We start from the raw sequence: 115,343 nt of genomic DNA, 5'->3' as shown, positions 1-115,343 counted from the left end.
CTTGGATCATTACAGCGATCTTTTAGTGATGCGATTTCAAAAATTCTTGTTGCCGGCTTGCTTTTTGATTCGGCAACCGCAAACTCTATTGCTTCAAGTTTAATTTTAGACGATATCTTTAAAAGAGGTCCTTTATCAACCGCTTTAACAGAAAAGCTCTTTGAAGGGGGCTTTGCAAGGGATGAGCTAAGCGCTAAAATTGCAGCTGAGACAATTATTAATTTAGCCCTGCGTATTCCTGATTCGCTTTCTTCAGATACAGCCCTTAGAAAAGCAATCATAACTGCTGCTGCTTTAACGTTAGATGTGGATATGGCAACCGCAAGGGATGTGGCTGCAAATATTACGCTAAACTCTCTTTTCCAAAAAGAAACTCTAAAAGAGCAGTTGACAGAAGCTTTCCTTAAAAATGGAGTCGGGGATGCTAATTTTGTAAAACTTTTAGCAAGCCTTGCCCTGGATACTATTTTTAATAATTCATCTTCTCCGGAGGATGGATTTAAATTAGCCTTGCAAAGCTACTTATTTGCAAACGGGTTGCCTCTTGCAGCAAGCCTTGGAATTGCAAATGATCTATCCCTAGAGCAATTTATCACCGTTGCGATCATACAAAATGAGCTAAAAACCGCTCTTTTAAATAGCGGGAAGTATTCCGAGACAGAAGCAGACCAGCTAGTTAAACAAGTGATTTTTTTATTGCTATCTAATCCTCAAGCTTACCAAGGGGAAGCTTCTTTTAAAGAAATATTAAGCGATATTCTCTTTGCAAAGCTCGGATTGGATGAAAGTACAGCAAAAGAAATTGCGTTCTCTCTAGTTCTTGATAATTTAGTTAACAGGGATGACATCCGAACCAATTTAAAAGCGACGCTCATTGCAAATGGATTAGATCCAAAAGAAGCTGATTTGATCTCTATTAAACTATCTGAAACCTTTTTTCCTCTAGGAAATCCTGGAATTGAAGGAACAGCTTCTGAAAATGTCGTACAGCTTCTTGCTTTAGCACAAAGCTTAGGTGGAACTGAAATCACTAATTATATTTTAGCGAGTTTATTAAGCGGCAAATTAATCGAAGACCCGGATCTTAGAAATCAAGCGGCTAAACAAATAGCCCTTTCTGTTTTAACCAACCCCTTAAGTTTTGAAAGCGATCAATCTTTTAGGGAGGTATTCAGGGATGCGATTTTATCCAATATAGGATCTTTGGATGTCGATGGCGCAGAGAAAATAGCTTATGGCTTGCAAATTAGCGATGCCATCCGTTTAGAAGTTTTAAAACAAGCAATTTTATATGCGGGGGCGTAAATTGATGGCAACTCCGACAAAAAAAGGCAAAGCTGATTTTAACGAAATGACAAAAGAAGATTTTGCAAGGCAAACCGCTTTCGAAGTTTTTCAAGACTCGGAAGCTTTTATTTCAAAAGAAGCATTTAAAAAAGCGCTTGCGAAAGCTTTTCAAAATAATAAAAACATGTCCAAAGAAGCGGCGGAGTCTCTTGCGCAAAAAGTGGAAGTTGGGCTTGCCATGGGAAAAGCGCAAGACCCTCTAAAATCAGAAATCCAAAATGAGGTTATGAATTTATCCACATTAAGAGAGAGGTTAACAGAATCTGCAATAACATCTTTTGCATTGATTTTCGGATCAGAGAAAGGAAAAGCCAAGGCTGAAGAATTTGTCTCGCTTTTGATCGGGACGGAAGAAGATGAAAAGAATTTTGGAAAAGAAAAGCCAAAAGCCCTTCTTTTCCAGATGGCAGAGCAAATTCAATCCCTTTTGCAGATAAAAAAAGACACTTCAATTGGAGAAATTGAAGAGCTTATGAAGGAAACTTTAATACAGTCCCTTGCAGAACAAGCAAGGCCTGATTTAGATGCTTTTGTTTTAAATGAAGCACTTTTAGCCAATGGAAACAAGCTCTTAAGCACCGTGCATGATGCCTTGATATCCAATATTGGCGGAAGCGAAGAAGGCTTGAATATACCGATTCAAATATAGGAGTGCTTCACAGGATAACAAAAAGGAGTTTGGCATAAAAGAATGGGCGATAAGGACAATTACCTTGATTTTTGGCTTGAAGGCCATTTTTTTCCTCGCTCGGCTAAAAAAACGGATGGCCCGGATTTAAAAAAAGAGAAAGTTCCCTTAACTAATAAAATCAGTTCATCCGATAGTCTAGAGATCGATTCGAGAGAGGAAGAACTAAAACGCATTAAGGAAGCCGAGTTAAAAAAATGGACTTTTTTAAAAGAAGCGGCTGAAGAAAAGACGATTACAGAAGAGGCTTTTTTAGATAACTTATCTAAAACAAGGCCCGCTGTTAATCCTAACTATCAGTCCCTCTTAAAGGAAATCCCTGCCAAAATTTCATTCTTAAATATCTTTTTCCAAAAAGTCAGAAAGGAAGCTAAAGGATATCTGCAACTGATAGAGAGCTTTAATAGGGAATTAAAGAAACTTGCTCCTTCTATAAAAGCTTATAATAAAGATATCGCTCTTTATAATATGAGGCCTGAATCTGAAGAAAGGATGCGTCTTAAGCTTATAAATGCTTTTGATGCTAAAGATCGAATTCCAAGCCCTCAATTAAAAAAAATAATCGAAGAATACAATCTTTTTGCCGTTAAAAGAAACGCTCTAATCGATCAGATTAACGATTCCATTTCCTATTTTAATAGAACAGTTAAAGAACTAAACGAAGAATTAAAAGATCTAAACCGCTTCAGAGAGGAATTAAGGCTCGGAGCAAATCCTAATTTTCAATCCCTCCCATTGGTTCAAAAAATGAAGATTGTTGAAAATGAGGAACTTTCCCCTGCTCATTATTTAAATCGTGAAGAAATTCCTACTCTAGAGAGCCTTGCAGTTCATGAAAATCCATTAGACACATTTTTTACCTCTCCCTATTTTTTATCCAAGCTATCGATTATAACGTTAAGTTCATCCCTTGAAAATTTAAATGTTTTAAGAGATTCCTTTTCCTTTGCTTTGGGAGAGCCTCCCAATGAATCGTCTCTTATGGCTCTTAACCATTTGGCATTATCCAATTATGTTAATATCTACGTCAACCAAAGCGTCCCTTTGCTAAATACTCTCGAGAACTTCTTAAAAGAAGAGAAAAATCTCGACAAAGAAACCATTGCTTTAAAATTTAAGTTATTTGCTCTCTCTTTACTTTTTTATGCCGGTTTGCTTGGGGCGCCCCATGCTTTAAGTTTCTTAAATCCTGTAAACGAGATAAAGGAGGGTCAGAATAATGCCATCTATTTAGCGTCAGCTACATCTTTTGCGTCCATGATTCTTGAAATAATTAAAGCGCCTTATCTAAGTGAAGAAATTAGAGAGGTTTTTAATGAATTTTTTGTAACTTATAGCGAGCAGGAAAAGGAAAAATTCTTTAAGAAGATAAAACAAGTGTTAGTAAGTTCCCTTTCAATTTCAGCTTTTATGGCAGTCTCCTATGCTTTAAAATCCAAAGGGTTTACGAAACAGATAAGCTCGCTTCTTACAGGAGAGAATAAGCCTCTTTCTAAAGAATCCCCTTACGATTTGATGGATTTACTAGAAGAAACAGCCATTAAACTTGAAATAAAAAATCTTTTATCTGAAGAGTTAATAACCCTAGGTCTTGAAGAAGATAGAGCTATAAACCTTGCAGATAAGCTGATTGATCTCTCCCTTTCGCTTGGCCCTTATAATTCTTTAGTCGAGTATACAAGATCTCTTTCAAGCCACTTGCAGCTTGAAGGGCTGCCTAAGCTGCATGCTTTAAAAATCGCTTTTAATATATCTTCGTTCATCCAAAGAAAAAACCCTTTTGTACCCCTTGTAAGGGAAGATGAGGACCTTTCCTTTTACTGGCCGCTCATTGAGTCAAAGGGGTTTTCTTATTTAATTGACGAGGAGGCTCTTTCTTACTTCACGGAAGAAGAGGTGAAAGAGCTAGAAAAACCCCTAGAAGCCATTTTCAAGGAATTCAACTTTAAAAAACGAGTGCTGTTAAGCACCTTAAAAGACAGGCTTTTTCAAGAACTGCTAAAACTTAAGACAAGCGATGAAGCCTTTCGATTAGCAAACTCCTATATAGCTTATTTTAAAAACGGGAAGCTTAATGACTTTGCAAAGGAAGCTGTAGATTCCGAATACAAGCTTTTCTTAAGCAATATTGAAAGCGGTTTGCAAGAGAGAAATGTGTCTCAAGCAGACCTTTCAAAATGGATGTTGCTCATTCAAGAGATACTTTATTCCTATCCCTCAATTTCTCAAGAAGAAGGGGCCGGAAACCGGATTCTTAAAGCTATCGATAAAGGAATCGCTTATAAAAAACATGGGTTGGATATAAATATAGAAAATATTTTAGAGATCACATCGCAGGCGATGCGATCTCTTGCCGAAGCCATCAAAACACTTTTAAAAGGGGATATTAGTCCAATATCTTTTACAGAAGCATTAAAATTAGGCTTAAAAACGACCTTAAGGGATAAACTTCTCATCATAAACGATAAGGCGGATAAAATTGCGGGTTTTGCTTCTCTTACCTTGGCTGCAAGCCAAGCCCCCTTAAAAAAAATAATTTTTGATTTAATCGGAACTGAAGAGGACGGCTTAAGCGAAAAGGCCTCGAGCATTGCAATGAGTTTGCCAGCTTCTTTTGAAAGCCCTCTAAATTTTAAATATGCTTTGTTTGAAGCTCTTCTGCATCTTGGAATGAATCGAGCCGAGGCTCAAAAAAAAGTAGGAGAGCTGGATCTTGCAAAATTATGGGGTGATGAAGGGGGAAAAACTAATTTTAAAACGATTTTTAAAGCTGTCGGCTTTGCTAAAGAAGCGGAAAAGTATTCAGACAGCATGAAAGCCTCTCTTATTTACGACAATGAGACCTCTTTAGAAGAAATTTCGGCCTCTAACTTAACAATCCTTTTAATGAATCCGAGCGCTTTAAATTATTTCGATATCGAAAATTTAGTAGAAGGAATGGATCCTTCTCATCTTCTTCAAATAGATGAGATGAAAAAGGTTTTAATTCAAGGGCTGCAAGATCAAGCGGACGAAAAAGTAGCTGACCTAGTCTTTCTGCACCTAAAAGAAGAGCCTTTTGTTTTTTTAAGCGAGGCTTTACTTAAAGAGGCTATTGAAAAGATTTTAGTCCTCTACGGGGGGTTAAAATTTGAAAGGGCAAAAGAAGTTTCCTTCCTTGGAACACCTCAAATAATTTGGGATAAGAGATTCTTAAAAAATCAAATTGAAAAAGAACTTTTGGAGCAAGGCTTTTCTAAGGAGGAGGCCTTTAAGGTGAGCATGCAAATCATGATTAACCTTTTTATCCAGCAAATTCCGCTTTATGAATCTTATGAAGATTCAAAGTTTATATTTGACGCTAAGGAGCAATTTAATTTGCAAGAAAGCGCTTTAAAGAAAGCCTTAAACTTTTTAATGCAGAAAAAGGGGATAAGCAAAGCTTATTCTGAAAGCCTATCTTGGAAGGTAGCTCATGAAACGCTTCTCTCAGCTCAAAAAATGGATTCAGAGGCAAGTTTTAGAAATATCTTAAAAGAAGCTTTTTTTACTGTGTTAAAAGGTGAGGCATCCAAGATAAAAAAAGAGCCGGCTTTGACAAACGATAGAGTCTTATCCCTTGTCAATAATCTCTTGGTGACACCAAATATTCGACTTGAGGTTCTTAAAGAATCGCTTTTAAAAATATTGATCGAATGCGGATTCGATAGTCAAAAAGCTCCTTACGCTGCAATAGACCTTGCTGCTTCTCTTTCGAGATCAACTTTTATTTTCGAATCTGAAAGCGTCTTTAAGAAAGCTGTTTTAGACACCATAAACGCTTGGAGCTTAATTAATTACGATCTTGCAAAAAATGAAATTGAAAACACTTCCTTTGGATTTGCAAGAGCATTTTCTGATTTCAACGTGCTTTCTAAAGAAGGCCAAGCGTCAACTGTTCAAGGGATTGCAAATGAGCTTTATTCTTTAGCCCAAGAACAGTATGAAAAGATTGTAGATAAAGAAAAGGCGGAAAAGTCCGCCTCTAAACTGATTTTAATATTGTTTGGCATCGACACTAAGAACCAAGGCAAAAAACTTCCAAACCAAGATTCGTTGCTTCAGGAAATTATCAACGGCTATGAAGAATTCATTCCGGAAGATGCCAATAATGCAAGCCTTGAAATGCAAAAAAGGGCTTTTGCAAAAGACTTAAAAGGATTTATTCATCCGACGATGGAATCCCTAATTGTCTTAAATCGATTATTTGAGCCGACAAACTCGCTTGTGTACACTCTTAAGAATTCCTCGAGAGGAAAACAAACGCTTGAAGGCAAGTGGTCGGGTGGAGTAAGTGTTTAATATTAATAATTAATAATAAAAAAGGGTGAAATATATGTCTGGACCATCATCTGGCGTTGGCAACACCCAGTATTACTACTTTGAGGAACCTCCGACAAGCGGGCCTCTTTCCGATCAGTTTCAGCCGGGAGGGGCGTTTTACCCCTTGCCCTCCTTCCCATTGTTAGTAATCAGCCAAACCCTTGATCCGAGCGATGTTTCAAGCGGATTTCCAAGTATTGCCTCTTATGCAAGAGCTATCAATGAATCCATAGATCTTTTACGAAATCAGCTTTATAGCTCTGAGTCTAAAGAAAGCGAGGCAAGTAAAAAGTTTTATCAAATGCTCGTACAACGAGCAAGCGACCTTAGAGCCTTGTCAGCCCAAGTTTATAATGCTGTTCGAGTTCAAGAGGCTGTTATGAAGAAACGGGGCTTGGAAACAACTGAAATCAACCTCGAAATTACTCAGTACAATTCGACAGTAGATGGCGGTCTTCCGCCTACTGAGAATAGCGCTATTGCAGCTTTAAACCAAGCAATTGCTGATTATTATGATCCATTAAGCCTAAATTATTTAAACGATGCAGTTTTAGCTCAAGCTTATGCCGATTATACAGCTTTTGCAGCATCTCAAAACGTAAACATTGATGCTATTAACGCAGCTATCACAGCTTATAATGCGCAAATAGCTGCCAATAACGCAAATATTGATATCGTTAACCAAACAAGAGCGCAATTTGGGTTTCCGCCCTTTGAAAAACAAGACCCGCTGCCTTTAAGGGATTATATGCCTGGCTTGCCTCCTTTTCCACCGGCTCAAGGGACGGCTATCCCTTTAAGAGCCCCGATTGCATTAGCTCCTGTCTTGAATAACCCCCCTCCTGATGATAAAGCTTACTTTGATGCTTTTGTGGCGACTTATCAAAATGGGATGATCTTTCTTCAAAACTTCTCTGATAAACTGAAAAATGCCGACTTGGACAAAGAGTTTTTTAAAGCCACCAATAGGGGGAAAGCCATTTTAGCAAGGCTTGGAGGAGACCCTGCAGTCCCCGGAGAATCGCAAACCCCAAGCGAAGCGCCAAGCGTCGGCTATGCGGCAACAGCCCTTGGGCTTTTTAAAACATTGGATTTGATTCTTTCCCAAGCTTTATGGGATTCTGCGATGAAAGGGCTTCAAATTCCTCTTTCATCAAGAACTTTTGATAGCTTAAGAGCGGATTCGTTAGTCCTAGCCCAATCGGCTTCTTTAAATTCAGCCGGACCAACAGTTGCCTTTTTAGCAGGTTCTTTACCCTCCCTTTCACTTCTGCCTTATATTGGAATCGATGAAGCTGCTGTAAATGTAGTCTTTTCACTATCTTTTGCGAATGAAATACGCAATCTAATCAATGGTGAAATTCTTCATGAAACGGTCTTGCAATCGTTAAAAGCAGACCCGGCCCTTGGAAATCTATCCCAAGATAAGATTTCTAATCTTGCAGGCTCATTTGCCGCAGGAATTGGGGTAAGTTTAGGTTTAGTCTCTCTTCTGCAGTTAAATGTAGCTCTTGGAACACCCGGGCTTGCAGCCCAGCTTTTAAGTTTGCTTCCAGGGGTTCAAGCTCTTGGAAGTAATGTTTTATCCCCACCGACTTTTACAGAGCTTGTCGGAAATGGATTTACAAGTTCCTTAGCCACCGGACTGCTTGTTGGAGCTGGCCTTGACAGGTCAACTGCCGGCGAAACGATAAGGTCTGCTCTTGCAAATGCAGGAGAAGGCCCGAATGGCTTTTTAACCGCATTAACTAAAGCTCTTGAAGAAGCCGGGTTTGATACCACCGCGGCAAGAGATTTAGCTTTCCAAACAACTCTTGAAGTGCTTGGACTTTTAGATCAGCAAAACGTAAGCCAAGATCAGCTATCGCAATCTTTACTTCAAAATGCCATCTCTCAAGACGACATTAAAAAAGCTCTTTTAGATCAAGTGGCGAATCCGGATGACATTGCAAGCGATGTCGCAAAAGAATTGGAAGCTAAAAGACAGCTTGAAAATTCAATTTTAAAAGAAAGCATTGAAAATGATTTCAGATATCAAGAAGACATCAACCGCTCTCAAATTAAAAGCAATATAATCGCCGATAATATTGTTAAAGATCAGATTGTTAGAGAGGCTGTCACAAATGATATTAAGAGACGCGATATTACTCTAAGAGATATAAGAACTGCCATCATTCGATCTCTTGTCAATAGAGGCTACGACATAGGAGATGCTGCCGCTGCAGCTTTTGGAGCCATTAACTCTTTAAGCCAAGAAGCTACAAATGTTGCGCTTCTAAATCAAAATACCCTGATTTCTTCTCTTGAAGGCAATCTTTTAAAAAGAGGGATTCACGAAGCTGAAATAAACCTTTTCGTCGACGCGCTTCGGGAAGCCATTAAACAAGAAGTCGGAGGGGTTGGAACAGTTCTTGGCTTAAGAGCCTTAATCCGGGACAAGCTGATCGGAAGCTTTAATTTGGATAGGGGGCTAGCCGGAAGAATGGCAGCAGGTGTCGATCTCGGCATTGGAGGCGGCTCTATTGGACTTTTCAATGTAGGCGGACCTTATCTTGATCAAGCCTCGGTTGGAGAAGCTTTAAGACAGCATATCACAGGCCTTGTCAGTAACTCGCTTGGCGGAGATAGGGCTAACGTTTTAGCTAGCCGAGTCAATGCTGAAATTATCTCCGATCGGGATTCTCTACTGAACTCTATTCAAAGAAACCTTGAAGTGCTGCATACTAACCTTGATAATGCGAAGGAGATATTAAGCGGAACTGTCAGAAGCGGTGTTATGACCACAAAAGAACTTTCTGCTTTTGTAGACTTGATGCGAGACCCGGGAAATACTCTTATCTATTCCGTTTGGACAGGACTCATGTATAGCCATGATCAACCGGGCAGCAAGAAGAGCATCGACATTCAAGGTTAATCTTGATTTCTTGATTGCCCGGCTTAAGTTTTTAAGCCGGGCATCCCTTATCACTCAACTTTCATGGCTTCTATAAGATCATGAAAAAATTGAGGAGACCAAATATCTAAACGCTCAGGGTCTGCTATAAAAGGGCGCATATCTGCTTTAGCGCTATTCCAGTCAATCTCATCTATCTTTTGTTTTAATAGAGAAAGAACCTTTTCTTTTGTAAGGCGATCGTCTAACGATAGCACCTCTGTTTGCTTCATCCGGCTTTCCAAATATCTAAGTCCAAGGGGGACTTGATTGCTGATGTACCAAATCAAGTCATACCAATCCCGACCTTTAACCCTTCCTTTCCAGGCTCGATAAAGAATGGCGTGCATCTTACCCGCAAATAAATCCATTTTATTTAAAGTAAGTACATAGAAAGATACAGGGGAGAGGACGATGCGGTTTTCGATGCGAAAGTCAAGGGGCGGATCGGTATCGACTTCCAGTTTAATTTGTATCTTCTCATTATGGTTAATCGATTTTGTTTTCTTTTCTTCGTTGATGGATAAGTAGTACTCAATGGTATTCATTTTCATAAACGCTGAAACAACGCAAGTGTCTATATTTTTTGTTTTGACATTGACATCCATCTGATAGCCAAAACCGGCTAGTTCTTTCCGCATCCCTTCAAGATAAATACTAAAGTCAAAATTCGGATCGGGTTTAAGTAATGTAAAATCTAAATCTTCACTAAACCGATCAAGGCCATACAAAATCCTTAAAGCCGTTCCTCCATAAAAAGCGGCTTTTTCAAAAAAGCCATGTCTTTGAAGACCAAGAAGAGCCGTTTGCTGCAATATTTCGCGGATTTTGGTCTGTTCACTGATTTTAATGGCTTGATAAGGCTTAAGTAATTGTTTCATAAGTACCCTAATATGTGAATTAACTCTTTGACAGATTGGGATCGGTATTTCTCGGCTATGTCAGAGAGATGCTGTTTATTTAGTTTTTTTAGCTCGTCGGGGTCTATTCTTCTGCCTTCGACTAAATCGGTAAGTAGATCTTTTCCCGATAATTTCTTTCCTTTTAAGTTTACAAGATCCGCAAGCGCCTTTTCCGGCGTGGCAATCAAAAAATTTCCGGCTGCGTTTTCTTTTTGATCAATTCCAATAGCGTACCTATTATGACTTAAATAAATGTAATCAAAGGTGCCAATAGGGGTATTGTAGCTCTTGGATTTTGTTGCGGATACTGAAGTAACAACATAAACTCCTTCAGGAATTATTCCATAGTAAGAAAGCGCCCACTCAAAACTAATATAAGAAGGCCCATAAAGAAGATTGGCAATTTGCTCATAAGGGACGAAAGCATTTTCAATTTTTTCAGCGATAATATAAAAACCATTTTTAAGCCTTATAAGTTTTCCGCTTTTGACTAAACGAAAAATATAATCTCTTGGATTTGTATAGTCTTTAAGAAGCGGCATAAGGTTTTGAGCCGAGATATAAGCGGTTTCAAAGGATTGAAGCGGGTAAGTCATATTTTTTCCTTTTGAGGGCCTTTATATAAATTTACCAAAAACTCCAATTAATTTGGATATTTTGTTAAAATAATCTAAAATTATTTCTAAAAAATCCAAAAATATTGGAGTTTCTGGCTGATTTATGAGCGTAATTACTCAAGTTTTAATAGGAATCATTGGGGTTCTTCACCTTTACATTATGGGTCTCGAAATGTTCCTCTGGAAAACCGCATATGGGCGAAAAACCTTTAAAATGAGTGAGGAAAAAGCAGCCATCACAGCTGTTTTAGCGAAAAATCAAGGTCTATATAACGGTTTTTTAGCTTTTGGCCTTTTAGGGAGTTTATTTTTAGAAGACCCGACGTCTAAGCGGCAAGTGCAAATTTTTCTTTTAGGGTGTGTAAGTATCGCCGGAATTTATGGCTCAATCACAACCAAAGAAAAATCCATTCTTTTAATTCAAGGGCTCCCGGCTTTAATCGCCCTGTTTTTAAGACAGCTAAACATCTAAATTTGACAAGAATAAGAGATAAACTTAAAGTATTGCCTTAATTTTATAAGGTTTAATGTTTTATGCAAGTTCAAGCCCCTCTTTCAAACCTACAAGCTCCTGTCGATAATTCTTCTTTACCAAAGGGAGCTGCTTCCTTTCCAAATACTCCTCCCGCAAGAGTTAATAAATTGGCTTTAGCTATTTTTGTAGTCTTAAGCACAGCTCTTTTAGCAGCCGGAGTTTATTTATCCCTACAAGCTTTAATAATTATAGGCTCATTTTCAAGCGCAATTTCTGCCGCAGCCTTAGTTTTTAATTTCTCTTTGTCTTCCTCTTCCCAGACTCCAAAAAATGTGAATAAAGCAGAAGAGTTCTTAGACCAGATTAATAGTAATACCACCGGGGCTCAATCCTCTATTAAAAGTATTTCTTTTTGGAATGGTTTAAGTAAGGACGAAGATAAAAAAGCTGTCATCAGAGCATGGCTTGGCCAAGGGAAATCGCTGGAAGAAATCCCTTTTGAGAAATTAAACCCCTCGATTCTTGTTTTAGCTTATGAAGTTATTAAAGAAAGCCCGGATCTTGGAGATTTGAAAGCTTTTTGCCAACGGTATCGATGCCTAGAGCTGATTGAAAAAATGACCTTGCAGGAGCTTTATGTTCAGGAAGGGTTAAACGTTAAAGCGCTTTTTGCAAAGGACCAGGACACCAAACTTGATTGGGAGCGATGGCAAGAATTTAAGGATTTCCATGCTAAATTCATACTTTGCATCTTACTGGATTCAAAAAATTTTGCTGACGAAAGCAAGAGAGAATCCGTTAATCATTTTGTCTCGAACTTATTTAAAAAAATAGGCCACATCAATTTGATAGAGGACAAGGAAATTAGTTTGTTCAATCTCTTGTATATAACCAAGTTTGATTTTGCTGAATTTGTAAAGCAGACAAATAACCGTTCTTTAGCCTTGAAATATGGAGCTTATTATTTAAGAATGAACTCTCAAAGAGGTCAGTAGTTTCTAATCTAAAGACTAAAGTTTAACAAGAATGAAAATAAGCATAAAATATTTCCTTAATCTAATAAGGTTTAATGTTTTATGTAAGTTTCATCCCTCTCTAAAGAAGGTCTTGTAGATGGCTCTTCCTAAGAAGAAAGCCAATCTAATTAGACTTTTGTATGCGGCAGCGTTCAAATAGGCTAAAGAAGACTGTCGGAATCAAAAGGACGAAGGGAAACAAACGTACAATGAATTTCTAAAAGAAAGTGCAAGGGCAAATTCATAAAATAAGCTTTCTTTGACAAGATAGAGAGTGTATTTTTAAACTTTATCATAATTTGATAAGGTTTAATCAATGCAACTCTCTTCTCCTTCCTTTCCTAGCCATCTCGCTGTAGCTAATTCTATTTTACCTAAAGAGTCGCAAGGCCTACAAGCACCCGCTTTGTCTAAAGTGTATCAGCTTGCGATAGCTATCTTTTTTGGCATAAATTTAATAACGTTTGTTTCCGGAATTTGTTTCTCGGTGCAAGTTTTAGTTATGGCAAGCTCTTTTTCGATAGGAGCTTCTATTACCGCTTTTATATTTCACAATTTAACCTCGCAAAATTCAAATGAATTTAAGCGAGTGCAAGAAGTCCTTTATCTGATTAAAAACGATTTGCCAAAGGCTGAGAAGCTAATTACAAGCGTTGATTTTTGGAAAAGTTTAACTCAAGAAGAGAATAAAAAAACTTTATTAAAAGCTTGGATAAAACAAGAACAATTGATTGATCTCATCCCATTCAAAAAATTAGACCCATCGCTACTTATTTTAGCCTATGAGGCAATTAAAGAAGACCCGGGTTCTATCGATTCATTAGAAGAGTTTTGCCAAAGATACCGCTGTAAAGAGCTGATTGAAAAAATGACTTTGCAGGAGCTTTATAAACAAGAAGGGCATCGCCTCAAGGTTCTTTTTGCTAAAGAAAAGCTTAACCCGGAAGATTCGAAGAAAACAAAAAAATTTCAGTTCGGCTGGCGAGAATGGCGGGAATATAAGCCTTATCATGCCAAATTTATTCTATCCATCCTAATGGACCTTCACGAATACCCCAAGGCTGAAAAAAAGAGATCTGTGAATTATTTTGTTTCCCACTTATTTGAAAAAATCGAAGAAGTTTTTTTTGAAGAGAGTGAGACCTCACTATTTCATCTTTTGTCTCAAGCAAACTTTGATTTTTTAGCTTTTTTTACTCAAACACCAAACGAGAGTTTGCAAGCCAAATACCTCAAATTTAAAGAAAAATTAACCTCCTAAGGACTTCTAAAAATGGAGTTTCATATCAAGTAGTAAGGATTTTCTTGTTTTTAATTTGTAGCATGAGCTACAAGTTTTGTAGCATAAGCTACAAACGGTGAAACCATGATCACAAACTTTATCGATACTATTCATTCTGAAACAAAAGCCCGTTACTTTCCCTCTCGGTTTTGCCTTTCTATGGCAGCTTTAGGGAAAGAACGACCCTTATTTTCTTTAGCCATGGCCATCGCTTCCTTTTTTGGAACGGTTTATGCAGGGGGTGTAGCCGTTTTTTGCGGAGAAGGGGTGATTCGATCTTTTAAAGAAATAGCTGAGGATGAAACACCGGTGGTTCGTTTGCGTCCTTTTGGAGATATTGGAGGATGGAGCGCATTAAACTTACTTTCCTTAATGGCTCTTGATCAATTCTTCAAACAGTTAATGCATGAAGGGGAGTACTTAAGAATAGAGGCTCTTTCAAGAAAATGGATTAAAGAAAATGAGGAAAAAATCAGGAACAATCCAAAATTTATCGAGAAACTTTATTTAGCCATCCATGATTATTTAAAAAAGTATAGCGGCATTTGTCTCTTTTCAAAAAGCTTAGCGTCTCGCCGTTTGGTCGTTCTTAACTTAACAAAGGAGATGAAAGCTAAAAAGAAGGGTGGTCTTTATTTCGATAGAAAACTTGAAGAAGTATTTATAAGAATAAAAAAAAGAGAAGAGAGAGAAACCAGTGTAAAAAGATATTTTTCACGTTTCTATCAAGGTGAAAAAGCTCTTTATCAATCAGGCGGCGGATGGAGAGTGGCTACGTCCTTAGTTATTGGCGTTGCTGTCCCTATTTTTTTATTAATATCGGCACTTTGCTCCTATGTTGGGGAAATTGGCCTTGGCACCGAGCTTTTCTATCATAGAGAATCTCTAACGGATGTCGGCCATTTTGGGGAGTGGCCTTTTAACGCTCTTGAACTTATTGCTTTCGCCATTCTACTAAATCTTTGGTCCATTATTTATGAAGCGGATTTTGCCAATCTAAGAAGCAATTATGAAGACGAAACAAAAAACATCAAAATTACCGATAAAAATGTAAAAAAACATCTTGAAATAATGTGGGAAGAGGAATCGTCCAACAATAAATGTTATTTCACCAAATTTAGAAGAGATTGTAACATTAAAGTGATCAAGACTGAAAAAAAAGATAAATTTTATGAAGAAGAAGTATGATCGGGCGGAACCCTTTATTGCTACAAGAGCCCATCACGATTTTGAGATAGCTGAGGACTATGTGGAAATTATTTCAGATTTACTCGCTGTTAACGATAAGGCAAGAGTTTGCGATATTGCCTCGCAAATGGGTGTCTCTCACGTCACTGTTATAAGAACCCTTAAAAGACTTGAGAAAAAAGGTCTTTTGAATTCTGAAGAGAGTAGTAGCATCACACTCACAAAAGAAGGAGAAGCTTTAGCATCTTCCATAAGAAAGAGACACCTTTTTCTTTTTAAATATTTAACGACTTTAGGCGTGCCTGAAGAAATCGCAAGAATAGATGTGGAGGGAATGGAACATCATGTCAGCGAAACCACGCAAAAAGTTTTACAAGCCCATTTAGAAAAATATTTAGAAAAATCTTAAGGCTCTATTCCGATGGCATTAAGCCATTCTTTTGTTGGTAAGACAAGCTTCCGCTCTTTCAAATTAAAAAGCCCGATAGTAAAGCTTGCAATGCAGCATTCTTCTTTTCCTCGAATCATTTTTTGCTCAAGTTTACCAATTTTTTTATCATAAGATAGGGTAGTCGTCTGAATGATAATTTCCTCTCTTAATCTGAGTTCTTTTAGATAGCGAATGGAAATCTCTAAAATAATAGGTCCGAGCCCGGTTTTTTTAATTTCATTAAACCCATAACCATTTCGATTGATAAAGTCCCATCTCGCTTCCTCAAAAAGAGTTAAATAGGTGGCATTATTCACATGGCCGTAAAGGTCGAGATAGGTTTCCTTAATGAGGATGGGATAATTGTAAATTTTATTTTTCATATTATAAAATAACTTTATAGTTTTTTTGATATTTTAAAAAATATTTGAGATTGACATTTTGTATCTAGTTAAGAAACAATATTCATCCTAAAACTAAACTTAGGTGAATAATGAAACATATTAATACATTACTTGCGACTGTCCTTTTTTGTGCAACCAATTTTGCTGCTGCTAATGAATATGAAATGAATGAATGTTTTCAAGAAGAGTGTTGCCCTTTTGAAGAAATTCCGGCTTTTACTCCCTCCACTCCTTTCCAACTCTCTTTATTTACTCCTGTCCAAACTTCTCCAAAGGAATTTACTGTTGAAGGGTTGCGATTCAATTTAATTTACGGACAAAATAGAGGCGTAACCGGCCTTGATCTTGGTTTAGTAAACGTCACCTATGGCGATGTAAAAGGCTATGAAGGCGGCCTTGTGAACTACGTGACCGGTGATTTTTCAGGCGTTCAAATGGGTGTTTTCAATGTAGTTAGAGGTGATTTTAAAGGTTTTCAAAGATCGCTTGTCAACCGTGTTGCGGGTAATTTTGTCGGGATTCAAGACGGTTTTATTAATGTGACGGATCAAGCTTTTTGCGGTTTTGGAGCGGGGGCATTTAATTATGCCGGAGCAATGACCGGGGTTCAACTTGGCTTAATAAATGTTTCCCATGATGTCACAGGCTTGCAATTCGGACTTGTGAACTACACCGATTCTTTAAAGGGTGTGCAAATTGGATTGCTCAATATTCAAACCAACCGTCAAATTGTTAAAGCCCTTCCCATCCTTAATTTCAGCTTCTAATTTTTCTAGAGAACTTAACTTGAATCACGTTAAGTTCTCTTTCTTCAATTTCCTTATCATTGTAGTAAATAAATTTTTAATTTGTTAAATCTTTTCCAAAATAGTCCCAAATGAAAGGCTGTTATGCGAATCCCTCTATTATTTTTTTGTGCGAGTCTTGTTTCTTGCGGAATCGTTAAGGAAATGCGGAGTACAACAGAGGCTATTAAAAGCAATAGAGCAGCCATTTTGGAAAACACGGAGTCCATCTATATTAACCAAGATGCGGTGAATTCAAGCGCCATGGCAATTGAAAACAACCGAAATGTGGTCGAAGAAAGCTCACAAGCTATCCTTGAGAACTATCATATCCTTCTTCATTCAAACCAAGGGATTATTAAAAATACAGAGCTTCTTAATAATACTTCTGAATCTTTGCAGATGAATAAAAGACTTGTTGAGGAAAGTAATCAAGCCATTCATGCCAATAATCAAAGTCTTTTTAATGCAAATGAAGCGATTATCGAAAATACAGAACTTATTCATGCGACATCCCGGGCTTTAAAGGAAAATAAGGTGTTGGTTGAAGAGAGCAATAAAGCGATTGAAGCTAATATAAAATTGATTCAGGGACTAACCGGAACCGTTTCCGATTTTGGTAAAGATTCACCCAACCCTTTTTCTGCGATTATATTTATAGCTTCAGGAATCATCGGATTTTTACTTTTTTCTTTATTGATTATCATCTTGCTTCTTTGGAATATTAGTCGAAGAATTAGAAGTATAAGAAACTAATCCAAAATTAGATTTTTCTAATTTCTTAAAAACCTCAAATTGTAGGGAAAGATGGCCCATTTTGATTTCAAAGAGATCTTTGATGAGGATTATCTTTATTTTTATGAGCCTTTATTAACTGAAGAGAGGTTGCAAAGAGAAATTCAATTTTTAGCTCAAAAAACGAACTTAAATGAACCTAAGCAAATATTGGATTTAGCTTGCGGCCATGGCAGGCATGCTAATCGTTTAAGCCAAATGGGACATAGGGTTACCGGAATCGATAGCTCGACTGTCTTCTTAAATTTAGCAAAAAAGAGGGCTCTAGAGCTTAAAGATCAAATTACAAAAGTCTCAAATTATTGCGTTCGTTTTTATAATCCTTCAGAAGTTAGGGATTTGCTAGAAAAAGCCGGATTTAAAGAAATTTTCTTTTATGATGATTTTAACGATCAGCGGTTGACCCCTCAATCGAGGCGTATGGTAGCTATTGCAACCAAATAAACGTTTTATGAGTGTTGAAGAAGCGTCAAATAATAGGATTTCAAATCAAGAAGATGTCCCTTATGAAAACAAGGACATAGTATCGTTGCTTCCTTTTGAAATTGCACTTCATCTTTTCATAATGATGGATGTAAAATCAATAATTACCGGCTCTTTAGTTTCAAAAACCTGGAGGGATATAACACAGGATGCAATGATTTGGAGAATCAAATGTAAAAATGAATTTCCAAGGGCATTTGAGATTGTCAGACGAGATCATTTATTTTCAAAAGAGATCCATTTAAATTTTTACGCTCTATTATCTTTAAAACATGAACCTGTCATTCAAACGCTTCCCTTTATTTTTAAGAATAAATACCCCGTATCTATTAGTGAAGAAGGCAAGGTTCTTGGGGTGGCTCAGTTTCCAATCGATTTTCAAGACAGAGTTCTCTATGAAAGCGTAAAAGAGCTTGCAAACCCTAATTTTTTTAAATTAGAGGAACCTACGAATATCATTTTTTCTGTCAATGACCCCCCTTTTTTTTGCTACAACCCAACCGATATAGAAAGCCTGATTTATCATAAAAATTTTATTATAGCTTCGACGCACTCTTCAATTCATATTTTTGATAAGGAGACATTTGCGTTTTATACGAAAATAAATGATTTTGGAACTAGAGTGACCTGCTTGGCATCCTCTGAGAAGTACCTTATTGCCGGGAATGATTCTGGAAAAATTTTTTTTATCGATACCGATTTAAAAAAGGTGATAAAAAAGCAACAGGCCTCAAGAGTGTCTATTACGCATGTATTTGCCTACGGAAATAAAGTAATTACCTATGATTTTAATCGAGTGATAAAAGTCTGGGATCCTAAATCTTTTAACCTTCTTGAAACAGCTGACTGTTGTTTCAAAGAAAAAGGTCCGCTTCGCTATCCTGAGCTTTTATCAATTTCTGATAAAAAGCTCTTTTCAAGCTCAATTATAAGCTCTTATAGAAAACCTGACGCGATTAACTTTAGTTATAAATCCCTTATTTTAATTAGATCCCTAGAAAGTAAAAAAATTTTGAAAGAATTCAAAATTTTAGGTTTTATTACTTGTTATGAATTTATTAATAATAATTTAGTTTTTTTTATGGTAAAGCAGGCAAATTACTATGATTCCTGGGAAAATGTAGGGGGTAAACTCATTATCTTTGATTTAAAAAATGAAAAAATAGCTTTTAAAATTTCCTTAAAAAACACATTGATTGCCTTAAAAAAAGTAGGGTCGCAGTTAATTGGTCTGACAAATAGTTTGAGTTACACATGGGATTTATAAAAAACTGATACTTTCAATGGAAAAAGTTGATTCGATAAGCCTTCTGCAAAGAGAAAATAACGACCAGAATTTAAGTGAAGACTTTATCTCAGCCATTCCCCTTGAACTGCAGCTCCAAATTTTTCTTAAGCTAAGCCTTAAAGATTTATTAAGTACCGGTTTAGTTTCTCATTCGTGGAAAGTTTTAAGCTCGGGCAGTCTTCTTTGGAGGATTCTTAGTCAAAAAGAATTTCCGCTAACTCTATCCAAAAGCGTTGGATATGAACCTTCGAAGAAAAAATTTTTTTGCTTAAATCCAAAAAAAGCTCTTTCGTGCCCACCGGAAAAGACAGAACTTCCGTTTGTTTTTAAAATGCAAAGAAAGGGACCTTTTGTCACCCCTCTTGGGAAAATATTAGGGGTCGTAAGGGTTGGGCAAGATCGACAGGATCAATTCGTCTATGGAGATGAATTTGATTTGGAAAAACCCTTTTATAAAATTCCTAAAGTTTCAACGCTAATTTTTCTAAAAGACAACATTCAAAATTATGACCCGACCGATATTGAATCTTTGAATGTCTATAAAGATATGATCATGGTGGGCGCTTACTCTAAAATCTATCTTTATCTAAAGAATAACCTCTACTTTGTTAAAGAGATAGAAGGCTTGAAAGATAAGATAATTTGTTTGGACTGTGCAAAAGAAAAAATCTATGCAGGCACAAGTAGAGGGTCTGTCTTTATTATTGATTATAAAGAATTAAAAATAGAAAGAGAGTGTCTTGTAACGGAAGAAAAAGTCAAACTTACGCACCTATTTCTCTATGAGGATAAAATTATTACCGTAGATTCTGAGCAGTGGATTAAAGTTTGGGATGTTAACCTCACTCTTTTAAGAACCATAAAAGGCAATCCCTCTTGCTACAAACATTTTTCATCTATTTGTAAAATTGTCGGGAATGTGATCATAACAGCTGTTATTTCAAAAGCTTTTGTCTTGTCATCTGAAGAGGAGAGGCATAAGTTTAAGTATGAATCCAGGGTGGTTATATATTCTCTGGAAAATTTTTCCATAAAAAAAGAATTTTCTTTTTCGGGTTTTGTCACCTGTTTGGAGTTAATTAATAATTTTTTGGTAGTGAGCATTCTTAAAAAGCAAAATTATCACTCGCTTTGGGACGACAAAGGCTGTTTAATCTCAATTGTTAATCTTAGAAATAAAAAGTTTATTTATAAAAAAAAATTAGACCGATGTTTGATTGCCCTGAACAGAATGGGAAGTCGATTGGTTGGTTTTTCAAGAAATGTTAAATTTGTATGGCATCTTTAGTAAAGCAAAAGGAATTCTCATCTGCAAATACCTTGGTGGTTTCCCAAACTTGCGATCCTTTAATGGCCCTTCCAATTGAATTGCTTCTCCAAATTTTTTATAGGTTAGGGTCCCTGGAGCTTCTTGCCGCAAGCTCCGTTTCAAGATCCTGGTCATGGTTAAGTTCCGCTCTTTGGCAGGAAAGATCCAAAAGAGATTTTCCCTCCCTAAAACTCTCTAAAAACCATCAATTTTCTAAAGAGAATTATTTTTTGCGGTTAAGAATTAGAGCAGCTTTTACTATTGATCCTATAAAAAAAGAGTTACCATTCAAGTTTATAGAACCAAGTCGTATTTCAATCACAAATAAGAAAAAACTTATTGGTGTGGTAGTTTTAAAAGATAGCCCTCAACAAAGAATCTTTCTTCAAAATAAAAATAATGTAAAGTTCGCGGCTCCTTCTACAAAAATATCTCAAGAAAGCGCTTCTGAAGATGCTACAAATATTCAGACGGTTGTTAAATGCGGAAAATTTATAGCAGCTTCCGAGTCTTATGGACGAGTTTATCTTTTTAGCTCGAAACGATTAAAACCGATTGATAGAATTAAAGATCTAAAGGGTATATGCAGTCTTGCCTATAATCAAAAGTACTTGATTGCCGGGACCAATAATGGACTGATTTATAGTGTCGATTTAAAATTAAATAAGGTGATTGCTAGCGTCGCAACTAAGCGAATAGCCCCTATATGGCAACTGTTTTCATATCGTACGAAAATCGTTTCCTTTGATGAGGAATTTTTAAGTTTATGGGATTTAAAAAAATCTTCAAAAGTAATTCATGAGATTAAGTTAGATTTGAACTATTTCTCTAAACATTTTCCTGTGTCTGCCGAAATTTTTGGCAGCGTTCTTATTATCTCCCATGTAGTTAATAAGGAAATTTTTTTTCCGGATAAAAATACAATAGCCCCTTTCTTTAACTCAGAAATCAAAATCTTTAAAATAAAGAATTATTTAAAAAATATGGGAATAATTCAAATTCCCGGTTTTGTTAGTTGCTTAACTAAGGTTCGTCAATACGTGCTTGTCAGTTTAGTTCAAAAAGAGAACTTTCATAAAGGGGAGATTAAAAGCTGCAACCTCACCGTTTATAATTTGTTAACCCGAAAAAGAGTTTCCAAGAAGACTGTTTTTAATGACTGTATCTTATCTTTAAAAAAATTGAATTCCCAAATCATCGGCTTTTCCAAGCATTCCGAATATGTTTGGGATTTAAACACTCTCGTCAAATTGTGAGGGCATAATTCTATTGTGAAAGAAGCTCGTCGATGTGTCTTTGTTGAAACTTGATGGAAGTTTCCATAAGCTCTCGAAAAGTAGGCAAGCTTATCTCTAAGGGCAGCTCAAGCTCCAAAGATAAATCGATAATCTTCCTTTCCTGATCTTTGACTCTTCCACGATCATCTGCAATTTTTGTTGTTTGAGACTTTAAATCGCCGGCTCTTTTTACATAAGCCGTTCTTTCTGTCATAAGTTTTAGAATCTCACGGTTAACGCGATCCATTTCCCTTCGGATATCACCTATGTCAAAGCAAGTTTGTTCTGCAATTTCATAATAGCGGCTTAAATTGTCTTCGGCTGAAAAAACGGCTTGTGCAGAAAATGAGATGGCTAGAAATAAAACTAGCCATGGGGGTATTGACATAAGTTAACCTCACTCAAGCTGAGAGGAAAGAGTGATTTCAGCTTTGAAAAGTTTGGATACAGGGCATCCTTCCTTTGCCGCTTTTACAGCTGAATCAAATTTTGCCTTATCTACTCCGGGTATTGTTGCAACAAGGTCTAGATGACTTTTTGAGATCGAGAAGCCATCTTTACCACTTTCAAGAGAAATACCGCAACTTACCTGAAGTTTTTTTGGTGTGATGCCAACTTTTGAGAGTTCATTAGAGAGCGCCATAGCAAAACAGCCAGCGTGCGCGGCCGCTAAAAGCTCTTCCGGATTTGTACCATTACCGCTTTCAAATCTTGTTTTAAAGGAATAGGGAGTATGACTTAAAACTCCGCTTTCAGTAGACAGGTTTCCTTGTCCTTCTTTTAAATTACCTTCCCAGATGGCTATGGCTTTTCTTAGCATAGTGAGTCCTTTATTTTTGTATAAAAGGTTGCCATAAGGCTATATGGGCCCCGGTTGGATCCACAATAATGGCAAATCTTCCCATATCTCCGACAGTTGTTGGAGGCTTCATGGTAGTGGCTCCATTAGTTTCAGCTTTGCTTAGAGCCTCTTCTAAATTTTCTACTAATATATAAGCCATCCAGTGAGGAGGAATTTGGTTTTCCATGTTTTTAGGAATGCTCCAAATCCCGCCGAATTCTTTTCCATTGGATTTGATCATGCTATAGGTAGTGTCGCCTGAATCGTGATCTTCGAATTTCCAGCCAAATACTTTTCCATAAAAGTCTTTTGCAGCTTTTGCATTTGGGGTGCAGAGTTCATTCCAACAAATATCACCGGTTTTCGGTCTATCCATAAACATCCTCTCGTTCTTAGAAAAATCTCAAAAGGAATACCCGATTTTCGCTTTCTTAAGCAAATAAAAACTATTAAGAATTTTTTAAAGCAGTTTTAATGTTTGATTCAGAGAAAGCCCAAAATTTTGCTGAAATTCCATAATGATTGCCTTAAGGAAGAGTAATTTTCTTGGACATTACGCTAAAGACAAATTTATTAGGTTTAGAGCGTTCTAAAAGGTTCCAACCTTGTTTTGAATACCAAGCTTCTTGATCGGGGGTAAAGAGATAAAGTTCTTTATAGCCCATGTTTCTTGCTAAACGTTCTGCTTCTGAAACAATAAAGCGCCCGACTCCTTGACGCCTATGTTTGATTGAAACCACGACGCTGCCAAGCCAGGGAGTGAGATCAAGCCGATGCTTAAAATCTTTTTTCTTTAAAGCAAAGGTGCCGATTAGCTCCTGACTATCATTAAGAACTATATAAGCCCTTGGCAAAAGGTTGTCCGTAACGTAATCTTTTTGACGATTACGATAATCTTCAATCGTTTCTTCTCCTGTTAAATAGGAAAAGGCTTGAAACTTCATATCTACAACTTCGTTAAAGAAGTGCATATGATCTGATAGGGGCGAGATTCTCATAATTAAAACAATAGATTTACAGAAAATAAAAGTTCTTGAGCCCGAACCTTTATTTTACGCTTTAAAAATAAAGTAGTGGGACCAGGTTCATCGGCGCCATTTAAAATAGCGGCATTTACAGTATTGTTAAAGCGATTTCTACCGGTTTCTGAGTAGCCATAACCCAAATTTACAAAAAAATTGGGGTTAAAACAGAGTTGATAACCTAATCGAAGAGCGCCGCCCCAAATGGTTTTATTGCTTGTAGCTGAAGTAGATATAAGATGATCGCCCACTCCATTTGGAATATGAACCGAAGAAACATAGATGCGATTGGTTGCGTTATATAAAACGGGACCTATGCCAATATAGGCGTATCCTTTTATCAACTGCTTCCCTAAGTAGCCAAGAAACTTAAATTCATTTATGAGTGATGTTTTGGAGGTGAAATCACGAAGTACGTTATCTCCAAATATGTTAATGCTGGAAAATGTAGCATTGGGCAGAATTTGTCCGCGGCTGCTATTGACATTTAGGGTTTCATAATTAAGGTACTTCCAATCTGCCAAAACCCCAAAAAGCCAGTCTTTACAAACAGGCATTTGATAGCTTATCTCAAGAAAGGGAGCGAGTCGATTTCTGCTAGCCTCATATTTATCTTGCCCGCTTCTATCTGCATCAGTGATGAGGGTGGAATCATAGATCTCATCAATCGTATTCCAACTGAATCCTGCCCCAAAGTGAAAGTAACCTGAAAGATGATGCGTCAAAAGAATCGCAAATAGACAAATAGTTCTTTTCATTAGAGCCTCTAACTTTAGTAAAACGTATTTGATAGAGGATAAATAAGTTATTTTCAAGAAAAGACCGGATCAAAGGCCTTTTTAGAATAAAGTTGAAGTAAATTAGTACGTATACGTATAATTTAGTGAAAATATTCCACCTGGAGACTTTTATGTTTAACCCAAGTTTAGGATTTATCCTTCTTTTTGTTGAAAATCCTCTTAAAAGCAGTGCCTTTTATCAAAACCTTTTCAATTTATCACCGATTGAAGAGTCACCCACCTTCTCTCTTTTTGCTTTGCAAAATGGAGTCATGCTAGGTTTATGGTCTAAATTTACAGCAGAGCCTAAAGTCGAGGCTTGTGCCGGAGCGCAAGAAATAGGTTTTCCTGCTATAGAAGTTGATGCCCTTTATGAAGAATGGGGTAAAAAAGAGGTCACGGTCCTTCAAAAACCATGTGATATGGATTTTGGACGCACTTTTGTTATTCAAGACCCTGATGGTCATCGAATCCGTGTCTATAAACTCCGAGAAGAAATATAATGCTTTTACGATATTTTGGGCTTGTCTTCGAAGAGTTATGAAAATGACTTAGGCGGGTTTGTGATTAAGAAGCCAAAGACTTCCTATAAAAACGCTATTCGGTCATTTCATTTTCATAAAAGATAAAAATAAATGGAGCTTTTCCTTTAGAATAGACCTGCTTTGAAATCAATCAACTGGATTTTAAAGTTATTATTCGGGAGATGGAAAAGCCATGAAAAAAAGTTTAAATTTTAAAGAAATTAGTGTTCATGACACCCCTGGGAGAAGTCTTGGGTTTCTTTTGTGGCATGTAAGCACTGCCTGGAGAGGGTCAATAGAAGCTAAACTAAAATCCTTGGATTTGACCCACCCTCAATTTGTCATTTTAGCAACCCTTGGATGGCTTACAAGAAAAGGCGAGCTTGTGACGCAAGCCCTTGTTGGCAAAATGGCAGGTCTAGACCCAAATACCGTTTCCCAAATTATAAAAGGGCTTGAGAAAAAAGGGCTTATCAAGAGGCAAAAATCATCCGATGCGAGAGTCAAAAACCCTTTATTAACTTTAAAAGGCCAAGAAAAAATAAGAGAAGCCTTGCCGATCGTTGAAGAAAAAGACGCTCAATTTTTTCATTCCCTAACATCAAATGAAATCGAATCTCTGATTCGAATCTTTAATAAATTGATCAAAAATTAAATTAACATAATAAAGGGATGGAATAGATTGGTTTGCTTAGCAGCCCTATGTCAACACTTTTTGAAGCAATAGGGGAGCTTTTCTTTAATCGTCTTCTTCTTGCCTAAGTGATTCCATAAATTTCTCCACAATAATACTTAAGTTTAGCTCAAATTAAAAAGGATGGAATAATGTCTAGATTATTGTTTGGATTGTTTATTGCTTTATGGGTTCCATCTTTTTTACAGGGCGGCGTAGGTATCGAACTTGCGGAGGACTATCTTAAAAACTCAGCTCTTCAGTGGGAATGGGCTTTGGATAGTTTAAACCGGTTTGATTTTGATGAGGAAGATCAGGTTTTAGATGTCGGATGCGGAGATGGAAAAATCACAGCGCTAATCTCTAGCAAGGTCCCAAGGGGATTGGTGGTAGGATTAGATATTTCTAAACAAATGATAGAGAAAGCCTCTTCTCAATTTAAAGAGGCCAATCTAGCCTTTACCCAAGGCGATGCTATCGATATTCCCTTTAAAAACCAATTTGATAAGTTAGTCTCGTTTTTAGCTCTTCATTGGGTTTTAGATCAAAATCAAGCTTTGCTTTCCATGAAAGAAGCCTTAAAAGAAAATGGGAAGATGTTGCTTGTTATTCCGGGAAAAGCGGAGAACAATTTAGCAAGCCTTTCAGAAAAATTAGCGCAGTCAGAGAAATGGGCCAAGTTTTTTCCGTTTTTTAATAAACAAAGAGTCTATTTTACAGTTGCAGAGTATAAAGAACTGCTTTCTTTGGCAGGGCTTCAAATCCAATCCATCCAAGAGAGTGAAAGCTGGACAGTTTTTAAAGATAAAGATGAGCTTATTGCTTGGATTAAGCCACTTGTTAATTTTATTGATCACTTAGAGACAGAAAATCAAGAGCAATTTATTGACGATATCGCAAGCGAAATGCTTTTAAATAACCCGCCCAAAAACGGGGTGATTTCCATAAAACATCGTAAGATAGAAGTCATCGCTCTAAAGTAAAGTAAATATTTTAAAGTGATCGATTTATGACGAAGTCGGCTCCGAAACTTTCAAAAAGAGACCTTTTTTCGAAAAGAGAAGATAATTGGTTCTTTTCTTAAGGCCTTAAAATCTGTTATTATTTTGGTTTTAAGTTCTTTGAAACCTTTCTATCTAAGCGATTTAATAATAAGTTTTGAGGCTCCTATGCATAAAGTCATCATTATTGGCGGCGGCCCTGTCGGTTTATCTCTTGCCCTTTGCTTGGCAAACCAAGGGATTAAATCCCTCTTAATTGAAAAACATAAGACGACGACCAATCACCCGAAAGCTCGTGGTGTGAATGGCAGATCCATGGAATTATTCCGCTCTATGGGGTTAGAAGAGCAGTTAAAACAATATCAAATGCCAAGAGAAGCCTATCGCTTTACTTGGATAGAAGATTTCCAAGGAAAGGAAATTACTCGCGTTCCAATGACTTTGGACTATAGTCAATATAGTCCCACACAAAACGCTATTATCTCCCAAGACCACTTGGAGCAAGAATTATTTAACAAAGCAAAGAATCAACCTTTGATTGATTTGCGATTTAATACAGAAATGATCCATGCGTTGCAAGACAGCGATAAAGTCACTATAGAAATTCTTGATCGAGAAACTCAAAAGAAAGAGATATTAACAGCTGATTATTTAATTGCTGCCGATGGCGCGAATAGTCCTTTAAGAAAAATATTCAATGTCGAAATGGAAGGGGAGGAGGATCTAGGTTCATTTTGTAATATCTACTGCGAAATGAATTTAGATGAGTACGTAAAGAATCGCAAAAGCGCAAGTTTTATGTTTACAAGGCCAGACCTTCGAGGGACTTTCATTTTATCTAAAGACTGTCAAAAAAAATGGCTTGTGGGAATAAGGTTAGACCCCAATCGAAATCTAACTAAAGAAGCTTTTACAGATGACTTTTGTCTAGAGTTTGTTAAAAAGCTGATTAATGACCCTAAAGTTGAGGTCCGTTTTATTAATAAGGCTTTTTGGACCATGGCGGCTTTGATTGCAAAACAATACCGAGTGGGACGAGTATTTTTTGCAGGGGATTCAGCTCACCGTCTTCCGCCAACCGGTGGCTTTGGCATGAATACAGGTATCCAGGATGCTCATAACCTTGCTTGGAAGCTGGCTATGGTTATTAAAGGGCGAGCAGAAGATTCACTTTTAGAGTCCTATTTTGTGGAACGTCATCAAATTGCCAAGACAAATACTTTTTGGAGTCGAAATAACGCTAAAAGATTTGAAAGAATTTTTGCCGCTTTAGCTCAAGGGGATCTTGGCTCTTTTGAAGAAGCTTTAAAAGATCAAGCGAACCATATTAATAATATTCTTTTAGATTTAGGATTTGTGTATGGCCATGACTATCAAAACACGCAAGGGGCCTTTAAACCAACAACTAAAATAGGGGCTCGGGCTCCTCATTGCTGGATTTCTCTTGAAAATAGACAAAAATCCATCCTGGATTTATACCTTAATGAATTTGTATTAGTATGCCATCCTGAAGCTGTTTTTTGGCAAAAAGAGTATCAATCTTTCCCTTGTAAAGTGATTACAATTGGCGAGAATGGAAACTATGTCGATATCCATCGAGATTTCCTTGAAAAATATCAAATCTCTAAAAAAGGCGCTGTGCTCGTAAGACCTGACGGTCATATTGCTTGGCGATCAGAAGACGATAAAGGCGAAAGAGCAAGCTTTTCCTGGCTGAAGTGATTGAGGATCACGTGAATATGATAATCGAGGTTGCTTTATGAATTTGAAACTATTTTCTTTTTTGGGAGTGCTTATGTCGTTGTTTAACCGGAATTTTGCAGATCATGTGAAGATTGTCACAATAGATAGTCCTTTACAGCATATCTTAAAAGAAAAAACAGAGGAATTACAAGTCGATCAATTGCCTTTGGCTAGAGAAATTGTAGAGCAGTTATTTTTGGCTCTAAAGCCTTATTTGCCGGCTGCCGGCTTGGCGGCTCCTCAGATTGGCCTTAGTAAATCTATATTTATATTTAGTTTTGATCGTGATCCAAGCAACCTTGAAGGAGTGATCAATCCCTCCTATACTCCCTTGGGAGATGCTAAAATTGAAGGATGGGAGGGTTGTTTTTCAGTCATGTTGAGTAATAATTGTTGGAAGCTTGCAAAAATTCCTCGCTATGAAACAATTAAAGTTCAGTATTTGAATGTGGAGGGGGAAAGAGTAGAGAAAACTCTAGAAGGCTTTGCCGCTAAGGTTTTTCAGCACGAATATGACCACTTGCAAGGTATTGAAAACATCGATAGAGAAGATGCTGTTGTCATGGATTTCACAAGCAGGGAAGAGATGTTGGATTTTATGCAACAGGTTAAAAAAGATGACTCGATCAGCTATAAAAGGCCAAATTAAGAATCACTGCATTTTCCCGACTTCTAGAATAGGCGACTTCGATATCAATTGTGATTTCCTTGAAAAATATAAAGTTTCTAAAAAGGGAGGCTCTCTTGGCAAGACCTGCGGTCATATCGCTTCGCGATAGGAAGACAATAGAGGCGAGAGAGGAGGCTCTCTTGGATGAAGTGAGTGAATTTGAAAATACATGTAAAAGGTTTGGTTTGAAAAGTTGTAGCTTTTTCTATAAGATCGCGTGAATAAATTTCATAGGTTTACTTAATGAGAGTTCTTTTTCTGACTTTTGCCATAGTTTTAGGCCTACCGATAACCATGCGCTTAGGGGCAAATGAAACAACCTGTAAACAAATCTTCCTTACTTTAGAAGATTGTCTATTTGTTAAGTACCCCGTCCCGGAAAAAGGAATCGTTTGTTCAAATTATGAACGAGCTTTTAGACTTTCCGAAAATCTAGACGATTCTGAGATCCACAAATGTTCTTGGGGATCGTTTGTTGTTATCGGCAATTACAAAGATGAGAAGATTTTTATAGCATGTGCTCCTGTCGGTAGCGGCTCAGGCCTTCTTTTTACAGAACTTTTTGTAGCAGGAGCTAAGTACATTATTCGCTATGGTTCAGATGATGTTAAATTACCTCCAGAATCAGATGCCTACCTTGTGAAAATTGTAGATGAAGCGGATAATCTATATGGATTTAATCTGCAAAGTGGAGTGCCGACGGAAGAGTGGGGGCAATCCATCAACGCATCCACTGAAATTGTTAGCTCCCTAATTTCAACTGCTGTATCAAAAAAGATTAATTACGAGATGAGGATTTGTCATCATCTTGAGAACTATCACGGCCTTCGTTCTCCTGATAAATTTTCAAGTGAGAGGGCTGAACGTTTACAAGCTATCTTGCAAGAACTTAAAAGGCATCCAAAAACTGCCAGTTTTGATATGGAGACTGCGGTTTTGTTCCGTGTGGCCAAGGATTTCGGACTACATGCAGCTACTATTTTGCAAACGGTGAAAAAAGAAAGTCCAAAACTAAGTTCGTATGAAGGTGAAAATTATCAAGAAGCAAGAAAAGTGGAAGAAGAAATATTCTTCAATTACGTGTTGGATGCGCTTCTCAATATATAGAGAGAAATAATAGCGGCTCTTTTTTTATAGTGGCGAGATCATTCAGAATTTTTGACTCCAAAAAAAATTTCTTTTTAAGCCTTCGCAAGATTACTATTGTCCTATGCGATATAAAAACACGGAGTTCAAAATGCATGTCCTGATACATTTGATTTTTTTTACGATAACCGTTTGTCATTGTGCGGCAGAAGAATGGTCTGAATTTTCAGCAGTTTTAAAGCCATCACCTATTCATGGCATTGGAGTTTTTGCAACTCATGATATTCCAAAAGGCACAAGGGTTTTTTCCGATCTCAACTATAGATGGTATGAATTAAATAGCCTTCCAGTTGAATTAAGAAAATACTGTCAATTTTTTTCAGAAGATCGAGTCAGAGGACCTGAGAGATTCGATAGAATGGAAGTGGATTGGTTCTTAAATCATTCGAATGATCCTAATATAGTAGAAATCAAAGAAGAACTTTGGATTGCAGTGAAAGACATCAAAGCTGGTGAAGAGCTGCTGATAGATTATGCTCAACTTAATGAACCGGAACACTTAAAAGAATCGTTCTATAAAAATTCTGATAGCAACCCAAGAGAAAAAAGTAAGAATTAAAATTCGAAAACTCCCTTGGGTTCTAATTATAGACAAGCTAGGAAAAGCGCACCTAAGGGCAACACGGATAAGCAGATCAAGTCGATTTCATTAGGATGGCTCAACATTCTCTTATTCAGAAATTTAAGTGCATCAACATATATAAAATTTCTCGACTTTAGAAGATATTTCAAGAAACAGGATCTGAAATTGTGGAATTTTAGGGATGAGAGAAGACCTCGCCGACTATTTTTATAAAGAAATCGTTGGTACATTCCTAAACCTATTCAAAAGTCCTTTGCATGTAGAATTTGAGAAATCCTACCACTTTAAAACCTGTTGGCTAATTGCAAATTCTGGATACTCCTTTGCGAATTGAACCCTGAATTTGATATTGTCGAAGAGAAGCCCTTCTATTTGGAAAAGAAGACTTGAGTCCTTTACTAGATTTTCAATCGTTTCAGCTTCCCCTCCTTCACCTTTATGCTTGAGATGGATTTTGGAGCTTATTTTCATTAAAATTGACGAGTTCATGATTTACCGATAAAGCCACTTTTACCTGGAAGTTACGATTTTTTTCTTTAATCTCCTTTAAATAGCTCAGTGCGTTCTTTTAGGAAGGTAGCTTGAATTTTTTCGATTGTATTAGGTGACATTTTGCTCCATTTACGTAAAGAGAAGTTTCGAGTTACAGGCAAGAAAAAGCCGGATCATCTTCACGAGATCGCTTTTGGTAAACGGATAGGTTTACCAACAAAGTGAATCGGGAAAGCTTATAAAGATTATCATTGTACAAAGGAAAAAATTGGAGGTTTCCACCCCCAAATCCCTCTTTTATAGACAAAAAACTTTAGCGAAACTCTTATCTTTACGAGATCGCTTTTTGGTAAACCAGACAGGTTTACCTGCAAAACGAACTCGGAAATCTGAAGAGCTCATCTAAAGTTTTTGTTGTATAAAAGAAGTGATTTGGAGGTGGAGAGACTCACTCAGAACTTTTGATTTGAGCAGAATCAAGATCCCAAGTGTATTGACTGCCTCTCAGAAAGTTAATAGGACTCCCAGGTGATGGAACGAGCACCTTAGAAAAACAGAGAGGGGTTTGCTCCTTAAATAGAAGCGGTACTTATTCATATTTAGGGAAATCGTCCTAAACAGAGAGACCTCTATTATTTATCGAAAGAATCAAACAAGAAATTGAAAAGATCCAGGCGGGGCTTGTAACAGCCGTTCAATTAATATCGGAAAAGCTTGCATGCGTCGTTTCAAATCTTGTTCTGTCCAAGGATAAATTCCCATATCTGTAAGAAATTGAATTGCTGAAAGGATAAACTCTGCGCATTCGAGAGGAACTTCTGTTTTGAAAATTCCCTCAGCGCAACCTTGTTGGATTATTTCTGCATATAGAGGAGCCTGTTTCATCAAAGTAGCTGCAAGGAGTCGGCTATGCAAAGCGTCGTTAGCAGGTTTGTGAAGCTGCTCTAGTATCTTTTCGTTCTCTTGGGAAATATTTCCCGCATTCACCAGAAGTTGGATTTTTTCTAAGGCATTCTTTGGGGTATTCTTTACCAAAGTCCTCATGTGCTTAATATTTTCTTCAACTATATCTTCGATGACTGCCTCAAACAGGGCTTCCTTAGACCTAAAATAATGATATATAGTGCCTTTGGCAATTTCTAAGGCATCCATGATGTCTCCCATGGTTGCTTTATCATAATCCTTGGTTAAGAATAGGTTTCGAGCCACTTTAAGAATCTCGTTCTTTCGATTTATAGGCTTTGTCATGGGTTCATCCTTTTGTAGTGTATCATAACACTTGACCGACGGTCGGTCAAGTGTTATGATACTGACGATTAATTGATTATTTTCATGGGAAAGGCAAGTATGCTCATAAAGAAATTTTTCGCATTTGTTTTGGCTGCATTTCCAATTATGAACTTAGCCTCTTTAGAGGCACAAACAGAAATATACGGTAAGGCAGTAATGATGAAGATAAAAAAATTCTTATATCGGGTGCTGGAATTGCGGGTTTTACACTGGCCTACTGGTTAAAACAGCGAGGTTTTTCTCCAACTATTATCGAAAAATATCCTTATGTGAGAGGGGGTGGTTACAAAGTTGACGTGCGTGGCACAGCTCTTGAGGTGGCAAAAAGAATGGGGATTTATGAAGATCTCTTAGAAGCTAACGTGAATCTCGTGTGCTCTAAATTTGTGTCTTCTGGTCAGAAGGTCTTTGATTTTGATGGAGATATTTTAGGGCACTCTTCAGAAGGAGAAATAGAAATTAATCGATGGGATCTTGCTCAAATCTTGTCTAAAAAAGTGGGTGAGATTGAAATCATTTACGGTGATTCCATCACAAATATAGATGGAAAGATGGTTCATTTTGAACAGATGGAACCGAGAGAGTTTGATATTGTGGTGGGGGCAGATGGACAATACTCGAATGTGAGACGATTGGCTTTTGGAGAAGATGCAACATTTCTAAAGAGATATGGTATTCAATTTTGCGTCTTCCCCATCCCAAATATTTTTGAACTCGAGCGTTGCGAAATTGTTTATTTTGATAGTGGAAAACTAGCTACAGCTTATGCAGTAGGAAATCATTCTTATGCATGTCTTGTGTTTAAATCTGAGGACGTGGCGCTTTCTGTTGATAATTTAAAAGCGATATTTGAAAACGAGTTTCAAGGTTTAGGTTGGGAAGTTCCTCTCCTTGTTTCTCTAATGAAAGAGAGTAACGATTGCTATTTCAATTCCATCGCCCAGGTCAGAATGCCCTGTTGGTCTAAAGGACGGGTCGCGCTTATTGGAGATGCCGCTCATTCGGTTCAAGCAATGGGAACAAGCCTTGCTATGATTGGAGCTTATGTTTTAGCAAGAGAAATTGACGAGTCGAATGGAGATTATGCCCTTGCTTTTGAAAGTTATGAAAAAGCCATGAGAAATCTCGTTGAAGCTTCGCAAGATCTTGCCGAAAATAATCAACAAGCTTTCACACAGTCTTCAATACGTATGAAGATTCAACTCTATTTAATGAGAATTTTGCCAAAAAGAATTATCCAATACTTCAATGAAATGGGAAAAAAGCAAATGAAGGATGTTGCTAATAGGTTGACCTTGGAACCAACAATCCCAGCCGCAGAAGTAAGATAATCGTAAAGACAAATATGCATGCCTTCCTATTTGTGACGATAAACCCCGAATGTGACGCCTCTCCTCAATGAGTCAGAGGTGTCACAAAAGTCACATAAGAGAAAAAGAAAGGTTAGACTGTTCGTTCCATTTTGAAATTTGTTAGCTCAACGTCCTTTCTAACGATCGTTTGTTGAGTTACGATTCTGAATCCCCATTTTTCAAAAAATGGCTTTGCGTTGATGCTAACTTCAGCAAAAATGAGGTGGATATGACTGTTTTTCGCTCTTTGAAGGATTTCTTTCATAAGAGCTGATCCAACGCCTTTCCCAATCCACTCGTGATGACAATAAAAGCAATCGATATGGCCGTTTGGCTCGAATTCAGCAAATCCAACGATCTCGTCTCTGAAAGTGGCGACAATGGGCTTAGTCCTAGGGAATTTTTTTGCCCATCCTTCCGTTTCTAAACTTGAGGTAGGCGCCCAAACATCTACTTGCTCTTCTGTGTAGTGTTGAATGTTAATCTTGTGGATTGTATTGAAAAAGATGTTTGCCAAAGCCTGAACATCCTCTGGACGATAATCTCTTACAGCAATTTCTTTTTTCATAATTTTGTTTCTTTCCGCCCTTGTTTCAAGATGGACCTTTTATAGAAAAGCCAATTATCTTTGAGCCTTCTTTCCAATAGTAGCCGAGATTTGGAAAACGCCAACCGACGTCTATCGAGTATTTTCCATCTTGATTTTTCTTTTTTCCCGAAGTGAGGGAAAATTCATCTTCGTAATCCTGAGCTAACTCATCGAAAATATGAGAATTTGATTCATTAATTAGCTCTAACGTATGCTCTCGTTCTATAAAATTAGTGCTCTGCTTTAAGAAAAGATCTGCATCTTTTTGATTTCTGAAAATAAGAAAATCAGTCTGAGGATATTTTTCTCTGAGCTCTTCAATTCGGTCTCTTTTTTTTTATCAAAGTTCCAGGTGTACTTCAAGAGTTCCCAGTTGATGGCCCGTAAGCCTCCAAAATTCTTTTATAGTTAAACAACCTTTTGAAAAACCTCCAGAAACAGACAAATTGGGAAAAGTGGAAATATATTAGAACGTCAGCTTTAGCAAATCTCATTTCAATAGTCGAAAATGAACATCCCTCTACGATCCAGGCTTTTTCTCCAGCATAGCCTTTTGAGTTTCTATGAATTCTTACTCCTTTTCTTCCCCCCAGGCTCGAACATATGTCGGTCCAGGTGATGAACTGGGATATCTAAGATTTTGCCAAGCTTGGAGGCAAATGTAGACTTTCAACTTCCTGGAAGGCCAATCAGTGCAAACTTTTTTGGGTAAGTATTTTTCATAGATAGGTTGGGCTTAATTTCTTTTTCTTTTCACGACAGTATAGCATAAAAATCCCAAAAACCAAGAGAGTTTTACTGTACTTTCATGCAGTCTAGTGCGTAAAATTTGCGTAAGTGAGCTTTACGCAGCTAGATTTTTCGACTTGAATTTCGTGCTATATGTCACTAAAAACAAAAGGCTTCAGTCATAAAACTGAAGCCCCTTGTTTTAATGGAGGTGGAGAGAATCGAACTCTCGTCCTAAGCAAACTACATATTAACCACTACATGCTTAGCATCTTTTAATAGAACCCTTTCCCTATGAAGATGCGGCAAAAAGAAAGAGCCAGCTTTCATTAGATCTCGACTCCAAGACGGCTGAAAGCTTTAAGCCTCCTAAAGTCATACCAAGTAAAATAACGGCGCAGCCTAAAACCCTTGGTGAATTTTAAGCGTCCGGAGCAGATGAAGCTAATTAAAGCTTATGCTGCTACTGCCTCAGCAAAATTAACTGAGAGTACTTTGTCTTCTTTAGCATTTATTGCTTTGCCGGTTTTTTAAAGAGGCCAACCGACTCCCTCTGCATGCAATCAATACTTGATTTCCTAGTCGAAACCAGTACACCCCCAAAAACGGGACTTTTTGATACCTTAATTATACAGAGAGACAAAATTATTACTCAATAGGGATCTTATAGGGGGATAAGATCTAAGCCGGTGAATAATTTGAAGTATTTGCATGAAATGATGACATTTACAGCATTTTAGTAAAACGCTGCACTCTGTATAACCTACGAGTTAAACGTAACGTATACATTGTGTGTATCTGCACCATTTAGTATACTTTATGCAAAAGAATTAAATTATTAAAAAATAAACTTGCCTTAGAGCAAGAGCCGCTTCTAGAAAAGGGAATTTCCATGTTTGAGGAATTAAAAAACGAATCTTTTTCCGACCGAGAACTCGCTGTTTTGAAATTTTGGGAAGAAAATCAAATTTTTGAGCGCTCAATTGAGAGCAGGCGCGACAGCCCTCCCTTTAGTTTTTATGACGGGCCGCCTTTTGCAACAGGTCTTCCTCACTATGGCCACCTACTTGCCGGGACGATTAAAGATGTCATCCCAAGATACAAAACCATGAAAGGTTTTTGCGTTGAAAGACGCTTTGGCTGGGACTGCCACGGCCTCCCCATCGAAAATGAGATCGAGAAAAGCTTTAATCTCTCGGGCGCCCGGGCAATTGATGACTTCGGGATCGCTAAATTCAACGAAGAGTGCCGCAAAATTGTTCTTCGCTACACCGCCGAATGGAAATCCGTAGTGACAAGGATGGGCAGATGGGTTGATTTTAATCAAACCTACCGCACCATGGACCTTTCTTTTATGGAAACTGTCTTTTGGGTCTTTAAAAGACTTTATGAATTAGGTCTTGTCTACGAAGGCTATAAAGTCATGCCTTTTTCAGCAAAACTCGGCACCCCTCTTTCTAATTTTGAAGCCGGAGAAAACTATAAAGATGTGGATGACCCCTCATTAACCGTCGCCATGCCCTTAAAAGAAGATCCTGAAACCGCATTTCTAATATGGACCACAACGCCCTGGACGCTCATTTCCAACCTGGCTATATTAGCCGGGCCTGAGATTGATTACGTTAAAGTGAGAGAAAAGAAGAGCGGCAAGTTTTTTATACTAGGGGAGTCTCGTCTTTCTTTCTGTTTTAAGGACCCCGAAGAATATGAAATCCTGGAGCGGTTTAAAGGAAAAGCCTTAGAGGGAAAGAAATATATCCCTCCCTTTAACTATTTTTATAAGGATCACGAGAAAGAATCCTTTAAAGTAATCATGGAGCCTCAAGTTACCCTAGATGATGGTACAGGGCTAGTTCATGCAGCTCCAGCTTTTGGCGAACTTGACTTTTATGCCTGCGAAAAAGCTGGGATCGGCCTTGTCTGCCCCGTGGACAATAATGGGCAATTTTTAAAAGAAGTGCCCGAATACGAGGGACTTTTTGTCAAAGACGCCGATAAAGACATTGCCAAAAGAATAAAAGCTGATGGAAGGCTTTTTCATCAAGCCACCATCCATCACAGATACCCCTTTTGCTGGCGCTCAGACACGCCTCTTATCTATAAAGTCGTCACAACCTGGTTTGTAGCCGTTGAAAAAATAAAAGATAAGCTTCTCAAAGCAAATGACCAAATCCACTGGACCCCCGCCCACATCAAGCATGGCCGTTTTGGAAAATGGCTTGAAGGGGCAAGAGACTGGTCAATAAGCCGAAATAGATATTGGGGAACCCCTATACCTATCTGGAGAGCCGAGGACGGATCTATTGAAGTGGTCGGAAGCATCAAAGAATTAGAAGAGCTGACCGGTGAAAAAATTAACGATCTCCATCGTCATTTTATAGACGGCCTTACATTTAAGAAAAATGGAAAGATTTTTAAACGCATCCCCGAAGTTTTCGATTGCTGGTTTGAATCCGGGTCTATGCCGTATGCTCAAATTCACTATCCTTTTGAGAATAAAGATAAGTTTGAAGGGCAATTTCCAGCCGATTTCATCGCTGAAGGCTTGGATCAAACAAGAGGCTGGTTTTACACCCTCACAATATTGGCAGCAGCCCTTTTTGATAAGCCTGCTTTTAAAAATGTGGTCGTCAACGGCATTATTTTAGCAGAAGATGGCGCGAAGATGAGCAAGCGTCTTAGAAATTACCCTGACCCCATGGAAGTGGTGCGTAAATATGGTGCTGACGCAGTTCGTCTTTATATGATGCATAGCCAAGCTGTGAAAGGGGATGATCTTTGCTTTAAAGAAAGCGGCGTTGAGCTTGTTTTAAGACAGATTCTTATCCCTTTTTGGAATGCTTACAGCTTCTTTGTCACTTACGCGAAGATTTATAACTGGAAGCCCTCAAAAGATGCCTTAAGCAAAAAACCTGACTCTTCGTTAGATCGTTGGATAGTATCACGTCTTAATAAACTCATCCATGAAGTTGAGCTTGGCATGAACGACTACGATTTAAGTAGAGCCGTTGAGCCCTTTGTCGGATTTGTTGAAGATTTAACGAATTGGTATATCAGACGGTCTAGAAGAAGATTCTGGGAAGAGGAAGATACTGAAGATAGAAGATCTGCTTTCTCAACGCTCTATCAAGTTCTTTTAGAACTCTCTAAGCTATCGGCGCCTTTTATTCCTTTTCTTTCAGAGTCAATTTATAGAAACCTGAAGACCCAGGATATGCCGGATTCTGTTCATTTATGCAAGTTTCCTGGCTATCATGAGGAGTCAAGAGATATAGAGTTAGAGGAGGCCATGGCAGCTATCCAAAAAGCGGTAAGTTTAGGACATGCCTTAAGAAAAGAGGTTAAATTAAAAGTGAGACAGCCCCTTTTAAAGGCCACTCTAATCTCCAAAGATCAAAAGACATTAAAGCGGCTCGAAAAAAATAAGCACCTTATTGAGGAAGAGCTCAACGTTAAAAAAGTAGAATTTGCAAAAGATGAATCTGCTTTTGTGAAGCTTTTTGCAAAACCTAATTTTCCCCGCCTTGGAAAAAGGCTTGGAAACAAAATGAACAAAGTAAAAGCTGCCATGGAAGCTTTTAGTTCAAAAGAATTAGAGGATATTCTTTCCCAAGATAAGCTCTTTGTCTTAAACATCGATGGAGAAGAAATTGAGTTTTCAAAAGAAGATATCGAAGTCAGAAGAGAGGTCAAAGAGGGTCTTGTAGCTACAACTGAAAGCGATATGACTTTAGCCCTTGATACCGAGCTGACAGAAGAGCTCATAATGGAAGCTTTAGCTCGTGAAATTGTGAATAAAGTCAATACCATGAGACGCGATCTGAATTTTAACGTCACAGATCGCATTCATCTTTCAATGAAAGCAAGCGATAGGGTTAAACAAAGTTTCGGGCTCCATAAGGACTATATCAAAGGGGAAGTCCTCGCAAGAGATGTGACTTTTGATCAGGATCTAAAGGGGATAACCTGGGATCTTAATGGAGAGTCTGTGGACATGGTGATCTCGAAAGTAAATTAACTAAAAAAAACAATTAGAGGTGCAACCCGCACCTCTAATTGTTTTATTCTTTTGGAGAATAGCCAACGACTAATCTAATCGTTTAGAAGCTTAACTACTTTCTTTTGCAGATAACTCTGCGTGAATTTCTGCAAAGACTTCAGAAATTTCAGTAAGAGAGGGCCTTAAATCCGGATCAGGATCCACAGACGCTCTAAGGACACTAATTATTCTCTCTGCAAGCTCTTCATCGCCTTTGCATTCTTTCACAAGTTTTCTCTTAAGAGTTTTCCAAATACCCCACCCATCGGGGTTATTTTTCCAGTTGCCAAGGACTCTATGATAATCGATAGGGTCGGTTCGGTTATAATCTCCCATTTCTTTTTTCTGAGTCCATATAAACTCTTCCATGCTTTGACCGGAAAAGGTATTTAAAAGAGTTAATCCGAGCATATAGTTATCCATTTCAAGAGGCATATTGTCAGCTCTAAGGCCCATGGTACCTTCAATGGTATGAGTTCTTGGGTCCATATACCCGGCTTTAAAAAGCGTTATATTTGCACCGTCTTGAGTATCTCTTAGGTAGCAGGTTCCGAAATCCACAATCACAAATTTGAAAAAGCCATTTTCATCGAGCTGAGGGCTTCCATCTTTATTAACTAAAAGTAAGATATTATCCGGCTTAATATCTCTATGGGTCACGTTTGCGGAATGAAAAATTTCAAGTGTTTTTGGAAAACGGGCCGCAAATCCAAGCTTCTCTTTAAGAGTCAGGGTATTTATAAGTTTATTTAAACTTTTTCCAACAAGCTTGCTTGCATTAGCGCCACGCTCACCCTCAATCATCGTTGCCTCAGGAACTAGAACATTATTTTTTAAAACCGAAGGGTCTATTGCTTTTCTTAAGTGATCGCATACAAGTTTTTCATGTTCAAACTCTTCTTTACTCTGAGCTTCTTTTCCGGTGACAGGCTTTCCAATTACGTAGCCGCTTCTCACAGTTTCTTTTTCCATATTTACTTTTTTAGCTTTAGTGACCTCTTTATAGGTTCCTTTGCCTACCTCTTCTTTAATTTCGACATAATATTTATTTTCCTTGCCCGGAACCCGTATGACAATTCTTTGGCCGCTCATGCTCAAATCGCCGAGTTTGCCTTTAGCTAATTTCTTTCGTACATAAGCAATAGGGGTTAAGTTTAGACTGTCAGCTTTGGAGAGCTCCGCGCTTCCCATTTTTGGCAAACTTTTGCGTAGACTTTCTTTTTCCCTTTTATCAGTTATTTCCATAAAATTTCTTGGAACTTCAGAAGCAGACGAAAGGTCAACCAAAGTAACTTCTCCTCCCTCTCTCATTATACTTGCAAGGGATGTATAATTTTCCTCTGTTCCACCGGTTGCCATAAATTCAGCAAGTGTGTTCGAGTAGCCCTCTCCTTCTTCTTTTTCATCTTCTTTACCTTGCTTAATAAATTCGGCAAAAGATTGGTAGGAAACCTTGCTTTCTTCAGCGGCAAACGGAAAAAACTCATAATTTTTCTCCGGCTCTTTTTCTGCCTCCTCAGAGTACATAGCGTATTTATCGGCATAAACATCTTTCGATTCTCTCAATTTGGAGAACCTTGTTTCTCTAGGCTCTTCTTTTTCAAATTTAGAAGATTGTTTTAATTTTTTAGATTTTTTAACTGATTTGGGTTTGCTCTCTTCTAAGGTTTTTTTAGATTTAGATTTTTTAGCTTTAGCAAGACCTTCTTCTTTTTCTGCACCCTTAGGTTTTTTGGAATGGATTTTTGAGTGCACTTCTTCTTTCTTCTTAGCGGGTTTTTTTAATAAGGGAAGCCTATCGGCTTCATTATGGGCTTCATGAAGTCCCTTTAGTCGGATAATTTGGGATTTTTGAAGATCTTCTTTCGACTCTTTTTTTGTCAAAGAACGCTCTGCAACTGTGCGGGTAGAGGCATGTTTTTCTTTGGAGTGTTGTTTTTTATGGACCAACTGTTTTTTTTCTTTAACAGAGTGTCCGGCTGTCTCATCGGGTTTTAAAACGTCTTCTGCCACACCCTTAGCTTTTGAATGATCTCCATGCGTCTTAGAGGATTTTCCTTTTTTACCTTTTTCAGGTTGTTTGGTTTCCTCAGTTGAGGAATGACGAGGGGGATAGCCTTTAAAAGGATCAGAGCCAGAACCATCAATCATAAAAACTCCTTTAGAGAGATTATGGAATTCGATAAATTAATTATATAACTTGCTAAATTTCTTTTGTTGTTATTAATAAAATTTACAAAAAATTAATTATTTTATATGTGAAAACTCAGTTTGTTATCTATTATAATGATGAAAAGTAAGTAGGAGGCCTGGTATGAATGTAACAGAGTCATCATCATCAAGTTACTCAGGACCAGTAACTTATAAAGAGCCTGCAGATAAAGAACTTAAAAGTCTTTTAAAGTTTTATCGAAAAGCTTTAAGCCAGGAAGAAAGACAAGAGCTTCCCGATATACGGAGCTTATCAACTTTTTTAAAAGCAAGTCCTGAAAAAAAGAGCGCTGCCTATAAGATGGCGCTAGAGATAAAGGCTTGCGACTGCTTACTTCATCAGAACCCTAAATCAGCAGCTAAACTTGCCCAAAAGCTGTTTAAACTTGAAAAGAATGAAAAAACACACCGGCTTCTAGCAAGTATTTATGCTGAGATGGCTTCCCAATATAGAGCGGAAGCTCGGTCGACAAGTCATACTAAGACCAATAAAGAAGAAGAAGCCCATCAATTTTTTAAAAGGGAAGTAAAACAGTATCGAAAGGAACGTTCTGTTTCCGGAAAGCCTTTTCAAACCGTTGAAATTTTCTTAACCAAATTCCCGAGAAAACAAATAAGTGATGAGGTTTATGCAGAAGCGCTTGTCGCAAGATCAGAAATGTTTTTAACGATGAAATCGGCAAAAGATGCCATAAAAGATTTAAAAGAAGCAGAAAAATTAAACCCTAATTCTAAAACTGTCCTCAAACAGTTAGCCAAAGTCTACGATAGAGTCGCTCAAGCGCATGAGACGGCTGCGACAGGCGTTGAAGATATCCCTGACTGGGCTCTTGATTTTTAAAAATAATCATGTCTATTAGATCTTCCCAAATTCCTATTTTATAATAATAGGGTCTTCGCTATCCTTTTTGGCAATTTATTAAATCAAATTAAAAAAATAATAAAAGTAATAATAAAGGAAAAATTATGCAAGCAGCTTATGAACGCCAAATGGCAGCAAGAAATAAAGCTTATAATCAATCGATCGCTCCAATGAATAAAATCGCTCAACAGCAAATAAACTTTACCAATCAGCGGTATTATCGAGCCCACCCTGAACAGAGACCAAAGCCAAAACCAGTCCCATCACCTGCCGATCAACCTGTCACACAGAAACAGCTAGAAGCTAAAGTGAACCCTCTCCAAGTAACGACAGCTTCCCTAAAGAAACAAACTGGTGAGCAGAAAGTGATAGGAGAGGTTCAAGCGGAAAGAATTGAAACGCAGGAAAAAGTGATTGAAAAGCAAGCTAAGGAGATAGAGGAGCTAAGAAGAAAAGCTCTTTTGCAAAAGCAAACGGCAGAAAGACAAGAGGAAAGCCTTAGGCTTGCTGAGCGAAATACGGCTCAATCTATTGGATTACAGGCAGATCTTCTTAGAAGACTTGCGATTGAAGAACAAAAAAATAGAGAATCTGCCGAGGCCTTAGCCCTTTTAAGGGAGCAAATGAGCTTGCTAGATGAGAGTCAGGCTCAAACAAGTCATGCCATTCGGGGACTTGAGCATGCGACAACGACTACGACATGCACGCTTTCAAGAGTGCAAGGAGAACAAGAACATCTTTCTTATGAAGTTGAGGAAACCATAAGAGGCCAGGGGTTTTTAAAAGAATCAGTGGCTACTATCTCTATAAAACAAAAAGAATTGGAAATGGCCGTAGAACAGCAAAAAGCTGCCACCGTGTCTCAGCAGGCGGGCGCTCCAAAGCTCCATAAGCCCCGTGGGTTTATGTCAAATTAGTATTGAATGGGTTGAAATGTTAGAACACCTGGGAACAGGTGTTTTTTTTTATTTGATGGTGGTGGATTAGTGATTAAAAGTACGGAACGAGCGGACGTTTCAAGAAAGGATTTTTATCTAGAAGAGAGTTCAAGGGGTTTGCCTTGGAAACCCTTAGAGCTTCATTATACTTTTCTTGAAAAAGTGCATCTTAAGCTGAGCGAATGGTCTATTACCCAAGACATCACCTTTCAAGGAAAAGTTATCTTAGAAATCGAAGAAACCTTTTTAAACCCGGCCTCCGTTCATCTAGTGGGGCTCAAAGGTCTTAAAATAAAGAGCAACGCGATAGTAAATGAAGGCTTTTTAGAAACTGCAAGAGGAAGTTTAAAGCTCAAGTCCTCTTCTTTACGAAATACCGGAGAAATAGCCAGTTCTAAAAAACTAGTTATTCAAAAACCAAGTCCTGAAGAAATCCTTGCCTATGGCGAAAATTTAGGAAAGCTTTTTGGAAAAGAGGGTGTTTTCATTGAATTACCCGCTTTTAAAAATGAGAAAGAGATAAGATCGTCTTTAGGTCCCGTTGAAATCATCACTCAAGAAGACTTATCCCTTAGCGGTCTTGTTATTGCCGAAGAAGAAATTAAATTACTTTCAAAAAATGGCTTCATTTCAACAGAAAAAGCCCTTTTAATTACTCCTAAGAAAATTGTTCTTTCATCTCTTAAAGAAGGGGATAGGGATGTATGGGCCATTAAAGATGCCAATTCAATTTGGCATGCGAGTAAAGTTAAAATTAAAGCCAAAACCCCCGGCATTCATTTGTCAGGGACTCATGTGTCCTCAGGTTTAAAGATCGTTTCTTTAGGGATGATCAAAATTAATGACCTTATGTTAGAAGCTTTTAAAAATAGCTTAAACATTGATTCAAAAGGCAAAATCGAGATCATTGATTCAAAGATCCTCTCCGGCGCTACTCTAAAGACAGAAGACGACATTAGAGTTGAAAATTCCAAATTTTTAGGAAAATCTGATTTATTAAGTTTCGAAAGCTCTTCCACAGTAGGTTTAAAAGCCTCGCAGTTTAAAAATTTCGATGCGTTAAGAATAAAAAGCCAAACAACCCATATCTGGCAATGCTTTTTTTCTGTTGAGTCTTTGTCTGAAACATCGGTGAAAGAGCATATTTGGCAAAAGGTTCGTGTTTTTATTCAGGAAAACGACTTTTACTTAAAAGGCGGCCTGGCTGAGTTTACAGAGGTTAAAATCTATTCTAAAGGCTCGCAAAGGATGCGTTTAGAAGAAGCTGATTTCTTTCAAGTCGAGCAAAAATCCTTATCGGGATCCATTGCAACTGAAGTGTCAAAAGATAGCGCCTATATCCAAAGTAAAGCGGAAGCGAAAAAGGGAAATCTACTTCAAAAAGCTCTTAATCTAAAAATAAAAAAGACAAATTTTGTTGCCGGAAAAGAGTTTAAGCTAAAGGCTAAACATGAGCTAAGAGTCAAAAAAAGTGATCTTGAAGGATGGGAGAGTCTTTATCTTAAAAGTTTTATTCAACGCCTTTATGAAGTCGATTTAAAAAGCTATGGACTTTCTCGAATAAAAGCGCAAAAACTGTATAGCTTGCACCTTTTAGTTTTTTCTAAAAGTGAACTTGAGGTGGGTGTTTTAGAGGAAGCAAGTCTTGTAAAAGGAAATTTTAAAGCAGACAAAAAAATCTCTTTAGTCAGTCAAACTTCCTACCTAGATGTCAGTCAATCCGAATTTGTTACTTCCGCAGTTTCGCTTGAAGCTGAAGCTCAAATAGATCTTCCTGATACTAAATGGACGCTTAGCGGGAAAGCGCATCTTTTAAGTAAAAGCGGGCCGATAAATGCAAAGCAATCTCGATGGTCTGGCGTTGGGGAGGGGGAGGTTTATTTACAAGCTCTAAACGGAAGTCTAAATCTTGACTTTGCGACCATGGATTTAGCTCAAAAAATTTATGTTTTAGCCCTATTCATACATACGGAGGGAAGTCTTTTTAAAAATAAGAGGACTATTGATTTTGATGCCCGTCATTTGGCACTTAAAGATTCTAAATTTGAAAGCCTTTATGAAAATATTTTGCTCCAAGGCAAACAGTTCTTATTACTGGAAAATGTGGAAAGTAAAGCAATTCATGGAAAGATAAATCACCTTTCAGAAGGCTATTTCGATGAAAAAGAAGGGAATCTTGAAGCCGATCGCGTTAATAGAGCCGGAAAAAAGCTTTATCTTGAAAAAGTGACTGAATCGGCCAAATCTTTAGAAGTTTCAGCAGCCTCAGCCTCATTTAAAGAGTATTCTACTCGAACAGAGACGATGCAAATCGTTTCAGAAGAGAAATTACAAAGCAGAGACAGCCATTACGCTTCTTCTGAAATGGTTTTTAAAGCAAGCTCGCTTAGCCAAGAAAATGATGATTTACAGTTTTCGACTCTAAGCCTAGAAGCCGGAAGGGATTTAACTCAAAAAAACAGCTCTTTTGAGGGGACAAAAAGCCATGCAGAAGTGCTTCAAGGAGATGCAAGAATTGATAATTGCGATCTAAAACTTGAAAGAAGCGAGGTGACCTCAGATTCTCTTTCTTTTACTCAAAATAAAGCTGCAGGTTTCCATCTTTTTCAAACTAAAGAGAGTCAAACCCTAACAGGAAATACGTTTAGGGATTCCGATCTTTCTTTAGATAGCTTAGGAACCCTATCAATGGAGGGAAACAAGATTGAAGGGGAGGGCCTGGAAGCCTCTTCTAGGGCAGTAAGGTTAACTAATAATCAAATTGAATTGACCTCAAAATTGACTCTTAATGCTAATGCGGTCGATGTTGAAAAGACAGAGGCTAGAACTGAAAAAGGCATTTCAGTGACGTCTGTTGAAAAGTTGAGCATTGATCGCTCCACACTCACATCATCAGAAGCGGTTTCTTTAAAAGGCGAGAACACAAAAATTTCAAAAACAAACCTCGAATCTGAAGACTTGACAGAGATCCTTGGAACAAATGCGGAGCTCAAAGAAGTTCACATCTTGGATAAAGTCACCAAAATCGACTTTGAAAAGGCCTCTCTTGATGAAATTACCGTAAGAGGAGAACGTTTTGATATTAAAGCTCAAGATCTAGGAATAAAAGATTCGGAATTTACAGTCGATGTGATTTCAGAAAACGCTTTTCATTTGAATTCTTTAAGGACTCAAACCAACGCGAAACACCTTTCAAGAGAGGCTGAAAAGATGACCTTAACAAGAGGTCATGATACAGCAGAGGTTATCATTGAAAAAGCTAAAGAAGCTCATAAAGATTTTCACACCACAAGAGCTTATACCCTCGATGAAACAATAGACTCTTTAACTCTTTACCAAAGTAAAGTTTGTGTAGAAGAAGGAAAGATCGAAACCAAAGATTTTACGATGGCAGAGAGCCTTCTGCAATCTCATGACCTTAAGGTTTTGGGGGGCCACTTAGAAGCGGCAGAGAGTAAAATCGAAGGCAAAGTGTCTTTTGAGGAAGCTAAAGCCGAATTTTTGTCTTGCGAGTTAAGAGGGGAGACTCAAGTTAAAGGAGAAGAGGAAGTTAAGCTTCTCAACACCAAAGTAGAAGGTTCATTTGGGTTAGAAGGGGGTGAACTTATCGCCCCGGAATTAGAAGTGAAAGAAGGCCCTTTTAGCGCTAAAGGAAAACATCTTTGGATGCCGGGCCTTGAAGCTGATTTGGAAGAAAGTTTACATATCGAAACAGAGAAGAACGCCTCTCTTTCTTATTCAAACGTGGCTTCCAAAGATTTTTCAATAAAAGCGGACACCCTTCAAGCGAAAGAAATAGAAGCAAACGTAAAAGGCGAGCATCAGTTTATCACAAAAGGGACTCAGGATTTATATCGAGCCAAAATGAACTCTGAAAATCATTTAAGCTATCAAACCGAAGGGGTTCTCTATCATAAAGAAGCTGAAAGCAAAGCTAAAGCCACCACGGTTATTGCCCCCTTTCTTGATAATACTATGGGGGGGTTTGAAGGAGATTTAGAAGTTATAGTTCCTGACATTGAAAATAAAGGAGGAACCTTTGACATTTGCTCCAATAGCTCTTATATCGAAACGGATAAGCTTACTCACTCTAAAGATAGCAAAATAAAGGGTCCAGGCAGCCTTCAAATTGTAAGTAAAGAGCCTCATGTTGAGGAAAGCGAAGTTAAGATAGGAGGCAGCTATCAACTTCAAGCCCCAAAAATAAACATCGACACGGATTTAGAAGCCAACAAACTGCACCTACTTGCAACCCAAGACACTATTACCATAGAAGAGGGTCGGAAAGTTGATATTGAAGATGAAGCTATTTTAGAGGGCTTAAGCGTAAAGGTTTTAGGTACGCTTGAAACACCGGGAAGTCTATCCATTCATCAAAAAATCTTTTTAGCTTTAAAAAATGTCAGGGGGGATAAGTGTCTTGCTTTTTCCTCGGACTCTTCGATCACTTTGTTAGAGCCTGTAGTTACAAAAGGAACCTTTAAACTTATAAGCCTAGGAAACATAGCGACTTATGCTCCCATAACCGCCGGCGATCAATTTATCGTCAGTGGTCAAATAATGAATTTTTATAAGAAAATTGATGCCTCAGGAAGAGCTATCTTGCAAGGTAAAGAAGCCCATTTTAGAAGGATGGAGGCGTTTTTCCGTAAGGGCATAAACGCAGAAGTTGAAGATTTTATTTCTCATACAAGCGACCTCCATATTATTGGAGACCCGGATGAAGAATCCGTAATTAACACTCATCGCTTTATTTTGGAGAGCACAACTATCCCATGGGGAAGGGGCTATACAGCGTTTAGATACCCGCATACACCCTCGACCTTTACCCATGAAAATTCCAACCTTATTGTCAATGCTACAGAAATTGCCAGAAATTTAGGTTCTCACATTTTAGTAAGAGGCGGAGACTTGACTCTTACCGGAAAGGATATAGATTGTTTAAATTCCATGCACGTCCACTCCTGGTATGAGGAAGCCGGAACCTATCATACAAGAAGGTGCATGGGCTTTGGAAAAAAGAAAAAGCATACTTTATGGGTTCGAAGACACGTGTGGGTAGTCGACGGGCCCTCTCTTTTTGAAGTAGAGCATGTGTATTACATTAATTTAATCGGAAACCTCCGTAACAATGGCTCCATGATTGCAAGAAAGATCGTTCTAACAAAAGTAAAGGATCTTTTTGTCGGATTTTTTAATAGAACCGTTGAATCCCCAACAAGCTTACCCCCTAATCTGCCGCATATAGAAGGCTTGCCTGCACTTATTCCCGGAGGTCAATTTCAAGCAAGCGAAGAGATAGAGGGACGAGTAGAGGGCTTATTTCATCTGACCGGGGTTGCAGGCGCAAGAAAAGTCAAGCTGCATATCAAAAAGTTATTGCTAGAAGCGCTTGTGGTTCAAAGGCTAACTCAAGTGCCTCACTATAGGCGGTATGGACGAGTAAAGGTAAGCTCCGAAATCACGGAATGCGCGCAACCGGGGGGCCAGCTAAAGGGAGAAAAAATCAAGCTTACCCTTGATGAACCGAGCTTTAATAGAGGGGGGCAGATTGAAGCGAATAAATACCGTGTCAGAGGAAGTGATTTTACTCAAGAAGCTTTAGAGTTAAAGACTATCCATTACTTAGATCCAGGCAGAGTCTCGCCTTTTAGAAAGCTGGACGGGTTTTCGAGAAAAACGGTTTATCATAAAGCCACAACCAATGTCTACGATGCCAAAATGCATTGGGGTGGAACTTTTAAAAATATCGCTTCGGAAGTTGTAACCCATACGCTTTTTCTTGAGGCTATTGGAGATATCATTCAGGAAAACCGAGCAGCTGCCTTTACTCATACCCGCAAAAAAGGCTGGACTAAAAGTAAGGAGCTGCAAACCATAACCTTTGCTATCGCCTGCATTGTAGGAAGCGGCAGACAGCATTTAAAATCGCATAAAAATATATCGATTGAAGGGGAGCTTGGCAGTTACTTAGACAAGTTAAAGGTGGAGGCAAAAGGTCCTATCGAACTGCTTTCAAAATCTTATAAAGTAAGAAATAAGTATAAGGGGATTAGAGTAGGCATTGGCCAATTTCAAGCGCCTGTTGACACAATCGATGGGGAAGTGACTCTTAGACCTCATGTCTTTGGCGGAACAAAGGCTAGTTTTAAATCAGAAACTGCCTTTTTAGGGTTAGCCCCTTTCTTAGCGGTAGCCCATGGCAATCTAAAAATTAAAGCCCCAAAAACTACGATCAAAGTCCATAAGGAACATCACTCCCACCATACTAAAACCTTTAAAATTGGACTAAATGCCTTTGGACTTAATTTTTTAAGAGCGCTAGCTGAAGGAAATAAAGGAAGAAAACTTACTGAAAGCGCCCTTTCAGAAGTTCCTGCCCTTCATAGCCTCTATAAACTTGCTTCTTCCAAGTATGGGTTTGAAAGAGCCGCCAATCTTGTCCGTTCCATTATCCACGTTTGGAATTTTGCAAAAGATTTTATTAATGGCGCCTCTATTGGCCAATTGCTTGGGCTTGAGAATGAGAAAGGAGAATTTTGCCCAAGAGTTTATGTTGAAGCCGGAGTTTCAACTGTAAATAGAACTTGGACCGTTAGCCATCTCCCGGAAATTTTACTTCCTGAAGGCGGGTTAGATATTCTTTCCGACGATCAATATTTGGAAGGGATTCAGGGAAAAATCAAGCGCGGAAAATTAAAAGGTCGAAACATCCATTTAGAAGGCACTTCGGATACTTATCGAGAAAGAGGGAAGAGCGGAAGCTTAAGTGTCGGCTTCGGAGGATCCACAGGAATAGAATTTGGATTTGACATTGGAGACAGCCGAGCTAAAAAAGTCGTTCATATGCCTTTACATCTTGATGTAGAAGAGGAATTTGAAATCATAGCCAGCCGCGAACTCAAAGCTAATGGCTCTCAAGTAGAAGCCGGGCATTTAATCATAGATACCCCGAATTTATCAGGAAGATCCACCCAAGATACTTTTACAGAAAGCCATTTTAATTTTGGCCTCTCAACAGGCGGACGTATAGCGATAGGCGGGGGTCGAACTAATGATAAGGTGACTAATCACATCTCTTATTTTAGATCGAGAAATTTAGGTGAAATAAGGGGAGTTTCAAGCCTTTCTTTATTAGGTTTTTCTATCGAAAATATGAGTTTAAGCGAGGGCGCCCACCTCTCACATCAACCTCTTTATGATAGCAGCCGAAGTTATGGTGCGGGCGTTAACTTATCTTTAAACAGTTTTATATCTTCAAGTCAGAATCAGCGTCAAGGGCTTACCCATGTAGGAGATCTTTGGGTTCATGATCGGCGCCAAAAGGGCGTGACGCAAAGCACCTTTACAGAAGCGAATGGCAGATTTGATATTAATACAAACCCTAGCTTAACCCAAAATAGGGGTCCCATTAGAGAGCGTCATTATGAAGCCGCTTTAGTCAGTTTTGATTTAGAACGTTTAAGAAAAGAAGTTGAGAGCGTGAGGACCTATTTTCAAACTCCGCCTAATCGAATTCCGGAAAAAGAAGAAGCGTTGCCTCTTGAAACAATAGCGGACACGACCCCAAATGAAGAAATTCCAGAATTTATCCCAAGACCTCAAAAAAAGCCGGCAATAAAAAAGAAAGGCAGTGAAAGAAGCTTAAGCCAAGAGGAAAAAGAAGCGTTTGTCCAAGCTTTATTTCAACAAATGCTGCAAGAGGCAGGGGCTTTTAATGAAAAAGAAGAATCCCTTGTTGAAAAAGACATTCGAAAGTTAAAGGAGTTAAAAGAGCAAAACCCTTTCTGGATCATGAGCAATGAACAGATTCATGAAAGAATGGCTTTAGGAAAGATGTTAGGAGCTCCTTTACATGTGGTGGATGCTGTTCTTAATGCAAGCTTAAAAAGAATCGCTGAAAACGGGAAAAGAAGACATGATAGAAGAATAAGAGGTTTACGCAACCTTTTTAAAGCCTTTGGTTGGGTGGATAATAAGCCTCTTATGGAGAAAACAAATTCTTTAGCACAGCCAAATATTGGGCAAAAAACAAATAGGCTAGGGGAGCTTGCAAAGGCATTAACTAGCTATTGCCTTCAAAAAATGGGAAAGGAAGAATTTGCCCATCGGTTACTTAATAGCCCCTCTCATCAAGCGGAAAGAATGGAGCGAGAATTTTTAATCCCTCGAGAGGAGACCGAGCAATACCTTGAGCATGCTTTTTCAATAGGTTTAGTTGCCATCCCAATACCTGGAGGTGCAGCCTTATTAAGATTTGCGAAAGCACCGATCAATTCTTTTAAAAAAATTGCCGCTTCTCCTTTAGTTAAAAACCCGGTTAAAACAATCTCATCTGTTTCAAAGACGGTTATCAACCGTGCTTCTTTGGCAAATCAAAAAATAACAGGGTCTCTTCTCCCCTTTTTAAGAGAAGAGTTTGGCGGGGTCGAGATAGGCGCGTCTCTTAGAAAGCCGATAGCAAGAGCCTTGACACCAAGGGATGTGGGATTAGAAAAAGTCTTAACCAACCCCTATGTTCAACATCGTGCCAGCATCACTGTCACTGAAAATAGAGCAAAAGTAAAAATTGATTGGCTTGATGCTCCAAGGAAAGCCTTTTCCTTTAATTCATATAATGAGCATCTCTTTCAACTAGCTCACAAACATAAGGGAGTTAAAACCTTAGAAATTGAAATTCTATTTAGCAATAGGAATTTTTGTAAAAAGTGGCGAGAGCGCTATAAAAGGGAACTTCGAGAATATAGAGTCGTTGGGCCCAAAGAATTTTGCCGCTTTGAAATCCCTTTAATTAAGTCCCCTAAAAGAACGAAACAGGCTCTTAAATCAAAGGAAGAGTGGAAAGAAATTTTTAGGGGAAAGAGTTATGCCATTGTGGATGGGGGAAAAGGAAGCCATCTAAAGATGAAAAGAGCGAACTCTCCCATGGTGATTATCCCGGCCAATATGAATATCAATATTGAAAAAAGCTTAGGGAAAACTTTAAAGCAAGTTGAAGCCCTGGATGCAAAAAAAGCCTCAATAGAAAAAAGCCGTTTAAAAAAATTTATTGCGGATGAATCGGGGGCTGTTCCTATCAGAAGATTTAGGAAGCTGTTGCCTGGTGATGCAGGCCTTGATGCGGCCCTATTTAAAAAAGAGCCCTTCAAGCCGCAAGAGAAGATTTATGGAAGGATTTTACCGACTAGAAATAGCACCATGGTCGTGAAAATCTATCGATTTAAACTCCAAAAAGGAAAAGTTGATTGGATCCAAGCCAAAAGACACCTTCAAGAGATGGCCTGGGTGAATAAGGCAACTCATGTTCAGATAGAGTTTTGCCCTTTAACTTATTACCGTGCTGAAAAAACTTATCGACTCAAAGCAAGAGCCCCCTTAAATGAAAAAGCGGAAACTTTAAGCTTAGTAAAAAAATACCGCGATTTAAAGCTTAAAGATTTTGGGCTGCTTGAGGAGAACTTTAAAGAAGTAGTGTCAAATCACTATATCATGAACGGCACTATCGGGATGGAAAAAAGAAATTTAAAAATCTATCTCACAAACATTAAGGTTCCGGAAGAAGAAAAGTTAAACCTTTTTCAAATCTTTCAAAGTTTCAAACTGATTGCAAGAGAAAATGGCGCTAAAAAAATTATCATTATTTTTGATCGCGAAAGAAGGTTGACCGCGGAGGAAAAATTTGTAGGCTTTCAGTTAGCCTTTCCAAGAAATTGGAATAAAGCTCGAGTGACGTGGGAAATTCCGCTGGAAGAGGGCTCTTTAAGAAAGGTCACTAAAGTAAACTGCCGGGACCTAAGCTCTTCTGCTATCTATCCAAAGATTGACCCTCAAGAATTATTAGAAACCGGGAAACCTTTTTTGGAGAGGGCACGCAAGGTCGGAGACTCTTTGAAACATTTCTTTTTAGATGAAGGAGGAGCCATTGCTCTTCCCTTTAGAAGAGGTCAAGAATTTACACTGGTACAAGAAGAAATAAAGACTTTAAAAAATGTCTCAAAGACTGAAATTAAACCCTCTCCTGAAAATTACAGGGTGATAGCTAAAACGAACACCCTTGAATTTCAAGAGCTTCACCATCATGTGAAGGGCGCTGAAATTTCCTATGTAACGGGGGTTAGAAGCGATGGGGCGTTTATTGTGTTTGTTGAAAAACTCTCCAATAAAAATGAAATTAGGCTCACCCGTTACTATAAAAATGGTTTAGAGGAAGAGGCCGGCAGTCGGACACTTGAACTCCTAGTCGACCCAACACTAATTAAACGACTATTAACTCGTATAAAAAAAGAAGCGGTTGTACAGGGATGCAATAGAATTCTTTTGGAATTCCCTGCAAAATCGTTAAATAAAAAGCCCGTCAAAATAGGCTTTAATCACTTTGAGTACTTGGGACGAAAAAGTGAAAATTCTTTTGGCCTTTCGAGACCTAAGTCTGAAGGCGTTCACTCTTTTGAAATAGCTCTAAAAGAAAACAGCAGTCATGAGAGTCCATCTTTCTTTAAGAAGATAGTGGATAACTTAATGGCGGTTACACAATATAATAGGCTGGAACCTAATAGTCTATATACATCGCTTATAAAATCTAAAACAATCTTATTGAGACATATTACAGATATTTCACATTTTGGAAAGGAAGACATTAGCGTTTGGAAAGGTCTTATTAGTCAAAATGGTTTTATAGGCTTCACTTTTATAAAACAATATGAAAAGGGTGTGGTTGCCGAGTTACATTATAAAAATTTTATTGCCATAGTAAAACAAAAGATCTTTGAAGATTTTATTTCAGAAACAGTAGCTCTCGAGATATTGCATTCTTTAAAACTTAAACATATGCTCCTTCCGGAGCCTTTAGGGGTGGGCCAGTTTAAGGGAAAATATGTTCTCGCTAAAACTAAGCTAGAGGGAGATACTTTAAGAAACCATTTTAATCATCTAGCGTCACCTCTTTTAAGTTTTAGTGAACAGGAAGAACTCTATCTTGATCTTAAGAAAATGGCTCTGCAGGCCGGTAAAGCAATGGGGGAGCTTCGTCAAAAGAGCTTAAAAATGGAGGCTTCTTCCCATAGGGAATCTTTCCAACAATTTGCAAACCATATGCATCGAGAATTTATTACCTCTCAAGCAATCTTAAAAGGCTTAGGGGTTCATGTAGAAGAAGACGCTCTAATCTTTCTTGAAAGGCTAGCTAAAAAAGCAGACGAGAATCCACGCATGGTAAGTCTTGTCCTGTCGGATATTCATGGAGAGCAGTTTGTCTGGTGCAAGGAAAAATCTGCCTTTGGTTATATCGACTGTGAAACTTTGGTGAATCTTCTCGATATTGAAAAAAGACCTTTCTTTTATGCAGAAAAAGATTTTTATGATTTTCATGCCCTTTTTATAAAAAATGGAATGGATCACGGAATAAGTAGAGAAAGAATTGATGGGTTTATCGAATCTTTTAACCTAGGGTACTTTTCAGAATGTCCCCTGAAATTAAATAAAGAATACTCAGCTTTTTTTGAGATTGTAAAAGAGATTAAAGTTCTCAAACATATCGCTTACTTGCTCGGAGAAATAAAAAATATTTCTTATGCAAGGAACTTTATTTTGGAATTTAACGCTAAATACAAATTGCCGAAAGAGGAGAGCCGCTCAGAGTTGATTAATATCTACAAGAGGCTAGTGGATGAAGCGAAGCAACAAAAAGGAAAGAGTTCTGCTTTGATTCCACTTCTTGGCTTGGAGCGAGGAGATCAGGGGTGGAAAAGCGATGATGAGGTTTTTTATAGGGAAGCGTTGCTTAAGCGAATGAATGGGGGCGAGGAGTAACCCCTCGCCATCCGCAAGGTTTAGAGAATTTCAGCGGCTTTGGCCGCAAGCTCTGAGCGCTCAGTTTTAGTTAAAAATATTTGCCCATAGATTGGCTCATCGGCAAATTTTCCGACGACATAAGTTAGGCCATTGGAGTCTTTGTCAAGGTAGGGGTTATCAATCTGGGTCGGGTCTCCGGTTAAGATAACCTTTGTCTCTTCACCGGCTCTTGAGATAATCGTTTTCACTTCATGGGGCGTTAGGTTTTGCGCTTCATCGACAATAATGTACATTTTTGGAAGAGATCGGCCTCTAATATAGGTCACAGCCTCCAATTCAATTTTTTTACTGTCTAAAACCCATTGCAAGGTCTCTGAAGACTCATTGCCGGAAGATGAGCATAAAAATTCAAGGTTATCATAAATCGGCTGCATCCAGTGAAAGAGCTTTTCTTCCTTAGTTCCCGGAAGATAACCGATATCTCTCCCTAAGGGAACTACAGGGCGGCTGATAAGAATTTTAGTGTAGACGCCCTCATCGAACACTTTCCTAAGACCGCAGGCAAGCGCAAGAAGCGTTTTACCTGTCCCGGCAGTTCCAATCATGGTGACAAGCTTAATGTCGTCTCTTAAAAGAAGATCAACCGCACATTTCTGCTCAACATTTTTAGGATGGATCCCCCAAATGTTCGGAACTTTTAATAAAGGCTTTAATTTCCCATCCTTTTTGTCAAATTTAGCGACGGCAGAAGAATGTTCAGGAGAGGTCAGGACATAGTATTCATTAGGTTTAGAAACGAGATTTTCAAGCTTTAGGCTGCCGTCTTTAAAAAAGGTATCAATATTTATTTTTTCCGTTTCTATATGCTCAATCCCTTTATAGAGAACGGTATAAGCAAACTTCAAATTCTCATAATCTTCAGCTTCTATGCCAAGCGCTTCGGCTTTTATTCTTGCCGCAAAGTCTTTAGAGACGAAAACCACTTTTTGCCCTTCCGACTTTAAATGGTAGGCGCAAGCAATGATGCGGTTATCGCTTTTGGCAAGAGGCAAATGGCCGGGAAGCAGGGAATCATTTAGATGGATCGAAATAACAGCTTCATTCTCAAGTTCGATTCCCTGATGGAAATCTCCTTTTTTCTTTAGGCTCAAGTCCACAAGAAGGCGGAAGATGGCCCTTGAATTCTTCCCCAACTCATTGGGGAGCCTTTTCATCGTATCGAGCTCTTCAATCACAGTTATCGGGAGTATGATTTTAGACTTAGGAAATTTTAAGATAGATTCGGGGTCGTGGAGGAGGACGTTGGTATCTAGGACAAAGGTCTTATGGCTCAAATTAGGGCTCCTTAAACAAAGGTGTTCAGGTCATATGATAGTCAAATTCATTCTTATATCTTTTGGAAAAATTCCAAAAAAGTAAATTCAATAAAAGGAATATCACTAAAAAATAGCACTCTTCATTTTTGAGTGCTAAATAAATTGACACTCTTAGTCTTGCCTGTTATAATAAAATAAAAAATCTGGTAAATTAGGGATAGAAGAGATTTTATCCAAAAACTTTACAATAGGCTATTATTCTTCCTTTGTCAGAACGCCTATTTGGAGGGAAAATCATGAAAATTAATGAAAAAGTCTTAAGCATACCTCCTTACATTTCCACAAGTTGGAAGGAAGTCCGCTCCCTTAAAGTAGAACAATCCGAACTTTTAGTGATTCTCTTAGACCAAAGCGTTGTAAGAATCCCAAATCTTAGCGAAGAAACGCTTCTTTCGATCTTTGAAGCACATCAAAAATACCTGGAATTGCAAGTGCCTTCCAAGCTGGAACGAAAAGCTCCTTCTTCTTCACCTCTTGCCTTTTCAATGCTTGACCCAAGTCTGCAACTCTCTCAATCGAGCATGGAAACGCTTGGCACGGCCCTTCAACATAATCCCGAACTTGCCGATGCCCCCGATTTGCCCCAGGAAATTTTAAATAAAATCCAAATGGTGGTTAAAGTTTTGGCGCCAGAAGCGCAACTTGCAGAGCTTCATCAAGCGGAACCGCACTGTAATTGTCCCCATTGCCAGATAGCCAAAGCGATTCAAAAGGGTTTAACCCTCGAAGGTGAAATTAAAAATGAATCCGAGATCCATGATGAGGAAGTAGTCCCGGATGAGGAGCTTGTATTCGAACAGTGGGAAATACGCCAGACAGGCGAAAAGCTCTATGTGGTGATAAATAAACTTGATACTGATGAGCGCTACAGTGTTTACCTTGGGCACCCTGTAGGATGTACGTGTGGAAAAGAAGGGTGTGAGCATATCCTTGCTGTTCTTAGAAGTTAAGCAAAAGTTTAAATTATTGACTATGAAATATTTGTAAATTATTTTTTCATTTTTATTAATTTTTTTTCTTTGGTTTGCTTCCTTTACACCAAAAAGTTATAATAGTGTTAATAAGATAACACTTAATACAAAAAACCGGGTTTATTAATTAATTGCCCGTCCGTTAGTTATTGATTAACTCAATTTGAAGTTGCTTAAAGCTATCTTCGTGTTGAAAAATGTTTGCTTGACGAAAGGCTTTTCGCTTGCTTCATTTTTTAGGTTTTTCAGAAACGGACGGCAATTTTTATAAAACGATAGCAAGTTAAAAGCAGATAGTGCATTTTAATAAGCCTTCGGTACATAATAAATCTAAAGAAAAAAACAAAGTTAGCTCGCTTCTAATATTAAGGGCGGGCTTAGAACTGTAGGTTAGGAGGCAACTAATATGTCTTTTGAAAACGCCAAAGACAACTTGAAAGAGTTCGGCAAAGAGCTGGGCCTTGAAGGTTTGGAGTTTGATGAAAACAACACCTGTATTCTTGGAATTGACGATGAGTTTTCGCTACATATAACTTATGAGCCAAATTCTAAGAGACTTTATCTTTACTCACCACTCTTAGATGGTCTTCCAAGAGATGATAAGACAAGGCTTAAGCTTTATGAAAAACTCCTCGAAGGTTCCATGCTTGGCGGCCAAATGGCCGGCGGCGGTTGCGGTGTTGCTGTTAAAGAAGAGTTAATTCTTCTTCACTGCACAATTGACATGGAGCAAGCAGTTTCTGCAGCTCTTCGTGCGTTTGCTCCTTTATTTGTTGAAACTGTTGAAAAATGGCGTAAAATTTGCCGCGACATTTCAGAAGGAAGAGAGCCATCGGATACTCGGGGCAGCGGTCAGCCAAGTACTGGAACCGGTGTTGGAACTCCAAGACCCGGAATGTCCGGTAAACCTGGCGAAGGTTATATCAAAATCTAAGAAAAACTAAGCCTCCTAGAAATTAAAAAGGCTGCTACTAATTTAGTTTGTTGCAGCCTTTATTTTTTTCTCCTTTCTTTATCTCATATTTTCATGCTATGCTAATCCTTCCCTTAGCCTTAAAACTCAAGGTTTAAAAGCTCGGGATATTTTTTTTTAATCAGATTTAAGTTTTTTAGGCTTAAGGAGTCTTATATGATTATTCTGCATATTATGGGCCATCTTGGAGCAGACCCTGAGATGCGTTACACAACCAAAGGACAAAAAGTATGGACCTTGCGTGTGGCTTCAAAATCTCGTAAAGGCGGCCAAGAAGAAACCATTTGGTGGAGAATTACCATTTGGGGAGATGCTTATGATAAAATGCTCGCGCACTTTAAAAAGGGAAGCGGTATTTACATAATTGCTGAAATGAGCAAGCTTGAGATGTATACCGATAAGAACGGGGAAAAACAAGTTTCTTATGAAGCTACAGCTAAAAGCATCCATTTCCCGCCCTTTAGCGATAGAAATAATGAAGAAGGCGGAGAAGAGAGAAGAAGCGCTGCAGCTCAAGTGCCGGCTGCCGGTAAGTACTCCTCCTCTTCAGAGAACCCTTATACCCATCAAATTGCAAGCGGCAGCCGCGCAGAAAGTTTTGATGACGATGAACCGATGCCCTTTTAATTAATTTTTTATAGGTAGCAAAGATGAATTTTCTTAGAAGAGAACCTCACATCGCTCTTTCGGATTTTGTAAAAAATAAATCCTATAAAGGGGTTCTCATTCTCCCTTTTGCTATCGTTCAGAAAAAAGCGGTTCCCTTATTTTCAGATTTTTCGTTTAAGGAGATAGACCACCTTGCAAGCTTAGGGGATTTTCAAGCAAAAGAAAGCGAGATTTCTTTCTTTTACCCGATGAAGGGGCCTTTTGAGAGAGTTCTTCTTTTAGGCTTAGGTGAGATTGAAAAGGTCTCTCTTGAGACGATTCGTCGAGTTTTCGGAAGTTTGGAAAGATTCTTAGCTTCAAAAAAGTGGTTTCAGGTTCTTGTTCCCAATTTCCATTTGAAGGAAATTAGAAGAGAAAAGCTTCTAGAAGCTTTTTTAGAAGGTTTTTTGCTTTCCTCTTACCAATTTTCTTTGAAAAAGGAAGAGACTGCAAAGGAATACCGTTTGACTCTTCTAGATTTTGGCGTTTCTAAAAAATCGGTAGAAGAAATCATAGTCGTGATTAAATCGGTCTTTTTAGCAAGAGATCTTGCTAATGGAAATGCGGATTTAGTCACGCCCTCTTACCTTGCCAAAACAGCTAAATCTTTTTCAAAAGGGAATTTACGGGTTTCAGTTCTTGACAAAAAAGAGCTTGAGAAAGAAAAAATGGGGCTTTTACTTGCTGTTGGAAGAGGCGCTAAGGAAGAGCCAAAGCTTATCTTAGGGGAATATATCGGGGATCCTAAATCCAAGGATTTGATAGCTCTTGTTGGCAAAGGAGTCACCTTTGATACAGGCGGGCTTAATTTAAAGCCTTCAGGATCGATAGAAACCCAAAAAGCGGATATGTCCGGCGCCGCGGCAGTTTTAGGCGCATTAATTGCGGCTAAGGATTTAAAATTAAAAGTAAATTTAATTGCGGCCATACCAACCGCTGAAAATGCTATTGATTCCTTAAGCTATAAGCCGGGCGATGTTTATAAAAGTTTTTCAGAGAAAACGGTAGAAATAACCAATACGGATGCGGAAGGCCGCCTTATCCTTGCAGATGCTATCTCTTATGTGAAAAAGAAATACCCGATTACCCGTCTTATTGACCTTGCCACATTAACAGGGGCTATCCTCGTTACTTTTGGACATGAAGTTTCAGGGATGATGTCTAATGATGAGACCCTTTCAAAAGCTCTTATAAAAGCCGGAGAAAATACCTTTGAGCGTGTTTGGCCCCTTCCCATTTATCCGGAATGGCGGGAACTTTTAAAATCGGACATCGCCGATATAAGCAATTCCGGAGGCAGGCTCGGAAGCTCTATTACAGCGGCTTTATTTTTGAAAGAGTTTGTTCAAGATACTCCTTGGGCGCATCTTGATATAGCAGGAACCGCTTTTCTGCCGAAACCGGGGAAATATTGCACAAAAGGCGCTACAGGGGTAGGGGTCAGGCTTCTTATTGAATACCTTAAGCTTTTGCAAGCGAAACCTAAAGATCGTCCCAAAAAGTAGGCTGCCAATAACCGTCGCTTAAGTTTTCAAGGCTTACTCCTAAAAGACGAAGCGGGGGGGAGCCGGAATAAAACGACTCAAAAAGAGAAAATACAGCTTTTCTTAACTCATGATAGTTCTGAGTGAAATTTTTAAACGTATATGACTTTGTAAATGTTTTAAAATCAGGGTGTCTGATTTTTATAGAAAACCCTTTAAAACGTAATTTCCTTTCTTTTGCTTTTTCAAAAATAGCTTTAAGCTGATTCTCAAGGACCTCTTGGAGAAGCAAAATATCGGCGATGTCTTTATCGAAAGTCTCTTCTTTGCCAATAGATTTAGGAGACCTTTTTTCCCCTTCAACGACCCTTGGATCGCGTCCCAAGCAAGCCTTATGAAGGTAGTAACCTCTCGAAACTCCCATTAAATCGATCAACTTTTCAAGAGAAGCTTCCTGCAAATCTGAAATTTTAAAAAAACCTTTCTTCCTAAGATGCTCTTCTGTTTTTGTACCAACGCCCGGAAGCTTCCCGATATCAAGGGGTTTTAGAAACTCCACTTCCAGGCCTGATTTAATTTGTAAAAGGCCATTTGGCTTTTGGAAAGAAGAAGCCATTTTTGAAATCAGTTTGCAAGAGCCAATCCCGATAGAGGAAGTGAGCCCCGTTTTGTAAAAAATCTGATTCTTTATCTCTTGGCCTATTTCCAGGATATGCTCCTCATCCACAAAATTTGTAAAATCAAGATAAGCTTCATCAATGCTAACTATTTCAACGATAGGGCATACTTTTGTTAAGATTTTCATAATTTTTTCGGAGTAATTCTTATAAAGGGAATAATTTCCGGTGATAAAAATGGCCTTGGGACATAATTTTTTTGCCTCATGAAGAGGCATCGCCGAGTGCACTCCGTAAACTCTCGCTTCATACGAACAGGTAGAAACCACCCCCCTCCTATCGGGGTTTCCTCCGACGATTATCGGAAGTCCTTTTAAGTGAGGATTTTCCGCAATTTCGATGCTAGCAAAAAAGGCATCCATGTCGATATGGAGTATAATTCTCTTCATAAAAAATTATTTATATAAAGCAAACAAACTAAGTTATTTAAAAAAAATAGATGAATACTTATTATTGGCACATTCTTTGCTTAAAGAAAAGTAAAAGGTGAAGTTTCTTCTTAGGAAGCTTCTAAAAACTCAAGGAGGAGAGGAAGAATGGCTGTAAAAAAGCAAATGAGCAAATCTTCCGGTTTATCCGATTCAAAAGAATCTAAAAAACCGTCAGCTGCCCAAAAAGTCATTAAGAAAAGTGCTGCTTCAAAAACGATAACGAAGTCAGAAAAGCCTAAATCTAAAGATGAAGCTAAAAAGGGACGCTTGTTAACTGCCGAAGGGTGGAAGCGTAAAACAATGGCTGAGCTTGGAAAACCAAGACCTAAAAAGACAATGGTTATCCCCTCTTAAACACTTGCCTTGCAGCAGTTTTTATTGCTTTATGCAAACGGAAAACATCGTTTGATTAAAGCGATTTGGTAAAAGCCCCCCTGGCTAGTGCCTTTGCTGCAAGGCATTTTTTTCAAAAAATTTTTTTCTTGATTTTGCTCTCATTCCTGTGTTTTTCTAAAAGTTTTGGAAAGCTTGCCTTCCCGTGTTACACTCACTTGGATTAAAAATGGAAAAACAAAAAGTCGCAGCTATTGTTCAAGCGCGTATGGGTTCGACAAGACTTCCTCAAAAAGTAATGCTTCCTATTTTGGATAACCCTCTTCTTTTCTATGTTGTTTCAAGATTAAAGGAAGCTAAAACTTTATCCCAAATCATTATAGCAACCACTGAAAATCCAAAGGATAGGGCGATTGTCGACTTTTGTAAAGCCGAGAAAATTCCCTATTTTATCGGAAGCGAGGAAAATGTTTTGGATCGCTATTTAAAAGCGGCTAGAGCCTTTGGTGTAGATGTTATTGTGAGAATCACATCCGACTGTCCCTTAATTGATCCTGAGATTGTCGATAAAATTGTCTCTCTTTTTTTAAATGTCAATCCTCCCTTTGATTTTATCTCAAATACTTTGACGAGGTCTTTTCCAAGGGGGCTTGATGTTGAGGTTTTTTCTTTTGAAGCTCTTGAAAAGTCAAGCCTTGGCGCATCTATTGAAGAGAAAGAGCATGTTACTCTTGGCATGCTTAGACACCCAAGCGAATTTACGATTAAAAATGTTATTAACCCCGTTGACTATTCTTATCTTCGTTTAACAGTAGATACTAAAGAAGACCTTCGTCTTGTCACGAAAATTATTGAAGCGCTTTATCCGGTGAAGCCTCATTTTCGACTGGAAGATATCATTTATTTGCTCGCCGCAAATCCTGATTGGCTGCTTATCAATCAACACATCCGGCAAAAGGAAATCGGTTAATGGATAAAAAGGTTCATTTTGAAATTGTAAGACCGATTGAGGAGCATCGGGATGCCGTTTTTCTCTTAAGAAATGATGATGAAGCTCTCAGAATGTCTTTTCATCAGGAAAAGAAAGAAAAATCCGATTTTAAAAATGAATTTAAAGAGTACTTTACCCTCCCTGAATTGCCTCCTCTTTTCATTTCTATCGACGGTGAATATGCAGGTTTTATCTCTTTTAAAAGATGCGAGGGGCTATTAGCCAAGAATTCAAAAGCGATTGAAATTTCCATTGTAATCGCCCCTAAATTTAGAGGGTATGGCATTGGGACAAGAGCTTTGGTTGAGATTATCCCTTGGATACAAAATACAGGCTTTAATGAGATTGTAGCTGAGGTTAAAAAAGAAAATTTAAGGTCCGCAAAAGCCTTTTTAAAAGCAGGCTATGAAGAATTAGAAGAAAAAAATAAATTTATTGAAGATACAAGTGAAATTGTTCCGGTGCGACAATTTGTTTTTCGCTTATCTAAAATTCACGGAGACCCTGTCTTTATTATAGCAGAAGCTGGTTCTAACTGGAAGGTCGGCTCTTCAAAAGAGAATCTTGAAACCGCTAAAAAAATGATTGAAACCGCAAGAGAGTCTGGTGCCAATGCTGTTAAATTTCAAACGTTTAGATCAAAAACAACTTATGTCGAAAATGCCGGAAAAAGTAAATACCTATCAAAGTCGGGGGTCGTTGCCGATATTCAAGACCTATTTGATGAACTTTCAATGCCTTATGAAATGATAGAGACGCTTTCCGGTTATGCAAAAAGCATGAACATAGAATGGATGTCGACCCCTTTTTCTATTGAAGATTTTAAAGCCATAGACCCTTTTGTCAAACGGCATAAAATAGCTTCCTATGAGATAGGCCATCCCCATTTGATTCAATTAGCTGCAGAATCGCATAAACCGCTTATTCTATCAACCGGTGCTGCAACAGAAGAAGAAATCGCCTGGGCGGTTCGCTTATTTTTCTCTTATAAAGGAAGCCATCTGACGCTTTTGCAATGCACAGCTTCCTACCCGGCTCCAAGCGACAGCATGAATTTATCTGCGATTACATGGTTGAAAAAACGTTTTAAAGTGGATGCAGGGCTTTCTGATCATAGCTTACACCCGATTCTAGCGCCCGTCATGGCCGTTTCTCTTGGCGGAAAAGTGATTGAGAAGCATTTTACTTTGGATAAAACCCTTAAAGGTCCGGACCATGCCTTTTCTTTAAATCCAATCGAATTGAAGTCGATGGTCCAAGCCATAAGGGAAGCTGAAAAAATGAAGGGGAGCGGCTATAAAAGCATTCATCCTTCTGAAGAAGAGCTAAGACGTTTTGCAAAAAGAGGCATTCAAGCGATTCAAAATATCGCTCAGGGAAGCCTTTTTAAAGAAGGGGAAAATATTGCTATTCTTAGACCCGGAAATAAGCCTCAAGGGATCCACCCTCGTTTCCTTGAAAAACTAGAGGGGAAAAAAGCTAAAAGAGAGATCCGGATAGGAGACGGCATACGGCATGGGGACTTCTAACCTTAAAGCATTTCTCTTAGATTTTGACGGGACGGTTGCGAACAGTCTGCCCCTTCTTTATGACGCCTATGATTCCTTTTTAAAAAAAAGAAAACTCAGACCAAGCCTTGATGAGTTTAATGAGCTAAAGGGGCCTTCTTTAAAGGAGATTTTGCTAATCCTTAAAAATAAATATTCTATGGAAGAAACCCTTGAAAATTTATACCTTGAGTATGAAACGGATCTCATTGAAAGATATAAGGAATTAAAGCCTCATGAGGGAGCTTTGGAGTTCCTGCAGGCTTTAAAAAAAAAGGGTTTAAAATTAGCTCTTGTAAGCTCAGCTCCAAATAAAATTTTAGACAGCTTTCTATCCTCCCATCCTGATTTTGCCCTTTTCGACTTGGTTGTTAGCGGGGAGAGTGTTAAAAAAAGTAAGCCTAACCCGGATATTTATATTAATACGTTAAGGCTAATGAATTTAAATCCAAGCGAAACCATTGCTATCGAGGATTCTTTGCTTGGAGCTCTTTCTGCTGATAAAGCCGACATTCAGGTCTGGTTGATTTTTCTTGAAAAAGCTAGTATTAGTTTAAGCCGCCCGCCCCTTTTTTTTAATCGGTGGAAAGAGGCTTTACTTTTTTTTCAGGAAAATTATGGCTGAATTTGAAATTTATGTTCTTCCTGGTCCTTTTGAGGCAATTGTTGAAAATGAAGAGCTTAGCTTTCCAGAGTCAGCTCTTCTAAGGGTGGAAGCGATTTGGCAGGAAGAATTCCAAAAAAGGGAAGGTCATTTATTTAACGGCAAGATTTTGCAGTTTATCTCTGCCAATCTATCTCAAATTACCCTTGCTACAACTGAGTATAAGTTTCTTTTAGCTCAAAACCATGATGAGAAGCTAAGACACTTGCTTCATATTAGACCGGTTAGTGTAAGCGGACTTACTGTTTCGAATAAAAAAGTTCTCATAGGTAAAAGAGCGACCCACCTTTCAACCTATCCGTCCTACTACGAATTTGCCCCTTCCGGCACTGTCGATTTTAGCGCCATAAAAGAAAACGGAAGGATTGATTTTGAGAAAGCTCTTCTAAAAGAGCTTGTGGAAGAGACTGAAATTTCAAAAGATCATGTAAAGTATATTGATAGGTGGATTTTGGTTCATGACACCAAAAGAGACATTTTTGAATTTTGCGGACTCATTTTTTTAAAACCTGAACTATCCAACGTAGAAAAGTGGGAACCTGATAAAGAATATGAAAAGCTGCTTTGGCTTAGCAAGGAAGAGGTTTTTGAGCATATTCTACAGCATAAGGAAAATTATGTTCCTTTATCGCTTTTTCTTTGGAAAAGATGGCAAGAAAATCTATAGAAGGTTTTAAAAAAACCTTCTATAGAAAAGAAGATTTAGACTTTCAGAAATAGCGTTGGGTGCATATTAAATAGCTTTTCTGGGGCCGAATAAAGAGTGGTATAAATCTCCTGCTGCATCTTTGCAATAAGCTGCATAAGCGCTTGAAAAGCCACCCTTTGGCTTTGATTTGGAGATTTAGCTTTTACAACTTGCTTAGCTTTAACAGCAGCTTTTGGCAGGTCTTGATCGATAAGCGATGAAAGAGCTTCTTTCCAAGGCATGGCCTTAAAAGAGATTCCTTTCTCTTTTTTTTCAATCAAGCCATTTAATTGCTCAACATAACTGTCTTCACTTCTGAGAGCTTCAGCTAAACCATGTCGTTCAAGGTATTTTAAGTTCGGCACTTCCCATGGATGCGGGTCAACAGCAAGCATTGGAAGACCCATTTCCGCGCATTCAGCGGAAGCTGCTCCCCCAGGTTTTGAGTTGATCACAGAAGCTATTTTGTAATAATCGGCCATGTCTTTTTCATCCACAAACCCTTCTACTTTTATGTGCAAACGGTCTTTTAATTCGGAGTCATGGCTTTTGATAAACTCATCGAGTTCTTTTTTAAGCTCTTCGTTTTTCCCTGCAATAACAACAAGTTCAAGAGGCGATGTCAATTTGTCTTTTTCCTTTAATAGCAAGTTAAGGTACTTAAGAATGTGTTCTTTAATCCCTTGTCGTCCCATGGAAAGGAGCGCGACTTTTCTATTTGGATCGATTCCTTTTTTGCCTTTAATTTCAGCAATCTTTCCCGGGTCCTCTTCCCTTACGAAACTTGGCCTTACCGGATAGCCGCAAACTTTGATGATGTTTCTTTCCTTCAAAGGCTTTAAAGGTACCTCGTAGCTGCCGAGTTTTTTTCCTTCCAGTATCTGGTCATCATTGCTATTGACCCAAAAGTTAATCCTCTGCGCATCCACTTTGTCAACAATTGGCAATAGGGCATTATTAAAATCAAAGTCCGTGTGGACGTAATTGAGTTTGATACCTGTCATATTAGCTAAAGAGGCGTGCTCTTGGTGGTGGGTCGCTACAGATAAAATCATAGCGGGGTTAATCGCTCTGATCCTTTTAGCCACATTTTCCATCTGACGGCTCGGAACGAAAGCTGCAATTTCATTGCCAAGGCCCCATAGTTTATTGGCTTCTTCTAGATTATTGTCCTGCTGGAATACGCGGTTATAAACTTCTGCCATAGTGATCGGCTCGCCCTTATAGGTTACGCCGGCTTTTAATAAAGGGTCATTTTCTTTATCTAATTCATCCTGGTTTAAAATAACGGCTTTAAAGCCCTTTTTTTCGACCATTTCTTTAACGGCATTAGCGGTTGTAATATGTCCGCCGCCTGAAGATGAAGTGAGAATAACCACTTCCTTGGATTTATTGCCCATGGAAGCATTAAGCGCAATTTCACGCTCAGCTATCGCGTCAAAAAAGGCTTTTGCAACTTCAGGGGAATTTTGTATGAAGGTCTGAACAAGCGGGTGCGATTTTTCTTTAAACGTTTTTTCCATGTAATCGGAATCATTGCCAAGAAGAGAAGCATAGTATTTTAAAGCTTCTTTCCATTCATGGAGTGTGTCAGCATTATAAGAAAGGAGAGCCTTCGAAAGGATAATCTCTTCAAATTTTTGCGCAATAAAAGCTCCGCGCTCGGGGTCCATTAGCTTGTCTGAGAGTTCTTTTGCGAAAGCGGATTTGAACCCATGCAATTGAAGGACACCGTTTTGAGGTGTAATGAGATAATGATCGCGGCCTAAAGTGGCTAAACGGTGATTACTTTGAATAGATGACATTTCGACCTCCGTGTCGATAATAAATAAAAATCTAAATAATGATTAATTTATTGATTCTATTTCTTTTAAATTAATTAAAGTTAAATTAAATGTTCGTTTTTTATAAATGTCTTCAAAAAATCTTATTAAATAAATAAAATAATTTAAATTAATAAGATGCTTATTAGTTGCACAAAGGAAGCATTTTACGCTCGGCATCAATCACCCAGCCGCCACCAAGGGCTTTATAGAGATTGATGAGGGATAGGAATTGATTGCTTTCAGCAGAGACGTATTCCAGTTCTGCAGAAAAAAGTTGACGCTCGGCATCTAAGACGTTGAGGTAATCAGTCTGGCCTTCTTCATAGCGAAGCCTTGCAAGAGCTAGATATTCGCCTAAAACTTTGACTCTTTGTTTTTGCACATTCGTCAGCTCAATAAATTTTCGATGGCTGACAAGCGCATCTTCCACTTCTTTTAATCCAATTAATATTGTTTGATAGTAGTGAAAGCAGGTTTCAAGAAATATCGACCTGGCTTCATAAAGTTTTCCGCTCAGCTCCTTCCCTGAAAAAACAGGTTGTATCAGAGCTATCCCATACTCCCAAAACCTGGCAGGCGCTGTGATTAGATCTTTAAGTTGAGAGCTTTCAAAGCCAAATAACCCGGTTAGTGCAAAACCCGGCATAAAAGCAAGTCTTGCTACATCAACTTCCAAATTAGCCACGCGAAGGGCATTTTCAGCAGCTCTTATGTCCGGTCTTGATCTGATAAGCTCGCAAGGCAAACCGACAGGGATATCGAAGGGTTTGGATAGTTCAGATAGCCTAAAACCTCTTTGCAGATGATCCGGCGGTCTTCCAATTAATATGCTTAATAGATTCTCTTCTCTTGCTTGATCAATTTGAAGGGCAATTAAGCTTGCTTCTGCCGATTCAACTTCAGATTCCGATTGCTTGACTTCAAGCTCCGAGGTAAGACCGCCTTCAAAGCGAAGGGTGGCAAGGCGGAAGGATTCTTTTCTAGATTCGAAGGTTTTCATAGCTATGGCTACTTGTTCATCTAGCTGTCTTAGGTGAATGTAGGATGATGCAACAGAGGTCACAACCGTGATCAATACAGTCCTTTTCACTTCATTTTCCCGTAAAAGATCATAAAAAGATGCTTTGGCATGACTCTCAAGCTTTCCCCAGATATCAAGTTGATAGGAGGCGGATAAGTAAATTTGGAAGGTGTCAAAGATTCTTTCAAAAGAAGCGACAGGCGTAACATCAGGGTTGATGTCCTGGGATAAAAATTCAGAAGCGATTGAAATTTCTTGTTTGGTCGCCGAGCCGTTAAAGGAAACCTGAGGATAGAGAGGGGCTCTAGCAACAATCATTTTACCGAAAAATTCTTTTACACGGGCCACAGCTTCTTTTAAATCTTGATTATAAGCTAAAGCTTCATTGATATAGCCGCTTAAAACGGGGTCTTCAAAAAGATCCCACCAGGTTAAATTAATCGCTTCATCATTATCGACCTCCTCTTCCTTCCAATTTTCAGGCATTTCAAAGCACTTTGGAGGACAATACGATCTTGGGAAACAAGACGTTAAAAAAAAAGCCAGGAATAACAAATAAAATAAGGAGCTTATATTAATTCTCATTATCTTTTTCCGTCATTTGCGCAATTAGCTTATAAAAGAGGGGAGTAAACAAAACTCCAAAAAAAGTGGCGACAATCATTCCCCCCATAACACCTGTCCCAACAGAATGGCGGCTCATGGCGCCGGCGCCTTGACTGACAACAAGAGGCCAAACCCCTAAAATAAACGTTAGAGAGGTCATTAAAATGGCTCTAAAACGCATTCCGGCGGCATCGATTGTCGAATCAAATATTTTCTTTCCTTCTTTTCGTCTCATTAGGGCAAATTCAACAATGAGGATCGCGTTTTTAGCTACAAGGGCGATGAGGGTGACAAGTCCCACCTGAAAATAAACGTCATTAGAAATCCCGCGAAGCCAAATAGCTAAAATTGCCCCTAAAATTCCAAAGGGAACGCCAATTATAATAACGAGCGGGTAAGACCATCGTTCATAAAGTGCTGACAAAATTAGATAGACAACGAGAAGGCCTCCAAGCATAGTCTGGTAAGTTGTTCCGCCGGTTGTCTTTTCCTGATAGGATTCGCCGCCCCAAGAAAAAGTAAACCCTTGAGGCAAAACCTCCCTTGCAACTTCTTCCATAGCGGTCATGGCTTGGCCTGAGCTATACCCTTGAGAGGCGCTTCCATTGATCCTTGTCGCAAAAAAACCGTTGAAGCGGCTTACAATATTGCTTCCTTTGACAAAATTGATACGGATTAAAGATTTCAAAGGGACCATATTCCCGTCTTTCGCCCTGACATACATTTCGCCAAAATCTGAAAGGGTCGATCGAAAACTTGGGTCTGCTTGTGCGGTCACTTTAAAGACGCGGCCATATTTATAGAAATCATTGATATAATAAGAGCCAAGCAGTACTTGAAGGGTTTGATAAACATCCCCGATATCAACCGCTAATGTTTTAGCTTTACTTCGGTCCAAATCGACAAAAAATTGCAAGTTGTCCGTTTTAAAAGTGGTTGTGAGCCCTGAAAGCTCCGGTCTTTCACTTGCTTTTGCTATAAAATCGGCCGTATAATTTTCTAATTCGTCAAGACTGAAATTCCCTCTATTTTCAAGCCAAAATTCAAAACCGCCGACAACGCCAATTCCTTGAATGGCAGGAGGGTTAAAGACGGCCACACGCCCTTCCGGAAAATCGGAAAATTGATGATTTAACCTTTGCTGAATGGCAGAGGCCTGAAGCTCTTTTGTTTTTCTTTTATCCCAATCCTCAAGAGTAAAAAAATCGGTGCTAAGGTAAGTCATGTTAAGTCCATCTAAAAGACTATAGCCTATAAGTGACACCACATTTTTGACGCCCTCATCTTTTAGGGCTGTTTGAGCAACTTTTGAATCGAAATCCGTAGTTCTGCTTAAACTTGAGGCATCCGGCATAGTGATCATATTGATAAGATACCCTTGGTCTTCTTGAGGGACAAAGCTTGAGGGAACAATAGTCCATAGATAGACAAGAAGGGCAATGCAGCCCAAAAAGAAAAGAAGGGCAGATTTGGCGTGATCTAAAATAAAACGAGCGGCTTTCAAATACGAGTTCCTAAAAGCATCGAATCCTCTATTGAAATAAACGGCAAATTTGGAAGGGTTTTCATTTTTTTTAAGTAATAGGGCCGCAAGAGCCGGACTTAATGTCAAAGCCACAATGGTTGAAATAATAACTGAAACTGCAATAGTTACGGCAAATTGCTGATAGAGCTGTCCCGCTATCCCTCCAATAAACGCCACCGGTACAAAAACCGCGCAAAGGACAATGCTTGTCGCAATGATCGGCCCTGTGACTTCATCCATGGCAATTTTTGCAGCCTCTAAAGGGGGGATGCCATGCTCTCTTATATTTCTCTCCACGTTTTCTATCACGACGATCGCATCATCCACCACAATACCGACGGCTAAAATAAGTCCGAAAAGAGTGAGGGTATTAATTGAAAATCCAAGGACATACATGCCGGTAAACGTGCCTACAATAGAAACGATCATGGCAACAATCGGAATGAGTGTGGCTCTCGGGTTTTGTAAAAATATGAAGACGACAAGAGCGACAAGAACCGCCGCTTCCAAAAGCGTAATAAAGACTTCATTAATGGATCGATAGACAAAAAGAGTCGTGTCATAGGGAATGCTATACACAATCCCGGCCGGAAAATTCAGCTCAAGCTCCTTCATACGGGCTTTCACTTTTTCAGCGACACTTAAAGCATTAGAGCCATATTGCAAATAAACTGCGATTAGAGAGGCTTCCTTATCATTTAAGCGTCCGCCGACATCGTAGTTTTGAGCGCCAAGCTCAACCGAGCCGATATCTTTAACATAGACGATGGCGCCGTCAGGTTCCGCTCTAATAATAATATTTTCAAAATCTTCAACGGTTACAAGTTTTCCCGTAGCCCGAACAGGGATAGTTAAAGGGATTTTTCCAGACATAGGGGGCTGACCGATCACCCCAACCCCAAACTCTGAGTTTTGCTCTCGAATAGCCGTTAAGATATCCGTCGTCGTAAATCCAAGCTGCGCCATTTTATCCGGGCGAAGCCAGATTCTCATGGAATAATCCCTTGCATTCACAACGTTTGCATTGCTAACGCCCGGAATTCTTAATATTTCATCAACCACGTTTATTGTGGCATAGTTGCTTACATAAATATCATCATACCTTGGATCTTCAGATTGCATGGCTACAACAAGAAGAATGTTCGTAGATTGCTTTTGAACATTCACTCCAAGCCTTTGCACTTCAACCGGGATTTGCGGCATGGCCAAATCAACTCTATTTTGCACATTGACTTGAGCCATGTCGGCATTAGCCCCGATATCAAAAAAAACGCTTAAAGACATATTCCCTTGCGATGAGCTTTGGGAATACATGTAGATCATATTTTCGACCCCATTGATCTGCTCTTCCAAAGGCGCTGCAATGCTTTGCGCGACAGTTGCAGCATCAGCTCCCGGATAAGTGGCTGTTACCTGAATCTGCGGAGGGGTGATATTCGGATACTGTTCGATCGGAAGACGTAAAAGAGAGACGATTCCTAAAATCACTATCAGGATTGAAATGACGGTTGCAAAGATAGGATGCTCAATAAAAAAACGTGAAATCATTTATCCGTTTTTTCCTTAGAATCGTTTTTTGAATCATTGGAGTTTTTATCAGGAATAACGGTAACCGGGGTTCCTTTTCGTATTTTATTGATGCCATCCACTACAATAACATCCCCCTTTTGAAGTCCTGCATTAATAATCCAGTCCTCTTTATACCAAGACCCTAATTCGACATAACGAATATCCGCTTTTTGCTCATCATTTATGATAAAAACAAAAGCGCCTTGCTGGCTCTGCGTAACAGCTCTTTGAGGAACGGTTATGGCATTAGGTCTAAGAGCGCCCGAAACATTGGCGCGAACAAATTGCCCGGGACGAAGAATTAAAGAGGGGTTCGCGATAGTGGCCCTTAAAAGAAGAGTGCCTGTTTTCATATCGTAAATAGGGGAAGTAAAATAAAATTCACCTTTTTCCGGATAAATGGAACCATCGGCAAGCGTCACTTCCACTTTATAATCTTCACTATCGGGGAGAATAAGTCTTTTTTGAGCGACATCCTCATTGATTCGAAGCACATCCCCTTCTGAAATTGTAAATTGAATCCAAGCCGGGTCTACAACTGAAACCGTCGTCAAAGGTTGTGTGCTTTGAACATGTATGAGAGCACCTTCTCGATAATTGGATTGTGTCGTTAAGCCATCTACGGGAGATCTAATAACGGTATAGCCTAAATTAACGACCGCTTCATCCAATTTGGCTTTTGCGGCTAAGACAGCAGCTTCCGATTCAAGCTGCCTTGCATAAGCATTTTCATAATCTCTTCTTGATGCGGCTTTTTGTTCAAAAAGGGGAGCGATTCTTTCATAAGTTTTTTGAGCATCCCAAAGAATGGCCTCTTGTCTTGCGACTTCCGCTTTTGCGTTTTCAACCGCTGCAATAAACGGGCGTTGATCGATAATAAAAAGGAGGGTTCCTCTTTTGACATAATCGCCTTCTTTATAGGCAATTTTTTCTAACTGGCCTTCGACCTGGGATCGGATATCGACAAGGTGGGAACTTAAGACAACCCCCATGCTCCTATATTCAGCAGGGATGGTTTTAGTTTCTATTTTCAGGGCTGTGACGGCAACAGGTTTTGGTTGAACTTTCACTTCTTCTTTTTTACAAGAAGTCAGCAAGATAATAAGAGTAAAAAGCGTAAGGCTTTGTTTTGATGCAAACATAATTAGTTTTGAGCCATTTAATTAATAGACTTCTTTTGAACCCAATCAATAGTTAAAATAGCTGAAATTGGCATCTTTTTTCCTAAATTATTCAAGCATAGGCTCTCCCATGCTTTCAAAATTCATCAAAAAAATTGCATAAAACCAGCCCATTTTTTAATCAAAGCCGGACGTAAAAGAAGTCTAGTTGTTTTTTTTAAGACACGCTTAAATATCGGTATGTAGCATCTTTTAAATATTTTAGAAAGAGTAAATGAATTTTTTTAAAAATAGAATGCGGTGAGAGAATTTTAGAGTTTCTCTTTCCCCTTTGAGTTCGAGAAAAGTTTTTTTAATGTTCCTGTTCAAGTTTGATTCCAATGAAAGTTGGGGGAATTTTTTCTCTTCAAAGAAATGGCTTAAATACCATCTGGCAAGAATTTCTGTTCTCAATAACTTTATAAGATTATTAATTTTTTCATATGAGAGTAATCAAGCTTTATTTAAAAACGTTTTATTCATTGACCTAGCTAAACATTAACTTTTTCCTCTGATCTGATTTCATGGAATAGTCGTTTGAGACCGCTTTGCATATAAGCTTCTTGTCTTGTAGCATTGCCTTCAAGAGAAAAAGTCAGAAAGAATTTTTCCATACGTTCAACGCCAGATTCAATGAGCCATTCCTTTAGAATTTTTCGCTCTTCAGGCGTATAAGAAGATATTCCTGCAAGAAATTTAGTTTTTACAACTTTAATCAAAGCTTCTTTTGAAATTTTTTTGGCGGGATCAAGGTACCCAAGACCGAGATTATAGATAAAATCCGGATTTTCTTTAATTAGGGCATCCGCATGTTTATTGCTTATAAGGATAAATTTGCCTTCCTTCTCATCCAGATAGATGTAGTGAATTTGTGTTCTATAAGGTCCGAAAAACTGAAATTCCTCCCTTTCAAGTTTTTTCTCTTTCTCAGGGTAGCTCAGCATATTAATGCTAATGGAGATGTCTTTAAAATCTTTAGCGTAAGGTTTTAATTCTTCGAAATGTTCAAAGTAATTAGAGAGCGGGAAAACAGGAGTGTCATGCGAAGCATCCCGTCTTCTTACAAAAGTGATTCCAACGCTATCGGGGTCAAAAGCAGTCTCTTTAAACTCATTATTAAATTGGACTTCGGCGAACTCAATTTCTGATTTACCTTCGAAAAACTCCACTTGCTTATCCGATTCTAGCTCGGATATTTTTTGCTGTTCCTGCTCCATGGTCGAGGATTCGACGCTTCCATGCGTTAAAATCTTTTTGAGAAGCTTGTCAATATAATGTTCTTTGACTTTTGAGACTTCCTTAATGGCATTTTCGCTGCCTGGAATAGATTTAAGCACTAAAATTAGTTTTTCAGCTTCTTCTTCAATCAATTGGTTAGAGTCGATTTCACTGGGTAATTTACCATATTGATCATCGGCATCTGCTGAATCTTCTTTGATCCAGGAAGAGCAAAGGGCATCGACTGCTAATCTCTTATCAGTTTCTGCAATCTTAGGATCCAAAAGAATGTCCAAAAGAAGCTTTTGCTTGATTTCATTAAGCTCCAAATAGAACCCTTTTTCGTTATCCTTTCCCTGTCTTTTTGCTTGGTTGAGGATGCAAAAGGCTAGAATATGAGAAAAGTTAAGTTCGGTCTTTTTTGGGAGGCTTAACGTTTCATAGATAATTTGAGAGGTTCTGCCATCCACATAAAAGCGTATTTTTTGGCCTTTATCAAGCCCTCTTAATCTCCAGGCCGATTGCAAAAGGTCCCTAAGCATCATTTCGCTGCCAACTGTGAGAACCCCTATCGCATCTTCGTGTTGCAAGACATTACTGCCTGTTGTATAGACTTGGTCAAGGAAAGTGACACGGTCTTGTTTTTTTAATTCAGCTTCATCAAATGGTAAAATGCCTTTATCCGTATAAACGACAAGAGAGCCTTCTTTATCGAAATAGGCAACAGGCTTTTGGTACTTAAAAAAGAGCTTTTGAGCATTCGCTTCATTGTCAAGGTCTTTGAAATATCCCCCGGCATCTATGACCATGTCTGTTTCGATGGGAAGCTCATTTCGAAGTTCTTCCGCTGATTTACCGTCAGGTTGAATTACGGCATTAAAACTATTTTGCCAAAGAAGTGAAATGGTGGAGGAGTCAGTGCCAAGAGTTGCTTCTGGTTTGATCTTTCTATGCATACTGGCGGCGTTATAGAGCGTTCCTGTGAAACCTGATATTCGATTTAAAAAGGAGGCTAGGGTCATAGCGTTTGAATTTAATTTTTTCAGATAAACTTCTTGTTCCGGAAGTATTAACTCTTTTGCGACTCTCAACCTTATTTCAGGATCCTTATTAACCTGCTGAACGATTTTATCGATTTGATAAGAGTTGAGGTTAAATAAAGAGAGATTGAGATCGCCTTTAAGAGTATTAAATTTTTTCCAGGCATCGACTTCCTGTAGTTTTTTACTTGTTTCTTCCATTTCTTTTCGTGCCGCAACTTGCAAGCGCTTGATTTCATTTTCTATGATATAAGAGGGTATTTCCTCTTTAGCATAAATTTGAAAAGTGTAGTTAACCATAATAGAGGTGCTGGCAAACTGGGAACCAACGTTTGGCGTTTGCGAGCCCTTAAAAGGTATAGCGATTGTGCCGCCGCCTTCCTTGTTAAGGCCATAGTTTTCATTTAATCCACGGGTTAAAGTGTGCGGTAAAAGAGAAGAGATTTCAAGACCCGCTGTGGCCAAAATATTTCGTATGGCTTTGTCTTCTTTTAGGTAAGCTTCTTCAGCTTCTTTAATTTTAAGCTTATCTCTTACAAGATATGCCGCCATTAATTTTTTATCTTCTTCGCTCAAATTAATAAAACGGCTTCGTACTTTATCTTGAAGACTTAAGTCAGGTGATGAAAAGCTTTTAAGAGCTTCTAGAAAAGCACCTGCCAATTTTTCTTTTATTTCGGAATGATAAATTTCTTCTGTTAAAGCAGGAGCGCCTTCCGTTGTCGTAATACCCGTTTCAATATTCGCCAATTTAGTGATATCGGGGTTAAAATAAAGTTCTTTAAAAATCATACCCAAAACTTCTATTTGAGTCCGATCCAGCATAGTTTTTTCGCCGAGGCTAAAGGAAACTTCATGAAGGATGCTAAGGAGCGTATCCGCTTCATCAAGCAAGGGGACGCCTTCATTTGATAAAAGGGTCAAAATTTCACCCATAAGCAAAAGTTCTTTTGAAGGCATCGTTTGAGGAGGATGGGCAGTATAATGCTCACTCGCTTTTTCTATATATTTTAGGAGAAGGCAATGAAAGCTTTTGCTTGTCATAATCAAGCAGTCACGGTTTTTCTGAATTGTTTTTAACTCGCTCAAAATATTTTTTAAGGTAAGTTTATCAAATTTGGTGTCCCTATCAAACTGGAAAGTCCGTAATCCCATAGAATAAGCATGATATAAAGCGGGGTCGATCTCTTCGCTCAACCTCGGAAAAAGGGAAGGAGAAGCAATTAAAATGGATATATTTTTTCCATCGGCCCGCATAAATCCTAAAATCGGCATGCATACGGCTGATTTTCCGGAGTTCATAATGAGCTCCGCTATTTGATTTGCGCTTTCAAGATCCCCTTTAATGAATTTTTCTATAATCCGGACTTGATTTTCTCTTAAAGAAATATCTGCAAAGTATTCAAAAGCTAGGAATGCGGGACGCTCTATGCTATTGAAATGAGGTTTTTGAGTTAATTCCTGATATAAATTTTGAAGGAGAAAACTCGGGGATTTTCCCTTAGAAACACTCTCTTCTATTGTCTCAATTAAGCTCTGTACACGGTTCATTTTATTTAAAGCGACTCCTTGCTCAAGGTATTTATGAGCGAGGACGTAAAGATCTTTAATATCTTCTTTTGTAAGAGCCGGATTTAAGGCCATTAAATCTTCAGGAGACCCCTTAGCAAAATTTGTCAGGATATCTTGCAAAGTGAGGGGTCTTAGAAGACCTCCTGTCCTCATTAGACGATGAAGAAGATCTTTATCTTGGGTTTCAGGGACTCTATTCGCCCTATCTACAAGATCTTTTTCAAGCCACATCTGATCTAGACTTGCGTTTTCTTTTTTATTTGCTATTTCCTTTTTAAGATCCGGCACACTCTCTATAAGAATTTCTTTTTGAATTTCTTGAGAGTTCCTTGCAAATTCACTTAAATCCTTTTTAAGTCTTACAACCTCAGATTGTATTAAGGGCGATTCCAGCCTTTTTTCTGTCCCCTTGCTAAAAATATCGTAAAATTCAAAGAGTGTGTCCAAAAGTGATTTTTTATCTTTCCCTTTATCAGGAACAGGTATTGAATGATCTTCGGGATCAAAATCAATAGAAAATTCTTTTGAAGGGGGTGAGAGCTCTTTTTTCCAGGAAGATAGAATAGTGCGCCTATCTTGAGCGCTTAGAGGCGGTAATTCTACTTCTCTATCGGGAATAGATTTTCTCTTTTCGTAAACTTCAGATTTAACTTCACCTTTCACTACGTCTTCAAGAACCGGCTCCAAAGAGGATCCTTTTTCTTTTAGAAGATGGTTTGTAATCTCAACGATTTTATCACCCTCTTCGTAAACAAACTTTTCTTCAGAGAAATCAGGATAGAGCTCAGGGGCTAATAAAACTTGTTCTAATATTAAAACCTTATCGGGCTGATTTGATGGATCTGCAAACTCGGGCATAGCTTTAGCATAAGTAATTGCAGCTCTTAACCGCTCTCTTCCGGCAATACCTTCGGGTGTTATGTCTTTAGCAATTCTATAGGCTTCAAAAAAGTTTAATTTTTGCCTGTGCATAAAGGCTCTTGTAATTGGGAAGTCAGCATCAGGAGGTCTTTGCTTCATTTGACGAAATTGCATCCATTCTCCCATAAAATTAATGCTATCTGTAATTTTGTTGATCTTTTCCGAAGCTTGAATAGCATCAGTGGATGCCCCTCTTGGGTCTCTATATTGAAGAATCCGCCTTATTTCCTTTTCTTCTTCTTTTTTTAATTGTACAAACGTAGAATTTTTTCTAGATTTCAAATAATTTCTATAATTCTCGGAAAGAAGTGAAACTGCATTCGGACCCTTATGTTTTTTTGGAAAAGCAAGGTTATTTTTAACTAATAAATGAGCTGCCAAAAGTTGGATGCCGATGGCGTCTCCTTCTTTGTTGCCGGTAACAGTATCCATTAAAGCTATCTTCTCTAAGATGGTCCTTTCTTTTTTTGTGAAAGCACTTAATTTCCTTCCATAGCGATTTAAAAGGGCATGTGCTTCGTTATATTTTTGATTTAAAAGATAGACCTCAGCTAAATAAAGAAGAGCCGTTCTTGATTTAGCTTGAGGAGTTCCATTAACTAAATCGTACACATAACAAGTTTGTTTTTTTGGGTTTTCAAGATCGCTATTTAAATTGAGGGAATATCTAATTTCAAAGACATCTTTTGCCTCTTCAGGGGTCGTAAATGCATGATGGAAAGGCATAATTAATTTAATTTCGCCACGGTCATTTCTTAAAGCCAAATAATGTTCATAAGGTGCGATTGAATCGAGACCGAAACCTTCATAGATGTAAAAACCTTCGAACTGATCCGAGTACAGCTTATCGCCTGGCTCTCTTGTTTTAAAAGTTAGCCCATACCTCGGAAATTCAATCTCATATTTATTATCCTTTGTATAAATTTCATGGGTGTATAAAGGGTCTTCAAAGTTTGCGTAATAGCCTCTAGCTTTAAAAAGATGAGCCCCATCTTTGATGCGAACAAGAGGTATTCTCATATCTATCTCGAAATTTTTCGGATCGCTTCTGCTTCTAAAAATTTCTGTGTAGTAAATTGGCTCTTTTGTTTTTTTATCCGTTAGAATTAAAGCTGAGACGCCCGCAACTGACTCATTAATCCACATATCGAAATCTTCAATAAGGCTTAAGCTATGAAGATTAGGAAGGATTTTTCCATTAGAAACAGTTAGGAAAGTATCTTTCGGGACTAAAACATAAGGAACTCTTCCAAAAAATTGTTTTTCAACAATCAAACGGTCATCTTTAATTGAAACCGCAACCTTATTTCCTTCGCTATCCCTGAAGTGAAAAGACCCGTCTTCCAAAAATTTTCCTTCTTTGACATTTGGGAAAAGCGCCTTAAATTCCTCTCTAGCCAGGATGGTTTCAGGGATGTTTTGCAACAAAAGGGTTTGTTTTACTCTCAACTGTTTTTTGAAAACATCAATGCTTTCGCCGGATGATGAAGAAAATAGGGGTCTTTCATCTATTGGATCTAAAATCATTTTCCATTCACTGCCTTCAAAGCCAGGGTCTAAGATATTTGCAAGACGATTGCAAAAAAGATTAAGTTTTTCTCTCGGCAGTTTCGTTAAATACTCCTTAACTTCAAAAGACTTCTTCCAAAAGCAGTCTTCCAGTTCTTTCTTTTGGTAAAAGGAAAGCTGCTCTTTTGGAAGGGGGTGTTGTTTTAGAAACATTTCTGCGATCACAAGGTCTTCTATATCTTGATCTGTTAATGTTTCGAGTTCATTAAAACAACCGATCATTTCGGCATAGATAGCTTTTTTACTTTCATTATCAAGGCCGACCTTGTTAAGAAGTCCTCTTAAGTCGCTTAGCTCTTCTTGAATTCTATTTTCTCCGACAAATGAATCTTGATACCTCTTCATGCAGCACATAAATACATAGGGCTGTATTTGGTTATCTTCTAAGGCTCTTGCTTGCATTCTTTCAAAAAAAGCGGAAAATCGACTTGCAAATACTGGATCGTTAAATAAAGGCTCCTGCATTAAGAAGATTTTTTGAAAAAATATTTGCATATCGGGATCGCTCATTAATTCGGGAGATTCGGTAAATAGTTCTAAAAGGGAAATGGAAGAAACATTTTTACCAAGGGTTGCGTAGCCGAGACGCTGAATCAGTTCAAGATGAGCTCTAGAGGAATCGGGAGAATTTTTTAATGTGCGACTAACATTGTAATCGGTTTGCACATTAAGTAATTTTTTTTCGGAGTGCACATTCAAAAAACCGAGCATTCTAAGGGTCGATTTAGCTTTGTTCTTTTGAGGTGCCGGAAGATAATGAGAGCTTTCAACTCTACCTGTTGTAAGCATAAAAGGCTGATTCCAAAGATTGGACAATAGAAGGTAGTTTTCTGAACCGATATTTTTAGTGTTGTCTATATGAGTAAAGGAAAACTCTACAGGTATTGTTCTATCAAGGTCAGGATGATAAATTAAGGGCTCGTACAACATAAATGAAGAATAAAGAAAATTTTCACGCAAGGCTTTAAACCAGTCCGGAAAATGAGCGCTTCCTATTAATAAACCCTCTTGTTTAGATATATCAAAAATAGAGTAGTTTTTATGCGTCTTTTTTTCTTTAGCTAAAACATCAGGAAAATGACTAATGACAAAATCTTCAAAAGTGTTATTTTTTTTCCTGCTATACTTTAAATCGAAGCCGAATATAGCAAAACCGTTTCCCCGGCAAGGCACACTATAGTCATACATAAGGGACCCATCCCCTCTTTCTTTATAGTAATTTCCCGGGGCATTTCTTGTGGCACCTTCAAACAAGGCACTTTTTTGGTAGTGTTTCAGAGCCTTTCTTTCATCGCTTGTTAATTTCATAAAAAATAATGTGTCTACCTGAGACCTAAAGGGCATAGAGAAGGATAGTTCCTCGATTAACTTGGGATTAAATTGTCTGACGAGTTCTTTTTGCAAAAAGAACGTTTTGTACAGGACAAATATTTTTTCAGGTGAGATAGCGCTGCCAACAGGTGTTGTAAAACACGTTTTAAAGTAGTCTTTAAGAATTTGATTAAGAAGAAGGATTCTTTCCTGGCATTCCGTTTCAGAAATTCCATCCCCTAGCCAAACCTCATCCGGGACTGAACGAATGAGTTCCTCAAAAAAAAGGTGAGGTTCATGATTGAAACCCTTTTCCCAAGCCTCCATAGCTTTTTTTCTAAGGTCCTCAATTTTTGCAAGTGCTTTAGGGTCCTTAAGGTCTAGTTCCTTTATTTGCCGGAATAAAAATTTAGGAGAAACTGCTTCATCATCTTTTATTTCGGTCATTAAACTTGGGGTTGGGAGGGACCTCAAAGTTGCAATTTCATACCCTTTTTCTTCTGATATAGGGGCTCTTGGCTCTTTTATTTCTCCATAATAAGTGTAGACGCTTCTTTCAATTAAGTTTAAGGAGGCTTCTAAGTATTGATCATCAACTATCCCTTCCTTTCTTAAGCGAATGAGCGAGCGGCTTAATTTGCGAATGGATTTTTGCAGAAGCTGTTTTTCGCTAAAAGTAGCCCCCTCTTTTTCTAATTTTTTTTGAAATTCACTTAAGGATTTAATTTTTAGATCTATCTTTAATCTTTTAAAATCATTGTCACTCATACGGCTGCTTAAAAAAGCCAAAAGAGACCGATATGTACATAGGCCGGCTCTTTGCAATTTTAGGGGGCGATCGACTTTTGGAGAAACAACCGCAACTTCTTTGGGCTCTAAATAAGTAAAAAGTCCTTTATAGACATCATTTGCATCAAAATGGGTAGGGGTTTGATCTTCTCCAATATGTGTTAGCGAAAGATGTTCTTTAATGATTTCGGCAGCTAAAAATTTATCACGGCTAATGCCTCTCCACTCAACGATTGGATTTCCATGAGTTTGAGAAGCATAATCAGCGCCGGCTCCTAGGTTATAAATTCGAAAGCTAAGGGTTCCGTCTTTTTCCGGGATAAGTTCGTAATAGATAGCATGTCCGCCCTTAGCGTCTTTCCACCCTCCTAAAATGAGAAAAGGTTTGCCTTGTGACAACGCTTTAGTCATCGCCATTACATCAATATTTGAGCCAATACCGTCATAAATTGTGTTTTGAAGAAGTTCCAAATCCTCAGAAGAAAGTCCATAAACTGAACCTCCTTTCTCTTTTTCGGACAAAAGAAAATCAGTCACAAATTTAAGAGGGGTAGCGTCTGAATTACCTTCATATTTAGAAGGAGCTCCGAATTCATCAGCATGTATGTGTGCAAAAAGCTTGGCATCCACTTGAGGTATAGGCCTTGAAGCTTCTTGTTCGTAATAATTATTTTTCAGAACCTGGAAGTTAGAATAGCTCCCTTTTGACAATTTTTCGTAGAACTCTGCCTTGCCGCTTTCTCTATCAATTGGACTTAAGATGAAATCTTTATCTAAAGTTAGAGCTTCTCTAAACCCTCTGTCATCGCCGGAATCATAATCGAATTCTTTTTCCCCGGGATCAAAGTTGTTTTCATAAATGTTTTGATAGAATCTTTGGCTTTCATCCTCATAATCATGGGTTATAGCTTCAGCAGTATCATAAAGGGTAGGGGAGGCGGTTACTTTTTCTTTATCGTCTTGTGATTTTCTTTCTTGGCCAGAAGAGAGATTCGTTTCAGCAAACTTTTCCAAGCGGGACAAAAGATCCTTATTTCGAGGCGTTTTTTTGATGTATTGAACTTTTGACTCAAAGGATTTTATAAAATGATCAGGGTCTTTACTACTATCAAGATCAATTGTGGGGGCCCCATTTTCCAAAGCTTCTTTAACTAAAGCTATGATTTTTTTATCTTTTTCCTTTAGTTCAGCAAATTCTTTTGAGTTTAATTCATTTGAGAGGTTGATAAGTCTCTCCATGCCGGAGCGATCTAGCCTCATAAATTCTCCTGAATAAAAAAGGGAAAATATAGATAATTATTATTATATCCGTATTTTTTATTTTTATTTAATAAATAGGGGTGTTAATTTTTTGTTAAGATTAAACTAAATGTTCTCCGACGGTGTCGAAGAAAAGACGTCCTTTTTGGGTCAATTTAAGGTGAGTGCCTCTAGAGGTTAGAAATCCGTTATTTGTCAGAGTTTCGATTTCGGATAATAGGGAAGGGGAGACATGGCAGCCAAAAAGCTTAAGATGCTCAATGCAAACACCTTGATTTAATCTTAGGCCAATCAAGAGAAGTTCCCGTGTTTTACTTTCAGGTTCAAGATTTTCTTCAAAATCCTTCGGATCATCTCCGGCTCTTAATTTCTCAATATACTTGTTTAAATGAGCTATATTTCGAAATCTTGAGCCTTGATAGTAACTAAAAGCAGAAGGGCCAAAACCGAGGAAAGGGCGAGCGGTCCAGTAGCCTGTATTATGAATGGAATAGAGGTTATTTTTTGCAAAAGCAGAGACTTCATATTGATGAAAAGAAGCTTCCTCAAATCTTTTAATGGCTAAAAGAACCATTTCGTGAGAAGATTCATCGCTTGGAAGAGATTTCTTTAACTCCTTTTGTTTCTTAAAAAAAGCGGTGCCGGGCTCAAAAGTAAGATTATATAAGGAGATATGAGTAATAGGCAGTTTAAGGGCTTCGCTAAGGCTATAATCAAAAGACTTAAGAGATTGGCCCGGTACATCATACATTAAATCGATTGAAATGTTGGTATACCCGGCTTCGTAGGCTAAGAGGGGAGCATTTAAGGCTTCATTTTTCGGATGATCGCGAGTTAAGGTGACAAGTTCCGAGGTGCTTAAACTTTGAATTCCAAGGCTTAAACGGTTAACCCCGGCTGACCTAAATTGTTTTAAAGTTTCTGAATCGATCGATTCAGGATTGGCCTCGATTGTAATTTCGATAGAGTCTAAATTCCCAAAGACTGTTTCAATTCTTTGAAGTATTTTTTTAACTCTTTCTGGGCCAAAAAGATAAGGAGTTCCGCCTCCAAAATAAATAGACTTTAGGTGAAATCCTTTTAACAGATGTTTTTTTGACTCCCACTCAAGAGAAAATCCCTCATCCAAAAGGTCTTTCAATTCTTCTTTATCGGGAAGAACGTAAAAATGGCAATAGCCGCATTTTTTTCGACAAAAAGGGATATGAAAGTAAAGACTTATGTCTTTTGGATGAGATTTTGGAATGACTACCATTCGTTAGCGTCTGGATCGACAATATCCTTGGCTCCTCGGCGCCATCTATTTTTATCGCTGAAAAAGGATTCGTCTTCTTCTTCTGCAAAGGTATTATGAGCTTCTTCATCGTCTTCATCGCGCTCTTCATAGCTTGCGCTTTCTTCCTCGGAGGTTTCCGTATCGATATCAAAACCTGTTTCATGGATGCCGGCTGCTGTATCTCCAAGGTCTATATCGGGGATAGTCGGAAGCTCTGTATAAGCCGCTCTTGCTTGCTGTCTTTTGGGAGCTGAAAACTCTTCTTCTTCACCGCTCATTTTTAAGAATTGAAGACGCTCTTTTTCCTCTTCAATTTTGGCCCTTACAGCGACAATTTCTTCTTTATGACGCTCCACATCTTTTTTTGGAACAAGGCCTAATTTCAACCATTGCTCAAGGTCTGCAAGTTCTTGCTCTAATTTTTTTAAGCGCTCGCTTTTTACATGTCTCATGGTTTTTCTCTCAATAAGTGAAGCGGCTCAAAACCGCACTCTTGTTCGTTTTTTTTGCGAAGGTTTCGCAAATTTCGGTTCGTTCTTTTCGAAGATCTTTAGAAAAAATAAACTTTAATAAAGGATAGTTTAACGTAAAAGCTTCATTTTTCTCAAGGAATTACGAGGGAGCCGATCTCCATTAAATCTCTTAACCCCAGTTCCTCTAACAAGTGAAAAGGTGTCTTTTTCTTTTGAATTGCGACTGTAGTTTTGAAAGAATTTTTATACAACATTTTTATAAAAAAAGTAAAAAGCCATCATAAGATTATCCAGTATAGAGGCTTGAGAGTTAATTATAAGGGCACAATAGATCGAAGGTGGTTGAGTTATAAAATCTTGTATTAGATTTCGACTTAAATATATAAAAATAAAGAAGTTACATTAGTTTTTAAAAAAAATGTTTGTTATAAATTGCTTAAAGTTTCATGTTCAGGAATACAGAAGCAATAGAAGGGCTAATGCTTCGGCGTTAGTCCAACCAAAGCTTTAATAGAACACGGTGTTCAATTAAAAGTTTTAAAAACATTAACGTTCTGTCTAGGAGAAGCTATGAAAAAGTTTTATCAAATCGCATTTGTGTTTTGTAGCATTCTCATGACTCAGTATGGTTATGCACAAGAATGTTGTCCTTCTCAAAATTTCGGCGCGCCCATCAATAATGCTCCATACGACAATGGCATTGTTGAACAAGCAGCTTGCCCCCCAGAACAACCAACAGGCGAATACTGGTGTTTATATGCTAAGTATGAGCCATGCTACTACAACGATTGGAGATGTGTGGAAGAGCCACAAATCGCATTTGTGTTTTGTAGCGTTCTCATGACTCAGTATGGTTACGCAGAATGTTGTCCACAACAAAACTATGATAATGCCCCAATGGTAAATGATGCCCAGCCTTACGACAACGGTATTGTAGAACAAGCCGCTTGCCCTCCAGAACATCCTGCAGGCGAATGCTGGGGATTATTTGTAAAATACGATCCTTGCTACTATAACGATTGGAGATGTGTAGAAGAGCCTTGCACAGTCCAAAAGAAATGCTGCAGAATGGTTCCTCAGTACTACCAAGTGCAAAAATGCCGCTATGTTCCTCAGTATTATTCTGAAACATGCTGCAAACAAGTGCCTGAGTACTACTGTGTAGATCAGTGCTACACAAAGAAAAGATACGTATGCGACAAGAAATGCCGCTATGTACCTCGTCAAAAATGCCGCTATGTTCCTCAGTATTATTCTGAAACATGCTGCAAACAAGTGCCTGAGTACTACTGTGTAGATCAGTGCTACACAAAGAAAAGATGGGTATGCGACAAAAAATGCCGCTATGTACCACGCTACTACTACAAAAAAGTTTGTGTGCCACAAGGTGAACAAGCTCCTCAAGGCTGTGCTCCTCAAGGAAGTGCTCCTCAGTTTGCACCTTCTTGCAGATAATCGCTTAAGGTTTTATAACCTTTGGTTAGTTTAAGACCGAGCTTAGACGCTCGGTCTTTTTTTTATCCTCAAATCCCTTAAAAGATAATCTTATGTCCTTAGTTCAAGAAAAGAAAGAAATACTGCCAAGTGAAAAAGAGCTTGAGCTTATCGATGCCTATTGGCGCCTTGCTAATTTTCTTTCTGTCGGACAGATCTATTTAATGAATAACCCTCTTTTAAAAGAGCCGTTAAAGCCTTCGGACATCAAGCCAAGGCTTCTTGGCCATTTTGGGACAACCCCCGGGATTAATTTTATTTACGCCCATTTTAATAGGCTAATTTGCAAATATGACCTCAATTCCATATTTATTTTAGGCCCGGGGCACGGGGGGCCGGCTGCAGTTGCAAATACTTACATAGAAGGCACCTACACAGAACTTTATCCAAATATAACTATGGATGAAGAAGGGTTAAAAAAATTATTTAAACAATTTTCCTTCCCGGGCGGCATACCAAGCCATGCGGCGCCGGAAACTCCGGGTTCCATTAACGAAGGGGGAGAGCTTGGCTATTGTTTGATGCATGCCTATGGAGCTGCTTTTGATAATAAAGACCTTGTGGTCTGTTGTGTCATTGGCGATGGAGAAGCGGAAACAGGCCCGCTTGCCGGCAGCTGGCATTCCAACAAATTTTTAAACCCCCTATACGACGGGGCGGTTCTTCCGATACTTCATTTGAACGGCTATAAAATTGCAAGCCCAACTATCTTAGCCAGAATCACAAAAGATGAACTTGAAAAATTGTTTATCGGCTATGGCTATCGCCCTATTTTTGTCGAAGGCAGCGACCCTAAAATTATGCATCGCAAAATGAGCCTTGCCTTAGAAGAAGCCGTCCTTGAAATTAAAGCCATTCAAGAGAAAGCAAGAAGAAACAATGACCCTAAAAGGCCTTTTTGGCCCATGATAATTTTACGCTCGCCGAAGGGCTGGACCTGTCCTAAGGAGGTAGATGGCCTCCTTTTAGAAAACTATTGGCGCTCACACCAAGTCCCCATTACCGATCCTAAAACAAACCCTGAACATTTAAAGATTTTAGAGAATTGGCTAAAAAGCTATCGTCCCGAGGAGCTATTTGATAAACAAGGAAAAATCAATCAGGAGTTAAGGGATCTTGCGCCAAGAGCCAACCGGCGCATGGGCGCAAATCCGAATGCAAATGGCGGTCTTCTTTTAAAAGACTTGAAGATGCCTGATTTTAGAAAATTTGAAGTCAAGGTGGAGTCACCCGGAACCTCCAACGCAGAAGCTACTAGAGTTCTTGGAAAACTCTTAAAAGAAGTCATGCAGCTAAACTTAAAAGATAAAAATTTCCGGGTTATGGGCCCTGATGAAACCTCATCTAATCGCTTGGATGCTCTTTTTGATGTGACGGGAAGGACTTTTGAAGCCGACATTTGGCCGACTGATGAAAATTTAAGTGCAGATGGACGCGTTATGGAAGTGTTAAGCGAGCATCTTTGCCAAGGTTGGCTAGAAGGTTATTTACTGACAGGCAGACATGGATTTTTCTCCTCTTATGAAGCTTTCATCCATGTGGTTGACTCTATGTTTAACCAGCACGCAAAATGGTTAAAAACCTCAAAGGAAATTCCCTGGAGACGGCCTATCGCTTCTTTAAATTACCTTCTGACCTCTCACGTATGGAGGCAAGATCACAATGGATTTTCGCATCAAGACCCGGGGTTCATAGACCATGCCGCTAATAAAAAAGCTGAGCTGATAAGAATTTATCTACCACCGGATGCGAACACTCTTTTATCGACAGCAGATCATTGCCTTAGAAGCCGCAATTACATAAATATCATTATAGCCGGTAAGCAACCGGCGCTTCAGTATTTAACAATGGAAGAAGCAGTTCGTCATTGTAAAAAAGGGATGTCTGTTTGGCCCTTTGCAAGCAATGACTTTGGGACTGATCCGGACATAGTTTTTGTGTCTGCAGGCGATATCCCGACTTTGGAATTACTTGCAGCAGCAAGCTTGTTGAGAGAGCATTTACCTGATATTAAAATTCGCTTTGTAAATGTGGTGGATTTGATGTGTTTGCAGCCAAAGACTGAGCACCCTCATGGCTTTAGCGAAGAGGATTATGAAAATCTTTTTACTAAAGACAAACCCGTTCTTTTTGCTTTTCATGGCTATCCGACGCTAATCCATCGGCTGACCTATAAAAGAAAAAATCATGATAATCTGCATGTCAAAGGCTTCAAAGAAGAGGGGACGACGACAACCCCGTTTGATATGGTTGTTTTGAACGGGTTAGATCGCTTGCATCTCATGGAAACCGCCGTTCAGCTAATACCACGCTATGAAAATATGCGGGCTTACATTTCAGACTTTGTTGAAGGCAAACTCATCGATCATAAAAACTACATTCATGAATTTGGCGATGATATGCCGGAAATAAAAAATTGGCGTTGGCCCTACTCTAAGAAAGAATACTGAATCTAGTTAAGGCACTTGCTTGTTTTTTTTAGCCAATAATAAGTGATTCCAATAAAAAGAGTTTCTAAGATTAAGCCCAGGAAAAAAAACGCTTCACCGCCTGTTCCAAAACCATAACTATGCAAACCGGACCCTAGAATATAATTTACCCCATACCATGTAAAAATAATGGCTTGCATGGCTCCTATGGCCATATAAGACAAAGTTATTTTTTTTACTTCCCTAAAATAAATTAGATGAATAATGACAAGGTATAGGCAAATAGAAATAAAGGCCCAAGATTCTTTAGGGTCCCAATCCCAAAACCTTCCCCAGCTTTCAGCGGCCCAAACCCCTCCTAAAAGGGTTCCGGCAATTAAAAGAACTGTCCCTGCAAGAATGCTGTTTTTCATTGCGCTATAAAAAATACCTTTAAGTTTATCCGGTTTTTTAAGCCCTGTAAAAAGAACAAAGCAGTGGGCTGCAATTCCTGATAAAATAAATAAACTATAGCTTGAAACAACAAGCAGTACGTGGATGGTTAGCCAGTAATTTGAGTTTAAGACAGGCTGAAGCGGGTCAAGAGATCGGTCCATGCCTTTATAGCTTGCAAGCCCTAGAAGAAAAAAAGTGGCTAGCGAGGCCATTAAAAGGAGGGCTTCCGACTTCATGAAATGAGCCAAGAAAAAAGCTGTCACAGCAATCACAAAAGGAACAAAAAGAAGCGTTTCATCCATATTCGAAACAGGAGGCCGCTCCAGGATTATAATTCTTAAAGATAAAAGAAGGCTTAAGGAAAGAAGCCCTAATCCAAATGAGCCAAGTCCTAATAAAAAAAGTGACTTTCGAGCAGATATTTTGCGAGCAATCAGAAAAAGACACGATAGAAAGAAAAAGATAAGAGAAAGGTTTAAAAGCCGAAATGTTGTGTAAAAGCGTTCTAGCTTTAATTGCAAAAGAGATGGAAAGGCTAAGGTCTTTCCATTGGAAGAGAGATAAGTTTTTGCAGCAAGGTTCCCGTATGATTTACTCAAGAGATTTTTTAGCGTCTCAATTGTTTCTTTTTTCGGCCCTTCATTTTTCAGTGCGGATTCAAATTCGAGGTAAGTTCTTTTAAGTTTTTCAAAATCGGCATCCTCCAAATTAGTATAGTTAGTAACAGGGCTTAAACGTTTAGTTGAGCTATCCCATCTTTTACTATTTAAAGAAGCCAGCGGAAAAAAAACTCCCGCTTTTAATTTTGATGGAATTATTAAAAAGCTATCTTGCGAGCCTGCCATTCTTTTAGCTAGAGGGTAGAGCTCTTCCGCTTTATGAGTTGAAGCTTCAAGAGAGTGCTCTTTTGATAAATCTTTTACAAGCGAAGCAAATGACTTTTCCAAGGCAACAGAGGACAGGTAAAGATATCGCGATAAAAGCTTTTTGCTATATAGGAGCTCTTTTGCAATCGGGGGTGAAATCGCCAAGGTTTCATCCGTTTTAAGTTCGCTCCAAGGTTTTTTTGGAGGGGTTTTTTGAATCTTAAGATGAGATCCGACTTTTTTTACCACTAAACCTTGCGAGAGGGAAGAGAGTTCAATTTTCTCCCCATCCCTAATTTTTTTTGTGTCTTCGACTTTTAAAAAAGCCTCTAAAATTAGAGGAGAGAGCCAAACGCTAGCGATTTTATCGCCAAGTGCGGTTTCAAATTCAGAAAGGCTAACGTAGGAAGAGTCAAAATAATCTTTAAGGTTTTCTTCCAGGAATAACAGTTTTTCCTGACTCATTGAAGAGGGGCCATAAGCTTCCATATAAAGCTTCAAGGCTATGGGGTTTCTAAGCCAAGGATATTCTAGAAGTAAATTTTCATCCAGGGCGTCTTTGCCATAAAGATCTTCTAACCATAGTTTCGAGGCGCTTTCTAAAGGTCTAAAACGCCCTTTATAGGAGACGGCAAGTCCTCCTAATTCTTCCAGGCTTGAAAGGAGTAGGCCTTGTGATAGCAAAGCTAAAAAAAGAGAGGCAAATAATAAAAATTTCTTCATCCGAACACTAATATCTTAAAGTTTAGTTGGAAAGGGAGGATGCGCATTTTAGCTATTTTTTTGAAGTACTTATTAGCTTTCTTGAATTTTTATAAAAAATTTTTTTAATTTCCTTCAGTGTTTTTACTCTTATTATTTTTAAATGTCTTTAGAATAGTAGTTGATAATTATTTCTTTAGGATCTATGAAAAATTTATACCACCCAATAACCCATCTAGCTAGCTTATTAATTTGATGATGTAGAAAGTGTGCAATAATGATTAATAATTATCCCATCCCGATTGTCCTAGGCAATTTAAGAAAACTCTCGGAATTTAAGGTGGGTGATAGTCCGGTAACCGATATTTCGGGCAGGCTTTCTATCGAAAATAGAGAGATTTTCGTTACCCTAAGAAGAGCTGTCACTCACGCTTTCGATGTCAGCGTCATAGAAAAAACTTTTGCAGATGCACTTTCCATTCAGACGACTGCGCTTCGTCATAGTTCAGGGTATGCTAGAAAGACACCTTATACGGAAAAAGCTGAAATTATAGCAGACCTTGCCCCGGCAGCTTTTAAGGGACTGCAAAATTTAGCGGCTACTTATAGGGGGCAGGAAAAGAAAATACAAGCGGATAAGCTTCTTGAAATATATAAAAAATATCAAACTGTTATTATAAAAAAGGCAGAAAATAAGGTGGTTAGGCCGCTTCCGCCAATACCTGCAATAAGAAACAAACCTTCTGAAATCATTGTTCAGTTAAAAAATGAATCGAAAAGACCGCAGCCTTTTTCTAATCTTAAACAATTTTGGGAGCAAAGAGAAGTCAAGGATTCAAATCAAGAAATCAAAAGTGAAGTAAAGATTTTAGAAAATGCAAAGAGCTTTCCAATTAAAGAAGTTGAAACAAAGACTTCATTAGAAAAGATAATAGAAAATCCTTCCGAAGAGAAAAAAGTTTTGCCAAGTTCCCTTACTTCTCATGAAAAAGAAAAACCGCTTATTGAGAAAGTTATTATAAATTCGGCCACTCTGGATGAGCCCTCCTCTTCTAAAAAAGAAAAAAGGAATATCTCTTCTTTAATTGCTAGAATCCATAACGATTCGCATCAGAAGAAAGTTAAGTCTTTAGAGGATAGAGTTAATAATAGAGAAAGCATCGCTTCTTCACAAATTAGAGAAATCACCTCCCAGGAGCAAAATAAAAACAAGCCACTTCGAAGCCTACTACAAGAATTTTTTGGGAACCGGGGGAGGCCTCGCTTTCATGCCGATATTATCGACCACATGGTGAGCGTTAGAAGGGAAAAATCAAAAGAGAAAGCCCTTAAAGAAGAGAAGGAGATTCAGGAAAAAGGGTTTAATATAGCTTTAATAGAAAAGGGGAAAGCATTAGGCACCAAAGAGTGTAAGGGCGGTAAGGAAAGGAAAAAAATCAAGCAAAAAAAGAAATCTAAAACTTGGGAGGATCTCTCAAGCAATACTTACTTTGAAGAAAACGAAGAAAAATTAGCAAGACAGGCAGATCTTTTTAAAGCTGTTAATAAACAAAGGCTTACAAAATCAATTTCCTGCATGATTCCTAAATTTGTTGATTCTGACTTGCAGGTCGCTCTTCAGCGAAGACGCCCTTTTTTAGAAGATTCTGACAGCGATTCGGACGAAGAATTTGACTTTGAACGGGGAAAGAAAAGTCTCTAAAAACCCTTCCACTATAATTTTATTTTTTTAAATAAAAAAATAAGTATAATCCATCTTATAGCTAGCCAATTATATTAATCAAAAGTTTTGCAATTTCTATTCATATTGAGGAGAAATTATATGAGAGTTTTAGCATTACTTACTTTATTTTTAGTTTTTCAAAATAATCAAACTGCTATGGCGGACTCCTTTCCACCCACTAGTTCCCTTATGAACCAAGATGATGAAGCGATGAGTTCATCTGCTATTGAACAAGAAATTGAAGATAAGGCATGGGATGATAGAATTAATGAAAGGAATCGGTTAGATAAAGAATATACGGATAAATTAACCGAAGAGAAAAGGCTCGATGACCAGTATACAAACAAGCTTATAGATAGACAAAGACTAGATAAAGAATATTTGAATAAACTGCTTGAAAACCAACGCCTTGATCGGCAATATCGTGACAAACAGTATCAAAACAAAATTATAGATTCTAAGAGGTTGGACAGACAACTGCAGAATCGGCAATGGGAAGATCGCCAATATCAAAATAAACTTTTAGAAAATAAACGTATTAATGATGAAATTTATCGACGACAGCAAGGTCGTTAATAACTTTATACTTATTTACAATTATCTTTAAAACTTCTTAATTTTATTGTAATATGATTGGTCTTCTTTTAATTTGGAGAACCATCATGCAAGACGTATCTAGAAATACAGTTTCATTTTATTCAAATCATATTGGAGAAACATTACCTTCGTTAGTAAACAATGTTTCGAGAAATGAGTCGCAGGATACTTCTGAAAAACATGAGTTCTTAGCAGTAAGAAAAGCAATCTTAGAAAAAAAGAAAACTGCTTGGGCTCCACCAAAAGATGAGCCTTCAGAATTAAAGCCTTTGCCTAAAAGAACCCGTCCTATTTCTCACAATGATAAATTGGAAAGGGAAGCTCGACGAATAGAAAGAAAAGTCAGACCCCTTCCGGAGACTCCGCAAAGAAAAGCCCATTCCAATCCTACTTCTCCCATTAGAAATGGAAAATTGCCTGAGAATCAATGGCGTCCTCTTCCAAAAACTCCTTCTGCTAAAAAAGCGGACTCCAACCCAACCTCACCTATTCTTTCGAAAAGAGAAGAATTAAAAAAATTAAACCGGAATAGGCCGCTGCCGAAAACGCCTGAAAAAAAGGCTGATAGCGCCTCTTCACTATGCGCTTCTGTTGACTCTGTACGATTGACTATTCCTTTGACCCATGCAGATTCATTTGTCAAAAGATCTTTTCAAAAGTTAGTCGAGTTTGCAAAACGCGTTCTTCAAGCTGTTAGCTCGCTTCTTTTTAATATGTGCGATGGCTTTAAAAAGATTAGCATGATTTGCATTGGTCCTTTCACTTTTAGAAGAAAAGAAAAACCTGCAAAAGAAACTCTTATCGAAACGTTCATTGACTCAACTAAATCCCCAAAAGAAATTTCAATTGATTATACAGTACCACCGGCGCCAAGCGGACCCTCAATGGGACCCCCGCCGCCGCCTCCGGTTCCTGAAAAAACGTCCTCTTGGTCTGAAGCTTTAAAAGCTGAAATGAATAAATTTGAAGAGGAAGTCAATCTGGATCAGCATACTCTTAAAAGAAAAAAAGAAGAAACCCCGCAAGAGTTTCAGGATTCAATAAGCTTTATTAGTGAAAACGTTGAAAAAAGACGTAGAGCTTTTAAGGATGACGAAGAGTTAGAAGATTCCGCCGATGGAAGCTTTTTTGATGAGTGGGAATTTGAGTTTAATCCTTTTAATAGCAATGATTCCGATGTAAGAATTGTGGCTGAAGATGAAAAAACAAAAACTGTAGCTGATGTGTCAATTGATCTCGCTAAGGGCGAAGCTACTGTTAAGACCTATAGCAAATTAAGTAGAAAACAGAAGGGAGAAGCTTCTTCTCTCACTTCAGAAGCCTTAAAAGTTAACTTAAGAAAAGTTGAAAAGAAAAACGAAGAGTCAAAAACGAACACAGCTCCCGAAAGCCATCATCCTTTCGGCAAAGACTTTTTCCAAAAGGTGGAATTTTCCGACCTTTCCTCCGATGATGACAATTCCGATTGGGAAGATAGCGACTACGAGGTTTAATTTAAGAGAAGCAATTTTGATAACGAGTAATGGCACTGCAGTTTATATTTAGAACCACTTTTTGAAAATTTTATAAAAATATAATAATAAAAATAATAATTTAGGAAATATAATGTCTTCAGAACTTTTACCCGTAAAAGGATCCCCGGATAATATCCTGGCCCTTAGCACTATGGAGATGATCAATAAAGGTAATAGACTGCCTCATGTCATTAACTTGGTAGCCTATCCTCTAATTGTAGCTCTTTCAGCGCTATACAATACCGTAGCTCTTGCTGTGAAACTGCCCTTTACTCTATTTCGCCATACGTTTGGATATATTCCAACAAGTCATGGAAGAGTGATGGACAGCCTTCCTAATGATACTGATGCAAAGCACTTTTTGTGGCATGTTTATAAAATTCTGATGTCGCCTGTTCAGCTAGCGATTTGCTACCCTTTATCTGTATTCATGCCGGGCGCGAATGTGTTTTTTCAACGCAATTTATGTTTAATTGATGATGTTATGGCGCCTCCTCCATTACCGCCAAGAGACGATGATTTACCGCCTGGAGACGATGATTTACCACCGCCGCCGCCATTACCTAGAGATGAGGATCCAAGTTCAACACCTTCTGTTGGAAATGCGTCTCACGGAGGAACGAACAGAATACCTCTTAATCTTGGCGACATTAATAGTGCAAAGAAAAATTTGAAAAAGACTAACCATTAAAGCCACCCATGAAAAAGAGGCCTTCAACGGCCTCTTTTTTTTCTTGTAAACAAAAGAAAACTTCCAAGCACCACAAGAAACCCTCCGGGATAGGTAAGAATGCCTTTTACCGGATCATAATTCACGGCAAACTGCACTGTTTGTACATCGCTTTCATCAAAAGGGGTAATATTTGAAAGATAAAATCGAATTCCTTTTTTGCTTTCAAAGACTTGATTCATCGAAAGGCAATATTCTTCACTTTGACCCTCTTCATTTACCTGAATACGGCATTCATAGCTAAAAGCTTCATTTGTGCCGGCATGCTTTTTTTGCCTTGCTTCTTTCAAACGAAGGGTAAAAGGAAGCGTTTCTTCTTTTGGCTCTAATTTAAATAAATAGTTACCCTCTTTTGAGGGCCATTTTAGACCATTTTTTGAAGGGTCGTATAAAACTCCCATTAGGTTTTTAGAGCCGCTATCAGAAAAAGCAAAATAATAAAGCGGACGGCTGTCTTCCCTCTTTAAGGGCAGCGGTGCTTTTTTTCTGACAGGCTTAAGGAGTGTTTCAAAGCTAATCTCTCTATCAAAATCTTTTGGCTTAGCTTCCCTAAAAAATAGAGGCGCTTTTGAAAGATAGTCTTCAAAAGTAAAGGCTTCAGAAGAAAGGGAGCCAATAAAACCCTTTGAAAGAGTTAAAAAAGCTTGGCTTTTCGAGCTTAAGGGAAGCTCTCTAAGCCATGGAGCTTCTTCTTGAAATTTTTCACCTAAGCGAAGCCTTTCATAATACCTTTTTAAATCTTCCAAGCGTGCTTCCTCGGTCGTCCAAAAAGGAGCAAGCGTTTCAAAATCGAGTGAGAACACTCTGATAAGCAGGCTAAACACGGTAGCTTTTTCCGAGGGAGTTAAACCCTCTGAAAAATCAGGAAAAGCAGGAAGGGAGGTTAAACTTGAAAGCAAATCCAAAGTCTTTTCCCGCAAGTCAACAATTGAGGAAGAATTGCCTTCCAATAAAGATGCATACGGTTTTAAAAAGGAAGGAAGACTTTCTTTAGGATCTGATAATAGATGATTTAATTTGGCAATAATGAAAAATTCCTGGGGGATCAAACTTAAATCTATTTTAGAAAATAACGGCTCTAAACTTTTAGGAAGTGTATTTCCAAAGAGCCACTGATTCTCTTTTTCAATAAGGTCAAGAAAAGACAAGAAGGAAAACGTAAAGTCGGCATCCACCTTTTGAGCGCTTTCCTTAAAAAGTTTTAAGGGAAGGGAAAGCTCATCATCCGTTTCAAAAAGAGGTCTTAGTTTGATCGATAGAGCCTCAAAACGAGAGGGGGTTAAATCCCTGACTTCTTCTTCAAAAAAACCTTTTGGAAGAGAGGCCATTAACCCATAGCCTGAGAAGCCTTCTTGATAAGCTAAAAAGGAACCCTTAAGTTCATTTTGGAAAACTTTTTTAAAGATTTTTCCCGAAGAGTTAATAGCTAAAAAATGGATTTGATTTTCAGGATCTTCTATGAATGCAACAAGAGGTTTTTTTTGAATGATGCAGCTTTGAAGCGATCCTTTTCCGATTTTCTTCGGAGCAAACGATAAGGCTAAAGGCCCCTCTAAAAGCATTGAATATATTTCATCCTTAAAAATAAGTTTAAGCTTGCAGCCATCCTCGTCTTCAAACTCAATTTTATAGGAACTTGTATCTTCATCTGTAACTTTGATTTCAAAAACAGTTCCCTTTTCAAATAGAGATCGGATGGTCTCTTCGGGATTTTTGCTTCTGATAGCATAGAGGTCCGTTAAGGGAAGGTCTTTTGAAAATTCAAGCTGCAATAAGGGAAAAACCTCTTTTTTTGAATCCCAATAAGTGACGGGTAAAGGGTTTAGACCGTTAATAAAAAGAAAACCGTCTTTAAACCAGCTAAAAAGCGTTTCTTCACCATGAGGAAAAAAAGCCGCTGTTTCTATCTCGTAAGGGAAAAGAGTTGATTTTAGCTTTTTGGGAATCATCCCCAAGATATTCGGGGTTAGATCAAAGGTTTCAATAGTTCTCGTATTTTTATCTTCAACGCTTAGCGAGTAGCTTCCGCGAGAGAGCACAACTTTATTGCTGGCGCTTCCGCTTGTAATAATAAGATGTCCTTGAAGACCCCATAAATTTTTTATAAAGGTTCCTGAGATAATCATCAGAAGCCCAAGATGGGTGATTAAAAAGGGGATATGCCTCAAACGAAAGGGCCATCTTTTTAAGGCTGAAAAGAGAATATTAATAAAAAACCCAATAAGAATAAGCTGGAATAGGGGGTGAGAGTAGATATATTCAGAAGCGAAGCCATGAGAATCGCTTTTAGATTCTAAAAATGTTCCAAGAGCTACCATCAAAGCTGATAGTAAAATAAGAATAATGGCAAATCGTATGCTTGCTAGAAATAAAAATGTCTTTTTTAGCATTTAAGGAAAAGGGTTAATGGTTTCAAAGGATCTAGCTATGGCTACAATTTCATCATGATACTCTTCTAGGGAAGGCCTTGGACCGGTGGCTTTTATAGTGATGTCGCTAAGAAGGTTGTTTAAAAGATCATCTTCTCTTTGAGTGCGATTTTTTATTTTTCGTAAAGTAAAGCTATGGCCGTCTCCAAGACTTAAGGCCCAAGCCATCATGGAAGACGGCTTTCCCTCTAAAAACCCTATCCCTTCAAAGTAAAGCCCCTTATAACCTGAAAAAGCTTGGGGTTCGATAAGAATCGATTCGGGAGCTGCATTCAGTTGTTTTTTCCATCTATCCACCTGAAAATGAGGAGGGATGCGCTCTTGCAAGCTGCTAAAGGGAAAGTTATAAACGGTTAAAATAATCTCGCCCTTTTTCCATTTTCCAAGAGGTTTAGTTGTATCCTTCAGAGAATCAGTCGGATACTCTTCGATTTTTTGCCAGCCCTCCGGAAGAGATAGGCTATAAATGGGTTTTCTTTCGTTTTCCTGCAAAGCTCTGCCATAAATTACCTCTAGGGAATTAGAAGCTCTTTTATTTCTAATTTCAGAGCAAGAAAAAGAGAGAAAAAGAAGCCAACCAAGGAAGAAAATGGAGCAAGTTTTGATTGTCATAACTATCTAAAAATAAGTTTATTATATGTAAGTTTTTAGGTTTTTAAAAAAAATCTTCGGTTAAACCTAAAGACAAAGTTAAAGTTAACTGTAATAGGTATAGCTAAAAATAACTTCAAAACTTAGATTATAAACATTCTAAAGTTTTAAAGAATAAGCCTCTTTTTTCCAAAGAAAAAGGAGCTAACGTTTAAGAAAAGGACTGCCATGAAAGGACAAGGGTTTAATCCGCTCGAAGCCGGCGGAATGGAAAACATCGAGTTATTAGAGCGGTATTTTGAAAATGAAAAAAATTTATCTCTTGACCCTTCATGGAAATCAGCTTCCCAATCTTTAAATCCCAAAGACTCCTCAAAAGCATTAAAGCCAAGCCTTGCAAAAGAAGGCGGCTTGGATTCAAGTCGGGAAGAAAAAATTCTTCGTTTGATCCAAGCTTTTAGAAATTATGGACATTTGGCAGTCAACATCAATCCCCTAAGCCTTGAATCTAAGTCTCTTCCCTTGCAGATTGAGGAAAGGCTTAATGAATTTAGTGAAAAGGAAGATACGGCCCTTTTTCCGACTTATGGGTTGCTTAAAGCCTCTCATGCACCTTTTAAAGAGATTAAAGAGCGGCTTTACGACATTTACTGCGGAAAAATAGGCATCGAGTATACGGGCTCTCAAAATGAAGAATTAATCGATTGGCTGCAAAATGAACTGGAAACACCTGAGCTTGATCTTTCTCTCCCCATAGAAACCAAAAGAATAATTTTAGATAAGCTCAACCACTCGGAGCTATTTGAAAAGTTTTTACACACAAAGTATGTAGGCCAAAAAAGATTTTCAATAGAGGGCGGGGAAACGCTAATACCCATGATGTCTCTTTTAGTGGAATCTGCAGCCGATTATGAGGTGGAAGAAATTGCGATTGGAATGGCGCACCGCGGGCGATTAAATATTCTCTGCAATATTTTAAATAAATCATACTCTGAAATTTTTAATGAGTTTGAAGATCGCTTTGTTCCAAATAGCTTTGAAGGATCAGGAGATGTCAAATATCATAAAGGCTTTACAGCTACTGTGACGACCACAAAAAACAAAAAAGTCATTATCGATTTGACTCCCAATCCAAGTCATTTGGAAGCAGTATGTCCTGTTGTGACAGGTCTTGTTAGATGCAAGCAGGATATTTTGAAAGGAAAAGGGGTAAAAGAGCCGCAAAAAAAGATAATACCGGTTTTTATTCATGGAGATGCCGCAATTGCCGGCCAAGGGGTTGTGTATGAAACTTTGCAAATGTACAATCTCGGAGGCTATAAAACAGGCGGTACCCTTCATATTGTCGTAAATAATCAAATAGGCTTTACAACACTTCCCCAAGATGGCAGGTCAACCACCTATGCAACAGATATCGCTAAAGGGTTTGGCGCTCCGGTGTTTCATGTTAATGCAGAAGATCCTGAATCGTGTGTTTTAAGTGTTATTCTTGCTCTAAAAATAAGACAAAAATTTGGGATTGATGTTTTTATCGATCTTAATTGCTATAGAAAATACGGCCATAATGAAGCGGATGAGCCAGCTTACACCCAGCCCTTGGAATACCAGATGATACGAGAGAAAAAGGGATCACGAGAGCTTTACCGGGATGAATTGATCCGGCATGGCTTTCTTGAAAAGGAAGTGGCTTTAGAGCTCGAGAAAGAGTTTCAAAAAGCTTTGCAAGAAGAGCTTGAACTTTCTAAAAAACAAAATCCGTTTAAAGCGGAATCACGACTTAAACAGCAGGAAGATCAGTTTAAAGACAGTCGAAGCGCCATGTTAAAGCCGATAAAAACAGGGGTTGATGAAAAAGTTCTCAAAAGCCTTGCAAGCAAATTAACGGAACTTCCCTCCGATTTCAAGATCCATCCCAAGTTAAAATCTTTATTTAAAGATAGGGCTGATTCCGTTTTACAACATAAAGAAATCGATTGGGGAACAGGTGAATATCTGGCTTTAGGGTCTTTGCTTATAGAAGGCGTAACAATCAGACTTGCGGGCCAAGACTCCGGAAGAGGCACCTTTAGCCATAGACACGCTTTACTGATAGATCAAGAGAAAGGAAAACCGTATATTCCCTTAGATAATCTAGAAAAAGAGCAAGGGCGGCTGTATTTATATAATTCCTTTCTTTCCGAATATGGAGCCCTTGGATTTGAATATGGCTATAGCATTGCAAAACTAGACAATTTGGTCATATGGGAAGCTCAGTTTGGGGATTTTGTAAATGGCGCTCAAGTCATCATTGACCAGTTTTTATCTTCCTCGGAACAAAAATGGGGGCAAAGATGCAATTTAGTTCTTTTTCTTCCTCATGGCTATGAAGGTCAGGGGCCGGAACATTCTTCGGCCCGAATGGAACGCTTTCTTAATTTGTCGGCTGAAAACAATCAATTTGTGATTTACCCGACCACCCCGGCGCAACTATTTCATATGCTAAGAAGGCATATGTTAAGAAACTTCCCGAAGCCGCTTATTGTTTTTACCCCAAAAGGCCTCTTAAGACACCCTCAAGCTGTAAGCTCGCTTCAAGATTTTAACAAAGGCTCTTTTGAAGAAGTGATTGATGATCCTTTGGCTGAAGAAAATGCGGAAGACCTTGTTTTCTGTTCAGGCAGAATCTATTACGATTTGCTAGAAGAGAAGAAAAAGCGCGAAAAGACTTCCATGGCAATTTGTCGAATCGAGCAGCTTTACCCTTTAAATGTTGAAAAGTTAGAAGCTCTTATTCAAAAGTATAAGTCTGTCAAGCGCTATAGCTGGGTTCAAGAGGAGCCTTGCAATATGGGGGCCTTTGAATACATACAACCAAGGCTTGAAAGCCTTTTGCCTGAAGGCATAAAAATCAATTATTACGGAAGAAAGAGAAGCGCATCCACAGCTACCGGGTCGACTACTCTGCATCGTCTGCAACTAGAAGAAATTTTAGGAAACTTGTTTTCCGATTCTAAACCGACCATTTTTGATGTAGCTGCAAAAGGGGCTGAAAAGGAAAAAATTCTAAGGGAAGGCCGTTCATGAAGATAGAAATCAAAGTCCCTGCTATGGGAGAGTCCATATCCGAAGCGACCATCGGTGAAATTTTCAAAGCGCCGGGAAGCCTTTTACAAATGGATGATGAAATTCTTGAACTTGAAACTGATAAAGTTAACCAGTCCCTATTTGCAAAAGAAGCGGGGCGCCTTGAATTGACCGTTAAAAAAGAAGATAAGGTGACTGTCGGGCAAGTCATTGGCTTTATTGATACGGAAGCCAAAGGAAATGACGCTAAAACCCAAGAAACATCAAAAGAGAGTAAAGCAAGCAAGGCTGTTGAAAAAAAAGAAGAAGTTGCTAAGGGAAGTAAAAAAGCCATTTCTGAAGCTGCTCCAAAAGAAGCCTCTTCAGGAAAAGAAGTTCGCATCAGCAAAGAAGATTTCTTAAAAGAAGAAGAGGATCTTCAAAAAAAATCATCTGAAGAAAAACCAATAGAGCGGGCGGCACCTCTACAAGACTCTCAAGAAGGACCCTTAGAGGCTAGAAAAAACGTTCAAGAAGAGCCGTTTGAAACTAGAAAAAAAATGAGTAAAATTAGACGCGTCATAGCGGAGAGGCTTGTTCAAGCCAAGCAAGAAATTGCCATGCTGACAACGTTTAATGAGGTGGATCTTTTCGAGTTAATGGCTATTCGAGAGCGATATAAAGACGTTTTTCTAAAAAAATACGGGGTTAAGCTCGGTTTAATGAGCTTTTTTGTAAAAGCCGCCATTAAAGCTTTAAAAGCTATTCCTGAAGTGAACGCTTATATCGAAAGGGACGAAATCGTTTATCGCAATTACTATAATATAGGCGTGGCTGTATCCTTAGATAATGGGTTAATTGTTCCGGTTATTAAGGGGGCAGATAAGCTTTCTTTTGCCGAAATTGAAAAAAAAATTGTAAATCTTGCCGAAAAAGCAAGGGAAGGAAAGCTTTCGGTTGATGATCTCCAGGGAGGAGGCTTTACGATTACAAACGGCGGAATTTTTGGATCCCTTTTATCAACCCCCATCGTCAATCCCCCTCAAAGCGCTATTCTTGGTATGCATACGATTAAGAAAAGGCCGGTTGCCCTAAATGATGAGATTGTCATAAGACCCATGATGTATTTGGCTTTAAGTTATGACCATAGGATTATTGATGGAAAAGAAGCCGTCACCTTTCTTGTGATGATTAAAGAAGCGTTGGAAGACCCTTCTCGTCTACTATTGGATTTATAAAAGGAAGCTATCATGGCAGAGACTCTTTATGATCTTGCAATTATTGGAGCCGGCCCCGGGGGGTATGTCGCTGCTTTAAAGGCGGCAAAAGCCGGTTTAAAAACGGCTTGCATTGAAAAAGAGCCTCTTCTTGGCGGCACTTGTCTTCGCGTCGGGTGCATCCCTTCAAAAACCCTTTTGCAATCTTCTGAAGAGTACTACCATATGAAAACGCAAGCTGAGCTTTTCGGATTGACGTTTCAAGAGCTTTCCTATAACTGGAAGACGATGCAGTCAAAAAAAGAAGAAGTCGTCAAGGGCCTTTGCGATAGCGTGGCAAGCCAATTTAAAAGCTTAAAAGTCGCCCGTTATGAAGGACTGGCTTCTTTTGAAAATGAAAACACAATCGCTATCCAATCCAAGGATAAAAAAGAGGCTATCCGAGCTAAAAATATCATAATCGCTTCCGGATCTTATCCAATAGAACTTCCTTTTCTTCCTTTTGATGAGAAAAAAATTGTTTCCTCTACCGGCGCTTTAGCCCTTGAGTCTGTCCCTAAAAAAATGACTGTCATAGGGGCTGGAATCATTGGAGTAGAACTTGCTTCTGTCTATCAGAGACTAGGTTCTGAAGTGACCTTAATTGAGATGTTAGACTACATAGCCCCCGGAATGGATGGACAAGTTTCAAGACAGCTTTTGCAGAGCTTAAAAAAGCAAGGGTTGCAATTTCTTTTAGGGGCGAAGGTAATCTCCGGTAAAACTTCAGGGAAGGGGGTTAAGGTAGAGTTTGAAGCGGAAGGGAAAAAAGGAGAGCTTGAATCAGATATCGTTCTTGTGGCTATTGGCAGAAAGCCCTTACTTAAACCTTTAAATCTTGAAAAGGCAAAGGTTAAGCTAAATGAAAGAGGACAAATTGCAGTAGACGGTTTTTTTAGGACTTCAACTCCCTCTATTTATGCCATAGGGGATGTGATTGATGGCCCAAGTCTTGCTCATAAAGCTTCAGAAGAAGGGGTGGCTGTTGTTGATTTTATCCTAGGCAACCCAACTCCCATGCGTTATATTTCGATTCCTAATGTGGTGTACACACATCCCGAAGCCGCATCTGTTGGCTTCACTGAAGAAGAGCTTAAGAAGTTATCGATAAAATATCTTAGCGGCCAAAGCTTTTTTAAGGGTAATGCGAGAGCGAGAGCTACTTTTGACACAGAAGGGTTTATCAAGGTTTTAGGCGATGAGAAAACAGGAAAGCTTCTAGGGATTCATATTTTAGGGCCCCAAGCCTCGGAAATGATTAGCGCCGGAGTTATAGCCTTAATAAAAAATATGACTTTAGAGGACCTTGGTTTAGCTTGCCTCGCACACCCGACGCTTTCTGAAACGTTAAAGGAAGCTGCTGTCAATGCTTTAAGCAAGAAGTAAAAAGCGTCCCAAAAGGGACGCTTTAGAAAATTTTTAGTAACCGTGGGAAGTTCCGCAGCCGCAAGATGATTTTGCGTGGGGGTTAGAGATTTTAAAGCCTGAACCTTGAAGAGCATCGATATAATCGATAACAGATCCAAGAAGTCTTCCTGCAGCCCCTTTTCGAATGTGAATCTCAATGCCTTGAGAAACAAAAACGAGGTCATCAGCTTCTGCTTTTTCTGAGTAATCAAGAGTGTACTCAAAGCCGCTGCATCCGGCTGGCTTATCGCCAAATCGTAAGCCATAATTGGCTTTGCCTTCGCTTTCAAGAATTTCTCTATATTTTTCAGCTGCGCGCTCAGTTAGGGTAATTGTTTTAGCATCCCCTTCCTCTTCTTCTAACACTTTGTTGAGGCGACGGACAAGCTCTTCGATAGAAGCTTCAGACATACCGTGGCCCATCATCCCGGCTTCTAGAGTTTCCCAGGTAGAAGCTTGGCAGCCGACGCAGTGAAGGCCTGCGCGTGTCAATTCATGGGCAATCTTTTGTGCTTTTGAAGGGAAAGAGCCTAAAATTTCATCAATTGTCATGTGCCGATGAATTTTTGGCATCGGATTGACTTTTTCCGGATTTTGATTTTGCGTCATAATTATTTCCTCTCTTAGCCCTCATTCATTGAATAAGGGTATTAAATTTTAAACGATTTTAGTGAGTCCAATCATAAAGAAGGTTTCTTAAGAATCAAAATGAAATGCGAATAATCGCCGGATTTTTCTTACAGTTGATCTTGCATTGGCAGGCTAAACGTTCTCCCATTGTGTCTTCTCCAAGAAAATCTTTTTCTTCTTGAGTGGGGTCGGTGAGGTTTTCCATTCCTTCTTTCACTTCAATTACACAAGTGCCGCAAACACCTTCAGTGCAAGCAAAAGGAACGCCCGCTTCTTCGCAAAATTCTGCAATAGGGGAGCCGTCTTCTAATTCTATTTCTTCCTTATCATGCTCAAAGATGAGCTTTGCTTTGCAACATTTGTGTTCATCTTTTTTTTCTTCATTTTCTTGGCAGCAATCATTATCCATGGAATTTCCTAGAACTTATCAGTTTTGCGGGTAATGTCTTAAAACTTCCGCAAAAAACTTGTTATCAACAAATTTTATTAAATTAATGGTAGCATTATGAACGAAATTTAAAAAAAAAACAATAGACTTCTTTCGAAACTCGCTTTGATTGGGAAAAAGGGCTAGTTTCGTGCACATTTTTTAATTTTCCATTTTTTTATAGGTATAAAAACACATATTGGCGTTGTCCAGTTTGCCTGAGCCTTGAGTGGGTTCTACTTTATTAGCCCCTGCGAAAAGCTGTCTTTTTTCCTCAAAGGTCCGAAGCTGGAGCTCCCTAACAAGAAGGTCCTCCATCTCTTCGGCATTTCTGCAAGAATTCTCTTTTAATAAGTCTTCCAAATTTTTTATAAGAGAAGGGGAGCCGTTTTTCAAAATAGCCGGATCAAAACAATCGGAAACCCCATCGCTGCAAAGGAAAACAATATCTCCTTCCATAAGCTTAAAGGAAAAAAAAGCAAGGGCTGCAAGTTCGGGAGTTGAACCGGTTCCAACGAGCCTTCCGCCGCAATCTTCAGGAGAGGTCCTTGTGGTTGAGGCGAGATCAAAAATTTTCCAGTCACCTTCACTTCTTCTTAAAATAAAAATTTTACTATCTCCAACAGAAAGCCCGGTAAGAGAGTTGCCCTTTACCAAGCAAAAAGTAAGGGTCGTATCGCCTCTTATTTCATCGGCCTCTTTAATTAGGATTTCCTGAGTATGCTTCAAGGCTTCAAACTCGATTTTTAAGGCTTCTTTTACGGTTTTGGTCTTATTTAAATCTGAAACTATTAAATAAGAGGTGATCTCATCTAAAACTCTTGTCGCAGAAACGGTAGCCCCGCGATTTTGGCCGCAACCGTCGGTTAGCCCCAAAAATAAAAAGTTTTCAATGACATCGATTTTACATTGGTCATGATTTTCAAGAGCTCCTGTCGTGGCTTCCAAAAAAAGCATTTTTCTTTGTTCAGGATCGCAAATGATATGTAAGTTTTTCGGGATCTCGTACCATTTTCCTCCAAATTGGAACCTCGCTACGTATTCTTCATCATCAGTCTCTATGGAATAAGAAAAGTCTTGAGGGAGAAGACCATAGTTATTAAAGAGGACACTTTTGAAGTTCCGAAAGGATGTCGGTTTTTTACTAAGAGGCTCATCTTTTATTGAGGAGATCGCAAAATCGCCAACTTCATCGATATGTTCCCAGCTTATGGAGGATACTAGGGGAATAAATTTGCCAAAATAGAAGCTATAAATAGAACTTTTTTGATCTTTTGGGAAAAGATCTGAATTATTTAAAGGGAGTAAAAGCTCCCGGACAAAGAAGAGTTTATTTGAGAGCTTTATCTTCTCTGCCTTATTCTTTAAGAAGCCTTCCAAAAAAACATAAAGGGAATTTAGAAATTGATCTAATTTGTTTGTTTTTTCACTTAAATCACAATCTTCAAGATTTAGTAATTTTAATAAAGTAAGGATATTTCTTTTTAGTGAAATAATATGATCATTAAGTTTTTTAAACTTCCCCCTTAGCAATTTATCGCATTTTTGGTCAATCGTTTGTCTAAGCTCAAGAACTACTTTTGCTGAATAACCTTCTTGTTTTTCTCTTGGAGAAAATAGATTTCTCAATGACCCGGATCTTTTACTTCTCGGGGAAGGAAATGGGTCTAAGCGTCTTAAAGAGAGAGGGGATCGAACCTCAAGCGGACTTAACTTGCCTTGCTCTTTTTCATTCATTTCTTCGGGAAAAGTTCCTATTCTTGAACCGCAGGAACCGGTATCCAAGGCTAACATACTTTGCTCCTTCTTAAGCTGTTATTACAACAAAGAAGCCAATTGTAAATTTAACGGATTAAAAAAGAAGCAATTATAATTTATTGACAGCCAAAGGAGCTAATTTAGCTCCTTTGGAAATAGATGGATTAAACTGTGGGAGGATAGTCACTCATAAATTTTTGTATCAAGACAGGAAGGTTAAAGAGATTGTCAATACCGCCTTTTCCTTCTGCCTCGCCTTCTTGTAATCGACTTAGATGTACACTTTCGAGAATTTTTTGCCTTAGGTCGTAATATTCGGAACCAAGGTGCTTAATTGTATCTAAGTTTTGAAGCTCTTGCTCTTTTGTTAAAGGAGATTGCCCTGCGTAATAGTGGAAAGTTGGGTAATTCGGGTAATTAAGCTTGCAATACGCTTTAAAATCTTCAGCTACCCCGCTTGAAATAAGGGCATTGAGGGCGTCATTATAGCCTGTCGAACCGACCTTACTATATTCCTCGAAAATTTTATCAGTAAAGTCGACTTTACTCTTACCTGTTACCCATTTCTCATACTTTTTCACATATTCTGATCTTGTGTCTATATAATCTAACTCTCCGCTAAGTTCTGAATATTTAGTTTTAGATAATTCTGTAGTTACAAAGGCTAGTTCCGCTTTTTTATCGGAAAGTTTTTTTTGTGCGTCAAGCACTCTAGCGTCCTTGTCCCCATGGGCTGCTTTGAGATCGCTAACCTCTTTTGAAAGCTGAGCTTCTTCATTTTTTATTTTGTCAAAATTTAATTCAGCTTTTAGGTCGTCATATTCTTTTTGCAAGGGGCCGTTTAAGGCTTTTCTAGCAACTTCAAGACTGCCATAGTCTTTTTGAATTATCCCTTCACGTTTGAGAAGCTCATTTCTAACTAGAGGAAGTCTTCCATTTAAGTACTCAAGGATAGAGGATTCGGGGTCTGCTAAAAAAACCTCACTTTCGTTTTGAATCCTTGTGGCATCTCGGACAATAGATCCTGACCCTGGCTTACCCGGATCACCAATCAAATCGCTAAAAGTCGTATAATTACCGCGTCCTTCTTGAATTTCATACCTTACTTCATTATCCCCATGGACTGACTTATGAAGATTTAAGAAGACTTCCTTAGTTTTCGGGTTCTCAAAAAAATCAAAGACTTTTCTTGTAGCCATAATACTTGCATAAGCCGGTCCTGCGTTGGTTTGAAAGCTTGCAAAGCTCTGATTTAACTTGGTTCCCTCAGCTACTTGCTTCATTGTTTCAAGACGTCCTATAAAACCGGCTATATTTAGCTCAGTGCCCGGGGAGCCTGGCCTTGCAGTTCCCGGTACAAAAATGTTTGTCGATTTATACCCTAGTTCCGCACCTAAACTTGCAGTTGTACGAATAAGATCGGCAAGCTCCGCATTGGCGGATTTTAGCTGTTTTGGATTTTTAGTTTTCTTTACGACTATGGTCCCGTCTTTTTTTAGAACCATGGAATATTGATCTCCAAGTTTTTTTGCTTCCTGCGAGGCCGCTCCATACTCTCCTAGGCGAACTAAATTAGCCTCATAATTCTTTTTTACTAGAAGAGCCCTATCTTTTTCAGATAAAGCAGCTTTTGAGCCTTCTTCTGCTTTTAGGTGCGCTTCTTCAGGATTGCCTTTTACTCGGTTAGCTAAAGGTTTAACAATCGATTGGACGGGGTGGCGGAAAATTGCTGCCGCTACGCCATTCAATAGCCCGCGATTCCATCTAGTTTTAGTTTCGTCGCCGGAAACTTTAGCAGATCCTATAGTTGGAGGTTGAGGCAAGGGAATGTTTGGGGGTTCTGGAAGATCAAAAGCCTCTTGTGGGACATCGGATTCTTTATAGCCTTCAAATTGGGCAGAAGCAAAAAGGGTATCCTTTTCTTTACCCTTAGGTTCTCTTGGGGAAGATGGAAATGGGTCAACAGTCTCTGACTCAACCTCTACCTTTCGCCATTCGTTTAAGTTTCTATTCATTTCAGCGAGCCTTTCCGGATTTGGCTTTTGAGGTATCGGAGGGGGTGTTTTTGCTTCCACATCCTCCATAGATCTTCCCATTAGCGCTTCTGCTTTCTCTTCCGTAATTTCACTGAAACCACTATCACTTGGCATGGTTGATTGATCAGGTTTGTTAGATTTAGGAGGTGCTTTTTCAATTAGGCTTTGTCGCAGTTCTTGTCTTTTTGTCTTATACTCATTAATAGATTCCCGAAGTTTAGAGAAAGCTTCAGAGGCCGCTCTCTTGGCTTTTCCAATCACCTTTACAATAGCTTCGTAGCCGGCCTTTGTTTTCTCAACACCTGCTTTATAGCCCTTTATTCCGAAATCCTTCATTTCTTTTAAGTTTTCCTGGAGCTCTTCTTTCATCTCCCGGCCCTGTTTTACAGACGCTGTCGCAATTTCGGAAGGGGCTCTTTTAATTACATTCCAAACAATAACGCCGGCTTTTTGTATGTTTTCCTTGGTCACCGATTGTTTGACGGAAGAGGCTTTATTGGAGACAGCTTCCCAAGCTGAATGAATCATGTTGGATATAGACTCTCTAGAGGGTAAAAACCTGGTAAAATTGTTTGCTCCCAAATGTTCGGAACCGACATTGGCTTGAGGAGTAGAGGGGGTGGTTACCGTTCCTCCGAGTGTTCCTGCTGCTATCTGAGAAGTTGAAGAGGGAACTGGGGGTAGGGGTTTGTCCGGTTTTGGGAATTGCCTGGTTCCAAAGGTGGCACCCTCCTGGGGAGAAGGAGTTTTATCCGATGAGAATGCTTGCATAATAAATCCCTTAGTATAGTAATAAATTATGTTAATTATATTATATAATATTTTATTTAATAATTATATCCATACCTCTATTACTAAGTATCTACGTAAAACATTTTTTTTATTTCAGGTTTATGTAAAGATTATATTTGTCTATTAATAATTTCTTAATAGAAAAAATTTTAAAGAAGAACAAATAAATACATTTGCTATAATAAAGACACATTTCCGTTTCTAATCTAATTGAATAAATAAAGGTAAAGGTATGCAAGGTGATCCACTAGGTTCGGTTTCGGTCTCTAGGCCAAGTACTCAAGAAACATCTAAACCCATCTTATTTGAAAAAAGGGTTATCGCCTTTGAAGCAAAACCTAAAGCCAAAGAAGATAAAACAAGTCTTTCCTTGCTGGTCAAAATATTAAGTCTTGGCATCCTTCCCCTGATAAAATTAATTGTCGACAAAGTAGCTCCCCATGCTGTCCTTCCGGGGGTTCCACCCTCTTATAAAAAAGTCTTTAGGGGAATTCGGAATGACTTTTTAAAAAATAACCCTGAGACCGCAAGCGTCTTACAAATGAAAACAAGCGATGGGGTGGATCTTGACGGCCTCTTGATTTTCCAAAAAAATGAACAAAAAATTAAAAAAGATCAAAAATGGATCATAATGCTTCAGGGGAATGGCCAGTGCTATGAAAATTGTCTGGAGGAGGCTAAGGAAATTGGCCGAAAATCGGGTGCCAATGTCCTATTATTTAATTATAGGGGGGTTTTAGAAAGCAAAGGCCAGCTAGAGCGGCTTCAAGACCTTATCATTGATGCTGAAACACCTGTAGAAATGCTTCGGGAGGCTGGAATAAACGATGAGGACATCGCATATTTAGGCCATTCATTAGGCGGTGGCATAGCGACACAAGTTGTTGGAAAAGATGGGAATGATAAAATTGGACTTGTGGTTTCAAGATCCTTTGGTTCTCTTGCTGAGACAGCTTCTAGCCTTTTGCCTGTTATCGGCCGTCCCATCGGCTTTCTTATGAAATCCTTTGGGTGGGAGCTTAATTCGGAAGAACAGTGGAAAAAGTTCATCAAAAATAAGAAGGACAATATCGGTATAATTACCCATAGCCAGGATCAATTGATCACAAAAACGATCTCTCTTTGGCAAAAATTAAAAAAAGATATCTCGACCCAGGATCTTGAAACTTTGAAAACAAAGCGAGTCAAACTGAGAAAGTTGATCCAAAGAAAGGTGGGTCAAATTATAGACCCGACGCGGCCTCTTTATGAAAATATCCTGGTTAAAAGCTATATCTCAAGAGTTGGCTCTGACAAATTAGTGGTTTATGAGATAGAAATGAGAGATTTTTTAAAATCTCTTACGGAAGAGGAACAACATCAACTCGGGAGGGAAGATAGAGCCTTTATTGAAAGAATGAGAGAGGCCTATCCGGAAATTGGACGGGATGAAAGAAAGGAGTTAAAAAGTAGTATAAAAGAGAAGCTAGACACGCTTGTAAAAAACCAATTGGATATTCTTAAGAATTATTTATCGGAGATGAAACAATTAAGGGAAATTAAATTGAAACTAAGCAGAAGCGATGTAAATGAAGAGGTTATTCCTCAAGAGATAGTGTTCCTAGAGCGGATCTTAAACGAGGCCGATGAGCTTTTAAAAAGGCCTCCTCCAAAAGTCAATAAAGAGAATCTTAAGAAAAAAGTGGAAGAAGGTTTCTTCGAAAATCCCCACAATTATAGCTACGATTATGATAGGGAGCACTTTCTTGAGATAACAAATCTTTGCAAAAAAGTCCTAACGCAAGCTTTTTCAAACTAATTCACATGTGAATTACCTTGTTTTTTAAAAGAAGGTGGAGATTTTCTATTTCTTATATAAAAGTAAAACCCCAAGGCTACAAAAGGGATGCTTAAAAGTTGTCCTGTAAGCAATGTCGTTTCTGAAAACACAAGGGCTGTTGGCGGCTCTTTTAAATACTCTAAGAAAAAACGGCTTCCAAAAATCAAAATTAGAAATATCCCGGCTTTCTGACCCTCTTTAAGCTTATTTTCCGGAAGGAAAAATAAAAAAAGGAAGCTTAAAAAATAAGCTAAGCTCTCATAAAGTTGAACCGGGTGTCTTGGCACAAGGCTTTCTCCGGAGGCCGGGCTTTGGAAAAGGACTGACCAGGGAAGATCTGTTGGCTTTCCTAATATTTCCTGATTAAAAAAATTGCCCAGTCTTATAAAGGAAACGACTAAGGCTACGGGCACAGTTAAAATGTCCATAAGCTTGAAAAGTGAAAGCTCAGGAAAACGTTTTAAAGTAGTTTGAGAGAAAAGAAAAAGGGCAAATAAAACTCCAATCGTTCCTCCATGGCTTGCAAGGCCGCCCTCCCTGATATTAAAAATGGCTAGCAGGTTATTTTGATAATAGGGCCATTCATAGAAAAAGACATGCCCAAGCCTTGCTCCAATGACCGTGCCAAGGACAAGATACCAAAGCAAATGATCTGAGAAATAGTTTGAGAGCTCTTTTGGTGAAAACAAGGTTTTTGGAAATGCGTTAAGAAAAAAGGTTTTAGTTATTCTAGAAGGGTTCTCGATAAGAAGAGTGTTTAACTTATTGAAAAGTTTTGATTTATCCAAGTTTTGATTATGGGAAAAAGCGGTTTTAAAAAGCTTTGATTCCTCATTATTTTTTACTAAGAGACCTTCTAGCTCTTCATTAAAAAAATCAGCTGATTTGATGTCTCTTAAGTAAAAAGAAGAAGAAACCAGATTCCTCACTTTTTTTTCTACCATAAGATAGCCGATGTAGAAGCCCGCAACAAAAAAAAGCCCATACCATCGTACCTCTAAATCAAAATAGGGGAGGGTAAAAGCAGTTGGATTCGAATTCCAGTTAAGGGTTGAGAAAAAAAAATTTAAAAACATAGAAGATCTCCAAAAAAAAAGCTCCTTACCCCTAAAGGTAAAGAGCCTATTTCCCTTAGCGGATCGGAGTAGAGGGATTCGAACCCCCGACCTACTGCTCCCAAAGCAGCCGCGCTAGCCAAGCTGCGCTATACTCCGATAGTATTCGCTAAAAAAATCTGACACTCACTTTAGCATAAGATGCGAGATTTTACCAAGAAAAATTGAAAAGGAAAAACAAAAAAAAACTTTTTGCAAAAAAAATTTACAAATCTTAGGTTTGCCTAGTATCTGTAATCTTCTCTTTTATAAGGACCATTGACCGGGACGCCTAAATACTCTGCTTGCTCATCATTTAAGGTCGTCAGCTTAACACCAAGCGGTTTTAAATGAAGGCGAGCGACTTTTTCATCAAGAATTCTTGGAAGGCGATAAATTCCGGGAGGGTATTTTTTAGACGATTCCCAAAGTTCAAGCTGTGCAAGAACTTGATTGCAAAAGGAGTTAGACATAACAAAGGAGGGATGTCCCTTCGCGCATCCTAAATTCACAAGCCGCCCCTTCGCAAGCAAGAGAACGCTTTTACCATTTTTCCAAGTGAATTTATCAACAAGGGGCTTAATCTCCTCATGCACAATCTCCGGGTTTGTAAATAAGTAATTGGCATCGATTTCAACATCAAAATGACCGATGTTGCAAAGAAGCGCACCGTCTTTCATTTTATCCATATGACGAGGAAGAATTATGCCTTTGCACCCAGTTGCTGTGACAAAGATATCGGCATCCATTGCCGCCTCATCCATGGTCGTCACTTCAAAGCCGTTCATAACTGCTTGATAGGCGATAATTGGATCAATTTCTGTAATTACAACCCGAGCGCCGTAGGCCCGTAAAGCTTCGGCGCAGCCCTTACCGACATCTCCATAACCTGCCACCACAGCTTTTTTTCCCCCAATCATAAGGTGCGTGGCCTGCTTAATGCCGTCAATCAAGGATTCAAGACAGCCATAGCGGTTGTCAAACTTGGACTTTGTGACAGAGTCATTGACATCGATTGCAGCAATCGGTAATTTGCCTTCATGAAAACGCTTCCACAAAGCGCGAATACCGGTTGTCGTTTCCTCTGAGACTCCCTTTATGGAAGGGATAAGATCAGGTCTTTTATCTAAAACGTAAGCTGTCAAATCCCCGCCATCATCGATTAGAAGGTTAGGGCCATAAGGAAATTCCAAAGTTTTCCCAATGCAGCGCCAGTACTCTTCTTCGCTCATCCCCTTCCATGCAAAAACAGGAATGCCTTTATTTGCAAGATAGGCTGCCGCTTCATCTTGAGTGGAATACACGTTGCAAGAACTCCAGCGGACATCGGCTCCCAACTCAATTAAAGTTTCAATGAGAATGGCAGTTTCAATTGTTAAGTGAAGACAGCCTGTAATTTTGGCTTTTAGGAAAGGTTTTCGATCCTTAAACTCATCTCTTAATGCCATAAGGCCCGGCATTTCATGCCTTGCAAGGGCTATTTGCTTTTTTGCAAACTCAATCGTTTGATTTGCATCCTCGCTTCCAAGCTGAATATGTTTTGCGATTTCGTAATCTCTTTTTTGAAGCATGGAGATAACCTTATTCACTTTCCTTCAAAATCAGACTTGCATAAATAAGGCTCAACGATCAAGAAAAAATTGAAGACAATGCTTAGATCAACCCTTTTTCAATGTCGCGAACAAGAGGTGCGATCTTTTCGTCTTCAGAATCAAGTCCTTTTTGAATTCGACGAAAACTTGTCATAATGGTCGAATGGTCTCGGCTTAATAAATCCCCGATTTTCATGTAAGGTAAAGAGAGCTTTGATCTTAAAAAATAAATGGCGACTTGTCTTGGCAAAGTAGATTCCCTTGCTTGTGAGGGTCCTTTCAGATCATCGATTCTTATGCCAAAATGCTCGGCAACAGCTTTTAAGATAATTTCGGCTGTTAAAACGCTTTTTTCTTCATCGTCGATTAAATCTTTGATTAAGGACTCAAGTGCTTGAGGATAAAGCGAGGCTTGTTTTGCAAGGCTCTTATCTTCGTTCATATGCGTCCTTAGAGAGAAGGCTTCAAGGGCTCTAATAAGGGCTTTTGGTCCGCTTTTAAAAGTGGTGAGAAAAAAATCAGCCACTTTTGGAGATAAATGGATATCAAGAAGTGCGCATTTTCCCTCTAGTATGACACGCATTTCTTCTTTTGAGGGTAGCTCCAAAGGAAGTGAGAGGCCCCACTCAAACCTGCTTATAAGCCTTTTTTCAATATGATCTAGGTCTCTTGGCGGTTTATTAGCCGTTAGAATAATTAATTTTCCGGCTAAATGAAGTGTGTTAAAGGTATGGAAAAATTCTTCTTGGGTAGCCGATTTTCGAGCTAAAATATCGACATCGTCCAAAAGAAGGACATCTGAAGAGCGATAAGCTTCTCTAAAGAGCCTCATCTCTCCCGCTCTTATGGCAGATACCACATGGTCTGCAAAAGTATCTGCTTTAACATAGGTGGCATTAAGACCTTGCCGTCTTAAAGCGAAAGCTACAGCCATAAGCAGATGAGTTTTACCTGAACCTGCTTTTCCATATAGAAAAAGTGGGTTGTAAGGCGAGTGATGGACATTTGCGGGATTTAGAGAGCCGCCTTTCGATTGATAGCCTGTCAGTTCATATAAGACTTTCAGTGGTAGAAGCGAGCCTTTTGTGGGGAAGAAAGAATCAAAATGAAAGCTTGGGTCTAAGGAATCAAAATTTAATTTGAACGTATCTAGTTCTTGAGGCTCATTTTGCTTCTTACGAAAAGTTTTATTTAATTTCTGGTTCTTGGCGACATTTAGATGAACTTT

The 115,343-nt window shown here is 38.6% G+C and carries 77 protein-coding genes, 1 tRNA gene and 1 other RNA gene (2 of these 79 cut by a window edge); 46 read left to right on the top strand and 33 right to left on the bottom strand.

What is annotated here, in order from left to right; genetic code table 11:
• The 4 genes in view from CSEC_RS06695 to CSEC_RS06680 are tightly spaced (at most 42 nt apart) and all read left to right on the top strand, a layout consistent with a single transcriptional unit that may run on beyond the window.
• On the top strand, positions 1–1,305 hold the 3' portion of the coding sequence (locus CSEC_RS06695; protein WP_041017671.1) for a hypothetical protein. The gene continues 2,709 nt to the left of window position 1, outside the view; the window shows 1,305 of its 4,014 coding nt (coding positions 2,710–4,014); its start codon lies beyond the left edge, outside the window; the stop codon is at positions 1,303–1,305.
• Positions 1,306–1,309: 4 nt separating this feature from the next.
• The gene (locus CSEC_RS06690; protein WP_041017670.1) at positions 1,310–1,996 is read left to right on the top strand and encodes a hypothetical protein; all 687 of its coding nucleotides are present in this window, start codon (positions 1,310–1,312) and stop codon (positions 1,994–1,996) included.
• 42 nt (positions 1,997–2,038) lie between these two features.
• Complete coding sequence (locus CSEC_RS06685; RefSeq protein WP_041017669.1) at positions 2,039–6,355, top strand: hypothetical protein; 4,317 nt, start codon at positions 2,039–2,041, stop codon at positions 6,353–6,355.
• 34 nt (positions 6,356–6,389) lie between these two features.
• Positions 6,390–9,290, top strand: a complete 2,901-nt coding sequence (locus CSEC_RS06680; protein ID WP_041017668.1) for a hypothetical protein — start codon at positions 6,390–6,392, stop codon at positions 9,288–9,290.
• Between the two features lie 50 nt (positions 9,291–9,340).
• Here the strand turns inward: CSEC_RS06680 and CSEC_RS06675 are convergent, their stop codons facing one another.
• Entirely contained in the window at positions 9,341–10,189 is an 849-nt protein-coding gene (locus CSEC_RS06675) for a nucleotidyl transferase AbiEii/AbiGii toxin family protein (protein WP_041017667.1), read from the bottom strand.
• Positions 10,186–10,806 (bottom strand): type IV toxin-antitoxin system AbiEi family antitoxin domain-containing protein, encoded by a 621-nt coding sequence (locus CSEC_RS06670; RefSeq protein ID WP_053331857.1) that lies wholly within the window; start codon positions 10,804–10,806, stop codon positions 10,186–10,188. Before CSEC_RS06670 ends, CSEC_RS06675 begins: the two co-directional genes overlap by 4 nt.
• A gap of 124 nt (positions 10,807–10,930) precedes the next feature.
• Between CSEC_RS06670 and CSEC_RS06665 the strand changes: the two genes are divergently transcribed.
• The 5 genes from CSEC_RS06665 to CSEC_RS06645 all read left to right on the top strand — a co-directional run bounded on the left by CSEC_RS06665 (position 10,931) and on the right by CSEC_RS06645 (position 15,197).
• Positions 10,931–11,299, top strand: a complete 369-nt coding sequence (locus CSEC_RS06665) for a DUF1304 domain-containing protein (protein ID WP_041017666.1) — start codon at positions 10,931–10,933, stop codon at positions 11,297–11,299.
• A 62-nt stretch (positions 11,300–11,361) separates the two neighbouring features.
• Positions 11,362–12,297 carry a hypothetical protein gene (locus tag CSEC_RS06660; protein ID WP_041017665.1) on the top strand — a complete coding sequence of 312 codons (936 nt, stop codon included), beginning with the start codon at positions 11,362–11,364 and terminating at the stop codon, positions 12,295–12,297.
• A 337-nt stretch (positions 12,298–12,634) separates the two neighbouring features.
• A complete protein-coding gene (locus CSEC_RS06655; protein WP_041017664.1) occupies positions 12,635–13,579 on the top strand; it encodes a hypothetical protein in 945 nt (314 codons plus the stop codon).
• Positions 13,580–13,684: 105 nt separating this feature from the next.
• Positions 13,685–14,788 (top strand): hypothetical protein, encoded by a 1,104-nt coding sequence (locus tag CSEC_RS06650; RefSeq protein WP_041017663.1) that lies wholly within the window; start codon positions 13,685–13,687, stop codon positions 14,786–14,788.
• Positions 14,772–15,197, top strand: a complete 426-nt coding sequence (locus tag CSEC_RS06645) for an iron dependent repressor, metal binding and dimerization domain protein (RefSeq protein WP_041017662.1) — start codon at positions 14,772–14,774, stop codon at positions 15,195–15,197. Before CSEC_RS06650 ends, CSEC_RS06645 begins: the two co-directional genes overlap by 17 nt.
• Here the strand turns inward: CSEC_RS06645 and CSEC_RS06640 are convergent.
• Positions 15,194–15,601: an acyl-CoA thioesterase gene (locus CSEC_RS06640; RefSeq protein ID WP_041017661.1), complete on the bottom strand. Its 408-nt coding sequence runs from the start codon at positions 15,599–15,601 to the stop codon at positions 15,194–15,196. The two genes, CSEC_RS06645 and CSEC_RS06640, sit on opposite strands and share 4 nt — an antisense overlap.
• Positions 15,602–15,711: 110 nt before the next feature.
• Between CSEC_RS06640 and CSEC_RS06635 the strand changes: the two genes are divergently transcribed.
• The 6 genes from CSEC_RS06635 to CSEC_RS06610 all read left to right on the top strand — a co-directional run bounded on the left by CSEC_RS06635 (position 15,712) and on the right by CSEC_RS06610 (position 21,538).
• Positions 15,712–16,389 carry an LA_2272 family surface repeat-containing protein gene (locus tag CSEC_RS06635; RefSeq protein WP_041017660.1) on the top strand — a complete coding sequence of 226 codons (678 nt, stop codon included), beginning with the start codon at positions 15,712–15,714 and terminating at the stop codon, positions 16,387–16,389.
• Between the two features lie 123 nt (positions 16,390–16,512).
• Positions 16,513–17,163 (top strand): methyl-accepting chemotaxis protein, encoded by a 651-nt coding sequence (locus CSEC_RS06630; RefSeq protein ID WP_041017659.1) that lies wholly within the window; start codon positions 16,513–16,515, stop codon positions 17,161–17,163.
• A gap of 51 nt (positions 17,164–17,214) precedes the next feature.
• Positions 17,215–17,646 (top strand): class I SAM-dependent methyltransferase, encoded by a 432-nt coding sequence (locus tag CSEC_RS06625; protein WP_053331856.1) that lies wholly within the window; start codon positions 17,215–17,217, stop codon positions 17,644–17,646.
• Between the two features lie 7 nt (positions 17,647–17,653).
• Entirely contained in the window at positions 17,654–18,952 is a 1,299-nt protein-coding gene (locus CSEC_RS06620) for an F-box-like domain-containing protein (protein ID WP_041017658.1), read from the top strand.
• 16 nt (positions 18,953–18,968) lie between these two features.
• Positions 18,969–20,261, top strand: coding sequence for an F-box-like domain-containing protein (locus tag CSEC_RS06615; protein WP_041017657.1), 1,293 nt, complete (start codon positions 18,969–18,971; stop codon positions 20,259–20,261).
• Positions 20,249–21,538 (top strand): F-box-like domain-containing protein, encoded by a 1,290-nt coding sequence (locus CSEC_RS06610; protein WP_041017656.1) that lies wholly within the window; start codon positions 20,249–20,251, stop codon positions 21,536–21,538. The genes CSEC_RS06615 and CSEC_RS06610 overlap by 13 nt, the downstream gene beginning before the upstream one ends.
• Before the next feature lie 10 nt (positions 21,539–21,548).
• Here CSEC_RS06610 and CSEC_RS13420 read toward each other — a convergent pair whose 3' ends face one another.
• From CSEC_RS13420 to CSEC_RS06585, 5 genes are all read right to left on the bottom strand, one after another.
• A complete protein-coding gene (locus CSEC_RS13420; RefSeq protein ID WP_041017655.1) occupies positions 21,549–21,947 on the bottom strand; it encodes a chorismate mutase in 399 nt (132 codons plus the stop codon).
• 9 nt (positions 21,948–21,956) lie between these two features.
• Complete coding sequence (locus tag CSEC_RS06600; RefSeq protein ID WP_041017654.1) at positions 21,957–22,379, bottom strand: OsmC family protein; 423 nt, start codon at positions 22,377–22,379, stop codon at positions 21,957–21,959.
• A gap of 10 nt (positions 22,380–22,389) precedes the next feature.
• On the bottom strand, positions 22,390–22,776 hold the full coding sequence (locus tag CSEC_RS06595) for a VOC family protein (RefSeq protein ID WP_041017736.1): 387 nt from the start codon (positions 22,774–22,776) through the stop codon (positions 22,390–22,392).
• A 151-nt stretch (positions 22,777–22,927) separates the two neighbouring features.
• Entirely contained in the window at positions 22,928–23,398 is a 471-nt protein-coding gene (locus tag CSEC_RS06590) for a GNAT family N-acetyltransferase (protein ID WP_053331855.1), read from the bottom strand.
• A 2-nt stretch (positions 23,399–23,400) separates the two neighbouring features.
• Complete coding sequence (locus CSEC_RS06585; RefSeq protein ID WP_041017653.1) at positions 23,401–24,180, bottom strand: hypothetical protein; 780 nt, start codon at positions 24,178–24,180, stop codon at positions 23,401–23,403.
• Between the two features lie 152 nt (positions 24,181–24,332).
• Here CSEC_RS06585 and CSEC_RS06580 point away from each other — a divergent pair, with 152 nt between their 5' ends.
• The 7 genes from CSEC_RS06580 (at position 24,333) to CSEC_RS06550 (ending at position 30,517) form a co-directional block, all read left to right on the top strand.
• Positions 24,333–24,704, top strand: a complete 372-nt coding sequence (locus tag CSEC_RS06580) for a VOC family protein (RefSeq protein ID WP_041017652.1) — start codon at positions 24,333–24,335, stop codon at positions 24,702–24,704.
• A gap of 214 nt (positions 24,705–24,918) precedes the next feature.
• On the top strand, positions 24,919–25,380 hold the full coding sequence (locus tag CSEC_RS06575) for a MarR family winged helix-turn-helix transcriptional regulator (protein WP_053331854.1): 462 nt from the start codon (positions 24,919–24,921) through the stop codon (positions 25,378–25,380).
• 170 nt (positions 25,381–25,550) lie between these two features.
• A complete protein-coding gene (locus tag CSEC_RS12705; RefSeq protein WP_053331853.1) occupies positions 25,551–26,381 on the top strand; it encodes a class I SAM-dependent methyltransferase in 831 nt (276 codons plus the stop codon).
• Between the two features lie 186 nt (positions 26,382–26,567).
• Entirely contained in the window at positions 26,568–28,121 is a 1,554-nt protein-coding gene (locus CSEC_RS06565; RefSeq protein ID WP_154017647.1) for an FAD-dependent oxidoreductase, read from the top strand.
• Positions 28,122–28,194: 73 nt separating this feature from the next.
• Entirely contained in the window at positions 28,195–28,791 is a 597-nt protein-coding gene (locus tag CSEC_RS12700) for a peptide deformylase (RefSeq protein WP_161780971.1), read from the top strand.
• A gap of 264 nt (positions 28,792–29,055) precedes the next feature.
• Entirely contained in the window at positions 29,056–29,919 is an 864-nt protein-coding gene (locus CSEC_RS06555) for a nucleoside phosphorylase-I family protein (RefSeq protein ID WP_041017650.1), read from the top strand.
• Positions 29,920–30,049: 130 nt separating this feature from the next.
• Positions 30,050–30,517: an SET domain-containing protein gene (locus CSEC_RS06550; protein WP_041017649.1), complete on the top strand. Its 468-nt coding sequence runs from the start codon at positions 30,050–30,052 to the stop codon at positions 30,515–30,517.
• Positions 30,518–30,817: 300 nt separating this feature from the next.
• Here CSEC_RS06550 and CSEC_RS06545 read toward each other — a convergent pair whose 3' ends face one another.
• Both CSEC_RS06545 and CSEC_RS06540 read right to left on the bottom strand, forming a co-directional pair.
• On the bottom strand, positions 30,818–31,030 hold the full coding sequence (locus CSEC_RS06545) for a hypothetical protein (protein WP_154017645.1): 213 nt from the start codon (positions 31,028–31,030) through the stop codon (positions 30,818–30,820).
• 651 nt (positions 31,031–31,681) lie between these two features.
• Positions 31,682–32,281, bottom strand: a complete 600-nt coding sequence (locus tag CSEC_RS06540; protein ID WP_041017647.1) for a TetR/AcrR family transcriptional regulator — start codon at positions 32,279–32,281, stop codon at positions 31,682–31,684.
• 215 nt (positions 32,282–32,496) lie between these two features.
• On the opposite strand from CSEC_RS06540, the gene CSEC_RS06535 reads away from it, so the two are divergent.
• The gene (locus CSEC_RS06535; protein WP_161780974.1) at positions 32,497–33,654 is read left to right on the top strand and encodes an FAD-dependent monooxygenase; all 1,158 of its coding nucleotides are present in this window, start codon (positions 32,497–32,499) and stop codon (positions 33,652–33,654) included.
• 112 nt (positions 33,655–33,766) lie between these two features.
• Here CSEC_RS06535 and CSEC_RS06530 read toward each other — a convergent pair whose 3' ends face one another.
• Positions 33,767–34,243 carry a GNAT family N-acetyltransferase gene (locus CSEC_RS06530; RefSeq protein WP_041017646.1) on the bottom strand — a complete coding sequence of 159 codons (477 nt, stop codon included), beginning with the start codon at positions 34,241–34,243 and terminating at the stop codon, positions 33,767–33,769.
• 953 nt (positions 34,244–35,196) lie between these two features.
• Positions 35,197–35,594, bottom strand: a transfer-messenger RNA (tmRNA) gene (ssrA, locus tag CSEC_RS13005).
• 291 nt (positions 35,595–35,885) lie between these two features.
• On the opposite strand from ssrA, the gene ileS reads away from it, so the two are divergent.
• On the top strand, positions 35,886–39,011 hold the full coding sequence (gene ileS / locus CSEC_RS06525; protein ID WP_041017645.1) for an isoleucine--tRNA ligase: 3,126 nt from the start codon (positions 35,886–35,888) through the stop codon (positions 39,009–39,011).
• 90 nt (positions 39,012–39,101) lie between these two features.
• On the opposite strand, the gene CSEC_RS06520 is transcribed toward ileS, so the two are convergent.
• On the bottom strand, positions 39,102–41,183 hold the full coding sequence (locus CSEC_RS06520; protein ID WP_041017644.1) for a protein kinase domain-containing protein: 2,082 nt from the start codon (positions 41,181–41,183) through the stop codon (positions 39,102–39,104).
• Positions 41,184–41,346: 163 nt separating this feature from the next.
• Here CSEC_RS06520 and CSEC_RS06515 point away from each other — a divergent pair, with 163 nt between their 5' ends.
• The 3 genes from CSEC_RS06515 to CSEC_RS06505 all read left to right on the top strand — a co-directional run bounded on the left by CSEC_RS06515 (position 41,347) and on the right by CSEC_RS06505 (position 54,851).
• Positions 41,347–42,084, top strand: a complete 738-nt coding sequence (locus CSEC_RS06515) for a hypothetical protein (RefSeq protein WP_041017643.1) — start codon at positions 41,347–41,349, stop codon at positions 42,082–42,084.
• A 125-nt stretch (positions 42,085–42,209) separates the two neighbouring features.
• A complete protein-coding gene (locus CSEC_RS06510) occupies positions 42,210–43,022 on the top strand; it encodes a hypothetical protein (protein ID WP_041017642.1) in 813 nt (270 codons plus the stop codon).
• A 69-nt stretch (positions 43,023–43,091) separates the two neighbouring features.
• A complete protein-coding gene (locus tag CSEC_RS06505) occupies positions 43,092–54,851 on the top strand; it encodes a hypothetical protein (RefSeq protein ID WP_041017641.1) in 11,760 nt (3,919 codons plus the stop codon).
• A 20-nt stretch (positions 54,852–54,871) separates the two neighbouring features.
• Here the strand turns inward: CSEC_RS06505 and CSEC_RS06500 are convergent, their stop codons facing one another.
• A complete protein-coding gene (locus CSEC_RS06500) occupies positions 54,872–56,167 on the bottom strand; it encodes a PhoH family protein (RefSeq protein WP_041017640.1) in 1,296 nt (431 codons plus the stop codon).
• Positions 56,168–56,445: 278 nt separating this feature from the next.
• Here CSEC_RS06500 and CSEC_RS06495 point away from each other — a divergent pair, with 278 nt between their 5' ends.
• The 4 genes from CSEC_RS06495 (at position 56,446) to CSEC_RS06480 (ending at position 60,306) form a co-directional block, all read left to right on the top strand.
• Positions 56,446–57,159: a hypothetical protein gene (locus tag CSEC_RS06495; RefSeq protein ID WP_041017639.1), complete on the top strand. Its 714-nt coding sequence runs from the start codon at positions 56,446–56,448 to the stop codon at positions 57,157–57,159.
• 427 nt (positions 57,160–57,586) lie between these two features.
• The gene (locus CSEC_RS06490) at positions 57,587–58,114 is read left to right on the top strand and encodes a CesT family type III secretion system chaperone (RefSeq protein WP_079977998.1); all 528 of its coding nucleotides are present in this window, start codon (positions 57,587–57,589) and stop codon (positions 58,112–58,114) included.
• A 195-nt stretch (positions 58,115–58,309) separates the two neighbouring features.
• Entirely contained in the window at positions 58,310–58,780 is a 471-nt protein-coding gene (ssb, locus tag CSEC_RS06485) for a single-stranded DNA-binding protein (protein ID WP_053331849.1), read from the top strand.
• A 23-nt stretch (positions 58,781–58,803) separates the two neighbouring features.
• Positions 58,804–60,306 carry a leucyl aminopeptidase gene (locus CSEC_RS06480; protein ID WP_053331848.1) on the top strand — a complete coding sequence of 501 codons (1,503 nt, stop codon included), beginning with the start codon at positions 58,804–58,806 and terminating at the stop codon, positions 60,304–60,306.
• On the opposite strand, the gene dinB is transcribed toward CSEC_RS06480, so the two are convergent.
• Entirely contained in the window at positions 60,284–61,351 is a 1,068-nt protein-coding gene (dinB, locus tag CSEC_RS06475) for a DNA polymerase IV (protein WP_041017638.1), read from the bottom strand. The two genes, CSEC_RS06480 and dinB, sit on opposite strands and share 23 nt — an antisense overlap.
• A gap of 147 nt (positions 61,352–61,498) precedes the next feature.
• Between dinB and CSEC_RS06470 the strand changes: the two genes are divergently transcribed.
• The 5 genes from CSEC_RS06470 to CSEC_RS06450 all read left to right on the top strand — a co-directional run bounded on the left by CSEC_RS06470 (position 61,499) and on the right by CSEC_RS06450 (position 65,595).
• Positions 61,499–61,747: a hypothetical protein gene (locus CSEC_RS06470; RefSeq protein WP_041017637.1), complete on the top strand. Its 249-nt coding sequence runs from the start codon at positions 61,499–61,501 to the stop codon at positions 61,745–61,747.
• A gap of 208 nt (positions 61,748–61,955) precedes the next feature.
• Entirely contained in the window at positions 61,956–62,696 is a 741-nt protein-coding gene (locus CSEC_RS06465) for a cytidylyltransferase domain-containing protein (protein ID WP_041017636.1), read from the top strand.
• Positions 62,696–64,246 carry a GNAT family N-acetyltransferase gene (locus tag CSEC_RS06460; RefSeq protein WP_079977997.1) on the top strand — a complete coding sequence of 517 codons (1,551 nt, stop codon included), beginning with the start codon at positions 62,696–62,698 and terminating at the stop codon, positions 64,244–64,246. The genes CSEC_RS06465 and CSEC_RS06460 overlap by 1 nt, the downstream gene beginning before the upstream one ends.
• Complete coding sequence (locus tag CSEC_RS06455; RefSeq protein ID WP_041017635.1) at positions 64,233–64,889, top strand: HAD family hydrolase; 657 nt, start codon at positions 64,233–64,235, stop codon at positions 64,887–64,889. The genes CSEC_RS06460 and CSEC_RS06455 overlap by 14 nt, the downstream gene beginning before the upstream one ends.
• Positions 64,882–65,595, top strand: a complete 714-nt coding sequence (locus CSEC_RS06450) for an NUDIX domain-containing protein (RefSeq protein ID WP_041017634.1) — start codon at positions 64,882–64,884, stop codon at positions 65,593–65,595. Before CSEC_RS06455 ends, CSEC_RS06450 begins: the two co-directional genes overlap by 8 nt.
• A 35-nt stretch (positions 65,596–65,630) precedes the next feature.
• Here CSEC_RS06450 and CSEC_RS06445 read toward each other — a convergent pair whose 3' ends face one another.
• From CSEC_RS06445 to CSEC_RS06410, 7 genes are all read right to left on the bottom strand, one after another.
• On the bottom strand, positions 65,631–67,421 hold the full coding sequence (locus CSEC_RS06445; protein ID WP_041017633.1) for a glycosyltransferase family protein: 1,791 nt from the start codon (positions 67,419–67,421) through the stop codon (positions 65,631–65,633).
• Positions 67,422–67,584: 163 nt separating this feature from the next.
• Positions 67,585–68,949 (bottom strand): efflux transporter outer membrane subunit, encoded by a 1,365-nt coding sequence (locus tag CSEC_RS06440; protein WP_161780970.1) that lies wholly within the window; start codon positions 68,947–68,949, stop codon positions 67,585–67,587.
• An 88-nt stretch (positions 68,950–69,037) separates the two neighbouring features.
• A complete protein-coding gene (locus CSEC_RS06435; RefSeq protein ID WP_041017631.1) occupies positions 69,038–72,142 on the bottom strand; it encodes an efflux RND transporter permease subunit in 3,105 nt (1,034 codons plus the stop codon).
• Positions 72,139–73,305: an efflux RND transporter periplasmic adaptor subunit gene (locus CSEC_RS06430; RefSeq protein ID WP_053331847.1), complete on the bottom strand. Its 1,167-nt coding sequence runs from the start codon at positions 73,303–73,305 to the stop codon at positions 72,139–72,141. Before CSEC_RS06430 ends, CSEC_RS06435 begins: the two co-directional genes overlap by 4 nt.
• A gap of 509 nt (positions 73,306–73,814) precedes the next feature.
• Complete coding sequence (locus CSEC_RS06420; RefSeq protein ID WP_041017629.1) at positions 73,815–83,003, bottom strand: DUF3638 domain-containing protein; 9,189 nt, start codon at positions 83,001–83,003, stop codon at positions 73,815–73,817.
• Between the two features lie 100 nt (positions 83,004–83,103).
• Complete coding sequence (gene hemW, locus CSEC_RS06415; RefSeq protein ID WP_041017628.1) at positions 83,104–84,258, bottom strand: radical SAM family heme chaperone HemW; 1,155 nt, start codon at positions 84,256–84,258, stop codon at positions 83,104–83,106.
• Positions 84,252–84,731 carry a hypothetical protein gene (locus CSEC_RS06410; protein ID WP_041017627.1) on the bottom strand — a complete coding sequence of 160 codons (480 nt, stop codon included), beginning with the start codon at positions 84,729–84,731 and terminating at the stop codon, positions 84,252–84,254. The genes hemW and CSEC_RS06410 overlap by 7 nt, the downstream gene beginning before the upstream one ends.
• Positions 84,732–85,550: 819 nt before the next feature.
• Between CSEC_RS06410 and CSEC_RS12690 the strand changes: the two genes are divergently transcribed.
• Together CSEC_RS12690 and CSEC_RS06400 are read left to right on the top strand one after the other, a co-directional pair.
• Positions 85,551–86,207 (top strand): hypothetical protein, encoded by a 657-nt coding sequence (locus tag CSEC_RS12690; protein ID WP_154017644.1) that lies wholly within the window; start codon positions 85,551–85,553, stop codon positions 86,205–86,207.
• Between the two features lie 92 nt (positions 86,208–86,299).
• Positions 86,300–88,696, top strand: a complete 2,397-nt coding sequence (locus CSEC_RS06400) for a phosphoketolase family protein (RefSeq protein WP_041017626.1) — start codon at positions 86,300–86,302, stop codon at positions 88,694–88,696.
• A 2-nt stretch (positions 88,697–88,698) separates the two neighbouring features.
• Here CSEC_RS06400 and CSEC_RS06395 read toward each other — a convergent pair whose 3' ends face one another.
• A complete protein-coding gene (locus CSEC_RS06395) occupies positions 88,699–90,699 on the bottom strand; it encodes a cytochrome c biogenesis protein (protein ID WP_041017625.1) in 2,001 nt (666 codons plus the stop codon).
• Between the two features lie 256 nt (positions 90,700–90,955).
• On the opposite strand from CSEC_RS06395, the gene CSEC_RS06390 reads away from it, so the two are divergent.
• From CSEC_RS06390 to CSEC_RS06375, 4 genes are all read left to right on the top strand, one after another.
• Complete coding sequence (locus CSEC_RS06390) at positions 90,956–92,380, top strand: hypothetical protein (protein WP_041017624.1); 1,425 nt, start codon at positions 90,956–90,958, stop codon at positions 92,378–92,380.
• Between the two features lie 120 nt (positions 92,381–92,500).
• Positions 92,501–92,977: a hypothetical protein gene (locus tag CSEC_RS06385; RefSeq protein ID WP_041017623.1), complete on the top strand. Its 477-nt coding sequence runs from the start codon at positions 92,501–92,503 to the stop codon at positions 92,975–92,977.
• An 86-nt stretch (positions 92,978–93,063) separates the two neighbouring features.
• Positions 93,064–94,491: a hypothetical protein gene (locus CSEC_RS06380; protein WP_041017622.1), complete on the top strand. Its 1,428-nt coding sequence runs from the start codon at positions 93,064–93,066 to the stop codon at positions 94,489–94,491.
• Positions 94,492–94,603: 112 nt separating this feature from the next.
• Positions 94,604–95,203: a hypothetical protein gene (locus tag CSEC_RS06375; RefSeq protein ID WP_041017621.1), complete on the top strand. Its 600-nt coding sequence runs from the start codon at positions 94,604–94,606 to the stop codon at positions 95,201–95,203.
• Positions 95,204–95,226: 23 nt separating this feature from the next.
• On the opposite strand, the gene CSEC_RS06370 is transcribed toward CSEC_RS06375, so the two are convergent.
• Both CSEC_RS06370 and CSEC_RS06365 read right to left on the bottom strand, forming a co-directional pair.
• The gene (locus CSEC_RS06370; RefSeq protein ID WP_041017620.1) at positions 95,227–97,632 is read right to left on the bottom strand and encodes a cytochrome c biogenesis protein ResB; all 2,406 of its coding nucleotides are present in this window, start codon (positions 97,630–97,632) and stop codon (positions 95,227–95,229) included.
• Positions 97,633–98,283 carry a hypothetical protein gene (locus CSEC_RS06365; protein ID WP_041017619.1) on the bottom strand — a complete coding sequence of 217 codons (651 nt, stop codon included), beginning with the start codon at positions 98,281–98,283 and terminating at the stop codon, positions 97,633–97,635. It abuts the gene before it with no gap.
• Positions 98,284–98,490: 207 nt separating this feature from the next.
• On the opposite strand from CSEC_RS06365, the gene CSEC_RS06360 reads away from it, so the two are divergent.
• Genes CSEC_RS06360 through lpdA form a run of 3 tightly spaced genes read left to right on the top strand, consistent with a single transcriptional unit; the run spans position 98,491 to position 103,946 of the window.
• Entirely contained in the window at positions 98,491–101,325 is a 2,835-nt protein-coding gene (locus tag CSEC_RS06360; protein WP_079977996.1) for a 2-oxoglutarate dehydrogenase E1 component, read from the top strand.
• Positions 101,322–102,542, top strand: a complete 1,221-nt coding sequence (gene odhB, locus CSEC_RS06355) for a 2-oxoglutarate dehydrogenase complex dihydrolipoyllysine-residue succinyltransferase (protein WP_041017618.1) — start codon at positions 101,322–101,324, stop codon at positions 102,540–102,542. Before CSEC_RS06360 ends, odhB begins: the two co-directional genes overlap by 4 nt.
• 12 nt (positions 102,543–102,554) lie before the next feature.
• On the top strand, positions 102,555–103,946 hold the full coding sequence (lpdA, locus tag CSEC_RS06350; RefSeq protein ID WP_041017617.1) for a dihydrolipoyl dehydrogenase: 1,392 nt from the start codon (positions 102,555–102,557) through the stop codon (positions 103,944–103,946).
• Positions 103,947–103,979: 33 nt separating this feature from the next.
• Here the strand turns inward: lpdA and CSEC_RS12685 are convergent, their stop codons facing one another.
• The 4 genes from CSEC_RS12685 to CSEC_RS06330 all read right to left on the bottom strand — a co-directional run bounded on the left by CSEC_RS12685 (position 103,980) and on the right by CSEC_RS06330 (position 109,589).
• Positions 103,980–104,576, bottom strand: coding sequence for an iron-sulfur cluster assembly accessory protein (locus CSEC_RS12685; protein WP_237559216.1), 597 nt, complete (start codon positions 104,574–104,576; stop codon positions 103,980–103,982).
• A 94-nt stretch (positions 104,577–104,670) separates the two neighbouring features.
• The gene (locus CSEC_RS06340) at positions 104,671–105,006 is read right to left on the bottom strand and encodes a 2Fe-2S iron-sulfur cluster-binding protein (protein ID WP_053331845.1); all 336 of its coding nucleotides are present in this window, start codon (positions 105,004–105,006) and stop codon (positions 104,671–104,673) included.
• 180 nt (positions 105,007–105,186) lie between these two features.
• A complete protein-coding gene (locus CSEC_RS06335) occupies positions 105,187–106,818 on the bottom strand; it encodes a PP2C family serine/threonine-protein phosphatase (RefSeq protein ID WP_041017616.1) in 1,632 nt (543 codons plus the stop codon).
• Between the two features lie 128 nt (positions 106,819–106,946).
• Entirely contained in the window at positions 106,947–109,589 is a 2,643-nt protein-coding gene (locus tag CSEC_RS06330; protein ID WP_041017615.1) for a hypothetical protein, read from the bottom strand.
• A gap of 253 nt (positions 109,590–109,842) precedes the next feature.
• Between CSEC_RS06330 and CSEC_RS06325 the strand changes: the two genes are divergently transcribed.
• Positions 109,843–111,408 carry an alpha/beta fold hydrolase gene (locus CSEC_RS06325; protein ID WP_041017614.1) on the top strand — a complete coding sequence of 522 codons (1,566 nt, stop codon included), beginning with the start codon at positions 109,843–109,845 and terminating at the stop codon, positions 111,406–111,408.
• Here the strand turns inward: CSEC_RS06325 and lgt are convergent.
• The 4 genes from lgt to CSEC_RS06305 form a co-directional block, all read right to left on the bottom strand.
• Positions 111,405–112,505 (bottom strand): prolipoprotein diacylglyceryl transferase, encoded by a 1,101-nt coding sequence (gene lgt / locus CSEC_RS12680; protein WP_053331844.1) that lies wholly within the window; start codon positions 112,503–112,505, stop codon positions 111,405–111,407. The two genes, CSEC_RS06325 and lgt, sit on opposite strands and share 4 nt — an antisense overlap.
• A gap of 63 nt (positions 112,506–112,568) precedes the next feature.
• A tRNA-Pro gene (locus tag CSEC_RS06315) sits at positions 112,569–112,643 on the bottom strand.
• Positions 112,644–112,768: 125 nt separating this feature from the next.
• On the bottom strand, positions 112,769–114,094 hold the full coding sequence (gene ahcY, locus CSEC_RS06310) for an adenosylhomocysteinase (protein ID WP_041017613.1): 1,326 nt from the start codon (positions 114,092–114,094) through the stop codon (positions 112,769–112,771).
• Positions 114,095–114,176: 82 nt separating this feature from the next.
• Positions 114,177–115,343 carry the 3' portion of a DnaA ATPase domain-containing protein gene (locus CSEC_RS06305; RefSeq protein ID WP_041017612.1) on the bottom strand. 207 nt of this gene lie beyond the right edge of the window, so 1,167 of the gene's 1,374 nt are visible here — the last part of the coding sequence; its start codon lies off the right edge, out of view; the stop codon is at positions 114,177–114,179.

Source organism: Criblamydia sequanensis CRIB-18 (genome assembly GCF_000750955.1).
GTDB lineage: Bacteria > Chlamydiota > Chlamydiia > Chlamydiales > Criblamydiaceae > Criblamydia > Criblamydia sequanensis.
This window is presented reverse-complemented; position numbering and strand designations above follow the sequence as displayed.

What these genes read in the sequence shown, in the direction of transcription:
- CSEC_RS06690 (WP_041017670.1), top strand. Translation starts at nt 1,310, where the DNA reads ATGGCAACTCCGACAAAAAAAGGCAAAGCTGATTTTAACGAAATGACA.
- CSEC_RS06685 (WP_041017669.1), top strand. Translation starts at nt 2,039, where the DNA reads ATGGGCGATAAGGACAATTACCTTGATTTTTGGCTTGAAGGCCATTTT.
- CSEC_RS06680 (WP_041017668.1), top strand. Translation starts at nt 6,390, where the DNA reads ATGTCTGGACCATCATCTGGCGTTGGCAACACCCAGTATTACTACTTT.
- CSEC_RS06675 (WP_041017667.1), bottom strand. Translation starts at nt 10,189, where the DNA reads ATGAAACAATTACTTAAGCCTTATCAAGCCATTAAAATCAGTGAACAG.
- CSEC_RS06670 (WP_053331857.1), bottom strand. Translation starts at nt 10,806, where the DNA reads ATGACTTACCCGCTTCAATCCTTTGAAACCGCTTATATCTCGGCTCAA.
- CSEC_RS06665 (WP_041017666.1), top strand. Translation starts at nt 10,931, where the DNA reads ATGAGCGTAATTACTCAAGTTTTAATAGGAATCATTGGGGTTCTTCAC.
- CSEC_RS06660 (WP_041017665.1), top strand. Translation starts at nt 11,362, where the DNA reads ATGCAAGTTCAAGCCCCTCTTTCAAACCTACAAGCTCCTGTCGATAAT.
- CSEC_RS06655 (WP_041017664.1), top strand. Translation starts at nt 12,635, where the DNA reads ATGCAACTCTCTTCTCCTTCCTTTCCTAGCCATCTCGCTGTAGCTAAT.
- CSEC_RS06650 (WP_041017663.1), top strand. Translation starts at nt 13,685, where the DNA reads ATGATCACAAACTTTATCGATACTATTCATTCTGAAACAAAAGCCCGT.
- CSEC_RS06645 (WP_041017662.1), top strand. Translation starts at nt 14,772, where the DNA reads ATGAAGAAGAAGTATGATCGGGCGGAACCCTTTATTGCTACAAGAGCC.
- CSEC_RS06640 (WP_041017661.1), bottom strand. Translation starts at nt 15,601, where the DNA reads ATGAAAAATAAAATTTACAATTATCCCATCCTCATTAAGGAAACCTAT.
- CSEC_RS06635 (WP_041017660.1), top strand. Translation starts at nt 15,712, where the DNA reads ATGAAACATATTAATACATTACTTGCGACTGTCCTTTTTTGTGCAACC.
- CSEC_RS06630 (WP_041017659.1), top strand. Translation starts at nt 16,513, where the DNA reads ATGCGAATCCCTCTATTATTTTTTTGTGCGAGTCTTGTTTCTTGCGGA.
- CSEC_RS06625 (WP_053331856.1), top strand. Translation starts at nt 17,215, where the DNA reads ATGGCCCATTTTGATTTCAAAGAGATCTTTGATGAGGATTATCTTTAT.
- CSEC_RS06620 (WP_041017658.1), top strand. Translation starts at nt 17,654, where the DNA reads ATGAGTGTTGAAGAAGCGTCAAATAATAGGATTTCAAATCAAGAAGAT.
- CSEC_RS06615 (WP_041017657.1), top strand. Translation starts at nt 18,969, where the DNA reads ATGGAAAAAGTTGATTCGATAAGCCTTCTGCAAAGAGAAAATAACGAC.
- CSEC_RS06610 (WP_041017656.1), top strand. Translation starts at nt 20,249, where the DNA reads ATGGCATCTTTAGTAAAGCAAAAGGAATTCTCATCTGCAAATACCTTG.
- CSEC_RS13420 (WP_041017655.1), bottom strand. Translation starts at nt 21,947, where the DNA reads ATGTCAATACCCCCATGGCTAGTTTTATTTCTAGCCATCTCATTTTCT.
- CSEC_RS06600 (WP_041017654.1), bottom strand. Translation starts at nt 22,379, where the DNA reads ATGCTAAGAAAAGCCATAGCCATCTGGGAAGGTAATTTAAAAGAAGGA.
- CSEC_RS06595 (WP_041017736.1), bottom strand. Translation starts at nt 22,776, where the DNA reads ATGGATAGACCGAAAACCGGTGATATTTGTTGGAATGAACTCTGCACC.
- CSEC_RS06590 (WP_053331855.1), bottom strand. Translation starts at nt 23,398, where the DNA reads ATGAGAATCTCGCCCCTATCAGATCATATGCACTTCTTTAACGAAGTT.
- CSEC_RS06585 (WP_041017653.1), bottom strand. Translation starts at nt 24,180, where the DNA reads ATGAAAAGAACTATTTGTCTATTTGCGATTCTTTTGACGCATCATCTT.
- CSEC_RS06580 (WP_041017652.1), top strand. Translation starts at nt 24,333, where the DNA reads ATGTTTAACCCAAGTTTAGGATTTATCCTTCTTTTTGTTGAAAATCCT.
- CSEC_RS06575 (WP_053331854.1), top strand. Translation starts at nt 24,919, where the DNA reads ATGAAAAAAAGTTTAAATTTTAAAGAAATTAGTGTTCATGACACCCCT.
- CSEC_RS12705 (WP_053331853.1), top strand. Translation starts at nt 25,551, where the DNA reads ATGTCTAGATTATTGTTTGGATTGTTTATTGCTTTATGGGTTCCATCT.
- CSEC_RS06565 (WP_154017647.1), top strand. Translation starts at nt 26,568, where the DNA reads ATGCATAAAGTCATCATTATTGGCGGCGGCCCTGTCGGTTTATCTCTT.
- CSEC_RS12700 (WP_161780971.1), top strand. Translation starts at nt 28,195, where the DNA reads ATGTCGTTGTTTAACCGGAATTTTGCAGATCATGTGAAGATTGTCACA.
- CSEC_RS06555 (WP_041017650.1), top strand. Translation starts at nt 29,056, where the DNA reads ATGAGAGTTCTTTTTCTGACTTTTGCCATAGTTTTAGGCCTACCGATA.
- CSEC_RS06550 (WP_041017649.1), top strand. Translation starts at nt 30,050, where the DNA reads ATGCATGTCCTGATACATTTGATTTTTTTTACGATAACCGTTTGTCAT.
- CSEC_RS06545 (WP_154017645.1), bottom strand. Translation starts at nt 31,030, where the DNA reads ATGAACTCGTCAATTTTAATGAAAATAAGCTCCAAAATCCATCTCAAG.
- CSEC_RS06540 (WP_041017647.1), bottom strand. Translation starts at nt 32,281, where the DNA reads ATGACAAAGCCTATAAATCGAAAGAACGAGATTCTTAAAGTGGCTCGA.
- CSEC_RS06530 (WP_041017646.1), bottom strand. Translation starts at nt 34,243, where the DNA reads ATGAAAAAAGAAATTGCTGTAAGAGATTATCGTCCAGAGGATGTTCAG.
- ileS (WP_041017645.1), top strand. Translation starts at nt 35,886, where the DNA reads ATGTTTGAGGAATTAAAAAACGAATCTTTTTCCGACCGAGAACTCGCT.
- CSEC_RS06520 (WP_041017644.1), bottom strand. Translation starts at nt 41,183, where the DNA reads ATGATTGATGGTTCTGGCTCTGATCCTTTTAAAGGCTATCCCCCTCGT.
- CSEC_RS06515 (WP_041017643.1), top strand. Translation starts at nt 41,347, where the DNA reads ATGAATGTAACAGAGTCATCATCATCAAGTTACTCAGGACCAGTAACT.
- CSEC_RS06510 (WP_041017642.1), top strand. Translation starts at nt 42,210, where the DNA reads ATGCAAGCAGCTTATGAACGCCAAATGGCAGCAAGAAATAAAGCTTAT.
- CSEC_RS06495 (WP_041017639.1), top strand. Translation starts at nt 56,446, where the DNA reads ATGAAAATTAATGAAAAAGTCTTAAGCATACCTCCTTACATTTCCACA.
- CSEC_RS06490 (WP_079977998.1), top strand. Translation starts at nt 57,587, where the DNA reads ATGTCTTTTGAAAACGCCAAAGACAACTTGAAAGAGTTCGGCAAAGAG.
- ssb (WP_053331849.1), top strand. Translation starts at nt 58,310, where the DNA reads ATGATTATTCTGCATATTATGGGCCATCTTGGAGCAGACCCTGAGATG.
- CSEC_RS06480 (WP_053331848.1), top strand. Translation starts at nt 58,804, where the DNA reads ATGAATTTTCTTAGAAGAGAACCTCACATCGCTCTTTCGGATTTTGTA.
- dinB (WP_041017638.1), bottom strand. Translation starts at nt 61,351, where the DNA reads ATGAAGAGAATTATACTCCATATCGACATGGATGCCTTTTTTGCTAGC.
- CSEC_RS06470 (WP_041017637.1), top strand. Translation starts at nt 61,499, where the DNA reads ATGGCTGTAAAAAAGCAAATGAGCAAATCTTCCGGTTTATCCGATTCA.
- CSEC_RS06465 (WP_041017636.1), top strand. Translation starts at nt 61,956, where the DNA reads ATGGAAAAACAAAAAGTCGCAGCTATTGTTCAAGCGCGTATGGGTTCG.
- CSEC_RS06460 (WP_079977997.1), top strand. Translation starts at nt 62,696, where the DNA reads ATGGATAAAAAGGTTCATTTTGAAATTGTAAGACCGATTGAGGAGCAT.
- CSEC_RS06455 (WP_041017635.1), top strand. Translation starts at nt 64,233, where the DNA reads ATGGGGACTTCTAACCTTAAAGCATTTCTCTTAGATTTTGACGGGACG.
- CSEC_RS06450 (WP_041017634.1), top strand. Translation starts at nt 64,882, where the DNA reads ATGGCTGAATTTGAAATTTATGTTCTTCCTGGTCCTTTTGAGGCAATT.
- CSEC_RS06445 (WP_041017633.1), bottom strand. Translation starts at nt 67,421, where the DNA reads ATGTCATCTATTCAAAGTAATCACCGTTTAGCCACTTTAGGCCGCGAT.
- CSEC_RS06440 (WP_161780970.1), bottom strand. Translation starts at nt 68,949, where the DNA reads ATGCCTGAAAATTGGAAGGAAGAGGAGGTCGATAATGATGAAGCGATT.
- CSEC_RS06435 (WP_041017631.1), bottom strand. Translation starts at nt 72,142, where the DNA reads ATGATTTCACGTTTTTTTATTGAGCATCCTATCTTTGCAACCGTCATT.
- CSEC_RS06430 (WP_053331847.1), bottom strand. Translation starts at nt 73,305, where the DNA reads ATGTTTGCATCAAAACAAAGCCTTACGCTTTTTACTCTTATTATCTTG.
- CSEC_RS06420 (WP_041017629.1), bottom strand. Translation starts at nt 83,003, where the DNA reads ATGAGGCTAGATCGCTCCGGCATGGAGAGACTTATCAACCTCTCAAAT.
- hemW (WP_041017628.1), bottom strand. Translation starts at nt 84,258, where the DNA reads ATGGTAGTCATTCCAAAATCTCATCCAAAAGACATAAGTCTTTACTTT.
- CSEC_RS06410 (WP_041017627.1), bottom strand. Translation starts at nt 84,731, where the DNA reads ATGAGACATGTAAAAAGCGAGCGCTTAAAAAAATTAGAGCAAGAACTT.
- CSEC_RS06400 (WP_041017626.1), top strand. Translation starts at nt 86,300, where the DNA reads ATGTCCTTAGTTCAAGAAAAGAAAGAAATACTGCCAAGTGAAAAAGAG.
- CSEC_RS06395 (WP_041017625.1), bottom strand. Translation starts at nt 90,699, where the DNA reads ATGAAGAAATTTTTATTATTTGCCTCTCTTTTTTTAGCTTTGCTATCA.
- CSEC_RS06390 (WP_041017624.1), top strand. Translation starts at nt 90,956, where the DNA reads ATGATTAATAATTATCCCATCCCGATTGTCCTAGGCAATTTAAGAAAA.
- CSEC_RS06385 (WP_041017623.1), top strand. Translation starts at nt 92,501, where the DNA reads ATGAGAGTTTTAGCATTACTTACTTTATTTTTAGTTTTTCAAAATAAT.
- CSEC_RS06380 (WP_041017622.1), top strand. Translation starts at nt 93,064, where the DNA reads ATGCAAGACGTATCTAGAAATACAGTTTCATTTTATTCAAATCATATT.
- CSEC_RS06375 (WP_041017621.1), top strand. Translation starts at nt 94,604, where the DNA reads ATGTCTTCAGAACTTTTACCCGTAAAAGGATCCCCGGATAATATCCTG.
- CSEC_RS06370 (WP_041017620.1), bottom strand. Translation starts at nt 97,632, where the DNA reads ATGCTAAAAAAGACATTTTTATTTCTAGCAAGCATACGATTTGCCATT.
- CSEC_RS06365 (WP_041017619.1), bottom strand. Translation starts at nt 98,283, where the DNA reads ATGACAATCAAAACTTGCTCCATTTTCTTCCTTGGTTGGCTTCTTTTT.
- CSEC_RS06360 (WP_079977996.1), top strand. Translation starts at nt 98,491, where the DNA reads ATGAAAGGACAAGGGTTTAATCCGCTCGAAGCCGGCGGAATGGAAAAC.
- odhB (WP_041017618.1), top strand. Translation starts at nt 101,322, where the DNA reads ATGAAGATAGAAATCAAAGTCCCTGCTATGGGAGAGTCCATATCCGAA.
- lpdA (WP_041017617.1), top strand. Translation starts at nt 102,555, where the DNA reads ATGGCAGAGACTCTTTATGATCTTGCAATTATTGGAGCCGGCCCCGGG.
- CSEC_RS12685 (WP_237559216.1), bottom strand. Translation starts at nt 104,576, where the DNA reads ATGACGCAAAATCAAAATCCGGAAAAAGTCAATCCGATGCCAAAAATT.
- CSEC_RS06340 (WP_053331845.1), bottom strand. Translation starts at nt 105,006, where the DNA reads ATGGATAATGATTGCTGCCAAGAAAATGAAGAAAAAAAAGATGAACAC.
- CSEC_RS06335 (WP_041017616.1), bottom strand. Translation starts at nt 106,818, where the DNA reads ATGTTAGCCTTGGATACCGGTTCCTGCGGTTCAAGAATAGGAACTTTT.
- CSEC_RS06330 (WP_041017615.1), bottom strand. Translation starts at nt 109,589, where the DNA reads ATGCAAGCATTCTCATCGGATAAAACTCCTTCTCCCCAGGAGGGTGCC.
- CSEC_RS06325 (WP_041017614.1), top strand. Translation starts at nt 109,843, where the DNA reads ATGCAAGGTGATCCACTAGGTTCGGTTTCGGTCTCTAGGCCAAGTACT.
- lgt (WP_053331844.1), bottom strand. Translation starts at nt 112,505, where the DNA reads ATGTTTTTAAATTTTTTTTTCTCAACCCTTAACTGGAATTCGAATCCA.
- ahcY (WP_041017613.1), bottom strand. Translation starts at nt 114,094, where the DNA reads ATGCTTCAAAAAAGAGATTACGAAATCGCAAAACATATTCAGCTTGGA.